Source organism: Achromobacter sp. (genome assembly GCF_050285585.1).
In the GTDB taxonomy this organism is placed as follows: Bacteria; Pseudomonadota; Gammaproteobacteria; order Burkholderiales; family Burkholderiaceae_B; genus Achromobacter.
The window spans coordinates 611,809-698,711 of record NZ_JBLZXF010000001.1; the positions used below are offsets into that span (position 1 = coordinate 611,809).

At 68.5% G+C, this 86,903-nt stretch carries 79 protein-coding genes (1 of these 79 running past the window's edge); 52 read left to right on the top strand and 27 right to left on the bottom strand.

Annotated features, from left to right (window positions below; all coding sequences use genetic code 11):
- From ACN6PJ_RS02830 to ACN6PJ_RS02845, 4 genes are all read left to right on the top strand, one after another.
- A protein-coding gene (locus ACN6PJ_RS02830; protein WP_427994377.1) for an RNA pseudouridine synthase crosses the window boundary here: on the top strand, window positions 1-306 show its end. The gene continues 420 nt to the left of window position 1, outside the view; only the last 306 of its 726 coding nucleotides appear in the window; its start codon lies beyond the left edge, outside the window; it ends in the stop codon at window positions 304-306.
- 216 nt (window positions 307-522) lie between these two features.
- Entirely contained in the window at window positions 523-1,464 is a 942-nt protein-coding gene (locus ACN6PJ_RS02835; RefSeq protein ID WP_427994465.1) for a S66 peptidase family protein, read from the top strand.
- A gap of 118 nt (window positions 1,465-1,582) precedes the next feature.
- Complete coding sequence (locus ACN6PJ_RS02840; protein ID WP_427994378.1) at window positions 1,583-1,927, top strand: helix-turn-helix transcriptional regulator; 345 nt, start codon at window positions 1,583-1,585, stop codon at window positions 1,925-1,927.
- 15 nt (window positions 1,928-1,942) lie between these two features.
- Complete coding sequence (locus ACN6PJ_RS02845; protein WP_427994380.1) at window positions 1,943-3,271, top strand: type II toxin-antitoxin system HipA family toxin; 1,329 nt, start codon at window positions 1,943-1,945, stop codon at window positions 3,269-3,271.
- Between the two features lie 19 nt (window positions 3,272-3,290).
- Here the strand turns inward: ACN6PJ_RS02845 and ACN6PJ_RS02850 are convergent, their stop codons facing one another.
- The 4 genes from ACN6PJ_RS02850 to ACN6PJ_RS02865 all read right to left on the bottom strand — a co-directional run bounded on the left by ACN6PJ_RS02850 (window position 3,291) and on the right by ACN6PJ_RS02865 (window position 6,940).
- Window positions 3,291-3,752 carry an Rrf2 family transcriptional regulator gene (locus ACN6PJ_RS02850; protein ID WP_427994381.1) on the bottom strand — a complete coding sequence of 154 codons (462 nt, stop codon included), beginning with the start codon at window positions 3,750-3,752 and terminating at the stop codon, window positions 3,291-3,293.
- Between the two features lie 42 nt (window positions 3,753-3,794).
- Window positions 3,795-4,667: an SAM-dependent methyltransferase gene (locus ACN6PJ_RS02855; protein WP_427994382.1), complete on the bottom strand. Its 873-nt coding sequence runs from the start codon at window positions 4,665-4,667 to the stop codon at window positions 3,795-3,797.
- 51 nt (window positions 4,668-4,718) lie between these two features.
- Window positions 4,719-6,068 (bottom strand): APC family permease, encoded by a 1,350-nt coding sequence (locus ACN6PJ_RS02860; RefSeq protein ID WP_427994383.1) that lies wholly within the window; start codon window positions 6,066-6,068, stop codon window positions 4,719-4,721.
- Window positions 6,069-6,469: 401 nt separating this feature from the next.
- Window positions 6,470-6,940 carry a hypothetical protein gene (locus ACN6PJ_RS02865; RefSeq protein ID WP_427994384.1) on the bottom strand — a complete coding sequence of 157 codons (471 nt, stop codon included), beginning with the start codon at window positions 6,938-6,940 and terminating at the stop codon, window positions 6,470-6,472.
- A 154-nt stretch (window positions 6,941-7,094) separates the two neighbouring features.
- On the opposite strand from ACN6PJ_RS02865, the gene ACN6PJ_RS02870 reads away from it, so the two are divergent.
- A complete protein-coding gene (locus ACN6PJ_RS02870) occupies window positions 7,095-7,481 on the top strand; it encodes a DUF6152 family protein (protein WP_427994385.1) in 387 nt (128 codons plus the stop codon).
- Between the two features lie 16 nt (window positions 7,482-7,497).
- Window positions 7,498-7,983 carry a DUF6644 family protein gene (locus ACN6PJ_RS02875; RefSeq protein ID WP_427994386.1) on the top strand — a complete coding sequence of 162 codons (486 nt, stop codon included), beginning with the start codon at window positions 7,498-7,500 and terminating at the stop codon, window positions 7,981-7,983.
- Window positions 7,984-8,036: 53 nt separating this feature from the next.
- On the opposite strand, the gene ACN6PJ_RS02880 is transcribed toward ACN6PJ_RS02875, so the two are convergent.
- Genes ACN6PJ_RS02880 through ACN6PJ_RS02890 form a run of 3 tightly spaced genes read right to left on the bottom strand, consistent with a single transcriptional unit; the run spans window position 8,037 to window position 9,843 of the window.
- The gene (locus ACN6PJ_RS02880) at window positions 8,037-8,660 is read right to left on the bottom strand and encodes a glutathione S-transferase family protein (protein ID WP_427994387.1); all 624 of its coding nucleotides are present in this window, start codon (window positions 8,658-8,660) and stop codon (window positions 8,037-8,039) included.
- Between the two features lie 42 nt (window positions 8,661-8,702).
- Window positions 8,703-9,554 carry a nickel/cobalt efflux transporter gene (locus tag ACN6PJ_RS02885; RefSeq protein WP_427994388.1) on the bottom strand — a complete coding sequence of 284 codons (852 nt, stop codon included), beginning with the start codon at window positions 9,552-9,554 and terminating at the stop codon, window positions 8,703-8,705.
- 10 nt (window positions 9,555-9,564) lie between these two features.
- Entirely contained in the window at window positions 9,565-9,843 is a 279-nt protein-coding gene (locus ACN6PJ_RS02890; RefSeq protein ID WP_427994389.1) for a metal-sensing transcriptional repressor, read from the bottom strand.
- A 243-nt stretch (window positions 9,844-10,086) separates the two neighbouring features.
- On the opposite strand from ACN6PJ_RS02890, the gene ACN6PJ_RS02895 reads away from it, so the two are divergent.
- From ACN6PJ_RS02895 to ACN6PJ_RS02950, 12 genes are all read left to right on the top strand, one after another.
- A complete protein-coding gene (locus ACN6PJ_RS02895; protein WP_427994390.1) occupies window positions 10,087-11,073 on the top strand; it encodes an arsenic resistance protein in 987 nt (328 codons plus the stop codon).
- A gap of 486 nt (window positions 11,074-11,559) precedes the next feature.
- On the top strand, window positions 11,560-12,519 hold the full coding sequence (locus ACN6PJ_RS02900; RefSeq protein WP_427994391.1) for an AAA family ATPase: 960 nt from the start codon (window positions 11,560-11,562) through the stop codon (window positions 12,517-12,519).
- A 9-nt stretch (window positions 12,520-12,528) separates the two neighbouring features.
- Window positions 12,529-13,464 (top strand): DUF58 domain-containing protein, encoded by a 936-nt coding sequence (locus ACN6PJ_RS02905; protein ID WP_427994392.1) that lies wholly within the window; start codon window positions 12,529-12,531, stop codon window positions 13,462-13,464.
- Window positions 13,461-13,949, top strand: a complete 489-nt coding sequence (locus tag ACN6PJ_RS02910; RefSeq protein ID WP_427994393.1) for a DUF4381 domain-containing protein — start codon at window positions 13,461-13,463, stop codon at window positions 13,947-13,949. The genes ACN6PJ_RS02905 and ACN6PJ_RS02910 overlap by 4 nt, the downstream gene beginning before the upstream one ends.
- Complete coding sequence (locus tag ACN6PJ_RS02915; RefSeq protein ID WP_427994394.1) at window positions 13,936-14,937, top strand: vWA domain-containing protein; 1,002 nt, start codon at window positions 13,936-13,938, stop codon at window positions 14,935-14,937. The genes ACN6PJ_RS02910 and ACN6PJ_RS02915 overlap by 14 nt, the downstream gene beginning before the upstream one ends.
- Window positions 14,928-16,439, top strand: a complete 1,512-nt coding sequence (locus ACN6PJ_RS02920) for a vWA domain-containing protein (protein ID WP_427994395.1) — start codon at window positions 14,928-14,930, stop codon at window positions 16,437-16,439. The genes ACN6PJ_RS02915 and ACN6PJ_RS02920 overlap by 10 nt, the downstream gene beginning before the upstream one ends.
- A complete protein-coding gene (locus ACN6PJ_RS02925; RefSeq protein WP_427994396.1) occupies window positions 16,436-17,779 on the top strand; it encodes a BatD family protein in 1,344 nt (447 codons plus the stop codon). The genes ACN6PJ_RS02920 and ACN6PJ_RS02925 overlap by 4 nt, the downstream gene beginning before the upstream one ends.
- Window positions 17,779-18,807 (top strand): HAD family hydrolase, encoded by a 1,029-nt coding sequence (locus tag ACN6PJ_RS02930; RefSeq protein ID WP_427994397.1) that lies wholly within the window; start codon window positions 17,779-17,781, stop codon window positions 18,805-18,807. Before ACN6PJ_RS02925 ends, ACN6PJ_RS02930 begins: the two co-directional genes overlap by 1 nt.
- A gap of 47 nt (window positions 18,808-18,854) precedes the next feature.
- The gene (locus ACN6PJ_RS02935) at window positions 18,855-20,477 is read left to right on the top strand and encodes an arylsulfatase (RefSeq protein ID WP_427994398.1); all 1,623 of its coding nucleotides are present in this window, start codon (window positions 18,855-18,857) and stop codon (window positions 20,475-20,477) included.
- Between the two features lie 88 nt (window positions 20,478-20,565).
- Complete coding sequence (locus ACN6PJ_RS02940; RefSeq protein ID WP_427994399.1) at window positions 20,566-21,678, top strand: BamA/TamA family outer membrane protein; 1,113 nt, start codon at window positions 20,566-20,568, stop codon at window positions 21,676-21,678.
- 92 nt (window positions 21,679-21,770) lie between these two features.
- Window positions 21,771-22,553, top strand: a complete 783-nt coding sequence (locus ACN6PJ_RS02945) for a hypothetical protein (RefSeq protein WP_427994400.1) — start codon at window positions 21,771-21,773, stop codon at window positions 22,551-22,553.
- A gap of 9 nt (window positions 22,554-22,562) precedes the next feature.
- Window positions 22,563-23,546, top strand: coding sequence for a hypothetical protein (locus ACN6PJ_RS02950; protein ID WP_427994401.1), 984 nt, complete (start codon window positions 22,563-22,565; stop codon window positions 23,544-23,546).
- A gap of 20 nt (window positions 23,547-23,566) precedes the next feature.
- On the opposite strand, the gene ACN6PJ_RS02955 is transcribed toward ACN6PJ_RS02950, so the two are convergent.
- Complete coding sequence (locus ACN6PJ_RS02955; protein WP_427994402.1) at window positions 23,567-24,547, bottom strand: helix-turn-helix transcriptional regulator; 981 nt, start codon at window positions 24,545-24,547, stop codon at window positions 23,567-23,569.
- Between the two features lie 92 nt (window positions 24,548-24,639).
- On the opposite strand from ACN6PJ_RS02955, the gene ACN6PJ_RS02960 reads away from it, so the two are divergent.
- Window positions 24,640-24,909: an H-NS histone family protein gene (locus ACN6PJ_RS02960; RefSeq protein WP_427994403.1), complete on the top strand. Its 270-nt coding sequence runs from the start codon at window positions 24,640-24,642 to the stop codon at window positions 24,907-24,909.
- Window positions 24,910-24,985: 76 nt separating this feature from the next.
- Here the strand turns inward: ACN6PJ_RS02960 and ACN6PJ_RS02965 are convergent, their stop codons facing one another.
- On the bottom strand, window positions 24,986-25,177 hold the full coding sequence (locus ACN6PJ_RS02965; protein WP_427994404.1) for a hypothetical protein: 192 nt from the start codon (window positions 25,175-25,177) through the stop codon (window positions 24,986-24,988).
- A 389-nt stretch (window positions 25,178-25,566) separates the two neighbouring features.
- Here ACN6PJ_RS02965 and ACN6PJ_RS02970 point away from each other — a divergent pair, with 389 nt between their 5' ends.
- From ACN6PJ_RS02970 to ACN6PJ_RS02980, 3 genes are all read left to right on the top strand, one after another.
- On the top strand, window positions 25,567-26,085 hold the full coding sequence (locus ACN6PJ_RS02970) for a flavin reductase family protein (protein WP_427994405.1): 519 nt from the start codon (window positions 25,567-25,569) through the stop codon (window positions 26,083-26,085).
- 60 nt (window positions 26,086-26,145) lie between these two features.
- The gene (locus tag ACN6PJ_RS02975) at window positions 26,146-27,243 is read left to right on the top strand and encodes an LLM class flavin-dependent oxidoreductase (RefSeq protein WP_427994406.1); all 1,098 of its coding nucleotides are present in this window, start codon (window positions 26,146-26,148) and stop codon (window positions 27,241-27,243) included.
- Window positions 27,244-27,328: 85 nt separating this feature from the next.
- Window positions 27,329-29,203: a sigma-54-dependent Fis family transcriptional regulator gene (locus tag ACN6PJ_RS02980; RefSeq protein WP_427994407.1), complete on the top strand. Its 1,875-nt coding sequence runs from the start codon at window positions 27,329-27,331 to the stop codon at window positions 29,201-29,203.
- An 81-nt stretch (window positions 29,204-29,284) separates the two neighbouring features.
- Here ACN6PJ_RS02980 and ACN6PJ_RS02985 read toward each other — a convergent pair whose 3' ends face one another.
- The 8 genes from ACN6PJ_RS02985 to ACN6PJ_RS03020 form a co-directional block, all read right to left on the bottom strand.
- Window positions 29,285-29,857: a class I SAM-dependent methyltransferase gene (locus tag ACN6PJ_RS02985; RefSeq protein ID WP_427994408.1), complete on the bottom strand. Its 573-nt coding sequence runs from the start codon at window positions 29,855-29,857 to the stop codon at window positions 29,285-29,287.
- 283 nt (window positions 29,858-30,140) lie between these two features.
- Window positions 30,141-32,555: a penicillin acylase family protein gene (locus ACN6PJ_RS02990; RefSeq protein WP_427994466.1), complete on the bottom strand. Its 2,415-nt coding sequence runs from the start codon at window positions 32,553-32,555 to the stop codon at window positions 30,141-30,143.
- A 231-nt stretch (window positions 32,556-32,786) separates the two neighbouring features.
- Window positions 32,787-35,144 carry a molybdopterin-dependent oxidoreductase gene (locus tag ACN6PJ_RS02995; RefSeq protein ID WP_427994409.1) on the bottom strand — a complete coding sequence of 786 codons (2,358 nt, stop codon included), beginning with the start codon at window positions 35,142-35,144 and terminating at the stop codon, window positions 32,787-32,789.
- 4 nt (window positions 35,145-35,148) lie between these two features.
- Entirely contained in the window at window positions 35,149-36,012 is an 864-nt protein-coding gene (locus ACN6PJ_RS03000) for a sulfurtransferase (RefSeq protein WP_427994410.1), read from the bottom strand.
- A gap of 13 nt (window positions 36,013-36,025) precedes the next feature.
- Complete coding sequence (locus ACN6PJ_RS03005; protein WP_427994411.1) at window positions 36,026-36,367, bottom strand: carboxymuconolactone decarboxylase family protein; 342 nt, start codon at window positions 36,365-36,367, stop codon at window positions 36,026-36,028.
- Between the two features lie 39 nt (window positions 36,368-36,406).
- Window positions 36,407-37,411 (bottom strand): Bug family tripartite tricarboxylate transporter substrate binding protein, encoded by a 1,005-nt coding sequence (locus tag ACN6PJ_RS03010; RefSeq protein ID WP_427994412.1) that lies wholly within the window; start codon window positions 37,409-37,411, stop codon window positions 36,407-36,409.
- Window positions 37,412-37,453: 42 nt separating this feature from the next.
- A complete protein-coding gene (gene purB / locus ACN6PJ_RS03015) occupies window positions 37,454-38,818 on the bottom strand; it encodes an adenylosuccinate lyase (protein ID WP_427994413.1) in 1,365 nt (454 codons plus the stop codon).
- 19 nt (window positions 38,819-38,837) lie between these two features.
- The gene (locus tag ACN6PJ_RS03020; protein ID WP_427994467.1) at window positions 38,838-40,283 is read right to left on the bottom strand and encodes an FAD-binding oxidoreductase; all 1,446 of its coding nucleotides are present in this window, start codon (window positions 40,281-40,283) and stop codon (window positions 38,838-38,840) included.
- A 156-nt stretch (window positions 40,284-40,439) separates the two neighbouring features.
- On the opposite strand from ACN6PJ_RS03020, the gene ACN6PJ_RS03025 reads away from it, so the two are divergent.
- Complete coding sequence (locus ACN6PJ_RS03025; RefSeq protein ID WP_427994414.1) at window positions 40,440-41,168, top strand: IclR family transcriptional regulator; 729 nt, start codon at window positions 40,440-40,442, stop codon at window positions 41,166-41,168.
- Between the two features lie 19 nt (window positions 41,169-41,187).
- On the opposite strand, the gene ACN6PJ_RS03030 is transcribed toward ACN6PJ_RS03025, so the two are convergent.
- The gene (locus ACN6PJ_RS03030; RefSeq protein WP_427994415.1) at window positions 41,188-42,567 is read right to left on the bottom strand and encodes an MmgE/PrpD family protein; all 1,380 of its coding nucleotides are present in this window, start codon (window positions 42,565-42,567) and stop codon (window positions 41,188-41,190) included.
- A gap of 226 nt (window positions 42,568-42,793) precedes the next feature.
- Between ACN6PJ_RS03030 and ACN6PJ_RS03035 the strand changes: the two genes are divergently transcribed.
- The gene (locus ACN6PJ_RS03035) at window positions 42,794-43,177 is read left to right on the top strand and encodes a hypothetical protein (protein ID WP_427994416.1); all 384 of its coding nucleotides are present in this window, start codon (window positions 42,794-42,796) and stop codon (window positions 43,175-43,177) included.
- 15 nt (window positions 43,178-43,192) lie between these two features.
- Entirely contained in the window at window positions 43,193-43,411 is a 219-nt protein-coding gene (locus ACN6PJ_RS03040) for a hypothetical protein (protein ID WP_043548493.1), read from the top strand.
- A 92-nt stretch (window positions 43,412-43,503) separates the two neighbouring features.
- On the opposite strand, the gene ACN6PJ_RS03045 is transcribed toward ACN6PJ_RS03040, so the two are convergent.
- Window positions 43,504-44,937, bottom strand: coding sequence for an amidase (locus ACN6PJ_RS03045; RefSeq protein WP_427994417.1), 1,434 nt, complete (start codon window positions 44,935-44,937; stop codon window positions 43,504-43,506).
- Between the two features lie 16 nt (window positions 44,938-44,953).
- On the bottom strand, window positions 44,954-45,946 hold the full coding sequence (locus tag ACN6PJ_RS03050) for a Bug family tripartite tricarboxylate transporter substrate binding protein (RefSeq protein WP_427994418.1): 993 nt from the start codon (window positions 45,944-45,946) through the stop codon (window positions 44,954-44,956).
- A gap of 123 nt (window positions 45,947-46,069) precedes the next feature.
- On the opposite strand from ACN6PJ_RS03050, the gene ACN6PJ_RS03055 reads away from it, so the two are divergent.
- Entirely contained in the window at window positions 46,070-47,023 is a 954-nt protein-coding gene (locus ACN6PJ_RS03055; protein WP_427994419.1) for a LysR family transcriptional regulator, read from the top strand.
- An 8-nt stretch (window positions 47,024-47,031) separates the two neighbouring features.
- On the opposite strand, the gene ACN6PJ_RS03060 is transcribed toward ACN6PJ_RS03055, so the two are convergent.
- Both ACN6PJ_RS03060 and ACN6PJ_RS03065 read right to left on the bottom strand, forming a co-directional pair.
- Window positions 47,032-47,622 (bottom strand): YceI family protein, encoded by a 591-nt coding sequence (locus ACN6PJ_RS03060; RefSeq protein ID WP_427994420.1) that lies wholly within the window; start codon window positions 47,620-47,622, stop codon window positions 47,032-47,034.
- Window positions 47,623-47,689: 67 nt separating this feature from the next.
- Entirely contained in the window at window positions 47,690-48,367 is a 678-nt protein-coding gene (locus ACN6PJ_RS03065) for a hydrolase (RefSeq protein WP_427994421.1), read from the bottom strand.
- A 239-nt stretch (window positions 48,368-48,606) separates the two neighbouring features.
- Between ACN6PJ_RS03065 and ACN6PJ_RS03070 the strand changes: the two genes are divergently transcribed.
- The 23 genes from ACN6PJ_RS03070 (at window position 48,607) to ACN6PJ_RS03180 (ending at window position 76,518) form a co-directional block, all read left to right on the top strand.
- Window positions 48,607-50,088, top strand: a complete 1,482-nt coding sequence (locus tag ACN6PJ_RS03070; protein ID WP_427994422.1) for a hypothetical protein — start codon at window positions 48,607-48,609, stop codon at window positions 50,086-50,088.
- A gap of 149 nt (window positions 50,089-50,237) precedes the next feature.
- A complete protein-coding gene (locus tag ACN6PJ_RS03075) occupies window positions 50,238-52,391 on the top strand; it encodes a hydantoinase/oxoprolinase family protein (protein WP_427994423.1) in 2,154 nt (717 codons plus the stop codon).
- On the top strand, window positions 52,388-54,094 hold the full coding sequence (locus tag ACN6PJ_RS03080; RefSeq protein WP_427994424.1) for a hydantoinase B/oxoprolinase family protein: 1,707 nt from the start codon (window positions 52,388-52,390) through the stop codon (window positions 54,092-54,094). The genes ACN6PJ_RS03075 and ACN6PJ_RS03080 overlap by 4 nt, the downstream gene beginning before the upstream one ends.
- 76 nt (window positions 54,095-54,170) lie before the next feature.
- Entirely contained in the window at window positions 54,171-55,754 is a 1,584-nt protein-coding gene (locus tag ACN6PJ_RS03085) for an ABC transporter substrate-binding protein (protein WP_427994425.1), read from the top strand.
- A gap of 19 nt (window positions 55,755-55,773) precedes the next feature.
- Window positions 55,774-56,757, top strand: a complete 984-nt coding sequence (locus ACN6PJ_RS03090; RefSeq protein WP_427994426.1) for an ABC transporter permease — start codon at window positions 55,774-55,776, stop codon at window positions 56,755-56,757.
- A 26-nt stretch (window positions 56,758-56,783) separates the two neighbouring features.
- Entirely contained in the window at window positions 56,784-57,668 is an 885-nt protein-coding gene (locus ACN6PJ_RS03095; RefSeq protein ID WP_427994427.1) for an ABC transporter permease, read from the top strand.
- A gap of 166 nt (window positions 57,669-57,834) precedes the next feature.
- The gene (locus tag ACN6PJ_RS03100) at window positions 57,835-58,854 is read left to right on the top strand and encodes a histone deacetylase family protein (protein ID WP_427994428.1); all 1,020 of its coding nucleotides are present in this window, start codon (window positions 57,835-57,837) and stop codon (window positions 58,852-58,854) included.
- 251 nt (window positions 58,855-59,105) lie between these two features.
- On the top strand, window positions 59,106-59,831 hold the full coding sequence (locus ACN6PJ_RS03105; protein ID WP_427994429.1) for a FadR/GntR family transcriptional regulator: 726 nt from the start codon (window positions 59,106-59,108) through the stop codon (window positions 59,829-59,831).
- 170 nt (window positions 59,832-60,001) lie between these two features.
- Window positions 60,002-61,507, top strand: a complete 1,506-nt coding sequence (locus tag ACN6PJ_RS03110; RefSeq protein ID WP_427994430.1) for an ABC transporter substrate-binding protein — start codon at window positions 60,002-60,004, stop codon at window positions 61,505-61,507.
- Between the two features lie 83 nt (window positions 61,508-61,590).
- Window positions 61,591-62,508, top strand: a complete 918-nt coding sequence (locus tag ACN6PJ_RS03115) for an ABC transporter permease (RefSeq protein ID WP_043548476.1) — start codon at window positions 61,591-61,593, stop codon at window positions 62,506-62,508.
- Window positions 62,505-63,371, top strand: coding sequence for an ABC transporter permease (locus ACN6PJ_RS03120; protein WP_427994431.1), 867 nt, complete (start codon window positions 62,505-62,507; stop codon window positions 63,369-63,371). Before ACN6PJ_RS03115 ends, ACN6PJ_RS03120 begins: the two co-directional genes overlap by 4 nt.
- A 4-nt stretch (window positions 63,372-63,375) precedes the next feature.
- The gene (locus tag ACN6PJ_RS03125) at window positions 63,376-64,374 is read left to right on the top strand and encodes an ABC transporter ATP-binding protein (RefSeq protein WP_427994432.1); all 999 of its coding nucleotides are present in this window, start codon (window positions 63,376-63,378) and stop codon (window positions 64,372-64,374) included.
- Window positions 64,371-65,183, top strand: a complete 813-nt coding sequence (locus tag ACN6PJ_RS03130; RefSeq protein WP_427994433.1) for an ATP-binding cassette domain-containing protein — start codon at window positions 64,371-64,373, stop codon at window positions 65,181-65,183. Before ACN6PJ_RS03125 ends, ACN6PJ_RS03130 begins: the two co-directional genes overlap by 4 nt.
- Entirely contained in the window at window positions 65,180-66,316 is a 1,137-nt protein-coding gene (locus ACN6PJ_RS03135; protein WP_427994434.1) for a YncE family protein, read from the top strand. The genes ACN6PJ_RS03130 and ACN6PJ_RS03135 overlap by 4 nt, the downstream gene beginning before the upstream one ends.
- Before the next feature lie 53 nt (window positions 66,317-66,369).
- The gene (locus ACN6PJ_RS03140) at window positions 66,370-67,365 is read left to right on the top strand and encodes a DctP family TRAP transporter solute-binding subunit (protein ID WP_427994435.1); all 996 of its coding nucleotides are present in this window, start codon (window positions 66,370-66,372) and stop codon (window positions 67,363-67,365) included.
- The gene (locus ACN6PJ_RS03145; RefSeq protein WP_427994436.1) at window positions 67,365-67,838 is read left to right on the top strand and encodes a TRAP transporter small permease; all 474 of its coding nucleotides are present in this window, start codon (window positions 67,365-67,367) and stop codon (window positions 67,836-67,838) included. Before ACN6PJ_RS03140 ends, ACN6PJ_RS03145 begins: the two co-directional genes overlap by 1 nt.
- 12 nt (window positions 67,839-67,850) lie before the next feature.
- Window positions 67,851-69,134 carry a TRAP transporter large permease gene (locus ACN6PJ_RS03150; RefSeq protein ID WP_427994437.1) on the top strand — a complete coding sequence of 428 codons (1,284 nt, stop codon included), beginning with the start codon at window positions 67,851-67,853 and terminating at the stop codon, window positions 69,132-69,134.
- Window positions 69,131-70,060 (top strand): HpcH/HpaI aldolase/citrate lyase family protein, encoded by a 930-nt coding sequence (locus ACN6PJ_RS03155; protein ID WP_427994438.1) that lies wholly within the window; start codon window positions 69,131-69,133, stop codon window positions 70,058-70,060. Before ACN6PJ_RS03150 ends, ACN6PJ_RS03155 begins: the two co-directional genes overlap by 4 nt.
- Window positions 70,057-71,760: a thiamine pyrophosphate-binding protein gene (locus ACN6PJ_RS03160; protein ID WP_427994439.1), complete on the top strand. Its 1,704-nt coding sequence runs from the start codon at window positions 70,057-70,059 to the stop codon at window positions 71,758-71,760. The genes ACN6PJ_RS03155 and ACN6PJ_RS03160 overlap by 4 nt, the downstream gene beginning before the upstream one ends.
- 18 nt (window positions 71,761-71,778) lie before the next feature.
- Complete coding sequence (locus ACN6PJ_RS03165) at window positions 71,779-73,023, top strand: Zn-dependent hydrolase (protein WP_427994440.1); 1,245 nt, start codon at window positions 71,779-71,781, stop codon at window positions 73,021-73,023.
- A gap of 2 nt (window positions 73,024-73,025) precedes the next feature.
- Window positions 73,026-74,522 (top strand): aldehyde dehydrogenase, encoded by a 1,497-nt coding sequence (locus tag ACN6PJ_RS03170; RefSeq protein WP_427994441.1) that lies wholly within the window; start codon window positions 73,026-73,028, stop codon window positions 74,520-74,522.
- A gap of 185 nt (window positions 74,523-74,707) precedes the next feature.
- Entirely contained in the window at window positions 74,708-75,748 is a 1,041-nt protein-coding gene (locus ACN6PJ_RS03175; protein ID WP_427994442.1) for a Bug family tripartite tricarboxylate transporter substrate binding protein, read from the top strand.
- 17 nt (window positions 75,749-75,765) lie between these two features.
- Entirely contained in the window at window positions 75,766-76,518 is a 753-nt protein-coding gene (locus ACN6PJ_RS03180) for a class II aldolase/adducin family protein (protein ID WP_427994443.1), read from the top strand.
- A 15-nt stretch (window positions 76,519-76,533) separates the two neighbouring features.
- Here the strand turns inward: ACN6PJ_RS03180 and ACN6PJ_RS03185 are convergent, their stop codons facing one another.
- A complete protein-coding gene (locus ACN6PJ_RS03185) occupies window positions 76,534-78,237 on the bottom strand; it encodes a thiamine pyrophosphate-binding protein (RefSeq protein ID WP_427994444.1) in 1,704 nt (567 codons plus the stop codon).
- 166 nt (window positions 78,238-78,403) lie between these two features.
- On the opposite strand from ACN6PJ_RS03185, the gene ACN6PJ_RS03190 reads away from it, so the two are divergent.
- Entirely contained in the window at window positions 78,404-79,345 is a 942-nt protein-coding gene (locus ACN6PJ_RS03190) for a LysR family transcriptional regulator (protein ID WP_427994445.1), read from the top strand.
- A gap of 122 nt (window positions 79,346-79,467) precedes the next feature.
- Here the strand turns inward: ACN6PJ_RS03190 and ACN6PJ_RS03195 are convergent, their stop codons facing one another.
- From ACN6PJ_RS03195 to garD, 3 genes are all read right to left on the bottom strand, one after another.
- Window positions 79,468-79,824, bottom strand: a complete 357-nt coding sequence (locus ACN6PJ_RS03195) for a hypothetical protein (RefSeq protein WP_427994446.1) — start codon at window positions 79,822-79,824, stop codon at window positions 79,468-79,470.
- Window positions 79,825-79,973: 149 nt separating this feature from the next.
- Entirely contained in the window at window positions 79,974-80,951 is a 978-nt protein-coding gene (locus ACN6PJ_RS03200; protein ID WP_427994447.1) for a Bug family tripartite tricarboxylate transporter substrate binding protein, read from the bottom strand.
- A gap of 52 nt (window positions 80,952-81,003) precedes the next feature.
- The gene (gene garD / locus ACN6PJ_RS03205) at window positions 81,004-82,572 is read right to left on the bottom strand and encodes a galactarate dehydratase (RefSeq protein ID WP_427994448.1); all 1,569 of its coding nucleotides are present in this window, start codon (window positions 82,570-82,572) and stop codon (window positions 81,004-81,006) included.
- A 243-nt stretch (window positions 82,573-82,815) separates the two neighbouring features.
- Between garD and kdgD the strand changes: the two genes are divergently transcribed.
- On the top strand, window positions 82,816-83,730 hold the full coding sequence (kdgD, locus tag ACN6PJ_RS03210) for a 5-dehydro-4-deoxyglucarate dehydratase (RefSeq protein ID WP_427994449.1): 915 nt from the start codon (window positions 82,816-82,818) through the stop codon (window positions 83,728-83,730).
- A gap of 76 nt (window positions 83,731-83,806) precedes the next feature.
- Window positions 83,807-84,739, top strand: a complete 933-nt coding sequence (locus tag ACN6PJ_RS03215) for a hypothetical protein (protein WP_427994450.1) — start codon at window positions 83,807-83,809, stop codon at window positions 84,737-84,739.
- 4 nt (window positions 84,740-84,743) lie between these two features.
- Here ACN6PJ_RS03215 and ilvA read toward each other — a convergent pair whose 3' ends face one another.
- A complete protein-coding gene (ilvA, locus tag ACN6PJ_RS03220; RefSeq protein ID WP_427994451.1) occupies window positions 84,744-86,321 on the bottom strand; it encodes a threonine ammonia-lyase, biosynthetic in 1,578 nt (525 codons plus the stop codon).
- Between the last annotated feature and the right edge of the window lie 582 nt (window positions 86,322-86,903).

An 86,903-nucleotide genomic window follows, 5' to 3' on the forward strand; every position in this document is an offset into this window, starting at 1 on the left:
GGCCGCTATGTCGAGCAGGAGTACGTGGCCCAGGTGTCGGGCCGGTTGCAGGATGGGGACCTGGCGCGCCTGCAGCGCGGCCTGGCTTACCAGGGCCGCGCGGCCACGCCCATGAAAATCAGCTGGCAGAACGAAACCCACCTCCGCTTCGCCTTGAAGACTCCGGACCCCGGATTCATCGAGTACGTGTGCGATGCCGCCGGCCTGCGCCTGGAGGCGCTGCGGCGTATCCGCATCGGGCGCCTGCCGATGGCGGGCCTGGCGGCGGGGCAATGGCGTTACCGCCTTGCCTATGAACGGTTCTGAGGAACAGGAATGACAATGACGGAATCGCGCGCCGGCCAGGAGAGCCGCCGCCTTGCCGAAGGACGCAGGAATTTCCTGGTCAACGCCGGCCTGCTGGGCCTGTCCGCCGCCGTGCTGGGAGGCTGCGCGGGTCCCGCCGCCGTATCCCCCCGCAAGCCGCCGGCTCCCGTCCCGCCCGCGCCCCCGGCTTCCCACGCAGGAGCCGCCGCGTCGGCCGTGCCGGCCCTCAAGCCCGGCGCCCGGGTCGCCATCGTGGCCCCGGCGTCCGCCGCCCCGGACGCCAGCGATCTTGCCGCGCAGTGGCTGGAGGCGCGAGGCTACGCCGCGCAAGTCATGCCGGCCTCGCGCACTCGCCTGGACGCTCCATACGACTACCTGGCGGGCGCCGATGCCGAACGGCTCGGCGATCTGCACGCGGCGTTCGCCGCGCCCGACATCGGCGCCGTGTGGTGCCTGCAGGGAGGATTCGGATCATGGCGCCTGCTGGACAGGCTGGACTTCGGCCTGCTGCGGCGCAATCCCAAACCCTTCATCGGCTATAGCGACATCACGGCGCTGCATCTGGCCATGCAGCGGCACGCGGGCTTCGTTACCTTCCACGGCCCGATGCTGGCCCAGGACATGCTGGCCGGCAAACGCCAACCCACGGAATCCCATCTGCTGGCCATGATCGGCGGGCAGGTGGGGCAGGGGGCGTGGATCGAGCCGCCGCCGGACGCCACCGCGACCGAGCTCGTGCCTGGCACGGCCACCGGGCGGCTGGTCGGGGGCAACCTGGCGCTGATCGCCGCGCTCATAGGCTCCCCCAACGAGATCGACACCCGCGACGCCATCCTGTTCATCGAGGACGTCAACGAAGCGCTGCCCAGGGTGGACCGCTTGCTCAGCCAGCTGGCGGCCGCCGGCAAGTTCGACGGCGTCAAGGGCGTGCTGGTCGGCAATTTCACGCGCATCCTGGGCGTGTCGATGGACGAGGCCCAGGCCCAGGGCATGCTGTATCCGCTGATCCTCGACCAGTTCCGCGCACGCGGGATCCCGGTATTGGGCGGCTGGCCCAGCGGCCATGGCGACCCGAATCTGACCCTGCCGCTGGGCGCGCGCGTGACGTTGGATACGGGGCGCGGCGCCCTGCGGCTCGAACAGGCGATAGCGATCTAGCGACATGCATCATTAATAGCGCACAATACATGATAATGACTTATTAATAGGTCACGCCATGTCGAGGGCGTGCATCATTTATGATGCATATTCCTCTACAAAGCGCTATTATTGAGTCATGAAAAAGAAAATCGAACCCAGCTTCGACGCCGCCGAAGCGCTGGCGCGGATCGGCGCCAATATCCGCACCGCCCGGCTGCGCCGCGCCGAGACGGAATCCGCGCTTGCCGGCCGCATGGGCGTATCCCGGGCGACCATCGCCCGCCTGGAGCGCGGCGATGGCGGCGTATCGCTGGCGCTTGCCGTGGAAGCCTTGATCCAATACGGATACGCAGACCAAGTTTTCGCGCTGGGCGACCCGGAACAGGATGGCGTCGGCAAGCGGCTCGACGCCGTGCGCAGGCCGAACCGGGGCAGCGCGGGCGCGCTGCACTCGCACCGCGCCGACCCCTCCCGGCTGTAGGCGGCGGGCCCCGACATGGCGCGCGCCAAAAAGCACAAATCGGTCGAAAGCGAGCTGTTCGTCTACGTCGACATCCGCGGCGAGGCCGTGCTGGCTGGCGTCCTGACGCTGGACGACTCCGACGAGAACCACTTTTTCGCCGAATTCACCTACGTGCAGTCGTATGTGGACGACCCGCGGGCCTTCGCGCTCGATCCGCTGAACCTGCCGCTGGCCGACTCCAGGACGACATTCCGCACCGAAAGCCGCTACGAGAGGCTGGGCGCGATCTTCGACGCCGCCCCGGACGCCTGGGGGCGCAATGTCATGCGCGTGGACAACGCCGGCGCGCGCGTGACCGAAGACGAAGTGCTGCTGAAAGGCAGGGGCATGGGCGTCGGCGCATTGTTCTTCAGCGCTCGGCTGCTCACGCCCAACATGCGCAAGACGTATCGCCTGCCCGAAGTCAGCCAGCTGGAATCGCTGGCCAGCCTGTTGACCGACATCGACCAGGGCGTCAAGCCCAAGGGGCTGTACCGGGACATCCTGGGCAGCTCCTGGGATATCGGCGGCGCGCGTCCCAAGACCATCGTGCGCGACGACCAGGGCGAAATGTGGATCGCCAAGTTTCCGCGCAAGGGCGATTCGTACGACCGGCAGCGGGTCGAGTACGCCAATTTGCAGATGGCCAAGGCCATAGGCCTGACCGTGCCGGATATCCGCCTCGCCGAAACGCATTTGGGGGCGGTCCTGCTGACGCATCGCTTCGACCGCGAATTGCTGCCGGCCGGGCAGGGCGCGGATCCAGTCATCGCGCGCCGCCACTTCCTGAGCGGGGCCTCGCTCATCAGCCCCTCCGTGCAGATCGGCAAGCGCGAGCTCGACGGGCCGCGCGGCAAGGCCACGTATTCCTACGCGCGGCTGGCCGACGTCACGCGCCGCGTGTCGTCCAACCCCGTGCAGGACCTGAAGGAGCTGTACGCGCGCATGGTCCTGAACGTGGCCGTCCACAACACCGACGACCACCTGAAGAACGTCGGCTTCCTGAAGGACGAGGCCGCGCACAGCTACCGCCTGTCGCCCCTGTTCGACGTGGTGACGCAGGAAGGGTCGGCCAAGCACTATCTTCATATCGGCGCGGCGGGCCGGGAAAGCTCGTTCGAGAATTGCCTGAGCGAGTACCGGCGCTTCGGCCTGCGATCGGAAGCCGCCGCCCGGGAGATCCTCGAGCACGTGCTCGGCGTGGTGCGGGAACGCCGGCGGTTCTACGACATGGCCGGCATGAGCGCGGAAGAGATCGTCCAGGTGGAAGCCTCGCTGATGGCCTGGCGCCACGCAGGCCTGGTCGAACGTCCCCCGCGCTAGCGCGGCACGCCGGCGCCGTTCAGGCGTGCGCGGCCAGCGAGCCCCAGTCCTGCCCGCGCGCCTGCATGCGGGCATGGAAATCCTGGCTCAGGGCGGCCAGCGTGACTTCGCCGAAGCGGTCCAGCAATAGCGTTTCCGCCTGGTCGAATGCGTCGGTCAAGGCGGCGTTGACGGCGGCCTCGACCAGGCAGCCGGGCGATTCGCTGCGGTTGCCCATGGCGAAGATCCCGGGCGAGCCCAGCGCCTCGTAGATGTCGCGCAAGGTGACGGCCGAAAAATCGCAGGAAATCGACCATCCGCCGCCATGGCCTTTCCCGGAACGCACCAGGCCCTGCGCGCGCAGCCCGGCCATGATGCGCCGGATCACCACCGGATTGGTCCGCATCACCTTGCCCAACGCTTCCGACGTCATCGGGCCGGGGGCCTCGGCCATGTGGAGCAGTACGTGGAGCACGCCGGAAAGTTTGCTGTCTCGTCTCATGCAACGGATGCTATTGCATGAGCTCCGGCGGGCGCAAGCCCGCTAGGCCCGCCTGGCCGACCAACTGCCCCGGCCCGAGGCCTTGCCGCTCATGGTCCTGCCGTTCACCAGCCCGGTATAGCGCACCCCATTGACCGTGAACGCGATTTCGGCGCCATTCAGGCGCGCATCGGAAATCGGGACCGAACCCAGCTTGCCCGACAATTTCTGGTAGTGCTGGTCCAGCTGCAGCGTCTGCCCATCCACATCCCATTTGCCTTGCACCTTCGCCGGCACGATCCACAACAGCGCGGTGCAATAGGTGCTGCAATCCTGCGTGACGGTCTCCTCGGCGTCCGGTTCCCAATCGCCCATCCGGAAGGTGTTCGACACCACGCGCGTGCCGGGCGCCAGTTCCAGCAGCCTGGGACGCAGCTTCTCGTTGATCGTGGACAGCAGGAACATGGTGATGACGTCCGCCTTCGAGAGATCGGTGGCGAACAGATCCGCCGCCACGAAGGTGGCGCGGTCGCCCACGCCCGCGCGCTCGGCGTTGCGGCGCGACAATTCGACCAGGTCGGGGTTGTATTCGATGCCCTGGGCCGTCAGCCCGCGCTGCGCGGCGGTGATGACGGTGCGGCCGTCGCCCGAGCCAAGGTCCATCAGCCGGTCCTTGGGAGTGACCTTGGCCATGTCGAGCATCTTGTCCACGAGCGTTTGCGGGGTGGGCACCCAGATGACGTCCTTGCCGTCCTGGCCCACGTTGGGCACGTACTCCTGCTGCCCGGCCGGCTGCGTCGCCGCCGGCGCGGCCTGGGCGCCGGCGTCGAAGGCGCAGGCCAGGGCCAGCGCCATCGCCGAGGCCAGCGCCGCCAGGCGCAGCCGCCGCGGAGCCCGCCGGACGCCGGGCAATTGGGACTGAATCGCGATCTGCATGATGAAGGCTCCTTGCGTGGGGACTCGAAAGGCGGGCCGGAAGCGCCCTGGCTAGGGCCGCGCGGGCGCCGGCTTGAGCAGGCGCAACATGGGCAGGCCCGCCGCCAGGACGGCCAGCCCGATCAGGGCGCCGGCTCCCGCATAGACGGCGCTCGAATACACCAGGCCCGCGCACGCCAGCGCCAACAGCGCGGGCGGAAGCGGGTAGAGCGGCACCCGGAACGGCCGCGGGCGTTCGGGATCGATGCGCCGCAGGCGCCACACCGACAGCGCGACCAGCAGCATGAAGATCCAGAACACCGGCGCCGTGTACGCCACCATGGTCTGCACGCTGTTCTGGCTGAAGGCGCCCAGCGCGACCAGGGCCAGCGTGATCGCGCCCTGGGCCAGCAGCGCGGCCGTCGGCGTATCGTTGCGCTCGCTCCAGGCCGCCAGTGTCCGCAACCGGGGCACGTCCCGCCCCAGCGCGCAATACAGGCGGGCGCCGGTGATGATCGTGCCGTTGATGGTGCTGAGCGCCGTGGCGCAGATCGTCAGGCTGAGCAGGGCGGCCGCATAGGGGCCCGCCGCCAGCTGCATGACGTCGGCGCCCAGCGCCGGCGTGTCCCGCAGCCCCTGCAGACCAAAGATTTCGAGCAGGGCCAGATTGATCAATACGTAGGCGCCGGTGACGATGGCCGTGCCGGTCAGCAGCACCCGGCTCATATTGCGGCCGGGCTCGCGCAGTTCGCCGCTGAGATAGGCCGCCTCGTTCCAGCCGCCATAGGTCAGCAACACGAAAACCATGCCCATCCCCATGAGCCCGGCCGGGTTGCCCGCCAGCGGCGTGGCCGCGTCGCTGCGCAGCGGATTGTCACCGGTGGCCGACAGGCTGGCGACGAGCACCGCCGCCAGGGCGGCCAGCGTCAACATGGTGAACGTCCATTGCAGGCGCTTCGAATACCGGGTGCCCGCTACGTTCAGGGCCGTCAGCGCCACGACGGATATTGCGGCGTGCAGGGCGGGGCCGTGGGCGCCCAAGGGGGCGAGGCGCTGGGCGTAATCACCGTAGATATAGGCAACCACCGCGATGGCGCCCGTCTGGATAACGGTGCAGCGCGCCCAGGCGAACAACAAGCCCGCGCGCTGGCCCCAGGCGCGCGTCAGGTACAGGTACTCGCCCCCGGCCCCCGGATACGCCGAGCCCAGTTCTCCATAGCAAAGCGCCCCGATCAGCATCACGAAACCGCCCGCGCACCACAGCCCGATATAGCCGGCCTCGGAGGCGGCATGCTGGGCCACCAATGGGGGAAAGCCGAAAATGCCTATGCCGACGACCACGCCGACCAGCACCATCGTTGCGTCCATCACCGACAAGCCGGCCGGCGCGCGCGCCACCGCCGCGTCCGATACGCCGCTCATCGCGGACGATCCCAAGCGCGCCGGACCGCGTTCCGGCCGTGAGGCTCCCGCTGCCTGTCCCGTGTCCGCCGCGCGTGAAGCGAACGGATGGAACTCGCGGGCGAACGCGTAGGCAACAACAATGTCATCGGGACTCTCGCGTGGACGGCAGGGCGGCGGATGCGGCTCGGGGCCGGATCTGACATTTTCCTGAATACCTAAGCGACCGATGCGAGTCCGGAAAAGTTTCTCCGGGTTTACCCGAAAAAATGCGGAAAGATTCGGGCCCTGTCGAATCCTTCTGTGAGAAACAACATTAATAAATATACTTAATATGTTGATTTATTTGAATTATTTATTCAATTCTAAAGTAAATTATTTAAAGCAGTCTCTCAACATTTGAGGCAGACTTGAAGCGCGGCCTATTGCAGGTTCCGGTCCACGCACGCCTTCCAGTCCGAAGGCAGGGGAATATCGCGCGCAACGGCGCAGGCGGGCTTGCACAGATAGATGGAGCAGCCCACATAGCTGATGCCTGACAGCGCAAGCGTGATCATCGGCCGCGCCAAGGGCGCCGGAACCCCGCGAAGCAAGCGCAAGGCAAAGTCGGACAGCTCGGCGAACCCCTTGCCAAACGAGTCGCGCAGCAAGCGCAGGGTCACGCCGTACAACCAGGAGGAGAACCGCGCGCGGCCGAGCTTGCGGCAGGCTTCTATCTGTTGCCCGAAAGCGGGCGCCAGGCCGGGATCGGTGCGTTGCACCTGCGCCTTCACCAGCCCCGACAGCGCGCTGGCATGCAGGCACACCAGATCACGCAGGGGCGGCTGGGCATCGGCCGGCGGCGTTGCGGACCGGCCGGCCGGGGCGGCACAATGGTTCGTCGGCGTCAACATTTCCCGTCGGATCGCAAATCTTCATCACTAGACTTCATGGACGAGGATTAGATAGTGCGGACGGGTCCTTGTGAATCACTGAAACTGGGTATTCGCCTGCCGGGCCGGCGCCGGGCGCGGGCAAGCGAGCCCCTCTCAACTCGGGAGCATCGACATGAAGCTATCCCTACGCGCGGGTCTGGCGGCGCTGGCATTGGCCGGCTCGGCGAGCGCGCCGACGGCGGCCACGGCGCATCATGGCTGGTCTTGGGCCGAATCCGAACAGATGACTTTGCAAGGCATCGTGCAGCAGGTGCAGATCGCTCCGCCCCATCCCTGGCTGGACGTCCGGACCGATGACGGAACCTGGCGCGTCGAGCTCGGCAACCCCACCCAGACGAAGGAAGCGGGATTCGTCGAAGGTTCGGCCAAGCCCGGCGATACCGTGACCGCCATCGGGAACCGGGACCGGGATTCCTCCAACAAGCGCATGAAGGCCGTGCAGATCAAGGTGGGCGACAAAACCTACGATATCTATCCCAGCCGCATCCGGAAGCCCTGAGCACGGGACGGCGACGATGCCCGACCTGCTGCGGTTCGCCCTGGAACAGCTCGCGGCCGTGCCGCCCGCGATCTGGCTGCGGCGGTCGGGCACGCTATATCTGCTCGTGAACGCGGCGCACATCGCTTCGATCGGGCTGCTCATCGGCGCTATCGTGCCCCTGGATCTGCGCCTGCTGGGCCTGCTCAGGCCCGGCCCGCTGACCCTGCTTGCGCCCGTGCTGGCGCGCACCGCGTCGGCCGGACTGGGCTTGGCCGTGCTGACGGGGGCGATGCTGTTCAGCGTCCAGCCGCTGGAATACCTTGAAAACCGCGCGTTTCTGGTCAAGATGGGCCTGTTGGCCGCGGGGGCGCTGAATGCCTGGCTCGTGCGCCGCGGCCGGGCCTGGGCGAGAGTCCTGGACCAGGGCAGGGCCGGGGCCGCCATGCGCGCGCAGGCGGGCGCGTCGCTCCTGCTGTGGCTGGGATGTCTGGTGGCGGGGCGCTGGATCGGGTTCCTGTGATGCGTGCCCGGGAGCGCCCCGGCCCCGGGGGGCGGGCGAGGGCAGGGGCTTAGTTACGCCTTGGCCTCGGCCAGCGCCCGCTGCACCGCGGGGCGTTCGGCGACACGCGCCATATAGGCGGTCAGCTTCGGAAACTGCGTCATGTCCACGCCGTCGCCCTCGAGCCAGCTGCCGATGGTGTACATATAGCCATCGACCACGCTATAGCGATCGCCCGCCACCCACGGGCCGGCGATCTGCGATTCGAGATAGGCCGCGCACGCCGTCATGGCCTGCGGCACCTTGGCGCGCATGGCCTCGTGCGCGGCGGGATCGTCCGCCCAGCGCGCTCCGCGCCGCTTGTGCGCATGCGCCACGTGGGCGGTGGAAGCCAGATAGCTCGCCAGTTCCTGCATGCGCGCGAACGCGAAGGGATCGTCCTGGGGCGCCAGGCCGGCTTTCGGAAAACTCTGCGCCACGAAGGCCAGCAGCGCCGGCGTCTCCGTCAGCACGCCGTGTTCGGTCTCCAGTGCGGGCACGCGCCCCTTGGGATTGATGCGCAGGTATTCGGCGCTTTGCTGCTGCCCGGCGCTGAAGTCCAGCTTGACGAGATCGAAATCTGCGCCCGCTTCATGCAGCGCGATATGCGTGGCAAGCGCGCAGGTACCAGGGGCGGAGTAAAAGGTCCAACGGGACATCTGCATCCTCTTTCGGCATAGGGTGGAACTGGCATTATCTCCCTAGGCCGCCTGGATGCCCAGCCACCCGAGTATGCCCACATAGACGCCCACGGCGATGATCAGCACGCTGGACAGATAGGGCGCGCGCCGCGCCAGGCCGCTGAACCAGGGTGCATGCCGGGCAGCGTGGCGCACGCTCAGCGCCGCGACCGCGCCCACCGTGACCAGGGTGATGGCCAGACCGATAGAAAAGCACAGCACCAGCACGGCGCCCAGCGTGAATTCCTTGAGCTGCAGGCACAGCAGCAGCACGGTGATGGCGGCGGGGCAGGGAATCAGTCCCCCGGTCAGGCCGAACAGGGCGATCTGCCAGTTCGTCACGCGCCGATCCGCGAAGCGCCGGCGGATATCGTTGGCGTGCGCCAGTTGATGCGCGTCCTGGTGCTCGCCGGCCGCGTCGTCCTGCCCGCATGCCGTTCCATGGGAATGATCGTGACCGTGCGCATGCGCGCCATGGGCATGGCCGTGCGCGTGCGAAGCATCGTGGGCATGCCCATGCCCGGCGTGCTGTTCGCGCCAGGTGCGCCAGAACATCCAGGCGGCGATCAGCACGATGATCACGCCGGACGCGAGTTGGAAGTAGGGTTCGATCGCCTCCGCGGCCACGCCTTGCCAGAGGAGCATGCCGCCCAGCCCGATGCCCCACACGACCAGGGTGTGCGAGATCGTCGCCGTGATTCCAAGCAGCACCGCCTGCCACACGGTTCCGCGGATCGCGACGATGAAGGCGGCCATCATCGTTTTGGAGTGGCCGGGTTCCAACCCGTGCAGGGCGCCCAGCAGGATGGCGCTGGGGACGAATAGCCAGGCGTGCGACGCTCCCTGGGCGACCAATTCGGCAAAGGACGGCATGGGCGGGCGCCTACAGGTATCTGGTGATGGCTTTGAATTCGTCGATGGCGCGCTGCTGGTCGCGCCCGAGATCGCCCACGGCGTCCTGCAGGCAATGGTCGATGTGATCCTGGATCAGGACCTTCTTGGCCTGCGAGACCGCTTTCTCGACCGCATGCAGCTGCTGGGCCAGCTCCAGGCAGGGGCGGTGCGCGTCCATCATGTGCAGGATGCTGCGCAAATGGCCTTCCGCGCGCTTGAGGCGCTTGGCCACGGCGTCGTGGTGGTGGTGCGGGTCGACGGTTTTCATGCGCGAAATAATATCCTCCCAGGGAGGATGCCAACGCAATAGCCATGATGGCGAATGGGGTTATCTCGCCCGCGGGCCAGTCGCTGCGCTGCCAAGGTGGCGGAGCCGGCCCGGGGCCGCGCGCCCGCTTCCGCTATCGCGAGGCTGCATGGCGGGCAATAGCAGGCATCTCATGGCGGGTAAACCATGCCTGCCCGCGCAACGCTATGATTGGCGGCTTCCCCACCGCACATTGGTCCGATAATGCAGTCAGCGCGCTTGAGAGACCTGCTGGAGCAGCGGCAGGTCGGCGTCTACTTCGGCGCAGTGGCTGTCGCGGCGATCCTTGCATGGCGCATCCCGGCATCGGCGGCCCTGGCGCCCGCCATCGATCCCTTGCTCGGATTCATGCTATTCGTGACCTTTCTCCAGGTGCCGCTCACGCAGTTGCGGCGGGCCGCGGCCCAGCTCCGGTTCCTGGGCGCGCTGCTGACGTCGAATTTCATCGCCATCCCGCTGCTGCTCGCCTGCCTGCAGCCCTGGCTGCCCGGCGCGCCGCTGGCCAGGATAGGCGTGCTGTTCGTGCTGCTGACACCCTGCATCGACTATGTCGTGACCTTTGCGCACATCGGCCGGGCCGACGCGCGTCCGCTGCTCGCGGCCACGCCGATACTGCTGGGCGCCCAAATGCTCCTGCTGCCCATCTACCTGGGCGCGTTCCTCGGAGCCGAAGCCGCGGGCCTGGCGCAATGGCAACCCTTTGTCCATGCCTTCATCTGGCTCATCGCGGCGCCGCTCGGTCTCGCTGCGCTCTTCCAGGCCGGCGCGGCCCGAAGCCGCGCCATGCGCGCCGCGGTCAGCCTGCTTGGCGTCCTGCCCGTGCCCGCGACCGCGCTCGTGCTGTTCGTCGTCGTTGCCGCAGTGGCTCCCCGGTTGGGATTGGCCCTCGACGAGGTGAGGGCGGCCATTCCCGTCTATGCCGCGTTTGCCGTGCTGGCGCCCCTCATCGGCTGGGCAACCGGCCGCCTGTGGCGGCTGCCGGCCGAGCAGGCGAGGGCCGTGTCGTTCAGTTCCGCGACGCGGAACTCCCTGGTCGTGCTGCCACTGGGCCTGGCCATCCCGGGCGCCGTGCCGATCTTGCCGGCCGTCATCGTGGCCCAGACCCTGGTGGAGCTGGTGAGCGAGCTGATATACATCCGCCTGCTGCCCCGGCTGGGCGCGGCGCGGCGGGCCGAGCGCGCGCGCAATTAGGTGTCCGCGGCGCCTGCCGCCCGCACTGTCTGCCCCAGGCCACAATGTTTGCCCATTTTTGACTTGATCGATAAAAACATTGCGCTATCGGCCGTGTGCCATTTAGATTTGGACTTGAAAGCCGCTGGCGCGGCCCCCAGCGGCGAATCCCGCCCGCTTCAAGAAACACCATCCAGATTTCGCTTTTCGGATAGCGCGGAATCGGGATCGGCACTATTTTTTCCCTGTCGATAGAAAGAACGGTTTCGATTTCTGTAGCACCGAATGTTCCCCGGCCTGACTCGCATGACGGAGAGAGCAAGTGAAACTGCAGCTGAAAATCGGATTGACGGTAGCGGCGCCGGCCCACCCAACCCCATCTCGCATTCCGGCCTCCGGACCATCATGGCGCCCAAGCCGGGAAGGCCGGCCGAAGCCCGGCAAGGCGCCATCGCCAGCCGTTGAGCATCCGAGCTTCATGAGCCGTTGATCGAAGGGGGAAGAGGCATGGCCAATCGGGACGGCATTCTGGCGCTCGAACAGGCGGTATCCCAGGCGGTGCTCGGCCAGGCCGAGGTGATCAGGAACATCATCGTGGCGCTGCTCGCGGACGGCCACGTCCTGCTGGAAAGCCTGCCGGGCCTGGCCAAGACGCGCACCGTCAAGGCCCTGGCCGCGCACCTGGCGGCCGAAATGCGCCGCATCCAGTTCACTCCGGACCTGCTGCCTTCCGACATCACGGGCGCCGACGTATTGCAGCAAGACGCCGAAGGGCGCAACCAGGTGGCGTTCCAGCCCGGCCCGCTTTTCGGCAATCTCATCCTGGCGGACGAGGTGAACCGGGCCCCGGCAAAGGTGCAGTCGGCCCTGCTGGAAGCGATGGAAGAGCGCCAGATCACGGTCGGCGGCACCACGCGGGCCATGCCTTCGCTGTTCATGGTGCTGGCCACGCAGAACCCCATCGAACAGGAAGGGACCTATCCCTTGCCGGAGGCGCAGATGGACCGCTTCCTGATGAAGATCTGCCTGGACTATCCCGCGGCCGGCGACGAAATGGCGATGCTGGGCCTGCTGCGCCAGCCCGCGGGCAAGCAGGAGGCCGCCATGCGCTTGTCGCAGGACGAGCTGTTCGCGTGCCGGGCCGAGGTCGCGGCAGTCCATGTCTCGGAGGCGGTCGACCGGTACATCGTCGATCTCGTGAATGCGACGCGCAGGCCCGGCGATGACGAACTGGCCCGCTGGCTGCAGGTGGGGGCCAGCCCGCGCGGCGCCATTGCGCTGGACCGGGCGGCGCGCGCTCACGCCTGGCTGTCCGCGGCCGACTTCAGCTCGCCGGACGACGTGCGCGCCGTGGCCCACGCCGTCCTGCGCCACCGCCTGCACCTGTCATACGACGCGGTGGCCGACGGCGTGACGCCGGACGCGGTGATCGACCGGCTGCTGGATACCGTCGCGGTGCCGGCCTAGGGCGCGTCCATGCAGCCGCATCCCGTCCACCCCCCGCTCGCCGAACTCATGGCCCTGGAGGCCGCCGTGGCCGGCCTGTCGTTTCACGCGCGCCAGCCCTTGGGCAGCGTGCTTGCGGGCCTGCACGGTTCGCGGCTTCGGGGCCGGGGGCTGGATTTCGCCGAACTGCGCCGCTACGTGCCCGGCGACGACCTGCGGCAACTGGACCTGCGGGCGTCGCTGCGCTACGGCAAGCCTTACGTGCGCTCCTATACGGAAGAGCGCGACCGCCCCGCGCTGGTGCTGGCCGATCAACGCATGAGCATGTACTTCGGATCCGTGCGGGCGTTCAAATGCGCGGTCGGGGCAAGACTCGCCGCGACCGCCGCCTGGATGGCCTATCTTGCGGGCGACCGCGTCGGCGGCATCGTGTTCGACGACGACGGCCAGCGCAGCTTCAAGCCATTGCGCAGCCGCGACCGGGTGCGGGCCTATCTTGCCGAGGTCGTCCGGGCCAATCAGGGCCTGTCGGCGCAGCGGCCGGAGCGGCCGCGGCCGCAAGGCCTGAACGCCGCGCTGCGCGCCGCCCTGGCGCAGGCGCCGCACGATTGCCTGGTATGCATCATCAGCGATTTCTCGGGCGCCGACGACGACACGCTGCGCGGCCTGCGCCTGCTGGCCGCGCACAACGACGTCGTCGCCGTGCTGGTGTTCGATCCCATGGCGCAGAACATTCCCAGCCGGGGCCGCCTGGTGGTCACCCAGGGCGAACTCCACCTGGAAATCGCCGTGGGACGGCGGCGCGAACGCCAGCCGCTGGCCGATTTCTTCAGCGGCCGGCTGCGCGAAGTGGCCGAGGTGCTGCGGCGCAGCCGCGTGCCCCTGCTGAGCGTAGACACGGCGCAGGATGAACTGATGCAATTGCGCCGTGAGCTGGGCCGGCAGGTGCCGGGAGGGCGGACATGAGCGCCCAACCGCCAGGCCTGGACCAGTTGCGCGAACTGCCTTTGCCCGAGCCGGTCTCCTACTGGCCGCAGACCTGGGGCTGGGCGGCGCTCGGCCTGCTCTTGACGGTCGCGGCGGCTTGGCTGGCCACGCGCGCATGGCGGCGCTGGCACCGGAACCGCTATCGGCGCGAGGCGCTGTCCGAACTGGCGCGGCTCGAAGCCGCGGCCGCCTCGGATCCGCAGGCCGCGCGCGGCCTGCCCGCATTGCTCAAGCGCGCCGCGCTGGCGGCGCAGCCCTCCGGCGCGGCCGCGCCGCTGGCGGGCGACGCCTGGGCGGCCTGGCTGGCGCGTTGCGGGCCGCCTTTGCCCGACGATGGCGCCCGTCTGCTTGAAACGCTGGCCTATGCGCCGGACGCCTCGGTGCGCGCGCTGGATCCGTCGGACCTGCGCCGGCTGCTGGCCGCCAGCCGCCAGTGGATGGAGCGGCACCATGTGGCGGCTTGAATATCCCTGGCTGCTGGCCGCCGCGCCCCTGGCCTGGGCGGCCTATCGGTGGCTGCCTCCCTACGTGCAGGCGCGCAGCGCGCTGCGCACACCGTTTTTCGAGACCATGGCCAGGCTGACGGGCAAATCCCCCTCGCGCCCCGGCGTGCAGGCCAGCCGCGGGCAGTTGTGGCTGAACGTCGCGGTATGGCTGCTATTGCTGCTGGCGCTGGCCCGGCCGCAATGGATCGAACCGCCATTGACCCATACCGAGCCCGTGCGCGACATCCTGCTGGCCGTCGACATCTCGCAGTCCATGGACAGCGTCGATTTCCGCGACGCCCAGGGCAGGCCCGCAACGCGCTGGCAAGCCGTCCGGGCGGTGGTGGCCGACTTCATCGCCAAGCGCGGCGGCGACCGCCTGGGACTGATCGTGTTCGGCGCGGGAGCCTATCCGCAGGCCCCGCTGACGCGGGACCACGCGACGCTGAGCCTGTTGCTGGACCAGACCGCCGTAGGCATGGCCGGGCCGAATACCGCCATCGGCGACGCGATAGGGCTGGGCATCCGCATGCTGGACGCCGCCAAGGAGCGTGACAAGGTGATGATCCTGCTGACGGACGGCAACGATACCGGCAGCGCGGTGCCGCCGACGCGCGCGGCCCGGCTAGCCTCGGAACACCGCATCGTGGTGCACACGATCGGCATCGGCGATCCCCAGGCCGGCGGCGAGGACCGCGTGGACTTCGGCGCGCTGCAATCCATCGCGCGCGCCACGGGCGGGCGCTTCTTCCGCGCCGGCGACCTCGCCGCGCTGCAGGAGGTCTACAGCACCCTGGATCGCCTGACGCCGCAGGAGGTGAAGACCCTGAGCCACCAGCCCGCGCGCGAGTATTTCTGGGTTCCGCTGGCGGCCGCGCTGGCCTTGCTGGGCCTCTGGCACGCGATCGCGGCGCTGCGGTCGCGACTGGGAACAGGAGAGGGCAGGGAGGGGGCCTCGTGGACCTGAGCGACTTCCACTTCCTGCGGCCATGGTTCCTGCTCGGCGTCGCGCTTGCCATCGCCCTGTGGGCGGCGGGCCGCGCGCAGCGCGGCGCGCTCGGCCGGGACAGCGGGATCGCCCCGGCGTTACTGCCGTACCTGATCCTCCATACTGCGGGCTCCCGAGGCCCCCGGCCGCTGGACACGGCCGCGCTGCTGCTCGCGCTGGGCTCGGTGGCCGCGGCGGGGCCGGCCTGGCAACGGGACGAGCCCGACTTCCTCGACAACGTGGCGCCGCTGGTGGTTGCCGTGGACCTGTCGCGCACCATGGACGCCACCGATGTGCCGCCGTCGCGGCTGGAGGCCGCCAAGCGGACGGTGCGAGATCTGGCCGCGCGGCGCGCCGGCGCGAAAACGGGCCTGATCGCCTATGCCGGCAGCAGCCACCTCGTGCTGCCGCCCACCGATGACCACGATCTGCTGGACCTCTTCGTCCAGGCCCTGTCCACCGACCTGATCGACCGCGACGGCCGAGACGCAGCCGGCGCCATCGATCTGGCCGCGCAGGTGCTGGCGGCCGAGCGCGCGGGCGGCACGCTGCTGCTCATGACCGATGGCGCGCCCGCCCCGGACAAGGTGCGGGCGCGGGCGCAAGCCGCCCGCGATCTGCAGATTCTCATCATGGCCGTGGGGAAGGGCGGGGAAGCCGGAGGCGTGGACGTGCCGGCCTTGCGCGACCTGGCGCGCGCGGCGGGCGCGCCGCTGGGCAGCCTGACTGCCACCCCGGACGACCTGGATTGGATCGTCCTGCATGCGCAACAGCACTTCGAATCCGTGCAGGACTCCAAGGGCGGGGCGCCGCACTGGAAGGACGCGGGGTACTGGCTGTGCTGGCCATTGGCGCTTCTGGCGCTGCTGGCCCTGCGGCGCGGCTGGCGCGTGGCGTGGCAGGCCTGCCTGGTGGCGGGCGTCTTCGCTTTCGCGGCCCCCCACGAGGCCCGCGCAAGCGGTCTGGCGGATGCTTTTTTCACGCCCGACCAGCAGGGGCGGCTGGCATTCGAGCGCGGCGACTTCGGCGCGGCGGCGGACCTTTTCCAGGATCCCTACTGGAAGGGACGGGCGGCCTACGCGGCCGGCGACTATCCCGCCGCCCTGACCGCGTTCTCCCGGCAGACCAGCCCCGAGGCCTATTTCTATATCGGCAACACGCAGGTCCGCTTGCATCGCTACGACGCGGCGCTCTCGGCCTACGATCGCGCCCTGGCCCTGAGGCCGGGATGGCAGCCCGCGGCGGTGAATCGCGGAATCGTCACTCGGCTGCTGGCGGCGATGAGCCAGGAGCAGCAGGGCGACCAGGGCGAGCCGCCGGATCGCACCGTCGCCGACAAGACCGCCCAGGCGGGCCAGCTTGCGAAAGTGCAGGTCCCCCGGGCCGCGTCGGAAGACGTCTGGCTGCGCAATCTCAGCCTGTCGCCCGCGCGCTTTCTGCGCGGCAAGTTCGCGGTCCAGGATGCGGGGGGACGGCCATGATGCGACGGATCCGCCGCTGGAGCCTGCTGCTCTCCATGGCGCTGATGGCCCCGCTGTACGCGCAGGAGGCGCCGGTGCTGCGCGTGACCGCCAAGGCCCCCGCGCAAGGACAGACCGGCGCAACGGTCCGCCTGCAACTGGAAGTGATGACTTCCACATGGTTCACGCAGCCCCCTCGGTTGCCCGCGCTGGACCTGCCCGGCGTGCTGGTGACTCCGCCTTCGGGCGAAGCCGAGCTGGTGCGCGGCAACCAGGACGGCCAGGCCTTCAGCGGTCTGCGCTACACCTATCTGCTGAGCGCGCAGTCGGCTGGCACGCTGCGGATACCCGCCCTGGCCGTGACCGCGCGGCTGGGCCCGGGCGGCGCGCCGGTGACGGCCGAAAGCGCGCCCTTGTCCATCGAGTTCACGGGAGCGGCCCAGCCCGGCAAGGTCGTCGGAGACCTGACCGTGACGCAGTCGTTCACCCTGGCGCCGGACCCGATGGTGCAGGGCGGCCGCATCACCCGCAGCGTGACCCAGCGGGCCGACGGCGTGCAGGCGATGCTATTGCCGCCGGCGCCGCTTGCGGACGTGCCGCACTTCAAGCGTTACCCGCGGGAACCCGAAGTGGTCACGCTGACCGACGGGCGCGGCGGCTTCCTGGGCGGCCAGCGCATCGACCGCGCCGACTACATCGCGCAAGAGGCCGGCAGCTATGAGCTGCCGCCCCTGATCCTGAACTGGACCGATGGCCCCGGCGGAGCGCTCCAAAGCAAGACGCTGCCCGGCCGCCGGATCGATGTGGCCGCCGCCGCGCAGGCCGCGCCGCCTTTCTCGCTGGCCGACGATCTGGCCCGGCTTCGGCATGGCTTGCGCTGGGTCCTGCCGCCCTGGGCCGTGCCGGCGATCGTCGCCGCGACGGCGGCGGGTTTCGCGCTATGGCTGGGGTGGGCATGGTGGATGCGGCTGGCTCGGGCCATGGGCGCCGCCGCCAGGGCCGGCCGGGCCCGGTGGCGGGCCAGCGAACCCCATTATTGGTTCGCGTGGCGCCGCGAGGCGCATGGCGCGAAGCCGGTGTTGAGTGATTTCTATCGATGGATCCGGCGCGGCAGCGGGGCGGTGGCGCTGCGCGAGGCGCTGGCGCCAATGGACGAGGCGGACCGTCAGCTCGCGGAAAGCACGCTGCGGCGGGTCTACGGCGCGGGGGAGGGAAATGCGGATTGGCGCGCGCGGCTCGCCGCCCGCAGCCGCGCATGGCGAAAGGCCTGGCGCAGGCGCTCTGCGCCCCCGGCCGCCTTGCGGGCCGAACTGAATCCCGTGGACCAAGCAGGGCGCAATGCGCGCGTGGGGAGAAGCTGATGCGGCGTTTCAATGACACCGAACCGATGCGGCGCTGGCTCGCGTGGGCGTGGCTGTGCGCGTTATGCCTGCTGGCGGGCTGCGCGGCGCCCGCGTCCCAGACCCGCGCCGACCTGCCGTCGTGGGCGGACGGGCCCTCGCGCAGCGCCATCGTTGAATTCGTCCAGGCGGTGACCGAGCCGGGCAGCCCGGACTTCGTCGCGCCCGATGCCCGCATCGCGGTCTTCGACAACGACGGCACGCTCTGGAGCGAGCAGCCCATGTATTTCCAGTTCATGTTCGCGCTGGACGAGGTCCGCGCCCAGGCGCCATCCCATCCCGAATGGAACCGCCGGCAGCCGTTCAAGGCAGTGCTGGAGGGCGACAAGGCCGCGCTGGCCCAATCGGGCGAACGCGGGCTGATGGAGATCGTCGTCGCCACCCATACCGGAATGACCGTGGACCAGTTCTCGACGCGCGTAGACGGTTGGCTGCGGACCGCGCGCCATCCGCGCACCGGCAAGCCCTACACCAGCATGACCTTTGCGCCCATGCGCGAATTGCTGGATTACCTGCGCGCCCGGGGTTTCAAGACCTACATCGTTTCGGGCGGCGAGACGGAGTTCATGCGTCCGTGGACGGAGGCGGCCTACGGCATTCCGCCGGAACAGGTCATCGGCAGCGGTTTCACCACCGAGTTCCAGGACCAAGGCGGCACCTTCCAGCTCATGCGCCAGCCCAAGCTGGAATTCAACGACGACGGCCCGGGCAAGCCCGTGGCGATCCAGCGCTATATCGGACGCCGCCCGATCCTCGCATTCGGCAATTCCGACGGCGATCTGCAGATGCTCCAGTGGACCGCGGCGGGGCCGGGCAGGCGGTTCGCCGGCCTCGTCCATCACACCGACGCCAAGCGCGAATGGGCCTATGACCGGGAATCCCGCATCGGACGCCTGGACAAGGCCCTGGACGAGGCGCGCGGCAAGGGATGGACGGTCGTCGACATGGAGAAAGAATGGAAGCGGATCTACGAATTCGACCAGCCTTGATGGTTTCTGTTGACCCAGCGGCCCGTTCGCGGGCAAGGAGAGCGGCAATGAAAGCAACACGATGGCTAGGCGCGGCGCTGATGGCCGCCGGCAGCCTGGCGCTGATGGCCGGGGCGCATGCCCAGGGCGCGCCGGCCAAGGCCCAGGAATCCGGGAAGAAGCCCAACATTCTCGTCATATTCGGCGACGACATCGGTCAGGCGAACATCAGTACCTATACCAAGGGGGTAGTCGGCTACAAGACGCCGAACATCGACCGGATCGCCAACGAAGGGCTCACTTTCACCGACTACTACGCGGAAAACAGCTGCACGGCGGGCAGGTCCACCTTCATCACCGGCCAGGTCCCGCGCCGCACCGGGCTTTCGAAGGTCGGCATGCCCGGCGCGCCGGTCGGCCTGCAGGACCGCGACATCACGATTGCGCAGGCCTTGAAAGCCCACGGCTATCTGACGGCCCAGTTCGGCAAGAACCACCTTGGGGATCGCGACGAGTACCTGCCCACCAAACATGGCTTCGATGAGTTCTTCGGCAACCTGTACCACCTGAACGCCGAGGAAGAGCCGGAGCGCCCGTACTGGCCCAAGGACTCGACCGACCCCATCATCAAGAGCTACCAGCCGCGCGGCGTGATCAAGGCCAGCGCGGACGGCAAGATCCAGGACACCGGGGCCCTGACGGCCAAGCGCATGGAGACCATCGACGACGAAACGGTGGGCGCGGCGCTCGATTACCTGGACAAGCACGGCAAGGGGGACAAGCCGTTCTTCCTGTGGATGAACACCACCCGCATGCACGTGTTCACCCATATCCGTCCCGAGCACCAGGGCAAGAGCGGAATGCGGGGCAATGACTACGCCGACGGCATGTGGGAACATGACCAGGACGTGGGCAAATTGCTGAAGAAGCTGGACGATCTGGGCATCGCCGACAACACCATCGTCATCTACACCACCGACAACGGGCCCAATCAGTTCAGTTGGCCGGACGCGGCGACCACGGCGTTCCGCAACGAGAAGAACTCCAACTGGGAGGGGGCATACCGCGTGCCGGCCATGATCCGCTGGCCCGGCCATATTCCCGCCGGTGAAGTGAAGACGGGCATAGTCTCCGGCCTGGACTGGTTCCCCACGCTGCTCGCCGCCGTGGGCGACGCGGACGTCAAGGAGCGCTTGCTGAAAGGATGGACGCCCAATGGCGCAAGCAAGAGCTACAAGGTCCATCTGGATGGCTACAACCAGCTCGACTATCTGACGGGCAAGACGCCCGAAAGCGCGCGTGAGGACTTCTATTACTTCAACGACGACGGAATGCTGGTCGCGATGCGATACAAGGACTGGAAGGCGGTCTTTTGCGAACAGCAATCCCCGGGCGGCTTCGCGGTATGGAAGGATCCGTTCGTATGCCTGCGCGTGCCCAAGCTGTTCAACCTGAGAATGGACCCCTATGAACGCGCCGACGTGGTGTCCGACCAGTACTACGATTGGCTCGTCAAGAATGACTACCTGGTGCTTATCGCCTCCATGAAGGCGGCGCAGTTCCTGCAAACGTTCATCGACTACCCGCCCAGCCAGCGTCCCGCCTCGTTCAGCGTGGACCAGGTCCAGGCGGAGGTCGATCGCGCCATCGAAAAGCACTTCGAGGAATCGTCGAAAAAACAGGGCAAGTAGGGAAGGGGGCAACGGCCGGTACGCGGGCGCAGCTCGCGCCCGGCCGATAGCGTCCAGCCAACGAGAGCCTCGATCCGAGATGATACGAATGGCCTTGGTCATGGTACTGAGCGGCCTGCTGGCGCATGGCCTGGCGCGGGGCGAGCCGCTTTCGTTCACCGACGGCGACGATGGCGACTTCGACACCAGCGACTTCCTGCTCAAGCACCAGGGCGCCTTGCCGGTGCCGGTGATCATTACGGAGCCCGCCGTGGGATACGGCGGAGGGCTCATGCTGCTGTATTTTTCCGAGCCCGATGCCGGCGCCGATCGGCAGCGCCCGGCATCGGACGAGCGCAAGGCTCCGCCCAACATCACGGGCCTTGGCGGCCTGGCCACCGACAATGGCACGCGGGGCGGCGCGCTTTTCCATTTCCGCAGTTGGGACGCCGACCGCTACCGCTATCTCGGCGCCCTGGCGCAGGGGCGCGCGAACCTCGAGTACTACGGCGCCTTCAATCACGGGCGCAGCTACGAGGTGAAGGGCACTTTCCTGGTCCAGCAGCTCCTTGCGCGGATTGCCGACAGCCCCTGGTATGCCGGCCCGCGCTACACGTACTTCCGCTCGAACACCCGGTTCACGGGCGCCACCGCGAGCGAACTGTCGCAGGCGGAAATGGCCGGGCGCATCGGCAAGGCCGGGCTGGTGCTCGATTACGACACGCGCGACAACATGTTCTACCCCAACCGCGGCACCTATGCCGAACTGGAGGCGCAGTTCTCGCGCAGCTGGCTGGGCAGCGACCAGTCTTTCGAGAATTACCGCGCGCGCGGCTACACCTGGCAGCCGGTCGCGCCCCGCTGGACGCTGGGCTTGCGCGGCGACGGCCAGTTCACCCGCGGCACGGTGCCGTTCTATGCGCAGCCCTACGTCGACCTGCGCGGCGTATCGCGGGGCCGTTACCAGGACCGCGATGCGCTGACGCTGGAAGCCGAGCTGCGCTGGCATGCCACGCCGCGCTGGTCCATATTGGGATTCAGCGGAGTGGGCAAGGCGTATGGAAAGTGGAATTCGTTTTCCGAAGCGACGAACGTCGTCAGCGTGGGCGCGGGCTTCCGGTACCTGATCGCCCGCAAGCTGGGCTTGGCCGTGGGCGTGGACGTCGCCCACAGCAGGGACCAGAACGCCTTCTACATTCAGATCGGGAGCGCCTGGCGATGAATGACGGCTTGCCCCGGCCGCCGCCCGGCTCGACGAGCGTTTGCGCGTGCCCGAAGTTCTCCATTGGCGATAACGATGCATAGGGTGACCAAATGAATTACTCCCTTCTTCTTGCGGGACTGGCCGTCGCGTTCTTCTTGCTATTGCTGATGGCCATGCAGGCGGGGAAATGGCTGGGGCGGAATGCCGACGAAAAGAGCGGCTCGGGAGCCGCGGTCATCGAGGGCTCGGTTTTCGCGCTGCTGGGCCTGCTGGTGGCCTTCACCTTCTCCGGCGCGGCCCAGCGCATGGCGGAGCGCCGCGATCTGCTGGTCCAGGAAGTCAACGCCATCGGAACCGCGTGGCTGCGCATAGACATGGTGGAAGCGGGCATCCAGCCGCGCCTGCGCGACCAGTTCCGCCGCTATGTGGACGAGCGCATCAACTACTACCGCAACGTGGCGGACCTGGAACGGCGCGACGCGATCGCCGCCCATGTCGGAGCGCTGCAAAAGGAGATCTGGGCCACGTCGATGCAGGCCGCGCGCATCAGCGTGCCGCCTTTCGCCGCGTCGTACGTGGGCGCGGTCAACGAGATGTTCGACGTCGCCTCCGCCCAGAGCGTCGCGCAAAAGGTGCATCCTCCCATCGCGGCCTACGTCTTTCTGGGTTTCCTGACCCTGGTCGCGGCCGGCCTGGTCGGCTTGAACCTGGCCTCGTCCCGGCGCAACACCATGCTGCACCAGGTCGTATATGCCATCGTCATGACCGCGGCCCTCTATATCATCGTCGACTTCGAGTTCCCGCGGATCGGAACGATACGCATCGACCAGAGCGATGCCTTGCTGGTCTCCCAGCGGCAATCCATGGTTGACCCGGTTGGCGGGGGCAACTAGGAGGTCCCTATGGAAACGAGAGTCGTGGGGTTCAGGAAGAGGGCGTCCGCACGCATGGGCGCATGGGCGCTGGCCGCTGCCTGCGCGGCGCCGTCCGTGGCCTGGGGCCAGCAAGGCATCAGGCTCAGCAAGGACGACCTGCAAAAGCGCGCCAACGGCGTGCTGGCGCTGATGTCGTTTTCGATCGTTCCCGACATCACGACGAGCTCGCTGAACATCGGCGGCGGCGGCGGATCGACCACGGGGTCGACCGAGTTTTTCATGACCCAGCTGGGAGGCGGCGACACGATCTCCGATTCCGTCCCGATCTACCTGGAGGGCGTGCTGGCGGGCAGCCGCTACGACCCGACCTTCGTCGCCACGCAAGGTGCGGAAACGCGGCGCATACCGACCAAATGGAATAGTGTTTCAGCCACGGGCGGCATCGGCTGGGACTTCAAGCTGACCGACGAACTCAAGCTGCGCCCCATCTTCAACTTCGCGCTGGGCAATGTCACGAGCGATCTGCGCGCGGCCAGCTGGTACGTGGGGCAGCGCACCGGCAAGGACATCGACTTCCTGGACCGCGGCTCGCTCAATGCGTACGGGCTGGGCGGTTCGATCATGCTGGACTATGAACACTACCGGCCGGGCTACGAGGTGGATGTGGAACTGCGCTATTCCGACATCCGCCTCCAGAGTTTCGACAGCTCGGCGGCGGTAAGCGGCAATGCGGTCGCCCAGTCGGCCAATCTGTGGGCCCGCTATCGCGCGCCCACCGGCATCGTCATGCTGCAGCGGCCGCTGCGCTACGTGCTGGAGCTGACACACTCCGAATTCCTGGGCGACCAGAAGGGGATACTCGGTTTCGACCGCCTGACGTCCGTGGGCGCGGGCCTGGAGCTGGATTCAAGCGCCTACAACGTATTCATCACCCGGACCCGCCTGGTGGGGCGCTATGTCTTCGGCAACAATGTGTCCGGCTTCTCGGTGGGGCTGGCGGTGAGCTTTTGATGGCCGGCGCATCCGTCCCGTCAATGGCGGGCCCCCGCGCGGGCCAGCGTATCGCTCGGCAATTCGCCGAACGTTTTCCGGTAGTACGCGGAAAACCGCGACATATGCCGAAACCCCCATTTCATTGCGATCTCGGAAACCGTGGAGCCGGGACGGCAAGTCAGGAAATCGCGCAGCGCGCCGTTCAGCCGCGCCGTCATGAACCAGCGCCCCGGGGGCATTCCCACGCTGCGGCGAAAGATCATTTCAAGCGAACGCAAGGTGTAGCCGCTGCGCCGGGCCACGTCGCTGAGCGCAATATCGATCGCCTCGCCCGACAGGACCAACCGTTCGCAAGCGGCGATCAGATGGTAATGGCGCTGTTCGACCGCCATCTTCTCCGGCTTGCCTGCCGGACCTGCCGAGCAGAGCGCGTCGACATAGCCCGCCAACAGGGATGCGCAGACTTCCCGGGCGAGTTCCGGCGCCATGCCGCCGTCCGCCTGGAGACGCCGCGCAAGTTTCAGCGCATCGCTGGTGAGCGCAGTGAGGCCGAGGCGCCCTCCGGGGCGCAGGCGTATGGAATGGAAGGCGTGCCTGCGCAACCGCAGGGGCCGGCCCGTGCGCGCGATCGCGACCTCCTGAATGCGTGCTTCCGGCGCGGCGAAGTTCACCCAGCGCGAGTCGCCCCTGGCGTGGTACAGGAGTTCCATGCCGGCAGGGTAGATCTGTATCTCTTCGGCGTTGATCGCGGCAGTGTTGCATCGAGTCAGTTCGCCGCCCTCGGCCATGAATCCTATGCAGATGCCATCCCTCGGCATGGTGCCGTGGGCGATGACGGGAAACGCATAGCGCCCGGTTTCGAGCCGGACGTCGCCGAGGACGAGCCGCTGATGCTCCATCGTCGCGAGCCTGGACGACACGAGACGGTGCTCGAAGCTGCCTCCATACACCACATCGAAGGCCTGCAAAGGTTCGAGCCCCGAATAGAGGTGCTGCAAATAGACGGGCTGAACCGGCATTGCAAACTCCCGGAGATTTCGCTTTTCGGATAGCGCGCGGGCAAGCCTAGGGGCTATTTTCTTATCGCAACCACTCTAGCCTGGGTTGATTTATGACGGAAAACAACCGGCAGGTCAAGGCGCGCAAACGCTGCCTCGAACAGGAGGCCGAGCGCTTGCGCCGCCAGGAATTGCAGCGGTTGGTGATCGATATGCGCCGCAAGATCCGGGAGCACGGCATCACGCAGGAACAATTGTTCGGCCCCGATCTTTCCGACCTGGTGCGATACCGCCACCCGGAAACGGGGCAGACCTGGAACGGCCTGGGGCGGCCGCCGAACTGGATCCGGGGCGAGGACCGCAACCGATTCCTCGTGGAATAGGCGGGACCCTGGTTTCCTCGGAATCGCCAGCGCACCGCGGGCGATGGGCGCGCCGGCCCATGCCGGCAGGGTCCAGCTACTTGATCTGGTTGCGGACCTCATTCTTGCGGGCAATCTCGGCGTTGTGCTTGTCGAGCGCTGCCTGGTCCTGCGTCGAGGACGATTCGTCTTTGCAGCCCGAGAGAAGCGCGCCGGTTGCCACTAGCACGGCGCAGACCACGGCACGTTTGACGGACGCGGCACTGCCGGAATGGAATTGATGCTTCATATCGATGAGGTCTTGGAGTCTGGGGGGGTGAAGCGCGATACCGTGTCAACGACAGGAAGCGGGGGAACTTTAGAAACCGAAATCCTTTACTTTACATAATACACATTATGCGTATTTTGGATATCAAGGCGACCGGGCTATAAGCAGCCGGCGGGATCATCCCGGCCATGAAGCACGGGACCCCGCTCCGGCGCCGCCGAATTGAAGATGCCCGGCGTCTTCGTTATGACGCAATGGCACGGACAGTGTCGCAATCCTGTGTCGCGTGACACATCTTTTGCGCCTCCGTTCCTGCGTTCGCCCCGGGCGGATCTGGCTGGCACGGTCTTTGCATCTCCGTTCGTACACATCCCGCCAACCGAGTGGGAAGGTACAAGGAGACAGTCTTCATGAACATGCCCATTCCTGGCCTCAAGGAGGCCATGCGCAATGTGCCATCCACGGTCGCCCTGATCACCAGCCGCGATGCGGAAGGAACGCCGCACGGGATGGCCGCTTCCGCGGTGATTTCGGTCACCGTCGATCCGCCGGCCGTCCTGGTTGCCGTCAACCGCGCGGCGGGCATCCATCCCGTCCTGGAAATGAGCGGCCGGCTCTGCATCAATTTTCTGGCGAAGGACCAGGCTCACTTGCTGGATGCCTTTTCTCGTTCCGACCTGCGCGCAGAACGGTTCATCCAGCCTGACTGGCGCGATGTCCGCGGCGTTGGCGGGAAAGACCTCCCGTGGCTGCCCGCCGCGCGCGCGGTGCTGTTCACCGAGATCGACCAAACGCTGCCCTACGGCACGCACACGCTTTTCATCGCCCGGGTTCTGGAGGTGGTGCTGCCCTCGCCCGCCGCGACCGAAGACCATCCGCTGGTCTGGCTGGGCGGGCGCAGTGTTCCGCTGGCGATGCTCGGCGCTTGATTTCACCACGGCGGCCACCCGGGCCGCCCAAATACCTAAAGCAAAACAAGGAGAGTCGTCATGAAACTCGGCATGTTCGCAATGCCTCTGCACCCGCCCGGCCGCCCGATGGCCGAAACGCTTGAAGAAGATGCCGACAAGGTCGTGTACGCGGACCAACTGGGCTTCGACGAATTCTGGGTCGGCGAACATATGTCCTGCAGCACGGAACCGATATCGGCACCACTCATGTTTCTCGCTTCGCTGATCCACCGGACCAAGCGCATCAAGTTCGGTACCGGCGTCATTGCGCTCCCGAACCACCATCCGGCCGTCGTCGCCGCCGAAGTGGCTCTGTTCGATCATTTGAGCCGCGGGCGTCTCATGTTCGGCATCGGGCCGGGTGGCCTTGCAAGCGACATGGAGTTGTTCAAGGTCCTGGACGGGGAATACCGCAACGAGCGCATGATGGAGGCGATCGACACGATCCTGCAATTGTGGCGCCAGGATCCGCCCTACGATATCCAGGGCAAGCACTGGCAGATCTCGCTAAAGGACATGGTCATCCCCGAGCTCGGCGTGGGCCATATTGCCAAGCCCTATCAGCGGCCGCATCCCGAAATCACCATGACGGCCATGTCTCCGTACTCCGGCAGCGTCAAAGTGGCGGCGCAACGCGGTTTCGGCCCGATGAGCGCCAATTTTTGCCCGGAGTATGTGGTCAGAAGCCATTGGCAGAAGTATCAGGAGGGCTGCGAGCTGGCCAACCGCCCGGCGACCGGCGAAGACTGGCGCGTCTCGCGCAATATCCTCATCGCGCCGACGGACGCCGAGGCCCGTGACCGGGTGATGAATCCGGAAGGCAGCAACTATTACTACTTCGACTATCTCTGGCGTGTCCTCAAATCCGCCAACTACACCGCCGTCATGAAGGCGGATCCGAAACAGCCCGACGAGTCGGTGACGGTGGAAAGCCTGATCGAGAGCATGGTCATCTACGGTTCGCCGAAAGCCGTGACCGACAAGCTGTTGTCCTTCCGTCGGAACGTCGGTCCATTCCATGGCTTGCTGATGGCGTCCATGGACGGGGCCGGCGCAAATCGCGCCTGGGAATGGGAGACGATGTCGCGGCTGGCGTCGGAAGTCATGCCGGCGGTGCGCAAGGCTATCGCGCGTTAAGGCATGCGTGGCCCGGGCCCGGCGGGCGGCGCCTGCCGGGCCATCTTCTATACTCATCCGGACGAATTCTCTTCGGAGTTTTGCCATGAGCGCCCTCGTCTCCTCTCAGACGCCGCCCCGCCCGATGGACACCGCGCCGTTGATCCACGACTCATGGCAACGGTGTTACGAGCGTTACGGTCTGTCCCCTGAGCGCGTGCCCCGTCCCGATGTGCTCACGCAGGCAGAGCTCGATGCCGCCCGCGCGCCCACCGAGAACATGGAAACGCTCGCGCACGGCGAACTCGCCCGAATGCTGGGCCAGCTCGGAAGCCACGTGCAGCTGCTGATGCTGGCAGACGCCGGCGGGACTCTCATGCTGGTCCGCTCGGACCCCGCCTTGGACGACGTCTGCCGATCGGCGTTGATTCAACCCGGCGCGATGTTTTCCGAGTCTTCGCAGGGCACGAACGGCATCGGCTTGTGCATTCAGACGCGCATGCCCGTGTCCGTGGTGATGGAAGACCATTTCGCCCAGCGGCTGTCGGGACTGTCATGCACCGTCGCCCCGATCTTTGGCGAGCGCGGCGAACTCGCCGCCGTGCTGAACGTGACCTCATTACAGCCCTCGAACCGCATGGTGCATGAGATCGCGCGCCGCGTGGTGGAAGCGTCGGCCCGCCGCATCGAGAATCGCAGCTTCGATTTGCGGCACGCCGGCCGAGTGTTGGTGCGCCTTTCGGCCACTGGTGATTTCTGCGATCCGGCCGGCGAAGGCCGTCTTGCCCTGGACGATGCCGGGCGCGTGCTGGATGCCACGCCCTTCACCCTCGAGATGCTAGGCGCCGGCCCGCGCATCTTTGGCGAACGCCTGCCGGGCATGAATGAAATCGACGCCCTGCTTCGGATTGCGCAGAGCGATTCGCCCGTCATCGAGCGCGCTGGCCGGCGGCTCAGCATCCAGATCGACCACCGGGAACGCCGGCAGTCCACCTATCCGTTGGCCACCGGCGCGCCGACGGCTCCGGCGCCATTTCCAGCGGGCCGGAGCGCGGCGCCAACGATAGCCCAGATCGCGGGCGCCGATACCGACACGCAGGAACAGATGCGCATTGCGCAGCGGCTCTATGCCCGCGGGCTGCCCATTTTGCTGCAGGGAGACAGCGGCTCGGGAAAGTCGGCCTTGGCCCGCGCGCTTCATGAGGCCGGGCCACGCCGCGCGGGCGCATTCGTCTCGATCAATTGCGCCGCGATCCCGGCCGAACTCATCGAGAGCGAACTGTTCGGCTATCGCGCCGGCGCCTTCACCGGCGCCTCAAAGACCGGCGCCCGCGGGCGTATCCTCGAAGCGGACGGTGGCACCCTCTTTCTGGACGAGATCGGCGACATGCCACTGGCGTTGCAGAGCCGCTTTCTCCAGGTGCTCTCCGACAAGGAATTCGTTCCCGTGGGCGCGTCGCAACCGGTGCGGGTGGATTTCAATCTGATCGCGGCCAGCTTCCGCGACATCGAAGGCATGGTGCGCGACAAGACTTTCCGCGCCGACCTGCATTTCCGCATTCAGGGCGCGGCCGTATGGCTGCCCCCGCTGCGATCGCGCGATGATCTCAACGCGTTGATCGATCACGCATTCCGGGAGGCCGCGATGGCGGCGGACACGCCCTGCCCTCGCCTGTCGGCGGCCGCACGCGCCGCGCTGCTGCGCCACGGCTGGCCAGGCAACATTCGTGAATTGCACCATGTGGCGCGCTACGCGCTGGCGCTCTGCGATGCGGATGAGGTGTCACTCGACTGCTTGCCGCCCGCCTTCCGGTCTGGCGGGAACCGGGCAGCCAATCCGCAGGCGCGTTCGGAGTTGGACCTGACGGGCGTGTTGGCCCGCTTTGAATGGAATGTCACGCTAGCCGCTCATTGGCTGGGAATCTCACGCTCGACCCTGCATCGCCGGATGCGCGCGCAAGGAGTCCATCGCCCCGACTGATCCCTTGGTCCCGCCCGACGGCTCCCGCGCCACGCGGACCCTCCTGTCGATCCACCAGCGTTCAGTGATGCCGAATGGCGGTTACGCCCGCCTGGACAGGCTGAAGACCGATGCCGGCGGCAGATTCAGCGGAACGAATCCGATCCTGCGCGCCGACAGCCCGCAAGCGTCCAGCACGCCCGGCGAAATCGGGCAACGGACGCCGTAGGTGAACAGCTCCATCGAGCCGCCCTCGGCCATGGCGTCGAACACGGCGGTCAACAGCCGATGGTGGTGCGCCCCGCTCATGTTCCGCAAAGGCAGGCCGCAAATGGCCGCGCCGATGCCGTCCAGCTCGGGATGGCTGTCCCGGGACAGTTCCTGGGCCGAGACCTGGAGCACGGCGGCCTGGGGGAACTGCGTCCGGAGGCTGGAGCTCATCGCCTCGTCCTGCTCGACCAGGACGAGGCGCGACGGATCCACGCCTTTGCGCAGCATTTCGCGCGTGAAGACGCCCGTGCCGCAGCCCAGTTCGAGGACTTTGCCCGCATTGGACGGAATGGACGCCGTAATGGCCGCCGCCAGGGCCGGCCCGGATGGCGCCACGGCGCCGATGGCGGCGGGATTGGACAGGAGCGCCTTGACGAACTGCTTGCGCTCTTGCAGCCACGTCATGGGCTGATTGGATGAGGATTTATGCGCTGCGGATTGATATGACGACGAAGAATGCATCGGTCCCTTCTATCTCCAAGGCCTCGATACCCGCGCGCTCGGCCGCGCGCCGTGGTACAGGCTCGAACGCGCCGCCGGGTTGGCGGCGCCCACTGCTATCGAGACCTTAACTGGCGCGGGCGGGTGCGACCGGAAACCGTGCGTAAGCACCCTTGTCAATCGGACAACGGGACCGGCGGCAAGCGGAGGCCGCCCGCCGCCGCGGACAGCTTAGGTTGCAACTCCCCTACTTCCCCGCCGGCCGCAGCGTCAGCGTATCCGCCTTTTCGCTGTCGACCTTGGCCCGGCTGAACGCCATGGGGAAGTACTCCCCGGTTGCCCAGCCCTTGAGCAGGTTCTGGTAGTACGGGCTGCGCGGATCCGCGGACTGCCCCGGCACGTTCTGGACGCGCGAATTGTCCCAGTCGGCCACGTCGATCACCTGGCGGTAGGACGCCCCGCTGATCTGGCGGAAGTCCGTCTTGCGGAACGTGGCGCGATGCACGGTGTCGTTGTCGCCGCCGACCGGATAGCGCGGCGTGCCATAGGCCTTGGCGGTTTCCGCGGGCAGCAGGCTGGCCAGGCTGTGCTCGAACTGGATGTGGTGCAGCTTGCCCCACTGCCATTGCGCCGGATCCGAACCCAGCTTGGCGCGCAGTTTCTGCATGCCCTCGCCCAGCGCTTCCAGCAGCAGCGCGTCGCGGCCCTGCTCGGGCCTGGGGCCGAAGGCGGCGTCGGGCGCGGCCAGCTTTTCCAGGGTCTTGCGCGTGGACAGGTCGCCGAAGACGCTGCGGCCCGCGGCGGGAACGTAAAGATCGGACACCCGCCTGACCACTTCCGGCAGCCAGAATTCATAGACCGTGGCCGCCGTGCTCTCGGTGCCCACGCGGTAGTCCCAGCCTTTCAGAAGGCTCAGCGCCTGGCCCAGCGCCGGATCGGCCGAGTTCAGCGACTTGGCGTAGCCCGCCAGCGTGCGCGCCGGGATCGACAGGTTGTCGAACTGCAGCGCCTGCGAATTCTGCACCGTGAGCCCCTTGCCGTCGGCGATCACCTCCCGTATGCGCTGGACGCGATAGGGTTCGGCCCAGGTGCGCGCCGACATTTCCTTGTAGCGGAAGTCGGCGGGCAGGTTGTATTCGTTGGCGGTGGCGACATAGCCTTCGGCCGGGTTGTACACGCGCGGCAGTGCGTTGCCGGGCAGCACGCCGCGCCATTCGAAATCGCCGTTGCCGGGCACGGGCAGCATGCCGGACCAGTCGGCGCGCGGGCGTATCGGCGCGATGCTGCCGCCGAACCAGCCGATATTGCCGTCCACGTCGGCATAGACCATGTTTTCGCTGGGCGTGTAGTGCTTTTCCATTCCCGCCACGAACTCGTTCCAGTTCTGGGCCTGGTTCAGGCGCAGGCTGGCCAGGTAGGCGGCCGTCCCGGGGAACTCCAGATAAGCGGCGCGCAGCGCATAGGCCTTGTGCCGCACCGGATCCTCATGGATCACCGGGCCGTGGCGGGTGAATTTCAGCTGCCGGACCGCCGCCGCCTGGCCGCGCACCGGAATCGACTCGTCGACCTGGCGCATCTTTTCCCAGCCGCCCCGGTAACGGTATTCGTTGGCGTTGGCCGGATTGGTGTCGTAGACGTACAGGTCTTCCTCGTCGCCGAACGCGAAGATCGTCAAGCCGAACGCGATGCGGTCGTTGTGCCCCATGGAGACGCCCGGCAACGCGGGCTCGCCGGCGCCGATCACGTTCCAGCCCGGCGCGTTCAGGTGCACCATGTAGCGCAGCGACGGCATGGTGATCGAGCGGTGCGGGTCCCCCGCCAGTATCGGCTTGCCGGTGGCCGTATGCTGCCCGCCCATCGTCCAGTTGTTGCTTTCGTAGCGGGCCGCCATCGGGTCGAAGGCCGGGTCCATGGACGCCAGCAGGCCCGCCGACAGCGTGCTGGCCAGTTGCTCCTTCTGCGCCTCGGCCAGCGGGCTGCGCGGGAAATCCGCCGCCACGAACTTCTGGCCGTTGCGCGCCAGGGTGTAATTGGCCAGGATGGTGTTGTCCACCTGTTTCACGTCCAGGCCCGCCGGCACCTGCAAGGCCAGGGGCGGCTCGAAGGTGCTCAGGCCCTGGACCGTGTTCAATCCCAGCGTGGCGACCCGCTGCGCCATCCTCACTTCCTCGGTGAGGTTGCGCGTCAGGCCGTAGATCCGGATCAGGGAGGTTTCGGGGCTCCAGTAGCCGGGCTGGGTGCCGGTCAGCTTGAACTCCGGCGGCATCTGGTCGGGATGCGCCTTGACCCAATCGACGTAGGCGTTGATGCCCGCGGCGAACGAGGTCAGGATCGCCTTGCCCTGCGGGTGGTAGCTGGCGAACTCCGCCTGCATGTCGCCCCGGTACAGGAAGAGGCGCGCCGCGCGGTCCTGCTCCACGAAGCGCGGGCCGAACTGCTCGGCCATCTTGCCCTCGCCCTGGCGGCGCCACAGATCCAGCTGCCACAGCCGGTCGCGCGCGGCGCTGAAGCCCTGCGCAAAGAACAGGTCTTCCTGGTTCTGCGCATAGATATGCGATACCCCGTGCCGGTCGCGCACGATCTCCACCGGCTGCGACAGCCCGGTCATGTCGATCGTTTCTTTCTTGCTTCCCGGCGCGGCGCAGCCCGCCAGCAACGCCATCAATCCGCTCGCCAGCAATGCGGCGGCCCTGCGATTGAACGTACGCATGACTCCTCCTCCGATTTATTTGTCTTCTATCGCCGCCGGTCTTGAGGCGCCATGCTGCCGGACGCCGCCGTAAGCAATGCGTACAACTAAATCAATTGTGCTGCAAAAGCTGTTTTATTTGATGAAAGTTGGCAGCATGTGTAACCTGCCGCCGAGTGAGCCGCCCGCGCGGCTCACCCGGCGTTACAAAACGCCGGACGCGGCGCCCGACGGCCGACGCTCGACGATGGCCGGAGGCTCGTGCGCCCGCACGCGCGGCGCCCGGCCCGCATAGCGCTCCACCTGCACCGCCGTCAATTGGCCGGCGCAGCCTTGCGCCAAGGACGAGGTTCCCACGTCGCGCGTCAGCACGTTGGGGTTGCCGTGCACGCAAAGCGGATGCTCGGCCTCGGCGTCGTCCGGGTCGTACCAGGCGCCCGTAGGCAGTTGCACCACGCCGGGACGGATGCCGTCGGTCAGGCGCGCGGCCGCGAGGCAGGCGCCGCGCGCATTGAAGAGGCGCACCACGTCGCCGTCGGCGATGCCGCGGGCGGCAGCGTCTTGCGGATGCAGGGAGCACACTTCTCTGCCCTCCTGCTTCTGCGACATGCTGTGCGCGCCGAAATCGAGCTGGCTATGCAGGCGGCTGGCCGGCTGGTTGGCGACCAGACACAAGGGGTGTTCCGGCGTGGGCGCGTCCGCCGGCGGCAACCAGGCGGGATGGCCCGGGCAGTCGGCGTAGCCGAAGCCGGCCACCGCCGGCGAACTGATCTGCACCTTGCCGCTGGGCGTGGGCAGGGGTTTGCCGGCCGGATCGTCGCGGAAGGCGCGCAGGATGCCGCCATCGTCGTCCTGCTGCGGCAGGACCAGTTCGCCCCGCGCCCAGAATTCGTCGAAATCCGGCGCGTCCAGGCCGCGCTCCTGCAGCGCCACGCGAGTCTTCTCGTACAGGTGGAGCAGCCATTCGCGGCTGCTGCGGCCTTCGGTGAAGGCTTCGCGCGCGCCCAGCCGGGCCGACAGGTCGGCAAAGATGTCGTAGTCGTCGCGCGCCAGCCCGTTGGGCTCGGCCAGGCGGTGCATGGCCACCATCAGCGGGTCCGTGGGCGCGCCCCCGATGTCTTCGCGCTCCAGCGTCATCGTGCAGGGCAGCACGATATCCGCATGGCGGGCCGTGGCGGTCCAGCCGATTTCGTGCACCACGAAGGTGTCCAGGGTGGCGAAGGCGCGCCTCAGGCGGGCCAGGTCCTGGTGGTGGTGGAAGGGATTGCCGCCCGCCCAATAGGCCAGCCGGATATGCGGATACGGCATGCGCTTGCCGTTGTAATCGAAGGGTTCGCCGGGGCGCAGCAGCATGTCCGCGATCCGCGCCACCGGGATGAACGCCTTCACGCCGTTCACACCCTGCGGCAGCGAGGCGACCGGCACGGCGTTGCTGCGCTTGCCATAGTGCGCCAGCGTGCCCAACGCGTAGGCATAGCCGCCGCCCGGCAGGCCCAGTTGCCCCAGCGCGGCCGCCAGCACCGCCCCCATCCAGACCGGCTGCTCCCCATGTTCGGCGCGTTGCAGCGAATGCGCCACAGTGACCAGCACCCGCTTGCCCGCAAGGCTGCGGGCAGTGTCGGCGATCCAGTCGGCGGGTGCGCCGCATAGGGGCGCCGCCCAGGCCGGCGTCTTGGGCTGGCCGTCCCGGCGGCCCAGCAGATAGTCTTCGAAGACGTCCCAGCCCTCGCAGAACTCGGCGAGGAAGGCCCGGTCGTGCAGGCCGTTGGCGACCAGTTCGTGGACCAGCGCGAGCATCAGCGCCACGTCGGTCCCGGGCACGGCCGGCACCCATTCGGCCCGGGCGTCGTCCGGAAAGTCCGAGGCCAGCGGGCTGATGCTGATGAAGCGGCAGCCGCGCGCCGCCGCTTGGCGCATCGAATCGCGCTCGATGTGCCGGCTGATCCCGCCGCTGGCCACGCGCGAGTTCTTCAGCGCCATGCCGCCGAACGCCAGCACCACGTCCGTGTGTTCGACGATCTGCTCCCAGGTCACGTTGCGGCGCGCCACGTCGTCCATGCTGCCCAGGATGTGCGGCAGGATCACGGCGGAGGCGCCGGCGCTGTAGCTATTGACCGAACGCACATAGCCGCCCAGGGCCGTATTCAGGAACCGGTGCACCTGGCTTTGCGCATGATGGAAGCGCCCCGCGCTGGACCAGCCGTAGGATCCACCGAACACCGCCTCGGGCCCGTGCCGTTCCTTGACCCGCGCCAGCTCGCGCGCCAGCAGGTCCAGCGCTTCGTCCCATTCCATGCGCACGTAGCCGTCGCGTCCGCGGCGCGCGTCCGGGCCCGGGCCGCGTTCCAGCCAGCCGCGCCGCACCATGGGCGCGGTGACCCGGACCGGATGGTCCAGGGCGTTGGTGAAGTTGTCGATCAGCGGGTTGGGATCCGGGTCGTCGGGATGCGGCTGGACGTCCAGGACGCCGTGCTTCCAGGCGGCGGAGAACACGCCCCAATGGGCGCTGTGAGGCTTGCGGCCGGTGTCGGGCCGCGAGGAAATGGCGGTGTCGCGATTCATGTTGCTAGGCGTCGGGACCCGTGGCGACCGGCGCGCCCGGCTGGGCGCTCCATTCGCTCCACGAGCCGGGGTACAGGGCCGCGCCGGCCAGGCCGGCGATCTCCATGGCGAGCAGATTGTGGCAAGCCGTGACGCCCGAGCCGCACTGGTTGACCACGGCGTCGGGCGCGCGGCCGTCCATGCGCTCCGTGAACGCCTGGCGCAATTGCTCTGCGGGCAGGAAACGTCCGTCGGTGCCCAGGTTGTCGCGGAAGAACCGGTTGCGCGCGCCCGGAATATGGCCGCCCACCTTGTCCAGCGTTTCGTTCTCGCCGCGGTAGCGGTCGGGCGCGCGGGCGTCCAGCACCACACGGCCGCCCGACTCCAGGGCCTCGCGCATTTCGGCATAGGTCAGCGTGCGCTGGCGGCCGGCGCGCGCCGCAAGGTCGCCGGGCGCGCGCGACGCCGGCGGTTCCGTGGACAGCGCCTGGCCGGCGGCCTTCCAGGCGCCTGTGCCTCCGTCCAGCACGGCCACGGCATCGTGACCGATCCAGCGCAACAGCCACCACAGGCGGGCGGCAAACATGCCGCCGGCGTTGTCGTAGGCGACGATCTGCGTGTCGCGGTTGGCGCCCAGCGCCGCCAGCGCTGCCGCGAATGCCTCGCGGTCCGGCAGCGGGTGGCGTCCGTTCATGCCGGTCTTGGGACCGCTGAGCGTCTCGTCCAGGTGCACGTAGGCCGCGCCGGGAATGTGGCCGGCCTCGTACTGGCGCCGTCCCGCTTCGGGATCGGCCAGGTCGAACCCGCAGTCCAGGACCAGCACGCCGTCCTGCCCCGGACCCGCCAGCGCGCGGGCGAGGTGCTCCGCATCGATCAACGTGGTGTACATGAGCGCCCTCCCCTCAAGCCTGTGAAGCCGACAGCGCGTCCATCGCGCGCAGCGAATAGACATAGGCGGCCCCGGCGTTCAGCGCGATGGCGGTGGCCAGCGCTTCGCTCAGTTCGGCTTCGGTCACGCCGGCCTTGCGGGCGGCGTCGGCATGCGCCGCGATGCAGCCGTCGCAGCGCGTCGTGACGGCCACGGCCAGCGCGATGAGTTCTCGCGTCTTGGCGTCCAGCGTGCCGGTGGCGCCTTGCGCCTGGTTCAGCGCGCGGAACGCGCTCAGCAGTTGCGGGTTGTGCTTGCCCAGTTGCTCGCCGGCCTTGCGGTTGTTGGCGAGCGTCTCGGTCCAGTTCTGCAGCATGAGGAAATCTCCGGGAATGTCGGGAAAAGGAAGGACTTGCTACTGGCCGATCTGCTTCAGCAGGCCGGGCGTGGCGGCTTTGCGGTAGTTGGCGATGTCTTCCACAATGTACTGCCTGAACTGGTCCAGCGGCAGGTCGCGCTCCATCGCGGCGTCCTTGCGGATGGTGTTCTGCACGGCCGGATCCTTCAGCGCACGGGACAGGTTGTCGGACAGCACCTTCAGCACTTCGGGCGGCGTGCCGGCCGGCGCGGCCAGCCCATACCACTGCGTCATGGTCATGTCGATGCCCAGCTCCTTGAAGGTCGGCACGTCCGGCAGCACGGGGCTGCGCTGGCTGCCCGTCAGGGCCAGCACGCGCAACTGCCCTTGCTGCACCTGCGGCACCAGCGGCGAAGCGGTGGCGAAGAACATGTCCACCTGCCCGCCTATCATGTCCGTGATGGCGGGGCCGGACCCTTTGTAGGGCACATGCAGCAACTTCAGGTGCCCCAGCTCTTTGATGGTTTCCATGCCGATATGGGCGGCCGCCCCGGTACCGGTCGAAGCGAAGGTCATCTCCTTTTTCCGGGACGCGTCGATCACTTCCTGCGCCGTCTTGAAGCGCGACTGGCTCGCCACGAACAGGCCATGCGGCGCTTCCAGGATGAGCCCCACCGGCGCGAAATCGTCCGGCACCTTGTACGGCAGGGTCTTCGGCTTGAGCGCCGGCGACACCGCCAGGTTGCCGCTCATGGCCAGCAGCACCGTATAGCCGTCGGGCGCGGCCTTGGCGACCAGGCCGGCCGCGATGTTGCCGCCGGCCCCCGGCCGGTTCTCGACGATGACGGTCTGGCCGATGGTCTTGCCCATGGCCGTCGCGATCAGCCGTCCGTACAGGTCGCCTCCGCCGCCCGGGGGAAAACCGACCACCAGCGTGATGGGACGCTCGGGATAGGCGGCGCTGGCGGCGCCGCCGGCCAGGCCGGCCATGGCCAGCACCGCAGCCAGGGTGGCGCGCAGGGCGCGGCGCCTGCCGCGAGGGCGAGAGAAAGCAATGCGCATGGTGTTTGTCTCCTGTCGTTTTTCGTATGCCAGCCGTCGCCCTCAGGCGCCCAGCCAGGCGGCTCGCTGCGCTTGCACCACCCGGTCGACCGAGGCGGCGCACTGCCCCAGGTAGCCCGCCGGATCGGTCAGGCGCTGGATCTCGTCTTCGCCCAGCAGGCTGGCCAGGTCCTTGTGCTGCCGCAGCGCCTGGGCGAAATCGAGTTTGTGGGTGATGCCGTGCATGGACGCTTCATAGATCCATTCGTGCGCGGTCTGCTTGCCCACGCGGTCCGACAGTTCCAGCATCACGTGTTCGGACAGCAGATAGCCGCGCATGCGGTCCAGGTTCTGCGCCATGGCCCCGGCATCCACCCTCAGGCCGGCCAGCAGGTTCTTCGCCTGGAAGAGCATGGCGCCGGCGATCAGGCAGCATTCGGGCAGCGCCTTCCATTCGATCTTCCAGGCGATGCCGTCGCGCTCGCCTTCCTGCACCATGCCTTCCAGCATCAGCGCGGCGCTGGCGCGCAGCGGCCTGCACAGGCCCGCCAGGTTCTCGGCCGAAGTCGGGTTGCGCTTGTGCGGCATGGTCGATGAACCCAGCTTGCCCGCCGAGAACGCCTCTTCCACCTCGGCGAATTCATTCCGCTGCATATTGAAAAGCTCGTTGCCGATCTTGGACAGGGTGGCGCCCAGCATTGCCAGCAGCAGCGCGTATTCCGTGAAGCGGTCGCGCGCGGGCGCCCAACTGATGGACGGCGCGGCCAGCCCGAGCTTGACGAGCGTGCGCCGCTCCACCTCGTCGGCCTGTTCGCCCAACGACGCCTGGCTGCCGACGGCGCCCGCCACCATGCCCACCAGCACGCGCGGCTCGCACTCCTTCAGGCGCTCGCGATGGCGCGACAGCTCGTCCAGCCACACGGCGCACTTGTGGCCGAAGGTGATGGGCAAGGCCTGCACCCCATGGGTGCGCCCCGCCATGGGCGTGTCCCGATGCGCCTGGGCCAGCCGCGCCAGCTCCTGGCCGACGGCCGCCACGTCGCGCAGGATCACGGCGTGCACCTCCTTGAGCTGCAGCGCGACGCCGGTGTCGACCACGTCCTGGGTCGTGGCGCCGTAGTGCAGCCATTCGCCGTGGTCTTCGCCGCAGCGCGCCTGCAATTGCTTGAGCGCCGGCACCAGCGAATGCTTGATGCGGCGGATTTCCGCCGACATCTGGGCGATGTCGATGTTGCCGGCCTGCGCCTGGGCGCGGATTTCGCGGGCCGCCTCAGCGGGGATGAGGCCGAGCTCGGCCTGCGCTTCGGCCAGCGCCGCCTCGAAATCCAGCCATTTCTGGATGCGGTTTTCCTCGGAGAAGATGGCGCGCAGCTCATCGGTGCTCCACAGGTGCTGGAGCGATTGCATATCGAAAACGGAAACGGACATGAGGCGAAATCCTGGATGATTAGGAAGGCTGGCGGACGGGACGCGGCAACAGGCGGCCCGGGTTGAAAGTGCCGCGGGGATCCAGCGCCTGCTTGATGCGCTGCATGACGTCCACGGATACCGCGGGTTTGAATTGCAGGAAGGCCTGCTGCTTGAGCCGGCCGACGCCGTGCTCGGCGGAGATCGATCCCCCCAGGCGCGCGGCCACGCCATGCACCACGTCGTGCACCGCGTCCTCCCGCGCCCGGAACGCGGCGTCGTCCATGCCGGCCGGCTTGCTCTGGTTGTAATGAAGGTTGCCGTCGCCCACGTGTCCGAAGCACACGATCCGGATGCCGGGCATCAAGGCCTCCAGCTCCGCGCCAGCGGCGGCGATGAATTCGGGAATGCGCGACACCGCGACGGAAATGTCGTGCTTGATGGACGGGCCGTCCAACCGCTGGGCCTGCGGCACGTGCTCGCGCAGCGCCCAAAGTTCGTGCGCCTGGCGGCCGGACGCCGCGATCGCCGCATCCATCACCGCGCCCGCCTCCATGGCGGCTTCCAGCACGGCATGCACCGCGGGCTCGGGATCCATCTGCGCCGAGGTTTCCGAGACGTCGAACAGCACCGACCAGGGCGTATCCAGGCTCAGCGGATTGCGCATGCCGTCCAGCGGATGCGCCAGCACCTGGACCAGCGTCTGGCGACCAATGAGCTCGAAGGCGGTGACGCGCTCGCCCACGGCGCCGGTCAGGCGCGCCAGCAGATCCACCGCCGCCTGCGGCGTGGGCACCGCGACCCAGGCGGTGACCACTTTGGCGGGCTGCGCGCACAGCTTGAACGACGCCGCCGTGACCACGCCCAGCGTCCCTTCCGCGCCGATGAATAACTGCTTGAGGTCGTAGCCGGTGTTGTCCTTGCGCAGCGTGCCCAACTGGTCCAGCACGCTGCCGTCGGCCAGCACCACTTCCAGGCCCAGCGTCAGGTCGCGCGTATTGCCGTAGCGCAGCACCTGCTCGCCGCCGGCGTTGGTGGATACCACGCCGCCTACCGTGGCGCTGCCTTCGGACGCCAGGGACAAGGCGAACAGCCTGCCCGCGGCGGCGGCCGCCTGCTGCGCAGCCAGGACCGTGCAGCCCGCCTCCAGCGTGATGCTGTTGTCCAACGCGTCCACGCGCCGCACCGCCGTCATGCGATCCAGGCTGAGCACCAGTTCGCGGCCCGAGGCGTCCGGCGTGGATCCGCCGACCAGCCCGGTATTGCCGCCCTGCGGCACCACCGCCACGCCGTGGCGCGCGCACAGCGCCACCACGCCCGACACCTGCTCCGTGCAGGCAGGACGCACCACGGCGCGCGCGGCGCCGGGGAAATTGCGGCGCCAGTCCGCCGTGTAGCGGGCGGTGTCCGCCTCCCCGGTCAAGACGTGATCCTGGCCGACGATCGCGGCCAGCGCCGCCGGGAATGCATCGATCTGATTGGGCATAATGCGGTGGATCACGCGGCCGGGCCCTGAACCCGGTCTGCGCAACGCTGGTCTCCTGGTGGATGAAGGCGGAAGTCCCTGGTCCGGCAGCCGCCTTTCATTTCATTGATTAAAATATGTTTTATTGATCGAAACTATAAGGAAGCATAGGAAACCGTGTCAAGCGAGAAATCCCCTAAGCCGCCCGCCGGCGTGCTCGAACGCGGCATCTCCATCCTGGAGTGCTTCAGCGAGGACAGCCTGCGCCTGTCATTGCGCGACCTGGCCGACCGCACCGGGCTGGACAAAGCCACCCTGCTGCGCCTGCTGGGCGTGTTCACCAAAGCGCGCATGATTCATCGCTACGACAGCAGCACTTACGCGCTGGGACCGGCGCTCCTGCATATGGGCATGCTGTATCGCGACACCTTCGACCTCGGTTCGCGCCTGCAGCCGGTGCTGCGCAATGTCATGGAGCAGACCGGCGAAACCGTGGCCGTGTACGTGCGCAGCGGCGACGACCGCATCTGCCTGTACCGCGAGAACACCTCAAAGGAAGTGCGCCATCATGTGGAAGTGGGCAAGCGGATCAGCCTGAAGGACGGCGGCTCGTCGGCGCACGTGCTGCGCGCCTTCACCGGCGGTTCGACGCCGCTGGAACGCGACATCCATGAAAAAGGCTATGCCATGACCCGCTCGGAGCGGGTGGCCGAGATGGCGTCCGTGGCGGTTCCGGTCTTCGATGGCGACGACACCTTCGTCGGCGCCCTGGTGGTGCTGGGCCTGGCCTCGCGCCACAACGAGGCCGCGCAGCGCAAGGCGGTGGAGATCGCCCGCCACGAACTCGCGCAGCAGGGGTTTCGCAGCACTCCGCCCGCGGCCTGGACGCCGAAGGCCTGTCCCTGAGGCTGCGGCCCGCCCTCTCCTACTTTCCCGCGGGGCCGAACAGCGCGGGCGGCGGCGCGCAGGCCTCGCCATCCAGCCCCGCGTCGGTGAAGCGTTCGCACCAGGCCACGATCGCCGCGGCCGAGGCGTCGTCCATCATGGGCGCGAAGGCGCGCATGCGCGCCTGCAGCGCGTCCCAGGTGTAGGGGTCTTCCGGATCGCCCCGGCGCAGCTTCCTCAGCGTCTCGAGCTTGCGGCCGTTCTTGAGCGTCAGCGTGACCCGACAGGGCCGCAGCCGCGGGAACTCGCGCTGGAACTCCTCGCTGGTCCGCACCGTGATGCGACGCGCCATGGCCAGCAGTTCATCGTCCTGCAGGTCGGGCGCCTCCATGTCCTCGATGCCCAGCTTGCCGGACAGCAGCAGGCGCGCGGCCACGTAGCGCAGGCTGAAGCAGGTTTCTGCCGGCCTGGCGGGCCAGTCCACGCCCGCGATCTTGAGCGCGTGCGTGAAGATCTCCACGTCCACCGACTCGATTGCGTCCGGCGCCGTGCCGTGGGCGTCCAGCAGGTCGCGGATCGCGTCTAGCGGCGTGAATAGCTGGGCGCAACAAGGCCAGGCCTTGATGGTGGCGGTATTCAGCCGTTCCGGCGCGTCCGGGCCGCCGTCCAGCGCGTCCAGCGGGCCGTCTCCGCCCAGCAACCGGTACAGCCCGCGTCCCCCCGTAACATAGCGGCGCGCCCCGGGCAGGCCGGCGCGCGCCGCATAGGCCGCCGCCATCCCGTTGCGCACGGCGAAGGCCGGATGCAGCGACTTGGCTTCATGCGCACCGTCGTCCACCAATTGCCACAAGCCCGCGGCCTGCGTGGCGCCGATGCCCAGCGCGTGATGCAGTTGCCCGGATTGCAGGCCCAGCGCCACGCCCGCGGCCGCTGCCGCGCCGGTGGCGCCCGCCGTCGCGGTGGCATGGAAGCCGGCCGCATGCCCCGCGCCCAAGGCCTCGCCTACCCGCAAGCACACTTCATAGCCGGCGATGACCGCGTCGGCGACCTGACGCTGGGTCGATGCGCCGGCTGCCGCCAGGGCCAGCACCGGCGTGATGGACACCACGCCCGGATGCAGCATGGCGGCGCGATGCGCGTCGTCGATCTCGCGGATATGCGCGATGGCGGCATTGGCGAAGGCGGCGCCGTTGGCGTTCATGGCTGCATGGCCGAACACCGGCGCCGCGCCGCGGCCGGGGTGGCAGTCTTCGGCCACGCGACGGTACCGGTCCGCCGCGACGGTCTGGCTAGCGGACCAGCCCGCCGTGAACCAGTCCAGCAAGGCCTGGGCCAGCCGCTCGCGGGTGCTCGGGACGATGGCCTGCCGGCGCAGGCGGGAAAGAACGTCGACAAGTGTGCCTTCAGGGGAATCGTTCATGATCGGTAATTTCATTCATTAAACTAAATTTTAATTAATGAAACTCTACACCAATCATTCCAACGAGGTAAATCGCGCCGGCGGCGCGCGCATGCGGCCCTTGCGCAAGCCCGCTTTCGAGCCTAAATTTGTCGATGCCGCTTGTCGCTCGTGCTCATGAGCGAACCCGCGCGCATGGCGTCAGAAGGTTGTTTTTCTATCTTTTGTTCCCTTGAGGAGCGATGCGATGAAAGTGAAACACCTGTTCGGTCCGGCAGCCCTTGCCCTCTCGCTGCTGGTCGCCGCCCCCGGCACCGCGGCAAGCTCCGAGGGAGCCCCCATCATCACCGGCAAGCAATGGACGGAGTCCGATGCGAACCTGAAAAAGGCCTATCTGCTGGGCATGGCCAACCTCCTTCAAGTTGAGCAGGCGTACCAGCGGCGCCACGCCCCCACCGATGCGCAGACGCTGGTGCCCCGCTTCGCCAGGGGGCTCCAGTCGCAGACCCTGGACTCCGTGCGCGAAAGCCTGGACAACTGGTATGCGGCCAACCCCGCGAAGCTGGATCGTCCCGTGGTTGAAACCCTCTGGTTCGAAATCGTCGTCCCCGGCACGAAACGCGCGCCTTAGGTCCAGGAGCCCATCATGAACATCATTCGATCGATTGTTTTCGGCATCGCGATAGTCTCGGCCGCCGGCTGCACGAACATGAGTTCCAAGCAGCAAGGCACCCTGTCGGGCGCGGCCATCGGCGCCGCGGCGGGCGCCGGCATCGCCGCCATCGCAGGCGGCAGCGGCTGGACGGGCGCGGCCATCGGCGGCGTCGCGGGCGGCATCGCCGGCAATATCTACGGCGGACATTGATTCCGCGGCCGGCGCCGCCGGCATGAAAACCGCGCGCCATGTCCGGCCGGGGTTCCGGCGGGGCATGGCGCGCGGCGCTTGCCGGCCGGGACTCAGGCCTGGGCGAAAGCCGGAGCCGGCAGCAGCGGCGCGCAGGCCTGCTCGAATGCTTCGGCCGCCAGCAGCAGGTCCAGGTCGGCATGGCAGGGAGCCACCAGCTGCAGTCCCACGGGCAGGCCGTCCTCCCCCAGGCCGCAAGGCACGCTGACCGCCGGATGGCCGGTGAGATTGAACAGCATGGTCCAGGGATACCAATGGGCGCGGATATCGTCATACGCGCGGCCGTCGATCACGATGGAATCGAAGATGTCGGCACCCAGCGGCAAGGCGGTGCGCGACATGGTCGGCGTCACCAGCAGGTCGGCCTGATCGAACAGCGCCTGGACCTTCCGATACAGCAAGGTGCGCGCGAACATCGCCTCCTGATACTGCTGCGCGCTGAACTGCGCGGCCGAGGCGATTTGGCGCTGAAACGTCGGGCTGTAGGCATCCGGCGCCTGCGCGATCAAGGGCAGGAAACGCGTGCGCCAGACCGTGTGGTTGATCACGCGCCAAACCGGTTCGACATCGAAGCCGGTGCCGTCGAACGCTTCCACTTCCGCCCCCAGTTCTTCCAGCCGCGCGAGCGCGGCGTCGAACAGCCGGCGCACGTCGGCGTCCACGGGGCGGCCCGGGGGGGCAACGCAGTAGCGTACGCGCTTGCCGCGCAGGGCATCGGGGTTCGCGGCGGCGGAAAGGTAGTCGGCCTTGGGCACGCCCAGGGACCACGGATCGCACGAATGCGGGCCCGCCATCGCGGCCATCATCAGCCGGGTGTCCGCGACGGTGCGCGTGGTCGGGGTGACGTAGGTCTGATTGCCGATGGCGTCCTGCGCCTGGCTGTGGGGAATCGCGCCGATGCTCTGCTTGAATCCGACCACGCCGTTGCAGGCCGCCGGAATGCGGGTGGATCCCCCGCCGTCCGTCGCCACCGCGAGGGCGGTGATGCCGGCCGCCGTCGCGGCGGCCGCGCCGCCGCTGGATCCGCCGCAGGTGCGCTCCAGGTTCCACGGGTTGCGGGTCTGGCCGAACAACGGCGAGTCGGTCATCGACTTGGAGCCGAACTCCGGCGTCGTGGTCTTGCCGATCAGTATGCCGCCCTGCTCCCGCAGCCGCGCCACGGCCACGGCGTCCTCGGCCGGAACGTTCGCGGCGAACGGCACGGCGCCGAACGTGGTGCGTACGCCCTCGGTATTGACCAGATCCTTCACGGTGAATGGCAATCCGTGCAACAGGCCCACGGCGTCGCCACGCATCAGCGCCGCCTCGGCGAGCCTGGCCTCGGCCATGGCCCGCTCGCCGCACAGCGTGATGAAGCAGTTCAGGACGGGCTGCAGGCGCTCGGCCCGTTCAAGCGCGGCGCGGACCAATTCCACCGGGGAAACCGATCGGGCGCGGATCGACTGCGCGGCTTCGATCGCGCTCAATTCGCAAAGAGAATCGCTCATCGCGTCTGCGTCCCGCCTATTCGTCGAAGGAAATGCCGGCGGCCTTGACGATCGGCGCCCAGTGCGCCCGCTCGACGCCAATGCGGCGCTTGGCGGCTTGCGCGCCCTGCGGGTCCACGAGGAAGCCGCCGGCCTGGAGCTTCTCCACCAAGGCCGGCCGCTTGCCGGCCGCCACGAAGGCCCGCTCCAGCTGCGCGACGGTGGCGTCCGGCGTCGCCGCCGGCGCGTACACGCCGTACCAGCTCGCGGCATGCTGGTACTGGGGGAAGCCCTGCTCCAGCAGCGTCGGCACGTCGGGCAGCGTGGGCAGGCGGCGGCTGCCGGCCACGCCCAGGAACTTCACCTTGCCCGCGTTGTACAGCGGCAGCATGCTGGCGACCGCGTCCCATCCCATCGATACCTCGCCGCCCGCCACGTCCACCAGCATGGGCGCCGCGCCGCGGTAGAGCACGGGCACGACCTCCAGGCCGTTCTGGCTGCCCATCTCGATCGTGCCCAGCTGCCCCGGGCTGCCTTGGGTGGCCAGGCCCAGCGTCGCCTTGGCGCGCCCCTGCCTGGCCCACCGCACGTACTCGGCCATGCCGCCGTAGGACTGGCCGGCGCCCGCAACGGCGGCGGTCGGCACATCCGCCACCAGGGCGACCGGACGCAAATCGCGGTCCGGGTCGTAGCCCAGCTTCTTGTAGGTCAGCGGAAAGATCACGAACATCGGCGACGAGCCCAGATACAGGGTCAAGCCGTCCGCCTTCGAACGTTTTACCGCGTCGAAGCCCACCCGGCCCGAGGCGCCGGGACGGTTCTCGACGATCACGTTGGCGTAGCCCGCCGCCTGCAATTGTTCGGCATAGGCTCGGGCCACGGCGTCCGCCGCTCCGCCCGCGGCGTAGCCCACGACCAGCCGCAGCAGTTTGTCGCCGCCGGCCGCGTCCTGGGCCATGGCGCCGGGTTGCAGGCAAGCCGTCGTCGCGGCGGCAAGAATGAATGCGAGAAGTCGGGGGCGGTGAAACAAGGCAGGTCTCCTGTACGCGCGGCTCTGGTCCGGCAAAGCGCCGCTCGGCCGCGATTCATGCCGTAATGATCGGGCCGGTTGGATTTACCGTATAGTGAATTACTTGCAGAAGGAGTTGAGGAAATGCTCAAGCCGCCGCCAATGGAGTCGCTGGCATCCCGCCTCAAGCTGCGGCATTTGCAGATCGCGCTCGCGCTGCGTGACGCGCCGTCGGCCAAGGACGTCGCCATGGCCGCGAACGTGAGCGAATCCGCCGTATCGAAAACGCTCGCCGAACTGGAGCAGCAGCTGGGATTCAAGCTGTTCGAGCGCGTCGGCAATGCCAAGCGCCCGACCGAGATGGGCCGCCAGGTCCTGCCGATGATGGAAGCCGTCGTGGCGCAGGCGCGCGGGCTGGCCCGGACGGTGATGGACGTGCGCGGTGGTCACCAGGGCGAGCTGCGCATCGGCGTGGCCACCGACATGGGAAAGTTGAGCCTGGCGCCGCTGATCCATGCCTTCAATCAGGCGCAGCCGGCGGTCTCGCTCGATGTGCAGGCCGGGGGGTACCGCGCCATGGCGGACCTGCTGCACGACGACGGGCTGGATGCCCTGGTGTGCTATGACGCCCCCGAGCTGATCGCGCCCGGCCTGGGCCGGTCGCGGCTGATGCCGCCGCAGCCGCTGGTGGCCGTCGCCAATGCGCGGCTGTCGCCGCTGGCCGGCCGGCGCCGGCTCACCCTGAAGGACCTGCACGCGCAACCCTGGTGCAAGCCGCGTCCGGGCACGATGATGCACGACAAGTTGACGGCGCTGTTCCTCGGAGCCGACCTGGGGCCGCCCCCGCGCGGCATCCAGATGAGCGACCTGCTGCTTACGGACGAATTCATCCGCCGCACCGATTATCTGGTCATGCTGCCCTTGGCGGCGGCGCAACGGCTTACCGGCGCGGGCGAAGCCGTCATCCTGCCGATCGAGCTGCACCAGCACAACCCGCCCACGGTCATCGTCTGGCGGCGCGCCGCCGAAGGGCTGCCTCCGCTGCACCGGTTCCTGCGGTTCTGCGGCGCGCAGGCGGACGGCCCCCCGATCGGATAAAGGCCCTGTCAACGCGCCGCGTCGGCCAGCGCCTCTACCGTGATCCGCAGGGCGACATCGTCGCTGACGTCGGGCGCGTAGGCCTCCACGCCAAAATCGCTGCGCCTGACCACCGCGGTCGCGTCGAACCCGATCGCCGGCCGCTGGGCCATGGGATGCACGCCGGCCTTGTTCTGCCTGGCCTCCAGCACGATGGGTTTTTCGCGGTCCTTGATCCGCAGCGTGCCGTGGATCAGCAGCACCCCGTTGCCCTTGTCCTCGACGGAAGTGCTCTGGAAACCGATGGCGGGGTATTTGGCGGCCTCGAAGAACTGCGGCCCCCGCAACATCTCGTCCAGCTTGGGGATATGGGACGTGAAATTCGCCAGCGGCACATCCAGCGTCACCGACGAGGCGGAAAGATTGGCGGCGTCGTAGCGGATCACGCCCCGTATGCCGCCGGCATGCGCCGAAGGCGTGGAGAAACCCAGATGGCTCCAGGTCACCACGACTTCGGTGTGTTCGGGGTCGATACGATAGTCCACGCCGGCCGCGGCGGCCTGGGCGGTGCCGCCGGCCAAGGCGGCCGCGAGCAGGAATCGGTAGATGCAGGTTTTCATGGGGTTCCTGATAAACGGAATCGCCGCCCGCGCCTGGGGCCCGGACGGCGGAAACGGAGGGCCGGGATCAGCGCTGCGAATCCAGCACTTCGTTATTCTTCACCACTTCCTGCGCTTTGCCATAGCTTTCGATCAACAACTGGTACGCGGGGAACACTTTCGTATAGACCTCCGCCCATTGCTGCGCGTCTTCGCGGTTCCAGGTTTTCTGCAGTTCGGACGCCACGGCAGCCGTGTCCATCGGCACCACTCCCGCCTGCACGACGCGCGCCAGCGTGATTTCCTGCGCCATCTTGCTATAGGTGCCGGAGGCGTCCACCACGGCAAACACCTTATAGCCCTCGGCGACGGCGCTGATCGCGGGAAAGGCCATGCACACGCTGGTGATCGTGCCGGCAATGATGAGCGTCTTGCGGCCCGTCGCCTTCACGGCCGCGACGAACTCGGGGTTGTCCCAGGCGTTGATCTCGCCCTTGCGCGCCACGTACCGGGCATGCGGCGCGTTGGCGTGGATGTCGGGAATCAATGGGCCATTGGGCCCCTGCGGCACGGAAGCCGTGGTGATGACGGGCAGCTTCGCCAGGGTGGCCATCGAGGCCAGGGCGGCGGCGCGGGAGCGCAGCTCGGGCATAGGCATGTCGCCGACGGTCTGGAACAGGCCGCTCTGATGGTCGATCAGCAGCATGACGGCGTCGGCGGGATCGATAACGGGGCGTTGACCGTTGAAGTTGGCGGGTGCGGACATGGAACTCTCCTTGGTGGTTGACCGGCGGCGCTGGGCCGAAAGATGAGCCTGATGGCTGGATGAATAATAGAAATAGAACGACACCTGTCATAGACCTCTATTTGGCAATCAGCGTCCCATTCATGGAACGACATCTGGCGCTCCGCGGCCCCGGTTCGCAAGAACGGGACCCTGCGCCCCGTCATACACTGCTACCCGCAACGCGCAACCCGGCCCCCCTGCCCCGCGGACACCCCTACATGACCTACCTGCTTTGGTCCCTGCCTGCCCTGACCGTCATCGCCGCCATCGCCAGCGGGCGCGTGAACACCACGTCCGCCGCCATTCTGGGACTCGGGGCCGCGCTGCCCGTGGCGCTAGGCACGGCTCCCGCGCCCTTCGAAGGCGGGCAGCTCGGCATGGCGCTCGCGCGCGGGCTCTGGATCGGCGGGATCATCACGCCATACATCCTCGGCGGGCTGCTGTTCTGGCACATGGCCGCGCCGGACCGCGGCCCGGCGCGCAAGACCGCCGGCCCCCGTCCGGCCGAATGGGTTGACGGGCTTGCGCGGCGCCGGCGCCTGTTCTTCGCGTGCTTCCTGGTCGGACCCTTCGCCGAGTCGGCGACCGGCTTTGGCGTGGGCATGCTGGGAACGGTGCTGCTGATCCGGCCGCTGAACCTGCCGCCGCGCGAAACCATGGTGTTCGCGCTCTTGAGCCAGACGCTGATTCCGTGGGGCGCCATGGGCAGCGGCACGCTGCTGGCGTCGGCCTACGCGCGCGTGCCGGCCGCCGAGCTGGCGCTCTACAGCATGGTGCCGGTGGCCTTGCTGATGACGATCTGGATGGCGCTGTACTGGCGCAGCGCCGCGCGCGCGGGCCTGCGCGCAGAAGCGCCGGAGTACTGGCGCGAAGCGGGATGGATGGCGGCCAGCCTGGCGGCGCTGGCCGCCGCCACCGCAGTGCTGGGGCCGGAGACCGCCTTGCTGTCGGCCTATGGCCCCTTGATCGTGCTGCGCTTCCTGCTCGACCGCCGGCCCGACCGCCCCCGGATGTGGGCGGCGGCGCGCGGCGCGCTGCCCTATATCGCGATGATCGCCTGGCTGGTCGCGACGCGCTTGCTCCCGGGCCTGAACCGCGGGCTGTCCGCGTTGGCCGAGTTCCACCCCTACCCGGATCTCCCCGGCTGGAAACCGTTCGTCCATGCGGGCAGCTGGCTTATCGCGGGAGCGCTGGCGATAGCGGCCCTGCGCCGCCAACCCCGCGTCCTGGCCACCCAGGCGCGCGCCGCCTGGGCCACCGGCCGCCATGCGGTGTATTCGGTCTTCCTGTTCGCCATGATGGCCGAAGTGCTTGCAGGCGCGGGCATCTCGCAGGCATTCGCCGACGGCCTGTTCGCCAGCCTGCGGGACTGGACGGTGCTGATCACGCCCCTCCTCGCCGGGGCGTTCGGCATCCTGGCCAACAGCGGCAACGCGCCGAACAGCCTGTTCATGTCGTCCCAGCTTACGCTCGCCCTGCAGGCCGGACTGAGCGTGCCCGCCGCCGCCGCGCTGCTGCACGTTTCCGGCACCTCGCTGGGGATCTTCTCGCCCGTGCGGATGTCGATCGCCGCGGGGCTTGCGCATGGCCGTGGCCAGGAGCGCGGCGTCTACGTCCTGCTGCTGCCGTTTGCGCTGGCCGCGTTCGGCGTGCTGCTGTGCCTGGCGCTGATCCTGGCGCTCTCGGGCAGCCCCGGCTGATCTCGCGGCCGAGGGAAAGCGCCGCGCGCTTTTTCTCATATGCAAACTCGAAATCCGTCGTTCAAGCCGGCGCCGCGACTGCTTAGCATCACCGGTCTTGGCCCGCCTGCGTCTCGCGGGCCTCCACGACCTGATTCAAGTTGCCGCATATGCCCCTACCCCCTACCCCGGACGCCGCCCCCGCCGTGCGCGTCACTGTCGATGTCGGCGGCACCTTCACCGATATCGTGCTGGAACGCGGGCAGCGCCGCTGGTCCGCCAAGCTGCTCACCACACCGGACGCCCCCGAAACCGCCGTGCTGCAGGGCATCCAGGAATTGCTCGACCAGGCCGGCGCGGACTGGCCGCGGATCCGCCTGCTGATCCTCGGCACCACCCTGGCCACCAACGCCCTCATCGAACGCAAGGGCGCCCGCACCGCGCTGTTGACGACCGCGGGTTTCCGCGACCTGGTCGAGATCGGGTTGGAAGACCGGTTCGCGCAGTACGACATTTTCCTGGACAAGCCCGAGCCGCTGGTGCCGCGCCCCTGGCGCTACGGCATTACCGAGCGCGTCGACGCGCAGGGCCGCGTGCTGACGCCCCTGGACGAAGCGCAGGTGATTGCGCTGGCGCGCGAATTGACCGAGGCGGGGATCGAAAGCGTGGCCGTCTGCCTGTTGCACAGCTACGCCCATCCGGACCACGAGCGCCGTATCCGCGAGCTGCTGCGCGCGCATGCGCCCCGGCTGTGGGTCTCGCTATCGTCCGATGTGTGCGCCGAGATCCGCGAATACCCCCGCCTGTCCACCGTCAGCGCCAATGCCTACGTGCAGCCGCAGGTATCCGGCTATCTGCGCCGCTTCAATGAAGCCGCCCGCGCTCGCGGCCTGCTCGAAGAACCGTTCCTGATGACTTCGGGCGGCGCGATCGCCACCCTGCAGACCGGCATCGAGGAGCCGGTGCGCCTGGTCGAATCCGGCCCCGCCGGCGGCGCCATCCTGGCGCAGCACATCGCGCGGCAGACCGGGACCGCCCGCGCGCTGTCCTTCGACATGGGCGGCACCACCGCCAAGATCTGCTACATCGACGACTATGAGCCCCAGGTCAGCCGCAGCTTCGAGTTCGGGCGCGTGCATCGCCACCTGAAAGGCTCGGGCCTGCCCATCCGCATCCCCGTGATCGAGATGGTGGAGATCGGCGCAGGCGGCGGCTCCATCGCGCGATTCAATCACCTCGGATCCATCCAGGTGGGGCCCGACAGCGCCGGCTCGTCGCCCGGCCCCGCCTCCTATGGCAATGGCGGCCAACTCCCCACCGTGACGGACGCCCACGCCTTGCTGGGCACCATCGCGCCAGAACGCTTCGCCGTGGGCAAGGTCGGCCTGCGGCCGGACCTCGCCAGGGACGCGATACAGGCGCACCTGGCCGCGCCCGGCGGGCTCGAAGCGCCGCAGGCCGCACACGCCATTGTCGAAGTCGTGAGCGAGAACATGGCGAACGCGGCGCGCGTGCACGCCTCGGAGTTGGGCAAATCCGCCGACGAGCACGTGCTGATCGCCTTCGGCGGGGCCGCGCCCCTGCATGCGGCCGGGCTGGCGCGCAAACTGGGCATCGCCCGGGTCATCGTTCCCGAGTCGGCCGGCGTGGGCTCCGCCGTCGGCTTCCTCTGGGCGCCGATCGCCTATCAGGCGGTCCGCAGCTTCCACCAGCGCCTGGCCGGCATCGATCATGCCGCGGTGCAGGCCTTGCTGGACGAACTGACCGCGAATGTCGATGCGGTGGTGCGCCGCGCTGCGCCGGACGCGGCCCTGAGCCACAAGCGCGTGGCCTTCATGCGCTATAGCGGACAGGGCCATGAGATTGCCGTGGATCTTCCGGACGGCCCCTTCGACGCAAGCGCCAGCGCCCGACTGGCCGGGTCGTTCGCGCAGCGCTATGCCCAACTCTATGGCCGCGACCTGCCCCACGTCGCCGTCGAGGCCGTCAGCTGGTCCATTGCCGCCCAGGCCGGCGAGCCTCGCGCCGCCGAAGCCGACCGTATCGCCAGCGGGCCCGGCACCGCGGCCCGCCAGGCCGGCACGCGCAGGCTTTATGACTTCGAAAGCGATGCCTGGACCGAGGTGCCTTGCTTCGAACGGTCCGCGCTGGACGCGGAACAGACATTGACGGGTCCGGCGCTCGTGGTGGAAGACGAAACGACCACCTTCGTTCCCGCCGGCTTCGAGGCCCGCCGCAGCCGTCTCGGCTCGCTGGTCCTGGACGACATCGGCGCGGCCGCGCCGCGCCAGGAATCCGCCACCAACAAGGAAATCGCATCATGACCACGCCGTCCCGACCCGCCGCCCAGGAACGCATCCGCTACCAGCTGGCCTGGAACCGGCTGCTGTCCGTCGTAGAGGAGCAGGCGCAAGTGCTGATCCGTTCGGCGTTCGGCACCGCGACGCGGGAAGCCGGCGACCTCTCGGCCGGCGTCTTCCTGCCGGACGGACGCATGATCGCGCAGGCCGTCACTGGCACGCCGGGCCACGTCAATGCGATGGCCGAGTCCGTCAAGCACTTCCTGAAGGCGTTTCCGCCCGAGACGCTGCAAGACGGCGACGTGCTGCTGACCAACGATCCGTGGAAAGGCACCGGGCACCTGTTCGACATGACCATGGTGTCGCCGGTGTTCCATGACGGCGCGCTGGTCGCGCTGTTCGCCTCGACCCTGCACGTCATCGACATCGGCGGCATCGGCAGCAGCGCCGACGGCCTGGAGGTCTATCACGAAGGGCTGTTCCTGCCCATCCTGCGCTTCTTCCGCCGGCACGAGGCGGACCCGGGCGTGCTGGCCATCATCCGCGCGAACGTGCGCGAGCCCGAGCAGGTGGAAGGCGACCTGTACGCCCTGGTCGCCTGCAACGACATCGGCGGGCGCCGACTGAAGTCCTTGCTGGCGGAGTTCCGGCTGGCCGACCTGCAGGCGCTGGGCGGATACATCATCGAGCAATCGGCGCGCGCCATGCGCGAGGCCATCGCGCAGTGGCCCCAGGGCACCTGGCGCAACACGCTGGTCATCGACGGCTACGACGCCCCGATTACGCTGCAGGCCAGCGTAACGATCGAAGACCGCCGGATCCGGGTCGACTTCGACGGCAGCTCGCCCAGCGTGGCGCGCGGCATCAATGTGGTGAAGGCGTATACGGACGCCTACACGTCCTTCGGCATCCGTTGCCTCATCGGCGCCGACGTGCCGAACAATGCCGGTTCGCTCTCCGTGGTGGAGGTTTCGGCGCCCGAAGGTTCGATCCTGAACGCGCGCTTTCCCGCGGCGGTTACCGCCCGCCACATCATCGGACAGCTGCTGCCCGACGCCGTCTTCGGCGCCTTGCGCCAGGCGCGCCCGGAGCAGGTTCCCGCCGAGGGGGCCTCGTCCCTGTGGAACCTGCACCTGGTCGGCGGCGAGCCGCTGGCCGGCGCGGCGCCCGAGGAACAGGCCGCGCTGCTCGCCGGCCCGCGCTTCAATGCGACGAGCTTCTCGACCGGCGGCACGGGCGCCCGCCCCGGCAAGGACGGGCTGTCGGCCACGTCCTATCCCAGCGGCGTGCGCAACGTATCGCTGGAAATCCTGGAAAGCGCCAACCCCCTGGTCTTCGAACGCAAGGAATACCGCCAGGACTCGGGCGGCGCCGGCACCGTGCGCGGCGGCCTGGGGCAGACCATCGTCGTGCGGCACGCGGACCCCGGCGCCGCGATGATCATCGCCGCCGCGTTCGACCGCGTGAAGCATCCGGCGCGCGGCGCGCTGGGCGGCCTGGCCGGCGCGGGCGGGCAACTGGCCCTGGCCGGCGGCCGGCCGCTGCACGCCAAGGGCCGCCAACTGGTGCCTGCCGGCGATCGCCTGGTGGTGCATACGCCCGGCGGCGGCGGGCTGGGAGACCCGGCCGGCCGCGATCCGGCGCGCCTGGAGCGCGACCTGCGCGACGGTTTGATCAGCGCCGGCCAGGCGGCGCAGGCCTATGGACGGACCGTCTCCCGGCCCTGATCCCCGCGCCACGTTTACCCGCCGCGTCCGGGCCGCGCCCGGACGCCCCCTCCGACATCGACATCCATTGCCCATCATGAGCTTTCCCCGCCGTTCGTTTCTACACCTGACCCTTGCCGGCGCGCTGCTGGCGCTGGCGCCCGCCTCCCGCGCCGAGCCCGTTCGCGGCGGCACGCTGACGCTGCTGCTGCCCTCCGAGCCCACCGCCCTGGTGACCCTGGGTAATGTGGCCACCCCGATCCTCAGCGTCAGCGCCAAGGTGACCGAAGGCCTGCTCAAGTACGACTACGAGCTCAAGCCCGAACCCCAGCTGGCCACTGCCTGGCGGATCAGCCCCGACGGCACCGTGTACACCTTCACCCTGCGCCAGGGCGTGAAGTGGCATGACGGCAAGCCCTTCACCGCGGCTGACGTGGCCTACTCCATCGACCTGCTCAAGCGCATCCACCCCCGCGGCCGCAACACCTTCGCCAACGTGACCGCGATCGAAACGCCGGACGGCCATACCGTCGTCCTGCGCCTGTCCAAGCCCGCGCCCTACCTGATCCGCGCCTTCGTCGCCACCGAAACGCCCATCGTGCCCAAGCACCTCTACGAGGGCAGCGACCCGCTCGCCAATCCCGCCACGTCCGCTCCTGTCGGCACCGGCCCCTACAAGTTCAAGGAGTGGGTGCGCGGCAGCCACATCGTCTATGAGCGCAATCCGGACTACTGGGACAAGCCCAAGCCCTACATCGACCGCCTGATCGTGCGCATCGTGGCGGATCCGGCCGCCGCCGCCATCGCCTTCGAGACGGGCACGGCCGACCTCGGCTACCGCACGCCCGTCCCGCTGGCCGACCTGGCGCGCCTGAAGACCGTGCCGTCGCTGCGCTTCGAGACCAAGGGCAACAGCTACTCCTACAACGTCACGCGGCTGGAGTTCAACCTGGACGATCCGCACTTCGGCAACGAGAAGGTGCGCCAGGCCGTCGCGCACGCGGTGGATCGCAACGTGATCCTGAAGGTGGTGAACTACGGCGTGGGCCAGGTGGCCTATTCCCCCATCGCCCCGGGCCTGAAGGCCTACAACGATCCGGCGCCCTCGCCCTATCCGTACGACCTGAAGCGCGCCAATGCGCTGCTGGACGAGGCCGGCTACCCGAAAGGGGCCGATGGCGTGCGCTTCCGCGTGCCGTTGGACTACAACCCGATCGGCGCGGACGGCGCCCGCCTGGCCGACTACCTGCGCACCACGCTCGCTCGCGTGGGCATCGCGGTGGCGGTGCGCTCGCAGGACGCGTCCGCCTTCATCAAGCGGGTCTATACCGACCGCGATTTCGCCTTCACCACCAACGGCGCGAGCAATCTGTTCGATCCCACCGTGGGCGTGCAACGCCTGTACTGGTCGAAGAACTTCATCAAGGGCGTGCCCTTCTCCAATGGCACGCACTACCGCAATCCCAAGGTCGACGAGCTGCTGGAGGCCGCCGCGGTGGAGAACGATCCGGCGCGCCGCGTCGAGCTGTTCAAGGAGTTCCAGCAGATCGTGGCGCGCGAAGTGCCGGACCTCAACCTGTACCAGCCCGAGTTCATCACCATCGCCAACCAGCGGGTCCATGACCATTCGCTGACCGCCGACGGCGTGGAATCGAACCTGGCAGACGTGTACCTGCAGTAAAGCGCCACGGAACGCCGCCATGACCACGCTACGCGCCGCGCGGACCCTCGCGCGCTCCCTTTTGCAGGCGGTCCCGACCGTTGTCGGCGTCATCCTGCTCAGCTTCTTCCTGCTGCAGGCCGTGCCGGGAGACGCCGCCGACGTGATCGCCGCCGAATCGGGCTCCGCCACGGAAGCCAGCATGGCCGCCGTGCGCAGCCATTTCGGCCTGGACCAGCCCGTGCTGCGACAATTGCAGGCCTACGCCGGCAACCTGGCCCGCCTCAATCTGGGCGTCTCGCCCCGGTATAACCTGCCGGTGTCGGACCTGATCTTCAGCCGGCTCGGCAACACGGTCCTGCTGATGCTCGGCGCCCTGGGCTGCGCGCTCGCGGCCGGCATCGCGCTGGGCGCGCTCATGGCCAGCTTCGCGGGCCGCTGGCCGGACCGCGTGCTGTCGCTGGCGGCGCTGCTGCTGTATTCCACGCCCGGTTTCTGGCTGGGTCTGATGGCCATCATCCTGCTGTCGGTGCAACTGGGCTGGCTGCCGCCGGGCGGCGTATCCACCATCGGCTCCGCCGCCACCGGCCTGGCGCACGCGCTGGACGTCGCGCGCCACCTGGTGCTGCCGACCCTGGCGCTGGCGGGCTTCTACGTGGCCATCTTCGCCCGCCTGACCCGGGCTTCCATGCTGGAAGTCAGCCGCCAGGATTTCGTGCGCACCGCGCGGGCCAAGGGCCTGGCCCCGTGGGCGGTTGCGCGGCGCCACATCCTGCGCAACGCCCTGATTCCCGTCACGACGGTGGCCGGGCTGAACTTCGGCACGCTGCTGGGCGGCGCGGTGGTGGTCGAGACCGTTTTCAGCTGGCCCGGCCTGGGGCGCCTGGCATACGAATCCGTGATGGCCCGCGACTACGTCGTGCTGCTGGGAATCCTGATCCTGTCCTCCCTTCTGGTGATCCTGGCAAACGTGCTCGTCGACTTGCTGCACGCTTTGCTGGATCCCCGCATCCGCGCCCGTTGACGCCCCTTGCCCCGCCCCGATACGCCATGAATGCGACTTCCCCATCCCTGCCCGCCGCGGCCGCCGGCCGGCCCCATCCCCGCCAGGGCGCGCTGCGCCGCCTGCTGGCCAATCCCGCCGCCGCAATGGGCGCCATCCTGCTGCTGCTGATCCTCCTTGCCGCGGCCACCGCCTCCTGGCTCTTTCCGCACGATCCCCTGGACATGGTCGGGCCGCCCATCCTGTGGCCCGGCCAGGATCCGGAATTCGCGCTGGGCACCGACACCATGGGGCGCGACATCGCCGCCGGCCTGGCGCATGGCGCCCGGGTATCGCTGACGGTGGGCGTCACGGCCGCGCTATTGAGCCTGGCCATCGGCATCGCCGTGGGGGCGGCCGCCGGCTATGCGGGCGGCTGGACGGACGCCGTGCTGATGCGCATTACCGAACTGTTGCAGACCATACCCTCGTTCCTGCTGGTTGTGGTCATCGTCGCGATCGGCCGGCCCTCGGTGACGGTGATCGCGCTGTCCATCGGCGTGGCCTCGTGGCCGGTGGTGGCGAGGCTGGTGCGCGCCGAGTTCCGCACCCTGCGCGAAGCGGAGTTCGTGCAAGCGGCCCGCAGCATCGGGTTCAGCCATTTCCGCATCGTCTTCCTGGAAATCCTGCCCAACGCCCTGCCTCCCGTGATTGTCACGACCTCGGTGCTGGTGGCCAACGCCATCCTCATCGAATCGGCGCTGTCCTTCATGAACATGGGCGATCCGAACGCCGTGTCCTGGGGCAGCATGATCGGCGACGCGCGCGAGATGCTGCGCACGGCCTGGTACCTGGCCGCGCTGCCCGGCCTGTCCATCGTGCTTACCGTGCTGTCGCTCAACCTGCTGGGCGACGCATTGAACGACGCCTTCAATCCGCGCCTCGCCGGTTAGGCCGGAACGCTTGCGGGATTACCCTGATCGGAGCCGCGTCCGCGGGAATCCGTTTTGCGTGCGGACGATAGGGACGTATAACGTCATCACTTCCCGGCAAGTCCCGCTGCCGGCGGGGGCCGCCCGGCCCTCGCCGCATCCACCTCCAGATCAAGGGTCATCAAGCATGAAGGCGTACTTCCACGACGATCAGAAACTGCACCATCCGCAGACCTATTTTTCACGGGGCAAGATGCGCACCCCGCAGGAAGTGCCTTCCCGCCTGGACGCGCTGGCGCAAGCCGCGCGCCGCCTGGGCTTCGATGTGCAGCCGCCGCCCGACCAGGGCGCCGGCCCGATCTCGGCGGTGCATACGCTGGACTACCTGCGCTTCCTGCAGGAAGCGCACGCCGACTGGAAAAAGCTGCCCGAGGACTGGGGCGACGAAGTCGTGTCCAACGTGTTCGTGCGCGAGCCCAACGCATTGCGCGGCGTGCTCGCCCAGGCCGCCCGCTACCTGGCGGACGGCAGCTGCCCGGTGGGTCCCCGCACCTGGCATTCCGCGTATTGGTCCGCGCAATGCGCCGTCGCGGGGGCCGACGCCTTGCTGGCAGGGGACCGCCATGCCTACGCGATCTGCCGCCCGCCCGGCCACCATGCCCGGCGCGACGCGGCGGGCGGCTTCTGCTACCTGAACAATGCCGCGATCGCCGCGCAGCGCCTGATCCCCCGGTTTCCGCGCGTGGCCATCCTGGACACCGACATGCATCACGGCCAGGGCATCCAGGAGATCTTCTACGAGCGCAGCGACGTGCTGTACGTGTCCATACACGGCGATCCCCGGAACTTCTACCCCGTCGTCGCCGGCTACGAAGACGAGCGGGGCGCGGGCGAAGGCTACGGCTACAACATCAACCTGCCCATGCCTCACGGCTCGCCCGAGTCCGTGTTCTTCGAAAAGCTGGCGCAGGCCCGGCGCGCCATCGAATTGTTCCAGCCGGACGCGCTGGTCCTGTCCCTGGGCTTCGATATCTTCGAAAAAGACCCGCAGGCCAAGGTCGCCGTCAGCGAGAACGGATTCGAGCGCCTGGGACGGGAAATCGGCGCCTTGAAGCTGCCCAGCCTGATCGTGCAGGAAGGCGGCTACTACATCGAAGGCCTGGCATCGAACGCATCCCGCTTCTTCGCCGGGCTGGCCGGCGCCTGAGCCTCTCTGTCCGCATGCGGGCCGCCCGCCTCGCGGCGCCCCGGCCCGCTAGTGGTTTTCCCTAGAAATCAAAGAATTGCCGCCCCGCCGGGTTCACAAGCCGGGACGCCTCCGGTACATTTCGTCCAGTGGCCTGACCACTGGGCCACCAGATATCCAGACACTCTCTGGAGATCGGCCGCCTTCCCGGCAAGACAAGACTTGGCAGACCCATTACGCTCTACGTCCCGACCCACCATTCCGACGCAACAATGACCGCTCTCCAGGCCGTAGCCTCCACCCGCCTCTATCGCATGATTGCCGACCAGATCGCCGCGCGCATCAAGGCGGGCGATTTCCCCGCGGGCGGCCGGCTGCCCGCCGAACGCGAGCTGGCCGAGCAACTGCAAGTGAGCCGCGCGTCGGTGCGCGAAGCGCTGATCGCGCTGGAAATCGAGGGCTACGTAGAGGTGCGGGTTGGCACCGGCGTGTTCGTCAACGCGATCCGCGAGGACAGCCACGACCAGGAATCCCCGCAGGCGCCCGCGCCCGCCGATGGCGCCGACATCGGCCCGTTCGATCTGCTGGAAACCCGTTTGCTGATCGAACCCGAATGCGCGGCCCTGGCGGCGCAGAAGGCGTCGCCGGCGCAGATCGCGGCGATCCGCGCGGCGCACGAAGGCATGTCCCTGACCGAATCGCCCAGCGAGCACGACCGCGCCTTCCACAGCGCCATCGGCGCGGCCTGCGGCAACGCGGCGCTGGCCGCGGCGATTTCCCATATCTGGCATCTGAGCACGCTGAGCCCGGTATTCCATAGGCTGGAAGAGCACTTCGTGACCACCAAGGTGTGGAGCGAAGCCCAGCAAGAGCATGAGCGCATCCTCGCGGCCATCGTCGACCGCGATCCGATCCGCGCGCGCCACGCCATGCACGACCATCTGGTCGGCATCCTGGCGCGCCTGCGGGAAGACTTCGGCAACGTTGGGATCCGATGACACGATGACCCGCTAACCCCGCCGGGCCGCAGGACGCCCGCCTCTCTCCACCGACAGTGCATGCACCGCCGGCGCCCTGGCGCCGCCCGCGGCAAGGGGAGCGGCTTGCCTGCCGATACGCAGTACCGCAGCACCCGCAGTACCCCACTAAAACATATCAAGGTGAAAACATGCAGCCGACCCGTACCGTAAAGCTACTGAGCGCCGCGCTACTTGCGCTTGGCGCCCACGCCGCCCAGGCCAACAAGGCCGACAATTCCCTCAATATCGCCTTCGACGCGGCGCCGGCCACGCTGGACGCCTACAAGGAATCGGACCGTCCCGGCCTGGCGCTGGCGCGCATGGTCTTCTCGGGCCTGCTGCAGAAAAACCAGGATACCGGCGAGTTCGGCCCGGCCATCGCCACCGGCTACAAGTTCGTGGACGACACGACCATCGAGCTGCCGATCCGCAAGGACGTGAAGTTCCACGACGGCTCCCTGCTCACGATCGACGACGTGCTCTACACGCTGAACCTCGTGTCCTCCGAAGGCTACAAGGCCCGCTTCCAGAATCAGGTCGCGTGGATCGCCAAGGCCGAGAAGGCGTCCGACGACACCGTGCGCATCAAGATGAAGACGCCGTATCCGCTGGCGCTGGAAATGCTGTCGGAGAACCTGCCCATCTATCCGCGCAAGTACTACGAGGCCAACCAGTCCGACATGGGCGCCAAGCCCATCGGCACCGGTCCGTACCGCCTGGTGGAAAGCCAGCCCGGCAGCCGCTACGTGTACGAACGCTACGAAGACTACTTCGGCCCCAAGCCCGCCGTGCAGAAGCTGGTGGTGCGCGTGCTGCCCGACGCCAACACCCAATACGCCGAACTGCTGTCCGGCGGACTGGACTGGATCTGGCGCGTGCCCCCCGATGTCGCCAAGCGCATGGAGAAGCAGCCCTCCGTCACGGTCAAGAGCAGCAGCATCATGCGCATCAGCTACATCTCGCTGAATCCGCGTTTCGACGACGGCAAGTCGCCGCTGGCCAAGCAGGAAGTGCGCCAGGCCATCAACCACGCCATCGACCGCGAGGCCATCCGCCGCGCGCTGGTGGGCGGCGCGTCCAAGGTCATCGACGCGGCCTGCAATCCGGCCCAGTTCGGCTGCGCCGGCGACGTCCGGGCCTACAAGTACGATCCGGCCCGCGCCAAGCAGTTGCTGGCCCAGGCCGGCTACCCCAACGGCGTCACGCTGGACCTGGTGATCTCCGCGCCGCCGCGCGCCATCCTGGACGCGGCCGCGGCGCAGATGGCGCAGGCCGGCATCAAGCTGAACCTGGTCGAGCAGCAATACGGCACCGCGATGACCAACTGGCGCGAAGGCAAGATCGCCATGCTGTCGTCGAACTGGGGCTCCTACGGCATCGCCGACGCCGCCCTGTCCACCAGCAACTTCTTCCGCGGCGGACCGGACGACCAGGCCCGCAACCCCGAAGTCATCAAGTACCTGGAAGCCGCCGACACCACGGTGGACCGCGAGCTGCGCGCCAAGAATTACGGCGCGGCGCAAAAGATCGTGGCGGAACAGGCCTACTGGGTGCCCCTGTGGAACCACTCGCTCAACGCCGTGCAGTCCAAGGACCTGAACTTCTCGGTCGACGGCGACGAATTCCCGCGTTTCTACAAGGCCGCCTGGAACTGATCCGGTTTGCCGGCCTCGCCGGCGCGGCCCTCCTCCCCGTCGTCCCCGCGCGCCCGGGGAGGAGGCCACCGAAAGGTTGACCCATGATTGCATTCCTGTTCCGCCGCCTGCTGGTGTCCGCGCTGCTGGTGGTATTCGTATCGCTGATCAGCTTCTCGCTGGTGTTCGCCTCGGGCAATCCGGCGGCGCGCCTGGCCGGCGAAGGCAGCGCGGCCGACGCCGCGCGCCTGTCGCAGCTGCACGGCTTCGATGATCCGATCCTGCTGCAGTACGGCCGCTGGCTGGCCGGCGTCGCGCGCGGCGATTTCGGCGACAGCCTCTACTTCAGCCGGCCCGTGGCCGAACTGCTGGGCCAGCATTTCCCCGCCACCGCCAAGCTCGGCCTGGCCGCGATGCTGTTCGCGCTCTTGCTGGCGATTCCGCTGGGCGTGCTGGCCGGCCTGCGCAAGGGCTCGCTGGCCGACCGCGCCACCATGCTGCTGTCCGCCTGCGCCCAGGCCATGCCGCCGTTCTGCCTGGCCTTCCTGCTGATCATCGTCTTCAGCGTCCGCAACCAATGGCTGCCGGCCTCGGGCTTCGACAGCTGGAAACACTACATCATGCCGGTGGTCGCCCTGGGCCTGTTCGCCATGCCCGCGATGCTGCGCCTGATGAAGTCGGAAATGGAGACCGTGCTCGCCACCGATTACATACGCACCGCCCGCGCAATGGGCCTGGGCGGCCCGAGCGTGGTGCTCAAGTACGCGCTGCGCAATGCCTTGCGCCCGCTGGTGTCGCTGGCCGCCGCCCAGATGGGCACGCTGCTGGCCGGTTCGGTCGTCATCGAAACCGTGTTCGCCATCAATGGCGCGGGGCTGCTGGCCTGGACTTCGATCCTGCGCGGCGATTTCCCCACCATGCAGGCGCTGATCCTGATCTTCGCCCTCATCTACATCGTCCTGACCCTGGTCGCCGACCTGATCAACGGCTGGCTCGACCCCCGCGTGCGAGTGTCGTCATGAGCAGTATCGCCTCTACCCTGCCCCCCGTCTCCCGCGGCGAGCGCGCGGCCCGCTATGGCCGCCGCTTCGGCCTGGCCGTCCTGGCGCTGCTGGTGCTGGCCGGCCTGATCGGCCCCTACCTGATCCCGCACGACCCGTACTCGCAGGATCTCCTGGCGCGCCTGCAGGAGCCGGTCTGGGGCGAGGACGGCAACTGGAACCACATCCTGGGCACCGACCAGCTGGGCCGCGACGTGCTGGCGCGCGCGTTGTACGGCGTGCGCGTATCGGCGCTGATCGGCCTGTCCGTGGCGCTGATGGGCGGCCTGATCGGCACCACGCTGGGCGTGGTCGCCGGCTACTTCGGCGGCCCGGTGGACCGCGCGGTGTCCTTCCTCATCACTGCCCGGCTGGCCTTGCCCATCATCCTGGTGGCGCTCGCGGTGGTGTCGGTGGTGGGCGCCTCGCTCACCGTCGTCGTGCTGGTGCTCGGCCTGCTGCTGTGGGAACGGTACGCGCTGGTGGCGCGCACCATGGCCGCCGGCCTGCGCAACGCCGAGTTCGTCACGGCCTCGCGCCTGCAGGGCTGCACCCACCTGCAGATCATCTGGCGCGACATCCTGCCCAACCTGGCGGGCAACCTGCTCATCATCGGCACGGTCGACGCCGCGATGGCCATCACGCTGGAAGCCTCGCTGTCGTTCCTGGGGCTGGGCGTTCCGGCGCCGATGCCGTCGCTGGGCCTGATGATCGCCGAGGGCAAGGAGAACATGCTGTTCCAGCCTTCGCTGGTGGTGATCCCCAGCGTCGTGCTGTTCATCCTGGTGCTGTGCGTGAACCGCGCGGGCGAATCGCTGCGCGCCGTGCAAATGAAAAAGGGCTGACCCCATGAGCGCTACCGGCCGACCCCTGCTGCGGGTCCAGGACCTGCATATCGACATCCAGACGCCCACCCACGTCAAGCACGTGGTGCGCGCAGTGGACTTCAGCCTGGAGCGCGGCAAGACGCTGTGCATCGTGGGCGAATCGGGCTGCGGCAAATCGCTGACCGCCCTGGCGCTGCTGGACCTGCTGCCCGCTGCCGCCCGCCGGCGCGTCGCCGCGCTGGAATTCGCCGGCCAGGACCTGGCCAGGCTCACGCCCGCGGCGCTGGCCGAACTGCGCGGCGCCCGCATCGCCATGATCTTCCAGGATCCGATGACCTCGCTCAACCCGGTGTTCCCGATCGGCACCCAGCTGATCGACGTGCTGCGCCGCCATAAGCGCGTCAGCCGCCGCGAGGCCGCCGAGCGCGCCGAATACCTGCTGCGCCGCGTGGGCATCGCCAACCCGAAGGAACGCATGCGGCAGTATCCGTTCGAATTGTCGGGCGGCCTGCGCCAACGGGTGATGATCGCGATGGCGCTGATGTGCGGCCCCGAGCTGCTGATCGCGGACGAGCCCACCACCGCCCTGGACGTGACCGTGCAGGCCGAGCTGCTGGACCTGCTGCGCGACATCCAGGCCGAATTCGGCCTGGGCATGGTGTTCATCTCGCACGACATGGGCCTGGTCGCGCGCATCGCCGACCACGTCATCGTCATGTACGCCGGCGACATCGTCGAATCCGGCAGCGTGCAGGCCGTGCTGGAGCGCCCCAGCCATCCCTATACCTCGATGCTGCTGAGCTGCATTCCGCAGCCGGGCCGCACCGCGCCCCGGGCGGAGTTGCCCACCATCGCGGGGGCCGTGCCCTCGCTGGACGCCGCCATCGTCGGCTGCGCGTTCCGCGAGCGCTGCCCCGCGGCCGAGCCGCGCTGCGGCCAGCCTTTCGCGGCCCGCGTCGAAGGCGGCCACCGTTGCTATTGCGTGAAACCCGGCGCGCTGCGCCACGGAGCGTTGGTATGACTCTACCTACTTCCCGCGGCGCCAGCGTCAGCCTGCAAGGCCTGTCGTTCCAGTACGGGCGCGCCGGCCTGTTCTCGCGCCGCCCCGCGCCCCGCATCCTGCACGACATCGACCTGCTGGTGCCCGCCGGCCGCACCATCGGCCTGGTGGGCGAGTCCGGCAGCGGCAAATCCACCATCGCCAAGCTCATGCTGGGCCTGCTGGCCCCGACACAAGGCCGCGCGCTGCTGGACGGCAGGCCGCTGGCCGCGATGCCCGCCCGCGCCCGCGCCAGGCGCATCCAGATGGTGTTCCAGGATCCGTACTCCTCGCTCAATCCGCGCCGCACCATCGCCGAGATCCTTACCGCCCCGTTGCGCGTGCATGGCATCGGCGACGCCGCGGCGCGCGCCGCGTCCGTGCGCCGCATGATGGACGCCGTGGGCCTGGTGCCGGCCTTCGCCGCCCGCTATCCGCGCGAGCTGTCCGGCGGCCAGCGCCAGCGGGTTGCGATCGCCCGCGCCCTGATGCTGGAGCCGCAGCTGCTGATCTGCGACGAACCCACCTCCGCGCTGGACGTCTCGGTGCAGGCGCAGATCCTCAACCTTCTCATGGCGCTGCAGCGCGAGCGCGGCCTGGGCTATCTCTTCATCAGCCACAACCTGGCCGTGGTGCAGCACATCGCCGACGAGATCGTGGTGCTGCAAGGCGGCAGCGTGGTCGAGCGCGGGCGCGCCGAGCAGGTCTATTTCGCGCCGGCCCATCCGTATACCCGGCAACTGATCGGCGCCACGCTGGCCGTGCCCGAGCTCCAGGAGATGGCGGCATGAACGGTACCCGCGGCCCGCAACTGCTGCTCGTCGGCAACGACCAGAAGGTCACCTGGGACGACGGCCGAATCCGCTTTCTGGCGCCCGGCAACGACAGCCTGTGCATCTTCGACGCGGGCGCCGATCCGGCCAAGCCCGACCTGCTCGCCACGCTTGCGCTGCCCAACTCGCTGTTCGGCCCGCCCGTGAACTTGGCCGTCACGCCGGACCAGCGCCTGGGCCTCGTCGCCGACTCCATGGCCTGGCCCGAGCGCGCCGACGGCGCCGGCTGGCAGCCTGCGCCGGGACGCGACCTGTACGTCATCGACCTCGCGGCCCGGCCGCCCACGGTGAAGCAAAAGCTCGAGGTCGGCCTGCAACCGTCGGGCCTGTCGATCAACCGCGCCGGCACGCTTGCGCTGGTGGCGAACAAGGCCGGCCGTTCCGTGTCGGTGCTGCGCGTCGCCGACGGCCGCGTCGAAGTCTGCGGGGAAGTGGACATGGGCACGCCCGTGGTGGCGGTGTCCTTTGCCGCCGACGGCCGCCGCGCCTATGCGGTCAAGATGGACACCCACCGCCTGGGAGTGCTGCGCATCGACGATAGCGGGGACGTGCCCCGCGTGACGCACGATCCCGCCGAGGACCTGACCACCGGCCTCGTCCCCTTCAACCTGGCGGTGTCGCCAGACGGCGCGCTGGCGCTGGTGGTGGACATGGGCAGCCCGACCGCCTCGGACGGCCATGCGGATTCCATCAGCGTGGTGGACCTGCGCGCCGCGCCGCCCCGCGTGGTCGACCGCGTCATGGTCGAAGACGGCCCAGAAGGCATCGCCATCAGCCCCGACGGCCGCCATGCCGCGGTGGCCATCGTGCAGGGCTCGAACAACCCGTCCAGCGAGTGGTTCCATCATCCGCGCGGACAGATCGTGCTGCTGCGCATCGACGGCATGTCCGTGACCCGCGCCGGCGCCATCGAAGCCGGCGCGCTGCCCGAAGGCCTGGCTTTCAGCCCCGACAGCCGCTACCTGTACGTCGGCAATTTCCTGGACGCCGAGATGCAAGTCCTCTCCGTGGGCGACGAGGGCCTGGCCGACACCGGCACCCGCATCGCCCTGCCCGGGCGGCCCGCCTCGATGCGCGCCCAATCCTGCTGACCCTGCCGCCCAACCGGATCAACCCTTACCCACCCTGCTCCTGGAGTTCCGCCATGACCACCGCTCCTCAAAAGAAACAGACCCTGCTCGCCGCCGCCCTGCTTGCCCTAGCCGGCCTGGCGCCCCTGTCGGCCCATGCCCTCGACATCAAGCTCGGGCACGTGCTGGCCCCCAACCACAGCTGGAACAAGGCGGCCGAAGGCTTCGCCGCCGAAGTGAAGGAAAAGACCGCCGGCCGCGTCAACTTCGTGCTGTTTCCCAGCGGCCAGCTCGGCAACGAGAAGACCATGCTCGAAGGCCTGCAGATAGGCAGCCAGGGCGCGGCCATCATCGGCTCGGGCTCGCTGCAGCCGATCGAACCGAAGTTCGGCGTGGTCGAACTGCCCTATACCTGGTCCAGCGCCGCGCAGGCCTACCGGGCCTATGACGGCGAGCTCGGCGCCGCGCTGGCCAAACTGGCCGACAAGAAGAACCTGGTCATCGTCTCGTGGTGGGAGAATGGCTTTCGCCACGTCACCAACAACCGCGGCCCGGTGGCCAAGCCCGCCGACCTGGCCGGCCTGAAGACCCGCGTCACGCCCGACAAGATGCGCCTGGACACCTTCACCGCGCTGGGCGCGAACCCGGCTCCGCTGGCATTCGGCGAGCTGTACTCGGCCCTGCAGCAGAAGGTCTTCGACGCTCAGGAGAACCCGCTTTCCATCATCTACACGTCGTCCTTCTTCGAAGTGCAGAAGTATCTGTCCTTGACCGGCCACGTCTGGGGGCCGGCAAACCTGATCATCTCCAAGCCGATCTGGAACCGCCTGTCGGCCGAGGACAAGCAGGTGGTGCAGGCCGCCGCCGACAAGTGGCGCGACGCGCAGCGCAAGATGATCAGCGACGGCGATCAGCAGTTCGTCGCCCAGCTCAAGGAAAAGGGCATGCAGGTCAACGAGGTCGACAAGACCGCCTTCGCCGCCGCGGTCGCCCCCGTCTGGAAGACCTACTCGGCCACCTACGGCCCCGAACTGATGGCGCTGGTCCAGAAGTACCGCGAGGCCAAGTAATGCTGAACCGACTGTCCGCGATCCTGTCGGGCATCAGCAAGGCCCTCGCCGCCCTGGCGGTGGCCTTGCTGGCGATCCTGATTTCCTACGTGGTGTTCGCCCGTTTCGTCACACACACGACGCCGCACTGGGCGGAGGAACTGCCCCGCCTGGTGCTGGTCTGGTCCGCCTTCATCGGCGGCGTCACCTGCAGCTTCGAGCGCTCGCACCTGATGGCGGGCCTGCTGCCCTTCATGGTGCGCAATCCCCGGATCCTGGCGGCGTTCGAACGCCTCAACCAGGCGCTCATCATCGTCGGGCTGGCGGCGCTGGGCTATGCCGGCTGGCAACTGGCCGAACTGACGATGGACCAGACCCTGCCCGCGCTCGAGGTCTCGGCCGGCGCCGTCTACCTGGCGCTGCCCTTCGCCTGCGCGATCACCGTGATCGTGCACCTGGCGCAACTGTTCTCCCCGGCCCCGCCGCAGCAGTAAAGGATCGACAAAATGTCTTCGGGTGCTCTCTTCCTGATGGGCGTGTTCACGGTCACGGTGCTGATCGACATGCCCATCGCCTTCGGCCTGGTGCTCTCCTGCCTGGCCTACCTGGTCGTCTACGACTCCGCGCCCATGATGGTCGCGGCGCAGCAATACGTGGTGGGGCTGGACAGTTTCACGCTGCTGGCCATTCCCCTCTTCATCCTGGCCGCCCAGCTGATGAACGGCGCCGGCCTGACCCAGCGCATCGTCCGGCTGTGCGCCGCCATCGTGGGCGACATCAAGGGCGGCCTGGCGGTCGTCGCGGTGCTGGCCTGCCTGATGTTCGGCGCCCTGTCCGGCTCGGGCGTCGCCGACGTGGTCGCCATCGGCAGCCTGCTGCTGCCCGCCATGGCGCGCAGCGGCTACGACAAGGGATTTTCCTGCGCCCTGGTGGGCAGCGCGGGCGCCACGTCCACCATCATCCCTCCCAGCATCGTGCTCATCGTGTACGGCACCATTACCGACACCTCGGTGGGCAAACTGTTCCTGGCCGGCATCGTGCCGGGCATCCTGCTGGGGCTGTCGCTGATCGGCGTGGCGATCTGGCAGGCCCGCAAGCACAACTGGGCCGGCGGGCAGCCGTTCAGCTGGCCCGAGCTGCGCGCCGCGGCGGTCGACGCCCTGCCCGCGCTCATGGTGCCGGTGCTGATCATCGGCGGCATCCGTTTCGGCATCTTCACGGCAACCGAGGCGGCCTCCAGCGCCATCGTCTACGCCCTGCTGATCGGTTTCTTCTGGTACCGCACGCTGAGCCTGAAGTCGCTGTGGGACAACCTCAAGTCCACCGGCGAAAGCAGCGCGTCCATCCTGCTCATCATCGGCGCGTCGGGCCTCTTTGCCTGGGTGCTGGTGGCGGAACAGGTGCCCCAGGCCCTGTCTTCGCTGCTGGTCGACTGGACCGACAGCCGGGTCGCCGTGCTGCTCGTGCTGACGGTGGTGCTGTTGCTGCTGGGCACCTTCATGGAGGCGATCCCGGTCATCATCATCGTGGCCCCCGTTGTCATGCCGGTCCTGGCGCACTACAACATTGATCCGGTGCACTTCGGCATCCTGCTGTCGATCAACATGGCCATCGGCGCCAACACGCCGCCGGTCGGGGTCGACCTGATGGCCGCCTGCAAGATCGGCGGGATCAACATGATGCAGACGCTGCGCCCGCTGTCCTGGATGATGCTGGCCATGACCGCCGTCATGCTGCTGCTGACTTTCGTTCCCGAACTGGTGCTCTTCCTGCCGAGGCATGTGCAATGAACCCTGCCAAACCCACCCCGCGCCCCGCGGCCCTGCGCCGCAGCTGGATGTTCGTGCCCGGCATGGATGCGGACGCGCATGCGTCCGCCCTGGCCAGCGGCGCGGACGCCCTGGTCGCCGACCTGGAGGAATTCACGGCGCCAGGCGACCGGCCGGCCGCCCGCGCCCGCATCGCGGCCCTGTTCCCCCGCTGCCGCGCCCAGGGCGTGGTGGCCGCCGTGCGCATCAACAAGCTCGACGAGGACGGCCAGGCCGATCTGCGCGGCGTCATGCCCGGCGCGCCGGACGCCGTATTCCTTCCGCATGCCGAAAGCGCCGCGCAGATCGCCGCGCTGGACCAGGCCATCACGGCCCTGGAAACCGAACTGGGCCTGCCCGCCGGCGCGACCGAGATCGTGCCCACGCTGGAATCCGCGCTGGGCGTGCACCGCGCCTACGACATCCTCACCGCCAGCCCGCGCGTGTCCGCCTGCCTCCTGGCGGCGGAAGACCTCACCGCCAGCCTGGGCGCCGAACGCGGCAAGGACGGCATCGAACTGCATCACCTGCGGGCCCGCTTCCTGGTCGACTGCACGGCGGCCGGCGTCCTGCCCATCGACTGCCCGTTCAACTACCGCGACATGCCGGCGCTGGAGGCGGATCTCCGCTGGGCGCGCCGCCTGGGCCTGAAATCCAAGTGCGCCACCGTTGCCGAACAGGTGCCGATGATTCACGCCGTCTTCACGCCCGCGCCCGACGAGGTGGCCGCCGCGCACGATTGCGTATCGCGCCACGAGGCGCAACGCGCCGGCCGCAACGACGCCGAACGCATAGATCCGCCTACCTACAACACCGCGCGCCGCCTGCTGGCGCGCCACTACCAATTCGAACGTTGGGCCGCCGAGCGCCGCGCGCAGGCCAGCCCGCAACAAGGAGACACCGAATGACGCCAGCCGCAATCCCCGAACGCAACGGCGGCCAGATCCTGATGCAGCAATTGCGCATCCATGGCGCGCGCCGCATCTTCATGATTCCGGGCGAAAGCTATCTGCCCTGCATCGACGCGCTCAACGAGCACACCGACGCCATCGAGCCCATCGTCTGCCGCCAGGAAAGCGGCGCGGCATACATGGCCGAGGCCTACGGCAAGCTGACGGGCGAGCCCGGCATCTGTTTCGTCACGCGGGGCCCCGGCGCCACCAACGCCAGCATCGGGGTGCACACCGCCTTCCAGGACTCCACGCCGATGATTCTGTTCGTCGGCCAGGTCGGCAACGACTTCATGGAGCGCGAGGCCTTCCAGGAAATCGACTATCGCCGCATGTTCGGCCAGATGGCCAAATGGGTCGCGCAGATCGACCGCACCGACCGCATCCCCGAATACATCTCGCGCGCGTTCGCGGTGGCCACCAGCGGCCGGCCGGGGCCGGTGGTGCTGGCGTTGCCCGAAGACACGCTGTGGGGCCGGGCCCGCGTGGCCGACCTGCCGCGCTACCCCCGCGTGCATAGCCATCCCGGCGCGGCCGACCTGGCCCGCATGACCCAATTGCTGGACGCGGCCGAACGCCCCTTCCTGCTTTTGGGCGGCAATGGCTGGCACCAGGACGCCATCGATCAGATCGCCGGATTCGCCGAACGCTTCGAACTACCGGTGGGCACCGCCTGGCGCCGCCTGGAGTGTTTCGACCAGCGCCACCCCAATGCCGCGGGCCACGTGGGCTGGGCCATGACGCCCGCGCTGCGCCAGCGGCTGCGCGAGGCCGACCTGGTGCTGGCGGTCGGCACGCGCCTGGGCGAGGCCACCACGGAGGGCTATACGGTCATCGAAAGCCCGCAGCCGCGCCAGAAACTGATCCACGTCTATCCCGACGCCGCCGAACTGGGCCGCGTGTTCTCGCCGGCGCAGGCCATCGTGGCCGACGTGGCGAGCTTCGCGGCCGCCGCCGCCACGCTGACGCCCGGCCACGCCGCGCCGCGCGGGCACGCGGTGCGCGCCGCGCACCAGGATCTCGTCGACAGCCTGACGCCGCTGCCTTCGCCCGGCCCCATGAGCCTGGACGAGGCGGCCGCCTACGTCGACGCCCATGTCCCGGCCGACGCCTGCATCACGGTGGGCGCAGGCAACTATGCCCTGTATCCGCATCGCTACCGCCGCTACGCCGGGCCCGGCACCAGCCTCACGCCCACCGTCGGTTCCATGGGCTACGGACTGCCCGCGGCCATCTCCGCCAAGCTCGAGGACCGCAAGCGCACCGTGGTCTGCTATGCCGGCGACGGCTGCTTCCAGATGAACATGCAGGAACTGGGCGTGGCGCTGCAGTACCGCCTGGGCGTGGTCGTCCTGGTATTCAACAACGGCATCTGGGGCACCATCCGCGCCCACCAGGAACGGGAGTTCCCGGCGCGCGCCATTGCGCTCTCCTTCGAAAACCCGGACTTCACCCAGATCATCCGCGGCTACGGCGGCTTTGGCGAGGCGGTGGAAAATACCGCCGACTTCGGCCCGGCGTTCGAGCGCGCCCTGGCCTTCGCGCAGCGCGAGAATCTTCCCGCGCTGCTGGAGATCCGGTACGACGCCAACGGCATCGCGCCGGGCGAAACGCTGATGGGCATCCGCGAAGCGGCGCTGGCCCGCGCCGCCCACTGACTAGCAAGGACTTTCGACATGACGACGACTATCTCTATCGACGGACAGCGGCTGTGGCGGTCGCTGATGGACCTGGCCCGGATCGGCGCCACGCCCAAGGGGGGCAACTGCCGGCTGGCGCTGACCGCGCTGGACGGCCAGGGCCGCGACCTGGTCACCGGCTGGATGCGCGAGGCCGGCATGACGCTGCGCGTGGACCAGGTGGGCAACATCTTCGCGCGCCGCGCCGGCCGCAACAACGACCTGCCGCCCGTCATGACGGGCAGCCATATCGACACCCAGCCCACCGGCGGCAAGTTCGACGGCTGCTACGGCGTGCTGGCCGGACTCGAAGTCATCCGCACGCTGAACGACCATGGCGTCGAAACCGAAGCGCCGCTGGAAGTGGCGATCTGGACCAACGAGGAAGGCTCGCGCTTCGTGCCCGTGATGATGGGTTCCGGCGTGTTCGCCGGCAAATTCCCCCTGGAAGTGGCGCTTGCCGCCACGGACCGCGAGGGCAAGTCGGTGGCCGACGAACTGGCGGCGATCGGCTACGCCGGGCCCGACCCCGTCGGCGGACGCCCGGTGGGCGCGTACTTCGAGGCGCACATCGAACAAGGTCCCATCCTGGAGCATGAAGAGAAAGTGGTCGGCGTGGTGACCGGGTCGCTGGGCCTGCGCTGGTACGACGTGGTCGTCACGGGGATGGAAATGCACGCCGGCCCGACGCCGATGCCGATCCGCCGCGACGCGCTGTACGCCGCCAGCTACCTGCTGCAGGCGGTCGTCGGCATCGCCAACGACCATCAGCCCCATGGCCGCGGCACGGTCGGGGAAATCCAGGCGCATCCCGGCTCGCGCAATGTCATCCCGGGGCAGGTACGCTTCACCGTCGACCTTCGCCACGAGGACGAAGCCACGCTCGCCCGGATGGACCGCCGCTGGAAGGAAACCTGCGCCGAGATCGCCAAACGCCACAACGTGGAAGTGGAGGTCAAGGACGTGCAGTATTTCGCGCCCACGCCCTTCGATCCCGATCTGGTCGGCAAGGTGCGCGACGGCGCGGCCCGGCGCGGCCTGGCCGCCATGGACATCGTCACCGGCGCCGGCCACGATGCCGTCTACATGGCCAGCGTCACGCCCACCGCCATGATCTTCGTGCCATGCAAGGACGGCGTCAGCCACAACGAAATCGAAGACGCCAAGCCGGCCGACCTGGAGGCCGGCTGCAACGTGCTGCTCGACGCCATGGTGGCGCGCGCCAACCCCACGCAGGCATAGCCATGACCCAAGACACCGCCTACTGGCGCGCCAAGGCCGCCACCCTGTCGTTCAACGGCCGCGCCTACATCGACGGCGCCTATTGCGACGCCGCCGACGGCGCCACGTTCGCATCCACCAGCCCCGTCGACGGCCGCAAGCTGGCCGACGTGGCCGCCTGCGGCGCGGCGGACGTGGACCGCGCGGTCCTTGCGGCGCGCCGCGCCTTCGAGGCCGGCGTGTGGAGCGCCCTGGCCCCGCGCCAGCGTAAGGAGCGCCTGCTGCGCCTGGCGGCGCTGATCGACGCCCACCGCGAAGAGCTCGCCCTGATCGAAACGCTGGACATGGGCAAGCCGATACGCGATGCGCTGGCCTTCGACGTGCCCGAGACCGCGCGCTGCTACGCCTGGTACGCCGAGGCCATCGACAAGATCTACGACGAGATCGCGCCCACCGGCCCGGATGCGCTGGCCACCATCACGCGCGAGGCCCTGGGGGTGGTCGCGGCCGTGGTGCCCTGGAACTATCCGCTGATGATGGCCGCATGGAAGGTTGCGCCCGCGCTGGCCGCCGGCAACAGCGTGATCCTCAAGCCGGCCGAGCAGGCCTCGCTGTCGGCGATCCGCCTCGCGGCGCTGGCGGAGGAAGCCGGCATTCCGGCGGGCGTCTTCAGCGTCGTGCCCGGCACGGGCGCGCAGGCCGGGCAGGCGCTGGGGCTGCACCCCGACGTGGACTGCATCGCCTTCACCGGATCCACGGCCACCGGCAAGCGTTTCATGGAGTATTCGGGGCAGTCGAACCTGAAGCGCGTCTGGCTGGAATGCGGCGGCAAGTCGCCCCACATCGTGTTCGAGGACTGCCCCGACCTGGACCGCGCGGCGCTGGCCGCGGCCCTGGGCATTTTCTCCAACCAGGGCGAAGTCTGCATCGCCGGCTCCCGCCTCTACGTCCAGGACGGCATCTACGACGCCTTCATGGAAAAAGTCGCCGCCCACGCCGCCGCGCTGCAGCCGGGCGATCCGCTGGACCCGGCCACCGCCATGGGCGCCATGGTCGACGAACGGCAGATGCGCGGCGTGCTCGCCCGCATCGAGGCGGGCGCCGCCGAAGGCGCGCGCCTGCGCCTGGGCGGCCGCCAGGCCCGGGGCGCCACCGGCGGCTACTACATCGAGCCGACCATTTTCGACTGCGCCGACCAGGGCAACAGCCTGGTGCGCGAGGAGATCTTCGGCCCGGTGCTCGCGGCCCAGCGCTTCGCCACCGAGGACGACGCCGTCAGGCTCGCCAACGACTCGGTCTACGGCCTGGGCGCCGGGCTGTGGACCGCGAACCTGTCGCGCGCCCACCGGCTTTCGCGCCGCCTGCGCGCCGGCCTCGTATGGGTCAATTGCTATGCCGACGGCGACATCACCGTGCCCTTCGGCGGGGTCAAGCAATCGGGTTTCGGCCGCGACAAATCGCTGCACGCCCTGGACAAGTACAGCGACCTGAAGACGACCTGGATCAGCCTGACGGCCTGATCCCCCGGCGGACGCCCGGCCTGCGTCCGCCGTCTATGCCATTTCGAGCTATCTGCTTGGCCGCCAGCATCATTGAAGGCCGCTCGCGCTTGTGCGACCGTGGACGGCGACGGGCTTCCGACAGGAACCCGTTGCGGGCAGGCGCAGGCGCTCTCCCGCCATCAGAACAATGACTGGAGACAACGATGCGCAATGCGATAACGCGAGGCGGGAGGCAACCCGCCCCCGGGGCGGCCCATCCATCATGGAGGCGCGCCGCGCTGGCGGCCTTGCTTGCCGGGTCGGCATGGGTCGCGGCGGGGCCGGCATGCGCGCAGGCGCCCTATCCCGCCAAGCCGGTCACCATCCTGGTCGGCTTCCCGCCCGGCACGGCGACCGACACCGTCGCGCGCATGCTGGGCGACCGCCTGGCCCAGCGCCTGGGCCAGCAGTTCATCGTCGAAAACAAACCCGGCGCGGGCGGCTCCATTGCCGCGGGCCTGGGCGCGCGCGCCAAGCCCGACGGCTACACGCTGATGATCGGCGCCTCCGCGCCCCAAGCCATCAACCCTCACGTCTATCCCAACCTCAACTACGACGCCCGCAAGGACTTCGCTCCGATCGGCCTGCTGACCTGGCTGCCTTACCTGTTCGTCGTCAGCCCCGACAACCCCGCCCGCAACCTCAGCGAATTCCTCACGGCGGTGAAGGCCAGGCCGAATCAATACACCTACGCCACGACCGGCGTGGGCACCACCAGCCACCTGGTGACCTCCGTCCTGCTCGCCAAGGCTGGCGCCAGCATGATCCACGTGCCCTACAAGGGCAGCAGCCAGGCGCAGACGGACATCGTGGGCGGGCGCACCTACGCCACCTTCGATACCATGGTGTCTTCGCTGGCGCTGGTGAAGGCCGGCCGCCTGAAGGCGCTGGCGGTCAGCACGCCCGAACGGGTCCCGAGCCTGCCTGACGTGCCCACCGTGGCCGAGCAGGGATTTCCCGGCTTCGACATGGGCGCCTGGCTGGGACTGATCGCCCCCGCCGGCATCCCGCCGCAGATCCAGGAAAAGCTGGCCGCGGAGGTCAACGCGGTGCTGGCGGACCCGGCCGTGCGCGACAAGCTGGCGGATCTGGGCGCCCAGGTCCGCACCACCCCCTCGCCCGCCGCCTTCGGCGCCATGATGAAAACGGAATACGAGTCGTGGGGCAAGGTAGTCCGCGACTTCAACGTCAAAGCCACGGACTGATTGGGAGAGCAAGAACCATGAGCACTGCTTCCGGCATGAGCCCCGAGGAACGGGACACCCGCATCCAGCTGGCTGCCTGCTACCGGCTGGTCGCGCACTTCGGCATGAGCGATCTCATCTACAACCACATCACCGCGCGCATTCCCGGGTCGGACGATCATCTCCTCATCAATCCCTATGGCCTGATGTACGACGAAATCACGGCGTCCAGCCTGGTCAAGATCGATCTGGACGGCCGGGTGCTGAGCAATCCCGTGGGCGAGTACGGCATCAACGCCGCCGGCTACGTGATCCATAGCGCCGTGCACGGTGCGCGCCGTGACGTGCAATGCGTCATCCATACGCACACCCGCGCCGGCATGGCGGTGTCCGCGCTGAAATGCGGCCTGCTTCCCCTGACCCAGACCGCGATGCGCTTCGCCAAGATTCCCTACCACGACTACGAAAGCGTAGCCATCGATCTGGACGAACGAGAACGCCTGGTGGCGGACCTGGGGCAGTCCGAAGCGATGATCCTGCGCAACCACGGCCTGCTGGCCGTGGGCCCGACCATCGCGCAGGCGTTCAACACCCTGTACTGGCTAGAGATGGCCTGCAAGGCGCAGGTGGATGCCCTGTCGGCCAACCGCGAGCTCTGCGTCCCGCCGCCGGACATCGTCGAAAAGACCTGGCACCTGTACCAGCCGACGACGCGCCGCCCCTTCGGCGAACTGGAGTGGCCGGCCATGCTGCGCCTCATGGACAAGAAGGACCCCGGCTACCGGGATTAAGGCCCGGCCGCGCGACTAGGCCCGCGCGGGTTCGCCGCGCCGCAGCAGATCGATGCCGGCGCCCGTGTCGGCGCCCGCCGGCAGGATCGCGGCCAGGCTGGTCTTGACCTCCAGGAAGTACGGAACTCGGGACGCCAGCCCCCTGGCGACCGCGGCGGCGACCTGCTCCGGTCGGGTGACGTGCTCGGTCTGCATGCCGAAGGCGCGCGCCATCATCGTGAAGTCCGGGCTGGCCAGATTGGTGCCCACGTAGCGCCCGGGATAGGTGCGCGCCTGATGCAGCCGGATGGAGCCATAGCAATTGTTGTTGGAAACGATGAACAGGATGGGCAGGCCGCGCTCCGCCGCGGCCATCATCTCGTTGCCGGTCATCAGGAAGCCGCCGTCGCCCACCAGGCACACCACTTTGCTCGCGGGATGGCGCAGCTGCGATGCGATGGCCGCCGGCGTGCCGTAGCCCATCGCCCCGGACTGCGACGCCATCAGCCGTTGCGGATAGACGAAGGGGAAATGGCGGTACACCGGCGCGGCGAACGTGCCCGCGTCCAGGCAGATCATGGCGTCCGCGGGCGCCTGCTCGGCCAGGCTGCGCACCACCGACACGAAGGGCACGCCGTCCTCCGCCGGCGGACTGGGCCAGGCGCAGGCGCGTTCGCGGATGGCGCGCAGCGAGGCAGCCCAGTCGCCGCGCGCCGTGCCGCCCCCCGTGGCCGGCAGCGCCGCCAGCGCCTGCGCCGTGGCCACCGGATCCGCGATCATGCCCACGTCCGCCGTGAAATGCTGGTTCACGATATGCGCGTCGGCGTGGCAGTGCACCAGCGTCTGCGCCGGCCGGGGATAGCCGGGAAACGTATAGCCTTGGGTGGTGATGTCGCCCAGGCGCGTGCCCAGCGCCAGGATCAGGTCGCTCGAATCGAAGGCCGCCACCTGCGCGGCCTGCGTCGCCAGGTCCAGGTCCCCGGCATACAGCGCATGCGTGTTCGGGAAGATGTCGTGCTGCCGGAACGACACCGCCACGGGGATCCCGTGCCGCTCGGCCAGGGCTCGCAGGGCGTCGCGCCCCCCGGGAGCGTTGAAGGCGCCGCCCGCGATGATCAGGGGCCGGCGGGCCGCCGCCAGCAAGGCCTGCACCCGCGCAAGCGTGGCGGGCGCGGGCTGGGTCGGGCTGGCCGGTTCGGCCACCCAGTCCCGCGGGGGCACCACCGCCTGCTGCACGTCCTCCGGCACCACCAGCACCACGGGCCCGGGCGTGCCGGCCGTCGCCACCCGCAAGGCCTTCAAGGCCGCCCAGGCCAGGTCTTCGGGCTCCGCCACCTCGTGGACCCATTTGGCGATGGAGCCGAACATGCGCTGGTAATCGATCTCCTGGAAGGCCTCCTTGCGCAGATCCTTGCGGGGCACTTGCCCGATCAGCAGAATCATCGGAACGCCGTCCTGCTGCGCGGCATGCACGCCGATGGACGCATTGGCCGCGCCCGGCCCCCGGGACACCATCGCCACGCCCGGCCTGCCGGTCAGCCGGCCGTCGGCGCACGCCATGAAGCTCGCCCCGCCTTCGTGTCTGCACGTCAGCACGTCTATGCCCGGGAAATCATGCAAGGCATCCAGCACGCCCAGGTAGCTTTCTCCCGGCACGAGAAAGACCCGGTCGATGCCGTTGCGGACCAGTATCCCGAGCAAGGCGTGGGCGGACGTGATCGGTTCGGAGGAATGTGTCATGAATGGCCGGAAGGGATGGGCAGGCGCGGGCGCGCGGGAGGGGTTCGTCTGAATTCTAGGGTGGCTGGCCGGGCGCCATGTAGGCATACTGTGCCTATCAGATATACGGAAAACGCACACAAGGAACGCCGGCCCGCGCCCCCTCGCGCAGGCCCGAAGCATCGCGATGGACCTACGCAAGATCGAGAACCTGATCCACGTCGCCGATTCCGGCAGCTTCTCCAAGGCCGCGTCGGTGCTGGGCATCGCCCAGTCCGCGCTGGGGCGGCAGGTGCGCAAGCTGGAGGACGAATGCGGCTGCGCGCTGCTCTACCGCAACGGACGCGGCGTATCGCTGACGCCCGAGGGCGAGAAACTGCTCGACCAGCTGCGCCCCCTGTTGACGCAGATGACGCGCGTCGTGACCGAATTCCATGACGAGCAGAAGTCGCCCTCAGGCCAGGTCACGCTGGGGCTGACCCCGACGCTGTGCCACATGGTCGGCATGCCGCTGGTGGCCGAAGTCTGGAAACGCCACCCGCGCATCCAGTTGAACGTGGTCACCGGCTACAGCGGCTACGTGCACGAGTGGCTGGCCAACGCCCGCGTCGACATCGCCGTGCTGCACGACGCGCGGCGCTCCCAGCACGTGGCCGTGGATCCCCTGGCCGAGCTGGACCTGCTCCTGGTGTCGCCGGCGCAGAATCTGGCGCCCGCGGCGCGGGCCCAGACCTCGATCGATTTCGAGCAGTTGCGCGGCCTGCCCCTGGCGCTCCCCACGCGCAGCCATGGCTTGCGCCGCACCCTGGAGCACGCCGCGGCCCAGGAGGACAGGCCCTTGAACGTGGTGTTCGAGATGGACGCGCTGGAGCTGATGAAGGAAATCGTGCTGGAAGGACTGGCGCACACCGTCCTGGGCGTGCCCGCCGTGGTGCGCGAACTGGCGTCGGGCCAGCTAGTCGCCCGCAGGATCGTGAACCCGGGCCTGTCGACCCGGCTGATGCTGGCCACCGCGTCCAGCCGGCCCCTGACCCAGGCCGTGAAGATCGTGCAAGGCATTCTGCGGGAATTGCTCGCGAGCATGGCGTCGTCGGAGCCTTACCGGGCACATATGCGGATGGCGGGCTAGCTGGCGCCCTTTCGTGCCACCGACGGCGACGCGCGGCAACTGCGCGATGTCCAAGGGCAGAAACTGCTGCGGAGAGCCGTACATTCATCCGGGTTTCATGCCGAAAGCGCAACACGCGGATATCAGCGCGGCACCGGCAGCGGCGGCGCGGGAGTCAGCGGCCCCGAGGGCGGGCCTCGCGGCGATGGCGGCGGCGGAGGCAACCGGGACGGCGCCGGGCTCACCCAGCCCGGCTGGCGGCTGGGGCCGCTGGAAGGCGGCGCGGGCGGGCCCGGCGGCCGGCCCGCGTTGGCGCAGCCGACGCCCAGGCAGGGCTCGGCCGGCGCCCCCGGATTGATCAGCCTGGGGCAGGCGGAGCCGACGCAGGAATCGGGAATGACCCGGGCCGAAGACGGGGGGCGGGGCATGGCGGGGGGGCCGCCTTGCGCGGCGGCCTGCGCGCACACCGCCAGAAGCGCCGCCGCCCATGCGATTTTCATGATTGCATGCTCCGCCCCTGGATGCCCGGCCCCTTGCCAGGGCGCTGCGGCTGCCGGCCCGCGTCGCGCCGGGGCCTGGGCCGACGCGGGACAGGTCCAGTGTGCACCCGCCGCGCGCGGCCTGTCCAGGAAGGCCGCCCGCCTGGCTGTCAATCCAGCCGGATGTCCGTGCTTTTCACCACCGTGGCCCAGCGGGCGCGTTCGCTGTTGAAGAACTGAGCCAGTTCGGCGGGATTGCGCGTGACGATCTCCGCGCCCTGCTCGTTCAGTTGCGCCTTCACGTCGGGCTGGCTGACGATTTGCGCCATCAGCGCCGACAGACGGTTGGCCACGGGGTCCGTCGTGGCGGCCGGCGCCATGACGCCCTGCCAGGTTCCGGACTCGAAACCGGCCACCCCCTGTTCGGAAATCGTCGGGATGTCCGGCACGAGCTGCATGCGTTCCCGCTTCGAGATCGCGATCGGCCGCAGCTTGCCCGCCTTGATGTGGGGCAGCGTGGCCAGCAGCCCGTTCATGATGACCTGCGTCTGCCCGCCGATGGTGTCCGTCACCGCCTGCGAACCGCCCTTGTAGGGCACGTACTCCCACTGCGCGCCTGTGGCCTGCTGCACGGCCACGGCAGCCAGGTGCGGCGCGCTGCCGATGGCGGTCACGGCGAAATTCAGCCGCTGCTTTTTCGACAGCGCGACCAGTTCCGGCACCGTCCGCGCGGGAACGTCCGGGTGCACCGCAAGCACGTGCGGCGAGTAGGCCAGCATACCCACCGCCCGCAAGTCCTTCGACGGATCGAACGAGAGCTTGGTGTACACGGACGGGCTGATCGCCAGCGCCCCCACGTCGCACAGCAGCATCGTATGGCCTTCCTGCGCGGCCTGCACCACCAGCCCGGCGCCGAGATTGCCATTGGCCCCGGGCTTGTTCTCGACCACCACCGTCTGCTTCAAGGCATCGCTCAGCCGGGGCGCGAGCAGGCGGGCGATGATATCGGACGACCCGCCCGGCGGATAAGGCACGATGATGCGGACCGGCCGCGTCGGCCAGTCGGGCGACTGCCCCCAGGCTGGCATCCACGGCGAAAGGCACAGCGCCGCGGCGCCGCCCAGGAACTGTCTCTTGCTCGGGTTCATGCTGTCTCCTCTTTATGTTCCCTTGCGGGTCCGCGGGGACGGCCGGCGGCCGTCAGGTCACCGGGCCCGGGTTGAACAGCGCAAGCGCGTTGTGCAGCTTGAGCCGCTCCGCACAGGTCTGTTTCCTGCCGCTGGCCACGTCCAGCATCAGCCGGAACAGCTCCCAGCCCACCTCTTCGATGCTCGCCTGGCCGGAGGCGATGACGCCCGCGTCCACGTCCATCAGGTCATGCCAGCGCCGCGCCAGCGCAGAGCGCGTGGCCACCTTGATCACCGGCACCTGCGCCAGCCCGTAGGGCGTGCCACGGCCGGTGGTGAAAACATGCAGGTTCATGCCGGCGGCCAGTTGCAGCGTGCCGCAGATGAAATCGCTGGCCGGCGTGGCGGCGAAGATCAGGCCCTTGCGCGTCAGGCGTTCGCCAGGAGACAGCACGCCGTGGATGGGCGACGAGCCCGACTTGACGATGGAGCCCATGGCCTTTTCCACGATGTTCGACAGGCCGCCTTTCTTGTTGCCGGGGCTGGTATTGGCGCTGCGGTCGGCCAGCCCGCGCTGAAGGTAATCGTCGTACCAGGCCATTTCCCGCACCAGCGCCGCCGCCACCTCCGGCGTGGCCGCGCGGGCGGTCAGCTGGTCGATGCCGTCGCGCACCTCGGTGGTCTCGGAAAACATGACCGTTCCGCCCGCGCGCACCAGCAGATCCGTGGCGAAGCCGACCGCGGGGTTGGCCGTCAGGCCCGAGAAGGCGTCGCTGCCGCCGCACTGCACGCCCACCGTCAGGTCGGAGACGGGGCAGGTTTCACGCCGGCGCGCGTCGAGTTTGCGCAGGTGCCCCTGCGCCGTGCGCATCATGCGCTCGACCATGGCTTCGAAACCGACGAGCGCTTCGTCCTGCAGCACGATGGTCTCCACGCCGTCGGCGCCCATGCCCTCGCCCGCGCGGATCGGGATGGCGTCCGGGGCCAGGAGGCGGTCCGGCTGCAACTTTTCGCAGCCCAGGCTCACCACCATGGAGGCGCCGCCGAAGTTCGGATTGCGGCCGAGGTTGCGCAACGTGCGGATCGGGATAGACGCGCCGGGCGCGTCGATGGCGACGCCGCAGCCATAGGTATGCGCCAGGCCCACCACGTCGTCCACGTTGGGATAGGCCGGCAACAGCTCCTGGCGGATACGCGCGACCGCGTGTTCGACCACGCCCTGCACGCACTGCACGGTGGTGGAAATGGCGAGGATGTTACGCGTGCCGACGGTGCCGTCGGCATTGCGGAACCCCTGGAAGGTATAGCCCTCCAGCGGCGGCAGCGGCTCGGCGCGCGTGCCCACGGGCAGTTCGCGCAAACTGCGCGCCGCCGGCATCGTGGTGACGCGTTCGTTGACCCAGCTGCCGCGCGGCAGGAACCGCGCGGCGTAGCCGACCACGACGTTGTAGCGAACGACCGCGTCGCCTTCGGCCAGGTCCGCCAGCGCCACCTTGTGTCCCTGCGGAACCGCTTCGGCCAGCCGCAAGCCATCCGGCAGGAGCGTGCCCGCCGGCAAGCCGCCATCGCTGGCCACGATGGCGACGTTGTCCTGCGGGTGGATCTTGATCAACACCGGCGCCCGTCCTTCCGCAACCTGCATGAAGCCTCCTCGCGCATCGATGGCATCCCGATGGGAGCTCATCCGATAAGTTGTCGTACAACCTGTAGAATAACGCCGAAAATATCGGAAAATAAATTCCGGGTTTCCCCTCTATTCCAGGGGAAGCTATAGGGAAATCCTCCTTGTTCACCGAGAATCCATGTTGTACGATGACTAATCTTTTTCCCCACCAACCGCAAGCCGAGCCCGGCGCTGCGGCGCCCGCCCGAGGATGAGCGCAACATGACCACCCCGCAGGAACTCAAGGACATCGTTTCGGAAGGCTTGCTGTCCTTTCCCGTGACCGACTTCGATCAGAACGGCGACTTCAATGCCAGGCGCTACGCGCAGCGCCTGGAATGGCTGGCCCCGTACGGCGCGACCGCCCTGTTCGCCGCTGGCGGCACCGGGGAAATCTTCTCGCTGGCGCCGCAGGAATACTCCGACGTCATCCGCACCGCGGTGCAGACCTGCGCGGGCAAAGTGCCCATCCTGGCCGGCGCGGGCGGCCCGACGCGCAGCGCGATCGCCTATGCCCAGGAAGCCGAGCGCCTCGGCGCCAAGGGCATCCTGCTGCTGCCCCACTACCTGACGGAGGCCTCGCAGCAAGGCATCTCCGCCCACGTGGAACAGGTGTGCAAATCGGTCGGGATCGGCGTCATCGTCTACAACCGCGCGCAGTCCCGCCTGTCGGCCGACAGCCTGGCCCAGTTGGCCGAACGCTGCCCCAACCTGATCGGCTTCAAGGACGGCGTGGGAGACATCGAGGCCATGGTCCGCATCCGCCGCAAGCTGGGCGACCGCTTCTCGTATCTGGGCGGCCTGCCCACCGCGGAGGTCTACGCCGCCGCCTATCGGGCGCTGGGCGTGCCGGTGTACTCGTCGGCGGTCTTCAACTTCGTGCCTCGCACGGCGATGGCGTTCTACCGCGCCATCGCGGCCGGCGACCACGGCACCACCAACCGGCTGCTGGACGATTTCTTCCTGCCCTACCTGGAAATCCGCAACCGGGTGCCCGGCTACGCGGTCAGCATCGTAAAGGCGGGCGCCAAGCTCGTCGGCCACGACGCCGGTCCGGTGCGCGCGCCGCTGACGGACCTGCTGCCCGCCGAACTCGACATGCTCGACGGCCTGATTCGCCAGCTCGGGCCGCAGTAGCGCCGGCGGTCGGCGCAAGGCGGAGGGATCCCGCGGGTATATATTCATCCCTCCAGCCATGCCGGGGAGCCCGCCGATGACGAGGTACCGCGTTGCCGCTTTTTTGTTCGGCCTGTTTGCCGCGCCCGGCGGCGCCGCAGTCATCTACGACAATCACGGCCTGGTGGTGGATGCCGCCACCGGCAGCCGCGACGACTGGAACACCGGCCAGCGCCAGGCTACCCGCCGCACCACCATCACGTACAACGGCGTTGAGCTTTGCGGCAAGGAGGTCGGCGCCCTGCTCTACCCGGGCGGCAAGGACATCGCGGCCCGCGCCTTCTTCTGCGCGTCGACGGCCAAGGCGCTGGAGACGGACGCCGTGCTCGCCTACTTCACCAGCTCCAGCGCGGGCACGGCCCTCGCCCACCTGCAGGTGGCCAACGGCAGGCTGCGCGTGACCCGGCTCGCCGTATCCGGCGACCCGCAGCGCGACCGGCTTGCCGCCACCCGTTTCGAGGACGCGCGCCTGCCGGGCTGGACGCGGATCTCCACGCCCTGGAATGAAACCGTCATGATCCGCCATGCGCCCCCGAAAGCGCTCAACGTCGGGCCGGGCAAGCTCCTGGACGTGGCCGACGGCGTGGCCTATCTGGCCGTCCCGCCCGGCCGCGAGGCGGTCGAAGTCGAACCCACCCGCTACGTCACGGACGCCTACGGCTACCGGCAGCTCGTGCCGGCCATCACCACGTTCGTGAGCACCCCGCTGGCGTTCCGGGCCGTGCGCCTGAGCGATGGCCGCGAGCTTGCGCGCCTGGATTTCAAGGATACATGCCTGGGGCTGCCGTCGATCCAGTTCGACCGGCCCGACGCCTTGGCCAAGTCCGGCGCCGCGCCCGACGTGGCTTTCGACCAGGTCCCGGCCTGGCGCGCGGCCACCCTGGAGCTGACGCAGGCCTCCGGCCGCGCCACGCTGGGCCTGCGGTCCGGAACGGCCTTGCCCCGCAAGCCGGGCTGCGCGCCCCGCTGAGGGTTCAGGCCAGGAACTGGCGATAGGCCTCGTTGCCGGTTTCCTCGAAGTGCGCGTAGCCCAGCTGCCGCAGGAATGCGTCCAGCGCGCCGCTGTCGGCCAGCGGCGCCTGGATGCCGACCAGCGCCGAACTGAAATCCGCGCCCTGGTTGCGGTAATGGAACAGGCTGATGTTCCAGTTGGGCGCCATCGCGGTCAGGAACTTCATCAGCGCGCCCGGCCGTTCGGGAAATTCGAAGCGGAACAGGCGCTCGCCGCCCGCCAGCGGAGAACGGCCGCCGACCATGTAGCGGATATGCTGCTTCGACAGCTCGTTGTTGGTCAGGTCCCCGACCGAAAACCCCTGTTCCTGCAAGGCAGCCATGATCTCCGCCGCGTCGCCGCGCCGGGCGATCTGCACGCTGACGAAGATGTGGGCGGTCCGGGCGTCGGCGATGCGGTAATTGAATTCCGTCACGCTGCGCTGGCCGATCACGCCGCAGAAGCGGCGGAAGCTGCCGCGCTCCTCCGGCACCGTCACGGCGAAGACCGCCTCGCGGGCCTCGCCGACCTCGGCGCGGTCCGCCACGAAACGCAGGCGATCGAAGTTCATGTTGGCGCCCGAGGTCACCGCCACCATGGACAGCCCTTGCACGCCATCGCGCTGGACGTACTTCTTCAGCCCGGCCACCGCCAGCGCGCCCGCCGGCTCCAGCACGCTGCGGGTATCCAGGAATACGTCCTTGATCGCCGCGCAGACCGCGTCCGTATCCACCAGGATGATCTCGTCCAGAAACTCCCGGCACAGGCGGAAGGTCTCCTCGCCCGCCAGTTTGACGGCAGTGCCGTCCGAGAACAGGCCCACTTCGGGCAGATTCACGCGCTCTCCCACCTGCATGGACAGGTACATGGCGCAGGAATCCTCCGTCTGCACGCCGATGACCTTGACGCCCGGGTCCACCGCCTTGATATAGGTGGCGATCCCCGCCGCCAGCCCGCCGCCGCCGATCGGCACGAACACCGCATGCAGCGGGCCGGCGTGCTGACGCAGGATCTCCATGCCCACCGTGCCCTGCCCGGCGATCACGTAGGGATCGTCGAAAGCGGGGATGAAGGTCAGGCCCTGCGCCCGCGCCAGGTTCTGGGCGTGGGCGTAAGCGTCGCTGTACGAATCGCCCGCCTGCACTACCGTGACGGTGGGGCCGCCATGCGCCTTGACGGCATCCACCTTGACCTGCGGCGTGGTCTGCGGCACCACGATAATGGCGCGCACGTCCATCTTGGCGGCGGAAATGGCCACGCCCTGCGCGTGATTGCCCGCCGACGCGGTGATCACGCCGCGGTCGAGCGCGGCCTGCGGCGTGTTGCGCATCTTGTTGTAGGCGCCGCGCACCTTGAATGAAAAGACCGGCTGGTTGTCCTCGCGCTTGAAGTGGACGGCGTTGCCCAGGCGGGCCGACAGGCCGCGGGCGGGATCGAGCTCGGTTTCGCGGGCGATGTCATAGACGCGGGCGGTCAGGATCTGCCTCAGGTATTCCATGGACGAGGCGTTGCCGTCCTGGAATGCGGCGGCGGGCGTGGCGGATTGCGGGGTGGCGTGCATGCGGTTCTCTGCGAGGATGGGCTTTGCCCGGCAGAGGCGGCCACAAAAAACCCGCCTCTTGGGGCGGGTGGCTGTGACAATGCGGTCGCGCGCTAACCCACCATTCCAGGAATGATGGTAATAATCAGCGAAATGCGGACGGCGCGGAAATGCATGGACCGTAGCTTCCTCCAAGCGCCGCGCTTTGTCAAACGCCCCTGCCGCCCGGCCCGGACAGCGGCCGCGCTGCCCGAATTAGTGCGTCCCCATTTTATTTGACTGCACATCGGGCCACGTTCCGGCCAAAACCTGTTGTTTTGCTGCGCGCCGCACGTAGCACGGTATTACAATGGAAGGTTCGTGGCAGTCGCACCTCCCTGGAGGCGGACCAGGATCCGGCCGGTAGAACCGGCCCTCCCGGGCCAGCCAAGCAAAAAATGGGTGGGCGCCCGCCATGTTGGGCAGGCTGTCGCGGCCAGCGCGCCTGCCCAGACGAACCCACTCTCGACAACATCTACCGGCTTCCCGCCGCATAGCATGTTCGGGTTTGCGCCTAGCGCCTGCCGAACAGATTCAAGGATCATGTCTCTTACTCCGAAGATT

What these genes read in the sequence shown, in the direction of transcription:
- ACN6PJ_RS02840 (WP_427994378.1), top strand. Translation starts at nt 1,583, where the DNA reads ATGAAAAAGAAAATCGAACCCAGCTTCGACGCCGCCGAAGCGCTGGCG.
- ACN6PJ_RS02845 (WP_427994380.1), top strand. Translation starts at nt 1,943, where the DNA reads ATGGCGCGCGCCAAAAAGCACAAATCGGTCGAAAGCGAGCTGTTCGTC.
- ACN6PJ_RS02850 (WP_427994381.1), bottom strand. Translation starts at nt 3,752, where the DNA reads ATGAGACGAGACAGCAAACTTTCCGGCGTGCTCCACGTACTGCTCCAC.
- ACN6PJ_RS02855 (WP_427994382.1), bottom strand. Translation starts at nt 4,667, where the DNA reads ATGCAGATCGCGATTCAGTCCCAATTGCCCGGCGTCCGGCGGGCTCCG.
- ACN6PJ_RS02860 (WP_427994383.1), bottom strand. Translation starts at nt 6,068, where the DNA reads ATGAGCGGCGTATCGGACGCGGCGGTGGCGCGCGCGCCGGCCGGCTTG.
- ACN6PJ_RS02865 (WP_427994384.1), bottom strand. Translation starts at nt 6,940, where the DNA reads ATGTTGACGCCGACGAACCATTGTGCCGCCCCGGCCGGCCGGTCCGCA.
- ACN6PJ_RS02870 (WP_427994385.1), top strand. Translation starts at nt 7,095, where the DNA reads ATGAAGCTATCCCTACGCGCGGGTCTGGCGGCGCTGGCATTGGCCGGC.
- ACN6PJ_RS02875 (WP_427994386.1), top strand. Translation starts at nt 7,498, where the DNA reads ATGCCCGACCTGCTGCGGTTCGCCCTGGAACAGCTCGCGGCCGTGCCG.
- ACN6PJ_RS02880 (WP_427994387.1), bottom strand. Translation starts at nt 8,660, where the DNA reads ATGTCCCGTTGGACCTTTTACTCCGCCCCTGGTACCTGCGCGCTTGCC.
- ACN6PJ_RS02885 (WP_427994388.1), bottom strand. Translation starts at nt 9,554, where the DNA reads ATGCCGTCCTTTGCCGAATTGGTCGCCCAGGGAGCGTCGCACGCCTGG.
- ACN6PJ_RS02890 (WP_427994389.1), bottom strand. Translation starts at nt 9,843, where the DNA reads ATGAAAACCGTCGACCCGCACCACCACCACGACGCCGTGGCCAAGCGC.
- ACN6PJ_RS02895 (WP_427994390.1), top strand. Translation starts at nt 10,087, where the DNA reads ATGCAGTCAGCGCGCTTGAGAGACCTGCTGGAGCAGCGGCAGGTCGGC.
- ACN6PJ_RS02900 (WP_427994391.1), top strand. Translation starts at nt 11,560, where the DNA reads ATGGCCAATCGGGACGGCATTCTGGCGCTCGAACAGGCGGTATCCCAG.
- ACN6PJ_RS02905 (WP_427994392.1), top strand. Translation starts at nt 12,529, where the DNA reads ATGCAGCCGCATCCCGTCCACCCCCCGCTCGCCGAACTCATGGCCCTG.
- ACN6PJ_RS02910 (WP_427994393.1), top strand. Translation starts at nt 13,461, where the DNA reads ATGAGCGCCCAACCGCCAGGCCTGGACCAGTTGCGCGAACTGCCTTTG.
- ACN6PJ_RS02915 (WP_427994394.1), top strand. Translation starts at nt 13,936, where the DNA reads ATGTGGCGGCTTGAATATCCCTGGCTGCTGGCCGCCGCGCCCCTGGCC.
- ACN6PJ_RS02925 (WP_427994396.1), top strand. Translation starts at nt 16,436, where the DNA reads ATGATGCGACGGATCCGCCGCTGGAGCCTGCTGCTCTCCATGGCGCTG.
- ACN6PJ_RS02930 (WP_427994397.1), top strand. Translation starts at nt 17,779, where the DNA reads ATGCGGCGTTTCAATGACACCGAACCGATGCGGCGCTGGCTCGCGTGG.
- ACN6PJ_RS02935 (WP_427994398.1), top strand. Translation starts at nt 18,855, where the DNA reads ATGAAAGCAACACGATGGCTAGGCGCGGCGCTGATGGCCGCCGGCAGC.
- ACN6PJ_RS02940 (WP_427994399.1), top strand. Translation starts at nt 20,566, where the DNA reads ATGGCCTTGGTCATGGTACTGAGCGGCCTGCTGGCGCATGGCCTGGCG.
- ACN6PJ_RS02945 (WP_427994400.1), top strand. Translation starts at nt 21,771, where the DNA reads ATGAATTACTCCCTTCTTCTTGCGGGACTGGCCGTCGCGTTCTTCTTG.
- ACN6PJ_RS02950 (WP_427994401.1), top strand. Translation starts at nt 22,563, where the DNA reads ATGGAAACGAGAGTCGTGGGGTTCAGGAAGAGGGCGTCCGCACGCATG.
- ACN6PJ_RS02955 (WP_427994402.1), bottom strand. Translation starts at nt 24,547, where the DNA reads ATGCCGGTTCAGCCCGTCTATTTGCAGCACCTCTATTCGGGGCTCGAA.
- ACN6PJ_RS02960 (WP_427994403.1), top strand. Translation starts at nt 24,640, where the DNA reads ATGACGGAAAACAACCGGCAGGTCAAGGCGCGCAAACGCTGCCTCGAA.
- ACN6PJ_RS02965 (WP_427994404.1), bottom strand. Translation starts at nt 25,177, where the DNA reads ATGAAGCATCAATTCCATTCCGGCAGTGCCGCGTCCGTCAAACGTGCC.
- ACN6PJ_RS02970 (WP_427994405.1), top strand. Translation starts at nt 25,567, where the DNA reads ATGAACATGCCCATTCCTGGCCTCAAGGAGGCCATGCGCAATGTGCCA.
- ACN6PJ_RS02975 (WP_427994406.1), top strand. Translation starts at nt 26,146, where the DNA reads ATGAAACTCGGCATGTTCGCAATGCCTCTGCACCCGCCCGGCCGCCCG.
- ACN6PJ_RS02980 (WP_427994407.1), top strand. Translation starts at nt 27,329, where the DNA reads ATGAGCGCCCTCGTCTCCTCTCAGACGCCGCCCCGCCCGATGGACACC.
- ACN6PJ_RS02985 (WP_427994408.1), bottom strand. Translation starts at nt 29,857, where the DNA reads ATGACGTGGCTGCAAGAGCGCAAGCAGTTCGTCAAGGCGCTCCTGTCC.
- ACN6PJ_RS02990 (WP_427994466.1), bottom strand. Translation starts at nt 32,555, where the DNA reads ATGGCGTTGCTGGCGGGCTGCGCCGCGCCGGGAAGCAAGAAAGAAACG.
- ACN6PJ_RS02995 (WP_427994409.1), bottom strand. Translation starts at nt 35,144, where the DNA reads ATGAATCGCGACACCGCCATTTCCTCGCGGCCCGACACCGGCCGCAAG.
- ACN6PJ_RS03000 (WP_427994410.1), bottom strand. Translation starts at nt 36,012, where the DNA reads ATGTACACCACGTTGATCGATGCGGAGCACCTCGCCCGCGCGCTGGCG.
- ACN6PJ_RS03005 (WP_427994411.1), bottom strand. Translation starts at nt 36,367, where the DNA reads ATGCTGCAGAACTGGACCGAGACGCTCGCCAACAACCGCAAGGCCGGC.
- ACN6PJ_RS03010 (WP_427994412.1), bottom strand. Translation starts at nt 37,411, where the DNA reads ATGCGCATTGCTTTCTCTCGCCCTCGCGGCAGGCGCCGCGCCCTGCGC.
- purB (WP_427994413.1), bottom strand. Translation starts at nt 38,818, where the DNA reads ATGTCCGTTTCCGTTTTCGATATGCAATCGCTCCAGCACCTGTGGAGC.
- ACN6PJ_RS03020 (WP_427994467.1), bottom strand. Translation starts at nt 40,283, where the DNA reads ATGCCCAATCAGATCGATGCATTCCCGGCGGCGCTGGCCGCGATCGTC.
- ACN6PJ_RS03030 (WP_427994415.1), bottom strand. Translation starts at nt 42,567, where the DNA reads ATGAACGATTCCCCTGAAGGCACACTTGTCGACGTTCTTTCCCGCCTG.
- ACN6PJ_RS03035 (WP_427994416.1), top strand. Translation starts at nt 42,794, where the DNA reads ATGAAAGTGAAACACCTGTTCGGTCCGGCAGCCCTTGCCCTCTCGCTG.
- ACN6PJ_RS03040 (WP_043548493.1), top strand. Translation starts at nt 43,193, where the DNA reads ATGAACATCATTCGATCGATTGTTTTCGGCATCGCGATAGTCTCGGCC.
- ACN6PJ_RS03045 (WP_427994417.1), bottom strand. Translation starts at nt 44,937, where the DNA reads ATGAGCGATTCTCTTTGCGAATTGAGCGCGATCGAAGCCGCGCAGTCG.
- ACN6PJ_RS03055 (WP_427994419.1), top strand. Translation starts at nt 46,070, where the DNA reads ATGCTCAAGCCGCCGCCAATGGAGTCGCTGGCATCCCGCCTCAAGCTG.
- ACN6PJ_RS03060 (WP_427994420.1), bottom strand. Translation starts at nt 47,622, where the DNA reads ATGAAAACCTGCATCTACCGATTCCTGCTCGCGGCCGCCTTGGCCGGC.
- ACN6PJ_RS03065 (WP_427994421.1), bottom strand. Translation starts at nt 48,367, where the DNA reads ATGTCCGCACCCGCCAACTTCAACGGTCAACGCCCCGTTATCGATCCC.
- ACN6PJ_RS03070 (WP_427994422.1), top strand. Translation starts at nt 48,607, where the DNA reads ATGACCTACCTGCTTTGGTCCCTGCCTGCCCTGACCGTCATCGCCGCC.
- ACN6PJ_RS03075 (WP_427994423.1), top strand. Translation starts at nt 50,238, where the DNA reads ATGCCCCTACCCCCTACCCCGGACGCCGCCCCCGCCGTGCGCGTCACT.
- ACN6PJ_RS03080 (WP_427994424.1), top strand. Translation starts at nt 52,388, where the DNA reads ATGACCACGCCGTCCCGACCCGCCGCCCAGGAACGCATCCGCTACCAG.
- ACN6PJ_RS03085 (WP_427994425.1), top strand. Translation starts at nt 54,171, where the DNA reads ATGAGCTTTCCCCGCCGTTCGTTTCTACACCTGACCCTTGCCGGCGCG.
- ACN6PJ_RS03090 (WP_427994426.1), top strand. Translation starts at nt 55,774, where the DNA reads ATGACCACGCTACGCGCCGCGCGGACCCTCGCGCGCTCCCTTTTGCAG.
- ACN6PJ_RS03095 (WP_427994427.1), top strand. Translation starts at nt 56,784, where the DNA reads ATGAATGCGACTTCCCCATCCCTGCCCGCCGCGGCCGCCGGCCGGCCC.
- ACN6PJ_RS03100 (WP_427994428.1), top strand. Translation starts at nt 57,835, where the DNA reads ATGAAGGCGTACTTCCACGACGATCAGAAACTGCACCATCCGCAGACC.
- ACN6PJ_RS03105 (WP_427994429.1), top strand. Translation starts at nt 59,106, where the DNA reads ATGACCGCTCTCCAGGCCGTAGCCTCCACCCGCCTCTATCGCATGATT.
- ACN6PJ_RS03110 (WP_427994430.1), top strand. Translation starts at nt 60,002, where the DNA reads ATGCAGCCGACCCGTACCGTAAAGCTACTGAGCGCCGCGCTACTTGCG.
- ACN6PJ_RS03115 (WP_043548476.1), top strand. Translation starts at nt 61,591, where the DNA reads ATGATTGCATTCCTGTTCCGCCGCCTGCTGGTGTCCGCGCTGCTGGTG.
- ACN6PJ_RS03120 (WP_427994431.1), top strand. Translation starts at nt 62,505, where the DNA reads ATGAGCAGTATCGCCTCTACCCTGCCCCCCGTCTCCCGCGGCGAGCGC.
- ACN6PJ_RS03125 (WP_427994432.1), top strand. Translation starts at nt 63,376, where the DNA reads ATGAGCGCTACCGGCCGACCCCTGCTGCGGGTCCAGGACCTGCATATC.
- ACN6PJ_RS03130 (WP_427994433.1), top strand. Translation starts at nt 64,371, where the DNA reads ATGACTCTACCTACTTCCCGCGGCGCCAGCGTCAGCCTGCAAGGCCTG.
- ACN6PJ_RS03135 (WP_427994434.1), top strand. Translation starts at nt 65,180, where the DNA reads ATGAACGGTACCCGCGGCCCGCAACTGCTGCTCGTCGGCAACGACCAG.
- ACN6PJ_RS03140 (WP_427994435.1), top strand. Translation starts at nt 66,370, where the DNA reads ATGACCACCGCTCCTCAAAAGAAACAGACCCTGCTCGCCGCCGCCCTG.
- ACN6PJ_RS03145 (WP_427994436.1), top strand. Translation starts at nt 67,365, where the DNA reads ATGCTGAACCGACTGTCCGCGATCCTGTCGGGCATCAGCAAGGCCCTC.
- ACN6PJ_RS03150 (WP_427994437.1), top strand. Translation starts at nt 67,851, where the DNA reads ATGTCTTCGGGTGCTCTCTTCCTGATGGGCGTGTTCACGGTCACGGTG.
- ACN6PJ_RS03155 (WP_427994438.1), top strand. Translation starts at nt 69,131, where the DNA reads ATGAACCCTGCCAAACCCACCCCGCGCCCCGCGGCCCTGCGCCGCAGC.
- ACN6PJ_RS03160 (WP_427994439.1), top strand. Translation starts at nt 70,057, where the DNA reads ATGACGCCAGCCGCAATCCCCGAACGCAACGGCGGCCAGATCCTGATG.
- ACN6PJ_RS03165 (WP_427994440.1), top strand. Translation starts at nt 71,779, where the DNA reads ATGACGACGACTATCTCTATCGACGGACAGCGGCTGTGGCGGTCGCTG.
- ACN6PJ_RS03170 (WP_427994441.1), top strand. Translation starts at nt 73,026, where the DNA reads ATGACCCAAGACACCGCCTACTGGCGCGCCAAGGCCGCCACCCTGTCG.
- ACN6PJ_RS03175 (WP_427994442.1), top strand. Translation starts at nt 74,708, where the DNA reads ATGCGCAATGCGATAACGCGAGGCGGGAGGCAACCCGCCCCCGGGGCG.
- ACN6PJ_RS03180 (WP_427994443.1), top strand. Translation starts at nt 75,766, where the DNA reads ATGAGCACTGCTTCCGGCATGAGCCCCGAGGAACGGGACACCCGCATC.
- ACN6PJ_RS03185 (WP_427994444.1), bottom strand. Translation starts at nt 78,237, where the DNA reads ATGACACATTCCTCCGAACCGATCACGTCCGCCCACGCCTTGCTCGGG.
- ACN6PJ_RS03190 (WP_427994445.1), top strand. Translation starts at nt 78,404, where the DNA reads ATGGACCTACGCAAGATCGAGAACCTGATCCACGTCGCCGATTCCGGC.
- ACN6PJ_RS03195 (WP_427994446.1), bottom strand. Translation starts at nt 79,824, where the DNA reads ATGAAAATCGCATGGGCGGCGGCGCTTCTGGCGGTGTGCGCGCAGGCC.
- ACN6PJ_RS03200 (WP_427994447.1), bottom strand. Translation starts at nt 80,951, where the DNA reads ATGAACCCGAGCAAGAGACAGTTCCTGGGCGGCGCCGCGGCGCTGTGC.
- garD (WP_427994448.1), bottom strand. Translation starts at nt 82,572, where the DNA reads ATGCAGGTTGCGGAAGGACGGGCGCCGGTGTTGATCAAGATCCACCCG.
- kdgD (WP_427994449.1), top strand. Translation starts at nt 82,816, where the DNA reads ATGACCACCCCGCAGGAACTCAAGGACATCGTTTCGGAAGGCTTGCTG.
- ACN6PJ_RS03215 (WP_427994450.1), top strand. Translation starts at nt 83,807, where the DNA reads ATGACGAGGTACCGCGTTGCCGCTTTTTTGTTCGGCCTGTTTGCCGCG.
- ilvA (WP_427994451.1), bottom strand. Translation starts at nt 86,321, where the DNA reads ATGCACGCCACCCCGCAATCCGCCACGCCCGCCGCCGCATTCCAGGAC.